We start from the raw sequence: 99,994 nt of genomic DNA, 5'->3' as shown, positions 1-99,994 counted from the left end.
GGCATACCCAAAAACAGTATAGCATATAAAAAAATGAAATATACAGAGAGATATTGACAACCTATTAGCTGGTTTAGCTCTACAAAGGATTTAATTAATTTCCGCAAAATGTTACAATGAAAACAAAAATAACCAAATTTATCAACTACTCCCAGAAAATATTTAAGAAAGAGGGGATATCTTGTCTTTTCTCAAAAATAATCTATTTTTGTCTGCGACAGCATTAGTTATAACATTACTTGTAGTAAATGCAACTGTACAAACAACTGTTGAAGGTTAGTTTTACCAATTTATTGAATTATTTATTATCTTTGGTATTTCGTTTGGGATATTAAAATTAGTTTCGCTAGTACCAGTTCCAGCATCTAAATGATGAAGGTTGAATCAAGCTAAGGTGATAACTGAAATCAAGGCTGTCAAATTGACGGTCTTTTTTATGCTACTAACGGGGCAGTTTAGCGGAAGAAGGAATTAAGTTTGTTAATGAAGAATTGATTATATGAATTAATCACAGGAAGGTAAAGTGGTGATATTTTGACAATAATAAATGGTGAATATTATGTAGAAATAAATTCAATCAAGCATTGGATTAAAATTGAAGGTGCTGAGAATAATACAACGCCATTAATTATTCTTCACGGAGGCCCTGGGGGTAATAATTACACATTTGAAAGAACTACTGGCCCACAGCTATCAGAAACTAGAACAGTCATATATTATGAACAACGAGGCTGCGGAAGAAGTGCGAAGCCACCAGTTGATACTGACTACAAACGAGAGCAACTTATTGCTGATTTTAGCAAAATAAAATTATGGTTAGGCATAGAAAAAGTTGATTTATTAGGTTATTCGTTTGGTGGTGAACTAGCTCTTGAGATAGCTTATTCTTTACCAGATGCAATCGATAAAATCGTTTTATCAGGTCCCAGTTTATTTGACTTAGAGATTGGAAAATTAGTTCAGATTGCTGGTTTTATGTCAGTAGCTGATTCCCATTTATTAAATAGAGTCAACGATATGATACTCCAAGGACTTTCTGTTAGTGAGCTCTACGACCAAATTTGGAATCAAGTTGATACTAAAACTGTAGATCGATTTTTATTTAAAAATCAAAGAATGGCTAACTTAAATAGGTCGTACTGGGAAGAAAGTCAGTTAACCAATACAGGTCTTATGCTAAAAACGTTGCAAAATCATCCTATGGAAATACCATTGATTAACCGTTTAAGTCAAATTCAGCATCCCATTTTAATCATTGCAGGAATATATGATCGTAATACAGGAGTAACGATATCTAATCTTATACATAGAGAACTTCCCAACAGTAGGATGTTGCTCTTTAATGAGAGTGCTCATTTTCCTGATATTGAGGAAACCATAAATTTTATTAAAGTAGTGCAAAATTTTTTGGAAGCGTGAACGTTAGCATTACTCCAATATAAAGGGCTATAATCAGCTCTTTTTTGTTATGCTGCTAAAGGGGCAGTTTAGTTCAATAATGGTTTAAATAAATATCAGCCTTAAGACTTACGCTAATTACAACTACAAGTGTATAGATGAAACGTTTTAAGGATGTTAAAATTTTCTATATAGAATGATTGATTGTAGTAAATAAGGAGGTGTGTTTTATGAAAAGAGTTAATTTGACATATCTTTATGCTATATGTATATCAATATTTCTCATAGGATGTAGCAGCGATAAAAAAGAAGATTTTGAGCTTGAAAAGGTTCAAAGTATTGAAGTGTTCTCAGTGGAAAGTCCAAACTCTGTTTTAAATATCATTGATAATAAAGATGATATAAATGACTTTGTTAATAAGCTTCAAGTTCAAAAATGGAGTAATGAGGATATTCCTTCGAATGTAACTAAAAGTAAAATTTATAAAATGTATCAAGAAGATACAATTAAACTGGGAAAGAATAAAACAAATCAAAAGGAACTTAAACAAATAGCTACAATAACTACTTATGAAGACAGCCATTATATAAACTTTAAAGCCAATAAACTAAACTTTAATTTTAAAGTTCCAAAAGATGTAGCAGAATACCTAAAATAAAGATAATTTATATTCAAGGATTTTTCATTTACTCGGGGGGCGTTGATCCAAGAAGGATTAAGGTCCTTTTCTGTTGAAATTCTTATGGAAGTAAAGGGGCAGGTTAGCGGAAGAAGGATTTCACCGATATTTATCGAAATATAGATATACCTGGTGTTTTATGGGGAAATATTATGTGAATAAATAAAAACCAGCTATCCCCGTGTAAATAACAATGGTTTACTAGGAGGTTAAATGAATTCTTTTCTTGAAAGATTTATGAGTTTGTTCTTTAAAGAAACTGGACGTAGAGTTAAACCTCTAATGTATGCACAATTAATTGTATTTGTCGGTGCAATATTTAGTTGGTTTCTAGCGAGATATAAATTTGATGATTCTTGGGGTTATTATGCAATTGTCTACCTTATGCTTGGGACAGGATTTTTATTAATTGGCATAGAAGATTTTATGGTCAGAGAAAAAAAGCGTAAGGACTACTTAATTTGTTCTATTGTTGCACTTCTTTTTTATTGGATAGCTATTGATAGTTATTTCTTTAACTAATTGGGGGTGTCCTTAGAGAAATTCACTCCTTTTTTTAGGCTTTATTCCACAAACGGGGCAGGTTAGTTGAATAAGAAGGAGTCTAGGTATACGTAAAAAATACCTTAAGGGAATAGAGATTATAGGTTAAATATTGGGAGTAAATATCCTTTACTGCTGAACAGTTTGTGGAAGTATATGGGTAATTTAGCGAAAGAATTAGTTGGACTATATTATTCAGATATTCTTATTAGGGGGTGTTTTTATGCATAAAAGATATTGGGGAGTTTTGATAACTTATATTTGTTTTATTTTTTCAGCTTTGTATGTAGTTGTGCCTATATTGACAAACCAATTTGATATACCAAAAGAAAATGGTTTGTTATATGGTAAATTGATATTTTCAATTCTAACTGCTATTGTTTTTTTATTTCTATTAAAACCTGATATTAAAAGGGGAGTATCAAAGGATGCTCTCCCGTTTAAAAAGTCTATAAAATGGATTATATTAGGATTTTTTATGGTACTAGTTGGTCAAATAATAGCTGGATTAATCGGAAATTATATATTCAGTTCAGGTGCTGTGCCTGGACGTACTCAATCAAAAACTGATATTTTAGACACTTTAAGTCTCAGTATGTTGCTAATCAACTTAGTAACTACAATTATTTTTGCACCCTTTTTTGAAGAAATTATGTGCAGGAAAATTATTTTTGGAACGCTATATACAAAGACTAACTTCTTTATTGCTAGTTTGGTATCTTCAATTGCGTTTGCTGTTCCGCATATGGATTTTAAGCACTTATTATCTTACATTGTAACGGGGTTTGTTTTGTCATTCATCTATGTAAAAACTAAGAGAATAATCGTTCCAATTATATCTCATTCATTTGTAAATGCCTTTGTCTTTTTAGGGGCATTGTTACAATAAAGAACTTATTGGGACCAAAATATAACAATTATTAAATTCGACCTTTTAAAAAAAAGGTCTTTACTTATGCAGCTAACGGGGCAGGTTAGTTGAAGAGTATTATTTAACTTGTGTTCCACAATCGGGCCATTTACTGGAACAAGATAACAATTTTTAACCATTTATTGTTATATTTATATTGTATTTGTAAAAGGATGTCTGTATAATCAGCCTAAATACTTTAGTTATATAAAATATTTAGATTTAAAATAAAGGGGTGCCGTTAATATGGAAATAAATAAGATGAAATCCATTTTCACAAAACTAGATGAAATTAATTATGTTTTACTTCATCATTACGAAGAAATCATCGGTCTTAATCTAACACCTCAGCAAGCATTGGTACTAGAGCATTTAAATATACATTCAAAATTATCAGTTAATGAATTGGCGAGTAAAATGAAAGTTACACCAGGAGTTATAAGTCAAATTTTAGCTGAATTGGAACAACAGCAATACATTGTCCGTTCGATTAACCCAGAGTCTCGTCGTGAAATTATTGTCACACTAGGAGAAAAAGGGACTAATTTATATCAAGCGTTCGAGAAAATCGATCAGAAAATAGGCGAATGGGAAGAAGACTTAAAAAGTGAAATACGTCCATTTATTGAAGCAAGTTTTGGTGAAACAACGGATTTCTTAGTTCACTTTACCACTGATAATATCGGTCTAAAACCTAAAGGTTATAAAGAGTCTGATGTTGCACCAATCATCTGTATTACTGTTCCTCGTAAAAAGAGCGATGATGACGAAAAAATCTTAAATGAATTAATTGCTTCTTTAAAAAGCGAAGATAAATTAAAACGCGGTTCGTTTGCTATGAGTTATATTGATGAAAAAGGTGTCATTTTAGATGATGAATGGCATAAAGATTTCTAATTAAATAACTTCTTCAATTTTCTTATTCCACTAACGGGGGCTTTAGTCCAATAAGAATTACCTGGCTTATATCTCCTTTTATAAAATAATAATCCTCTAAGGTCACTTCAATTTCAAATAACTTTTAAGAGGCTCATTACGAATCAAATGTAATAAGCCTCTTGTTTAGTAGAGCTAAAAATAAATGGTTTAACATAACTCTACAATAGTTATTTTTAAGCTAATGAGAGAATAGTAAATGATTAGAATGGATCTTTTCTATAAGTATCCGTAGCCTGTTACCGTCGATTTCACGAAGGAAGAGGCCCATTTTAACAATGGTATATCCTGTCCGTGATTGGCAATAAGTGATAGACCAATCGGCTTGTTATCAAGCGATACAAGTGGCAGGGTGATTTGCGGCAATCCCGCAAGTCCTGCGATGCACGTGAGCTGCATGTTTCTCACTCTGATACGCTGCATCGTTTTATCATTGGTGTTCAATAAGGGTGCTGCATCAGTAGCGGTAGGAAGGACAATCAAACCATCCTGGTCCAAAAGCTTCGATAAGAAAGAACGAATCTTTCTTTGTGCTTCAAGGCATTGTATGGCATCGCTTTTTTTCAATGTACTGGCCATTTCGAAGCGTTCTGCTATTCCTGGTCCAAAAGCAGGCTTTTCTTGTTGAATCCATTCACCGTGTTCCTCCCATATTTCGATTCCTTGAATAATGCGGAATGTTTCTGCCCATTCCTCCAAGCCATGAACGGAAATCGCCAGCCATTCTGCACGGTCAACTTTCTCGTCCAAGGATGATAAAACAGGGCTAAAGGCTGTGCGTATATGCTCTTCCAGCAGACTCCAGGCTTCTATTGGATAGTACAGTTTACTGAAGCTGATATCTTCTGCTTTCTCATCGGTAAGTAATACTGCACCGATTCTTTGTAGTGTTTCGGCGTCATTTGCCATCCAACCGACCGTATCAAAGTTTTTGGCAAACGGAATGCATCCTTTCATAGAAACAGCACCATGAGTTGGGCGAAATCCAAAAATCCCACAATAGGAGGAAGGAATGCGAATAGATCCGCCAGTGTCTGTTCCGATGGCAAAATCGACTGATCGAGAAGCAACGGCAACGGCAGAACCGCTTGAGGAACCTCCAGGTATCCGCTCCGGAGATTTCGGATTTACCGGTGTGCCATAATGGGCATTTTCTCCGTTCAGACTGTACATCAGCTCATCAGTTTGAGTAGTTCCGTGCAGTGAGGCACCATTGAATCGCAACTGTTCTATGACCGATGCATTCTGTGCAGCCGGCTGGTGCGTACGCAACCAATCAGGATTTCCGGCACTACTGCTATAATCTTTAATCGCAAATACATCTTTAATGGCAAACGTATGAAAATCTAAAGGACCGGACTGTAATGGGGGCAGGGTGATATTCTTATTGATAAAAGCATTCCATTGATCCTCCATTGGTGACCTCCTTTTAGTAATTATGTACCTTTAAATCAGCGTCCGACTGCGGCTCCGTCACTTCTTGGATCGGTTCCACCGTGCAAAAACCCCTGTTCATCAACTATGATGGCATTGGCATGTCCCATTGCCTGGTGAAAATCATCTACTACATTAACGATATGACCGGCAGCTTTTAAGCGGTCTGTTACATCTTTGCTGACACGTCCTTCGATTTTTAATTCCCGTGTAGGATCGCCCCAAGTTCTTCCCCAAACGAATCTCGGTGCGGTAATGGCTTGCTGCGGATTCATACCATAATCAATCATTCTAGTAGCAATAAGTGTTTGGGTTTGCGGTTGGCCTTCTCCACCTTGTGTTCCATATACAATGGCTGGTTTTCCATCCTTACATGCCATGGCTGGCATTAATGTATGGAATGTTCTCTTCCTTGGCTCCAGGCAGTTTACTTCAGATGAGTCCAATGAAAAGAACGAGCCTCGGTTTTGCATTAAAATGCCGGTATCTCCTGCTACAACGGCTGAACCAAATTCAAAATATAGGCTTTGGATAAAGGAGACTGCATTCCCGTCCTTGTCAACGACGGCTGCGTGTGCCGTATCCCGGCCTACCGGTCTTGTATCAATATCGCATGTATCCTCCAAATCTAGTTCCTCGGCGATTCGTTTGGCATATTGCTTCGAAAGCAAACGCTCAAGCGGGATTGGATGGCAGTCAGGATCAGTCAGTTCTTTATTGCGGTCTCTGAAACAAAGCTTTAAGGCTTCGACGAGAATGTGATAATACTCATAGGAATCGTGCTCAATATGTCCAAAATCAAAATCCTCCAATAGATTTAAGGCCATTAATCCGACAAATCCCTGTGAATTAGGAGGGACCTGGTACATGGTATAGCCACGGTAAGTCGTATGGATCGGCTCCGTCCAATCTCCCTGATGAGAGGAAAAGTCCTCTAATGTTAATAAACTACCTTTTTCCTGAAGGCTTGCAATGATATGCTCGGCAAGTTCGCCCTTATAAAATTCATCCCGACCTTTTTCTGCAATTAATTTCAACGTACGGGCGAGCTCTTTTTGTACAAATTTTTCATTGATAGCAGGGACTGTATGATTCGGTACGAAAATTTTCGCTGTATCTGATAGGCTCGTTAACAGGTCGAAATGTGTGACTGTGTTCTCGTATTGACTTTTTGAAAAAGGAAAGCCGTTTTCGGCGTATTCAATCGCAGGCTGAAGGACATCCGCTAAGGTGAGATTCCCGTACTTTCCAAGGATTTGATCCCAGCTGTCAATCATGCCCGGTACTGTAATGGCACTTTCGATGCCCCGTATCGGTATGGCATCCTGCCCTTTGTATCTTTCTCTTGTCACCTGTGAGCCGGAACGCCCGCTGCCATTAAAGGACACCATTTTTTCTTCCTTGGCATCATAAAGCAGCCAAAAAGAATCACCGCCCATCCCGGTCATATGGGGATAAACAACAGCTAAGCAGGCACTGACTGCCACAGCTGCATCAAAGGCATTGCCTCCTTTTTGCAGGATTTCATCCCCGGCCATTGAGGCTAAATAATGGGGACTGACAACCATTGACTTTGTCCCGACAACTGCATCATCATTCATCATCACTTAGTTCCTCCCGGCATGTATTTCATTACATATTCTACAAACGAGCCATGTTGTCCTCTAAACCCGTATGGAATGTAATCCTATGGGGCTCTACTTTTGGAAAATAGTTCTTCTCAAAAAGTACATGTCCTTTCTGGATGGTCGTCATCACACTGCATGGAAAGGTATGGTTCATATATAAGCTCTGTTTGTGCTTGGCGAAAAAATTGTTTTCATCGACCGTGTGAGGTTTAGATAGGGAAATAATCGCGAAATCAGCATCCATTCCTTCCTTGATTTCTCCTTTTGTTTCGGATAGACCGAATCGTACAGCAGGGGCTTTGGCAGTTAATTGTGCAACCTGAGGGAAGGGGAGCTCATATTTTAAAGCGAGTTCAATCATGCCCAATAATGAAAATTGTCCGCCGCTGATTCCTCCCCAAGCTTGAAAAAGAGTGTGAGTGGATGGGTCCTTCAATTCAAAGGGGCAAGGGGAGTGATCGGAGGATACCATATCAAATTTTCCCTCAATCAGTAATGAAATCAGTTTTTTCTGCTCATCCGGCTCTCTCAGAGGGGGAGCGCATTTAGCGATTGCTCCTTTTTCGATTAAATCGTAATGATTAAATAGAATATAATGGGGGCAAGTCTCAACCGTGACATTCAATCCGCGTTTCTTTGCAGCTTCGATTTTTTCAACTGCCCTTGCACTGGTTATATGGACGAAATGGAGGGGGCAGCCGGTTAATTCAGCATAGGTGATGGCCCGTTCAACTGCTTCAGCTTCAGCTAATATCGGTCGAGTTTCCAAGTAATCATTTGCGGTGATTTGACCACTTTGTAATTTTTCCGCTGTTAATGTATCGGTAATCGGTGCGCTTTCAGCATGCAGTGCCAATACTTTTCCGGTAGTAGCGATTGTTTTCATACCTTGAAGAAGCGTGATATCATCTGCTCTTTCGAATTCATCATTGCCGGTCGCGGACATGAATGCTTTGAAGCCAATTGCCCCATTATTGGCTAAATCCTCTAAGTCTTCAAGATTACCAGGAACCAAGCCACCCCATAAAGCGAAATCGGTGATTGATTTTTCAAGACCAATCGTCCTTTTATCTAACAGGGCTTCTTTCGTTACAGTAGAAGGAATGCCGTTTAAAGGCATATCAAAATAGGTGGTACATCCTCCTGCAGCCATCATTTGCGATCCAGTCTCAAAGCCTTCCCAATGTGCACGGCCGGGCTCGCTGAAATGAACATGTACATCAATCATGCCAGGGAAGATATAATGCCCGGTTTCATCACGCTCCTCCAATCCGATTTCTTTAATTTGAGGAGCTATCCTATCAATTTTTCCGTTCTTGATGCCAATATCCAATTTTCGTACTCCATCAACCAACACAACCAAACCATTGCGAATAATCAAATCAAATGAACTCATTGGATTCCCGCCTTTGCAATGGACTCAGGGGTAGATTTCAGCGCACCGTAGACTTCTAAAGCCGCCTGTACAGCCTCACCCCGGTTAACTTTACAATTATGGGAAATAAGGACGGCCTCCAGGGCAGCAAGTACAATTAAAATATTTTCTTTGCGACAAGAATAGCCCATTGTTCCAATGCGCCAAATTTTCCCGTGAAGGGGGCCAAAGGAGGAGGCTATTTCAATCCCGAATTCGTTCAGAAGCATAGAGCGAACTGATTCGCCATCTATACCAGCTGGGATTTCAATGCACGTAACAGTCTTTAATTTATTTTCTTTATTCCCGAACAGCTTTAAGCCCATCGCCTCAATGCCGGATACCAATGCCTTTTCATGGAATGCATGGCGGCTGAAGCGCTCTTCAAGGCCTTCTTCCAGAACGAGTCGCAAGCCTTCGCGAAGGGCATAAAGCATGGAGGTTGCTTCGGTATGATGATTTAGGCGTCTGGGACCCCAATAATCCTGGAGCATGCTTAAATCAAAATAATTACTGGCAATAATCAAGCCGGACCGTGTCATTTTTCGATCCTCCGCCGTCTCTAGCCCCTGCTCGACCTTTTTGCGACGAAGAAGTACCTGTTCGATTCGGCTGTTATAGGTGATTGGAGCACTGCCGGAAGGTACGGACAAGCACTTTTGTGTGCCGCCGATCAAGCCATCTATGCACCATTCATCCGCTTTTACATCAACGCCGCCAATGGTAGCAACGGCATCGACTACGAAGAGAATATCAAGTTCACGGCAGGTAAGTCCGATTTCTTTTAAAGGCTGCAGGCACCCTGTTGAGGTTTCCCCATGCACCATAGCCACGATTTTTGGCTGGATTTTTTTAATTTCTGCGATGATGGCTTCAGGATCAAATACTTCACCCCAAGGACAGTCCATTGTATATACATCAGCTCCGTACCGTTTGCAGATTTCAACGAGCAGGTGACCGAATCTCCCGTAAATAGGGACGAGTACCTTGTCGCCGGGCTCGATAATGCTGCATAAAATGGCTTCAATTCCTGAGCGGGAGGTACCGTCAATCGGAAAAGCCCATTGATTTTTTGTTTGAAAAACATGACGGAGCATATCCATTACTTCATTCATGATGTTTGTAAAGGAAGGGTCGAACTGGCCTACAATCGGTGTCGTCATGGCCCGTAAGACACGGGGGTCGACCTCGACAGGACCTGGTGTCATGATCGTTCGAAGTGGTGTGTTTAAGTCAGAATAACGCAATACTTTCACTCCTTCTTAAAGTCTAGTTAAAAATGAGGGAGAGCGGTTTAATAAGCCAATTTATAAAGCAGCTCTGTCAAAACCTCAATCCCTTTTTCTAAGTCCTCTGTTTTTGTATATTCCTTTGGCGAATGGCTTATTCCGCCAGCACTTGGAACGAATAGAAGGGCGGTCGGACATATAGAGCCGAATACCTGTGAATCATGTCCTGCTCCGCTTACGATGTATTGATAGGGGATATGTTGAGAGACCGTAATTTCTTCAATGCTTTTGTTGAGGTCCGGACTCATGGAGATTGGCTTTACATCCATCCATTGAAGAAGCGTCAATTTGAAGTCGGAATTAGCAGCTTTATCTCTTAAATAGGTGAAGATTTGTTCGCAGAACTGGTCAAGAGCATCCTCTTCATAATGGCGAATGTCCAGGCTGAGTTGAACTTCTTCTGCAATGACATTCGGAACGTTCGGCTTTACGAGCAGCCTGCCAAAGGTCGCGACTAAATTGGAATAGTCAACACTCGCTAGATTAGTAGTGAAATGGATGAAATCTGCTGCCAATGCGATGGCATCCTTTCGATAGTTCATAGGCGTTGTACCGGCATGATTGCTGGCTCCATGAATCGTAATCGTAAACCGGCGCTGGCCGACGATATGGCTGACAATCCCTATATGATTTTTGTTTTTTTCAAGAACGACACCTTGTTCGATATGTAACTCGATGAATGCTTCAATATCAGTACGAGCGGGGGAAGAGTATTGTTCACTGCTAAACCCGGCCGCATCCATAGCTTCGATTAAAGTTGTGCCCTCTGAATCTTTTAAGTTGACTGCATCTGCCATGCTATATTGACCACTGATGCTGCGCGATCCCCAAAAGGTAATCGGAAAGCGACTGCCCTCCTCCTCGCAAAATGAGACAACCTCGATTGTTTTCTTAGGTCTCCCATATTTGTTTTGTAAATACTCCACTGCAAGAAGACTTGCGATAATTCCATAGGCGCCATCGTATTTCCCTCCATCAACGACTGTATCGATATGCGAACCGGTTAGAATAGTTTTGCCGTTCCCAGCGGTTCCCGGTAAACGGCCGAACAGATTGCCGACACTATCAAAATAGGAGTTCAGTCCAATATTATTCATCTTCACTTTCAGGGCATGCTGTGCTTCTGCCCAGGCTGTTGAATAAAGGAGTCTTGTTACTCCATTCGATTCAGTTTTACCAAAATGAGCGAGCCACTCAATCCATGCGGCTACACGATCTTTTTTCATTTGCATAGCCATCATCTAACGTCCTTTCTTTATATCATGTGATAAATCCTCACATGATTACTGTACTATTATGGTACTGAATATTCAGATAAACTTCATTGGCATTAGTGTGCAACTTTTAAATTGTTTTCGTGCACTTTAACTAATTTTGTAAACACATGCTATAATAAATGAATATTCAGAAAACTTTAACGAGGTGATGCAGTTGTGAAGGTGGGCGATGTAACGAAGATTCCTGCACTCAAGGATATGAAAATATTAGCCGGAGAAAAAGGTTCCTACAGGGAAGTTGAAACTGTCAATATGATGGATGCCCCTGATATCATCTCGTATTTAAAACCGAATGAATTCCTGATTACTACCGGCTATCACTTTAAGGATCAGCCCTTATTGCTAGGGAAACTTGTAGAAGCGATGGCGGAGAAAAATTGTGCAGCTCTGGGGGTAAAGACAAAACGATATCTAGAGGAAATTCCGGATGAGGTCTTTGCAAGGGCGAATGCACTGGAAATTCCAATTATAGAAATACCGGCTTCAATCACACTGGGTGAAATCGTTTATCAAGCATTTTGTGTCATATTGGACCAGCGAACGGACGAATTGACCTATGCCATGGAGATACATAAGCAATTCACTCAATTGATCATGCGAGGAAAAGGTGTAAATCAATTGCTTTCGAGCTTATCGGATTTGATTGGTTTCCCTATCATGCTGATCAATCAACATCTGAAGCCGTTATCTTATTCTGCTCCCCAAACAAATGTATTTGCGTTTTTAAGCTCCATGCAAAAAAAGGGCTATATCTTTCCGATTAATCAGCAAACAAAATTTTCGTTTACGATGTTAACGACAAGGCAGACGTTTTCGGCGTTCCCGGTTTATATGGGAGAAGGGCGGGGAGGGTACCTGCTTGTGTCGGATGAGCTAAAGGGAGATGACCGTTTAAATTCGCTGATTATTGAACAGGCAGTGAATGTTTTATCCTTTGCTTTGATGAAGGAAACCGCATTGAATCAATTTAATAGAAGTATTCGTAATGATTTCTTCTATCATTTTTTGGAAGGGACTTTTTCTTCTGAAACGGAAGTGATCAATCGTGCAAAGGAATTTACGCTTCATCAAAATGATCGATATATTTGTGTGGTCGGTAAGCTGGATCAGGTGAATGCCCAGATTGGATTTAAGAAGCACCAGCAAAAAATTGAACTTATTTTTGAATTCGTGGAAGAGGAATTAATTGATTCGCGTACACCGATTCATTTTTTCACAAAGGGTGAGCAGTGCATCCTTTTATATGCGGCCAATCAATTTTACGATGAAGTAAACAGTCTGCTCGAGCTCGTTTTGGGTGAGATACAACAAAATATTTCTAGCTATTATAATGAGACGATTTCATTCGGAGTGAGCAGCTTATGTCAAAATTTATTGTATGTCCCGAATGCATATAAGGAAGCTGAGGCAGCCTTAAAGGATGGGATATTTTCAAAGAAAAAGGAATTTATCCAATCCTATCGGATGAAGGATATCCTTGAGCTCTTGAGGGCTGTACCTCAAGAGGATTTGAACAGCTTTTACAACTATACATTACGTGGCTTTGAATCAGTCAGTAAAGAAGAAGAGCAGACCTTATTGCAAACATTATCTGTTTATATGGATACACAGTGCCAAATCTCTGAAACTGCCAAACGTTTATATGTGCACCGGAATACAGTTGTTTATCGGCTGGAAAAATGCGCTGATCTCATCGGTGGTGACATAAAGGATAGCGATATGGCCCTTCGAATACGGTTAGCCTTAAAAATAAAATCACTCTTAGATTAGGTATAGTAACTAGTATTCTTCATAAAAATTGTCTACATTGGCCAATGACACAACAAATTATTCTGATTATTATGTAAATATATATTACATCAAATGTTAACTTTTCTAAGATTTGAAAAAGGTGATTTAAAAAGAGGTGTGTTGGATGTGGACAATAGAGCAGCTCAATAATAGCCATGTAGATCAGTTTACCTCCATATTAGGGGATGTTTTTGAACATTCAGCATGGATTGCCAGGAAGGCAGCTGATGCCAAGCCGTTTTCATCTAAAAAAGATCTGCATAATCACATGATTGCAATTGTTCAGCAGGCTTCAGTTGAGCAACAGCTGCAGCTGATTAAAAGCCATCCAAATTTGGGGAATCGGGTTAAAATGAGTGCGGCTTCAACAGAAGAACAGGAGCAGGCTGGATTACAGTATTTGAATGAAGAAGAATATGGGCAATTCATGGAGACGAACGAAGTCTATATGAAGAAATTTGGCTTTCCTTTCATCATAGCGGTACGCGGTAGGGGTAAGGAAGATATTTACCGGGCAATGAAGGAAAGAGTGAATCATGATCGAGAAGAGGAGTTTCAAGCCGCACTCCATGAAATATATAAAATCGCTCAATTTAGATTAGATGAAATCATTCAGTGAAGGAGGAAAATGAGGGTGAAAAACGAATTAAGAGAAAAAACGTTAAGCTATGGCAAAGGGGATGTATTTGCTTATCGAACATATGCCACTCCCTTAACAGGCATTAAAAAAATACCAGAATCAGAGTTTAGCGGACGAGATAATATTATTTTTGGAACAAAGGTGAAGGTGGCAATTGGCGGAAAAGCGTTTATTCCTTCATTTGTAGATGGGGATAATTCACTTGTAGTCGCTACAGATTCAATGAAAAACTTCATTCAAAGACATCTTGGTACATATACTGGTTCTACATTAGAAGGATTTGCTGCCTATGTATCAGAAGCTTTTTTGAATCAGTATTCACATATTGACCATGTATCTATTTTGGCAGAGGATATTCCTTTTGAAACAGTATCCGAATCCACGAAAGATGGGATTCGAGCAAGTAATGTGGTTTTTAAACAATCACGGAATGAACGCTCACGTGCTTCTGTTGAAGTGGTCCGGACAGAGTCTGGAATGGAGATTCATGAACAAAGCAGTTCCATTTTAGATTTGCAATTAATTAAAGTGAAGGGAAATTCCTTTGTAGGCTTTGTGCGTGATGAATATACCACTCTTCCTGAGGATAGCAATAGACCTCTATTTATCTATTTGAATTTACATTGGGTATACAAAGAACAAGAAAATGCTTTCGGAACGATTCCGGAAACATATGTAGCTCCAGAGCAAATTATTGATATCTCCACCTCCGTTTTCCACAGCATGGAGACTCCATCCATTCAAAATTTAATCTATGAAATTGGCAGCACAATCCTGAAACGTTTCCCGCAATTGCTGCAAGTAACCTTTGAATCTCAAAATCATACATGGGATCCAGTTGTCGAATCCATTCCAGGCTCCGAAGGGAAGGTTTACACAGAGCCAAGGCCTCCATTTGGATTCCAGGTGTTCACCGTCACGCATGAGCATCTAAAGGATTCATCGGTAACCTATGAACAAACATCAGCCCAAAACGGATAGGAAAAGGAGATCAGGAATGAGTGGGTTAAGTACACATATTTTGGATTTAATGCACGGGAAACCAGCAGAACATACAAAAATTGAATTATTTTATTACGAAGCACAAAATGGACGTAGATTACTAGACACCTTTTATACAAATAAGGATGGGCGCTTGGACCAGCCCTATCAACAGGAAAATGGGTTACAGGTCGGTACCTATGAATATGTTTTTTACATAGGGGATTATTTTCGTGATAAGGGTGTGGAGTTGCCGGAACCAGCCTTTTTGAACGAGGTGGCCGTACGTTTCGGTGTGGCGGATGGTTCTTCCCATTATCATGTCCCGTTGCTTGTTTCGCCTTTTGGATATCAAGTGTATCGAGGCAGTTAAAGTACCACGGGTTTCTCAAGTTATTTGGGAAACCCATTTTACCGTTACGTAAACAGTACATAGCGATACACAGATAAGCAGATTGGTTCGTTTAGAGGAAGCATCAAGTAATTCGTGTAATTTGGAAGTGGAAAGGGATGTGCTCATGGGAAATGCATACAAGGAATTGATAATCGGGATGATGAGGACGGGCATATTGGGCTTTGGCGGGGGACCTTCCGTTATTCCGTTAATCAGATACGAAGCGGTTTCGCGTTATCATTGGCTGGACGATGAAGAGTTCGGTGATACGCTGGCCATTGCCAATACGCTTCCCGGTCCGATTGCCACGAAGATGGCCGCTTATTTAGGCTATCAGGTCAAGGGCTGGATGGGGGCTTTCATCAGTGTAATGGCGCATGTCCTGCCGACCTGTTTGGCGATGGTCTTTTTGGTTGCTTTTATCAATCAACTGAGTGATTCTGTGATTTTACAGAACATGATTGGCGCTGTTATGCCTGTCGTGGCTGTGATGCTTGGACAAATGGCCTATGAATTTGGTGAAAAAGCGGTTAAGGGACTCGGCTGGTTACTTGGGATTCTATTTTTTGTTTTATCATTTGTTCTCCTACAAACCGTTTCAATCCATCCGGGGATCGTCATTGCTATTTTCCTCTTTTACGGAGCGTTTCATTTTAAAGTGAAGGGACGGTTAACGAGGAAAGGAAAAGAAGAAACGAATGAATCGAAAAGAGAGGGGTCTGGCTCATGATCTTATCCATTTATTATGTATTCCTGGCATTTTTAATTGCTAACCTTCTTGGGTATGGAGGCGGTCCGGCTTCGATTCCGCTTATGTATGATCAGATAGTAACCCGAAATGAATGGATGACAAATGAGGAGTTTTCAAGCATGCTCGCACTCGGTAATTCTTTGCCAGGACCCATCGCCACAAAGATTGCCGCTTTCGTCGGCTTTGAGGTGGTTGGCTGGCCAGGCTTAATAGCGGCCCTTTTTGCCACAATCGTTCCATCAGCAATTGCCTTGATTTTACTATTAAAGGTGCTAAAACGATATAAACAATCACCAGTCGTGAAGGGGATGTCACTGCTTGTTCAGCCGGTCATCGCCATCATGATGCTGCTCCTTACATACAGTCTTGCGGTAGATTCCTTACAGGCAATCGGCTGGTTTCATTCCATCCTTATTGCTATCCTGGCCTTTTTCGCTTTAGGCAAATTTAAAATCCACCCCGCCTTTGTGATTGTGTGTGCTTTCCTTTATGGAGGGGTGATTATTCCGCTGATATAAACAAGCGTCGTTTGAAGGAATATCCTTTGACTTTATTGAATATTGATTGTGATTGATTTTGAAGGGCAGATTCGTTGTATGAACAATGACAAACAGGGAATTTTCCCTTAATAAATGAAGGAGGGTTATTTCATGCTGTTTATGATTATTGTTAAAGCTTCAAAGAATTCAGAAGCTGGCAATCTTCCAAGCCAGGAACTCAGGCAAGCCATGTCAACCTACAATGAGGAATTAGTAAAGGCTGGCGTGCGGGTGATGGCGAAGGGACTTCATCCAAGTTCAAATGGGGTTCGCTTTTCATATCCTAAGCCGGGAGAAAAGCCAGTGGTCATCGATGGACCATTCTCGGAAACGAATGAATTGATTGCGGGATTTATTCTCATTGATGTGAAGTCTAGGGAAGAAGCTATCGAATGGGTCAAGCGAATGCCTGATCCACTAGGATTTGGTGAAGGTCAAATTGAGTTGCGACAAATCATAGAGTTTCCTGAGGTGAATTAATCAATCTAGCGAGTAAATCTATACAAATGTTCTCGACAAAACGTATGTCCTGTTATTCAACGATCGGGCGTTAATATCCTAGATAGAATTAAAAGAGACAATCACAAACGGTCTCCTGAAAAGATGTGAGCCATCCTATTACCGTCTGATTACCTCTTTCATTGGGGTTAAGTTGGTCGATAGACTTTTTTACGGCTCTTGTTGCCGGATTCCCTCAGTCGTAGCGCTGATATGGATCAAATCTTTCGTCCAAGACTCTCCTTATCCCAGCAAATCACGATGTACTGCTCACATTTTGTTCTAATCGCCGGAATTATATTTTACCTCCCAAAAAGTTTCTTTCCTAATTCTTATGACCCGCCTTGTTTCTCCTTAGATTCATTACATATGCCAAAATATTAGTCGGAGGAGATTTGATGAGACTAACAAAGATAAATAATCTTTACCAGCTTTCCTTTATGCCAAATCTTTTTCCAGTTAATTGTTATCTTATCGAAGAAGAGGAGTATTTGATAGTAATCGATGCAGGACTTCCCTTTTGTAAAAAAGCAATTATAAAGACAGCAAAGGTGATAGGAAAGCCGATTAAGAAAATAGTGTTAACACATGCACACTCTGATCATGTAGGAGCTCTTGATGGACTTACTCAGCAGCTTCAAGACGTTGAAGTATTAATTCCTAGACGAGAGTTGAAAATTCTCAAAGGAGATGTATCGCTAGAGGAAGGTGAAGGGAATATGCCTATAAAAGGCGGTATTCCCAAAAATATAAAGACAAATCCGGATACTCTATTAAAGGATGGTGATCGGATTGGATCGTTAGTTGCCATTCATACCCCGGGTCACACCCCAGGAATGATGTCGTATTTAGATGTTAGGGATCATAGTTTAATAGTTGGAGATGCCCTTCAAACAAAGGGGGGAATTGCTGTAGCTGGTGATATACGATTGCTTTTTCCTTTCCCGGGAATGGCAACCTGGAATAAAGAAAAAGCAATCGAGTCCGTTGAAAATTTGTTGGATTATAATCCTTCTTTACTGGCAGTCGGGCATGGAAATTTAATGAAGAATCCAGTAAAAGACATGAAACAGGCAATTGAAAGGGCAAAAAAGTTATTAAAGAGGGTCTAGATGATGTCAGTAAAGATTAAGTTTACAACCCTATTTCTATGGACTTCTAATTTCATTCAGGACCTGTTTAAACGTTAGGGAATTATCTTTGACATTAAAGGTTAACTATTAAAGATGGAGCCTGATGTTCAAAACACTTGGTCTACAAATACATGTATTTTGTAAATGTAAAAATTAAATAATACGTATAAATAGCATCTGTTTTCAGGTGCTATTTTATTTATTCCCTCTCCCTAATAAAAATCATCTAGTAATTTATCCTTTATAATAGTAATATATTATTTCAAAATAATATATTAAGGAGGGAACGTTCTAAATGAACAAAAAGCTTGTTGCTTGGCTGATGTCCATATCTCTTGCTTTATCAACCTTGCTCATCACTCAACCAGTAGATGCAGCAACCAAGCAGATGAAAGTCCATTTTATCGATGTCGGTCAAGGAGATTCTATTTATATTAAGACTGCCAATGGTGATGATATCGTTATTGATGCTGGCAATGGTAATGGGAAGAAGACGATTGATTATTTGAAGAAACAGAAGGTTAAGGATATTGAAGTATTAATCTCTACTCACCCTGACGCTGATCATATGGGCGGCATGAATGATGTCTTAAACGCTTATAAAGTTAAATCTGTATATGCTCCGAAAGTGGCTCATACAACAAAGGTATATGAGGATTTCCTGAAAGCAGTTAAAAAAGAAGGCTTAAAGATCAAGCAAGTCAAAAAAGGATTAACTGTACCGCTAAAAGGTGTAAAAGCTACATTCCTTGCTCCTGTTAAAACCTATGGAAAATCTGACTTGAATAACTGGAGTGCAGTCTTAAAACTCACATACGGTAAAAAATCATTCTTATTTACTGGTGATGCTGAAACGAAGTCAGAAACAGATATGATTAACTCTAAGCAAAACTTACAAGCAGATGTTTTAAAAGTTGGCCATCACGGTGCTAAAACGTCTACAAGTGAGAATTTCTTAAAAAAAGTTAAGCCAAAATATGCGGTGATTAGTGTTGGTAAGAGTAATAATTATGGTCATCCTACGAAAACAATTTTGGATAGACTGAAGAAAAATAAAGTAGATGTATATCGTACTGATAAGCAAGGATCTATTGTTGCAACCACAGATGGAAGTAAACTCACATTTAATACAAAACCTTCTGCTAGTGGTGGCACAACAACATCTACAACTTATAAAATGAAAGCTTCAGTTGACAACGCTAAACCTAAACAGTACGGTACGGTAAAGTTGAACACTTCAGGCTTACCAAAAGGTACTAAATATAAAGCCGTATTCCATTATAAGAGCACTAAAACTACTTATGATGGTAAAGTAGGTACTCCTCTTTCCGTAAAAATAGGAAAAGCTGCAGTTGGATATAAAGTTAAAGTTGATGTAACTTCAACCTATAATAAGAAAACGTATAAGGCTAGTACATCATTTACACCAATGAAAAAATAATAGTTTGTATGAGGCGATTACTTCGGTAGTCGTCTTTTTTTGTTTTACTGAAAAGAGTTGATTAGCATGCTATACGTAACCGCAGCTATTTTGCTTATAATGCTTGTTAGATTTATATTTTTTTAGTCTCTCTCGATTTAAAATGGATGTTACAAATATTTATATTTAATATTGGTTATTAACTATGACAAAATAATTTTTAAATCCATCGTGGGGTGACATAAATTTGGAGAAGGTCAAGAACAATAATAAGATGAGAAAAGATCTTGGAAAGACATCTAAGGAGTTGATAATTAGGTTTTCTTTAAAAGAAATTGTTTGAGGCATTTCAAAAGAAAAAATCATTGCCTGCGTATAATTTGTGTGATTTTTCTAAATTACCTATAATTAGTTTGCGAGAACAACTAAGAATAGGGGACTGAAGATGCGTGCTATTAAAATTTATGATCGTAATGATTTAATTGAAATCTCTTTTGATGATATTAAAAAGTACCATGGCTATGCAGCTTATATGGCGTTAGGGGTTGGGTTCCGTGTAGTGGAAGCAGCCTTTCAGGAATTGTTTGGAGATGAAATTCCGAATCGGAATGATCTTTCCGTTCAATCGGGGCACGGGGGACCTGGATTCCGTGATGTATTCGAGTTTATTACTCGTTGTAAAACGAGAGGGGTCTATACAGTGGATGTGAATTATCCAGTTGCTCAATACGATCCATATCGTGCGACCAGCTATGCATATGTTTTCACAAGACAAAATGGGGAATCTGTAGAAGTTTCGTTAAAAGAAGACTTTTTACCGCCTATTTTCTATGACTATTTGAAAAAAGGCCGCCAGGATTCATTTACAGTGGAAGAATATGAAGCCAATGAAGCGCTAAAAAAAGAATTAGGAAACCGTGCGTACGAAATGCCGATTGAAGAGTTATTGAATGTGAAGCGATTAAAATAATTATTTGCATTGGATTGCATAGTGGATAAATCTTTGTCCGGCACATTATAGCTTTGTCGGAGTGGTTCGTTCAGGGATGAATGATGGATTTATTACTTATGCAAAAGACTAATAAGTAAAGAAGGACCTGTTCTAAAGTCTAGGAATATGACTTTTTGAACAGGTCTTCTTTTGTGCAATGGTATGTTATTTATCCTATAAAACATATAAATAGAGCTTGCAAAAATATGATATGGATGCATTAATCCCTTTCAGCATGCGACTCAATAAAGTCTCGATAACAATCTATCTGATTATTTCTCCGTATTACAGTTTTTCAATAGAAAAGGTGGACATATTAAGAAATAGAGGTTTGTTGTCTAAATATACATAATTTTCAGATAAATAATCATAGAATTAAAATATCTAGTATATAATTCGTGTTATCTGGTAAATAAAACGTTTTTTTGGGAGGGTCTTCATGTTTACACTCGTAGGTTCAATTGCTCTATTAATAGTGGCTTATATCGTTTACGGTAAGTTTGTGGAAAAAGTGTTTTGTTGTGAATGACCAAACCCCGACACCGGCCTATACGAAAGCAGATAATATGGATTATGTGCCGATGCCGGCTTGGAAGGGCTGGACGATTCAATTATTGAATATTGCCGGTTTGGGTCCAATCTATGGGGCAATCACAGGAGCTTTATATGGTCCAGTGGCGATGGTTTGGATTGTTCTTGGATGCATTTTTGCGGGTGCTGTTCATGACTACTTTGCTGGAATGCTCTCCGTTCGTCATGGAGGAGCGCAATTTCCTACCCTCGTCCAAAAATATTTAGGAAAAGTTATGCGTGTATTCACAGACATTATTTCAGTTGTGTTGATGATTTTAGTAGCGGCTGCCTTCACAGCGGGACCTGCAGCTGTTATTGCGGCTAAAACAGGCATAACATTCATAGTGGCGGTTATTATTATTTTTATATATTTCTTTTTAGCAGCAATTTTACCGATCAATAAAATTATCGGTCGGATCTATCCTTTATTCGGTGCTGTGTTATTGATTATGGCAGGTGCCGTTTTAATCTCATTAATAAGTTCAGATATTAAAATGCCTGAATTATCTTTTACCAATCTGCATCCAACGGAATTACCCGTATGGCCGTTGTTAATGGTGACAATCTCCTGCGGTGCTATTTCCGGTTTCCATTCTACACAAAGTCCGATTATCTCACGTACCTTGAAAAAAGAAACAGAAGGCCGGAAAGTATTTTATGGAGCTATGATTGGGGAAGGAATCATTGCTTTAATATGGTGTGCAGCTGGAATGAGTTTCTACGGAGGAACCGGCGGTCTTGGAGAGGTTATGACATCCGTTGGTCCAGGCGGAGTTGTCGATGAAATCTCAATTGGACTCTTGGGTACTGTAGGTGGATTGCTGGCTGTGCTGAGTGTGATTATTCTTCCAATCACAACAGGGGATACATCCCTGCGGTCAGCTCGAATGATTGTTCTTGATTTCCTTGGCTCCCGTGTAAAAGGCACTCCAAAAACGGTAGCCGTTCTGGCAAAAGTCGCGGTCACGGTTCCGGCTTTTTACCTTTCAACCATTGATTATCAGTTTTTATGGCGGTATGTAGGTATGACAAACCAAATGGTAGCGACTGTCATGCTATGGGTAGCTACCTCGTATTTATTAAAAGAAGCGAAGTTACATTGGATCTCAGGCTTACCAGCTTTGTTTATGACAGCCGTAGTCTTTACTTACCTGATGGTTGCACCGGAAGGGTTTGGACTGGATTATGATTTATCCATAATCATTGGATTATCAGCAACAGCAGCTGTCGGATTATTTTACGCCTATCAAATCATGAGGTTTAGCAAACTGAATGTTCCTGTGTTAGATGAAAAATTATGATGCTATGCATTCACTCTACTGCAGCAATGTGGTGAGAGTGAATGCATTTTTTAGTTCTGCTTAGTCCATTTACTATTCAGAATATAGGTATAGATAGATTATAAAAGATTAATTCAGGATGCCTCATGGTTGTTCAAACTTGTTATATCTGAATCGAATTCATCTCTCTTGAGGTTAAGCTGGAAGGTGGAAAATTCTTTAGAACTATTAAATACTCAGGAGGAGTCTGGTTCTATTTTCCTCTTTTATCAGTAAAGTCTGATATCTTAGCTTGGTAAGTGGATAAAGTTAGATTTAAGAAGTTATAATCTAAGTATAAGGGGATAATTACCAACTAACTACGCGATTTCGAAAGTCCTTACTTTACTGTTTGACTATTAAATGGCTAAGGAGGAGTGAGATGCTTTTAGAAGGAAGACATGAAACATCTAAAACATATTCATAGACCATTTCTAAGGTAATTTGGAAGCAGGAATACCAAGCGAAGAAAATCTTATAGAATCACTGATTAAGGAGGATAAACAGTTGGTTAGAAAAAAGCTCGTTATTTTTATTATTGTCATATTAGTCATTGTAGCTGGTTTGTTTCCCTCTGTTACACGTTCCCCGATAGAGGCTAAAACGCCTGGAAAGGATGAACAGTGGGTCGGTGCATGGTCTGCCAGCCAAGTAGCTGCCTGGAAAACAGTTGATTGGGATGGTGGTATTTCACGAAAAGGATTTAATAATCAAACCATCCGTATGGTTATCCATCCCAATGCATCAGGTTCTGCCGTTAGGATTCGTTTGTCCAATGAATTTGGTGAAAAAACGTTAACATTTGCAAAGGTTACAATCGCGAAAACGAAAAAAGGTTCAGAAGTAGTTGCCGGATCAGTGAAACCTCTTACTTTTGATCGAAAAAAATCTGTCACCATTCCAAAAGGAAAAATGGTTTACAGTGATCCCATCCCTTTTAAGGTTAAGGATGGAATGGACTTAACAATTAGTGTCCATCTCCGTGGTGATAGCGGTCCAGTGACTTGGCATAATACTTCTAATCAAACAACCTATATTTCAGAAGAAGGAGATTACTCAAGCGAAGTGAGCGGAGATTCCTTCACACAAACCTTTGATTCATGGTTTTGGTTATCAGGAGTGGATGTAAGGGCTGAATCTAATAAGAAACCACGGGTGATTGTGGCGTTAGGTGATTCAATTACGGATGGCTATTTATCGACTTTAAATGAAAATCGCCGTTGGACGGATGTTTTAAATGATCGTCTAGACCACGAGATTAAAAATCAAACCTTTTCCGTCCTTAATTCAGGGATTTCCGGCAATCGAATACTGACAGATTCCCCTATCTTTGGTGAAAAAGCCCTTTCTAGACTTGAAAGAGATGTGTTCTCGCAAACTGGGGTTACGGATATTATCCTGTTAGAAGGAATCAATGATATCGGTCATGAACCGCATGTGTATGATGCGAAGAAAATCATTGCTGGAATGAAGGAAATTGCAAAACAGGCTCATAAGCACGGACTCAGGATATATATCGGTACATTGACACCCTTCAAGGGCTATGATGAAGGGAATTATTACACCGAAGAAGGGGAGAGAACTCGTCAGGAAGTGAATAAATGGATCCGCAACAACCGTGTATTTGACGGGGTGATTGATTTTGATCATGTGTTGGCTGATCCAGAAAATCCCGAAAAACTTTTAGCAGAGTTCGACAGTGGAGACGCCTTGCACCCCAATGACCTGGGATTAAAAGCCATGGCTGAATCAATTGATTTATCCATTTTTAAGAAGCCATTAAATAAGAAGTAATAAGTAGATTATTAACTAGGGCTGTATCGTTGTGATTAATATGCGAAAGGGTGAGCATTGATGAAAAAAGTAATTGGTCTGTTTTTTGCTGTGGGATTTTTACTAAGTGTAAATTCATACTTTTTATCAACAGCAAGCGCAAAGCAATCAAATGACGTTAAAATCCCTGTTTTGCTTTATCATGTAGTGAAGCCTAATCCGGATCCTGCCAATCCGTATCAATTCAATCTCAAAGAATTTGAGAAGCATATGGCATATCTTCATAAAAACGGCTATAGGACATTAACAATGAAGCAGTACTTCAACATCCTTGATAAAAAAGCAGCTATGCCTAAAAAGCCAATTCTGCTGACGTTCGATGATAATTCAGATGATTTTTATCCATATGTTTATCCAATCTTACAGAAATATGGAATGAAGGCAACTTAATTCACAGTTTCCGATTGGGTGAATGGCAGCTGGAATATGACTGCGGAAGAGATATTAACCGTTATGGAGAATCGAATTGATATCCAAAACCATTCGGTCACACATACGTACCTTGCAGATTTAAGCAGGGAGGAACAATACGCAGAAATTGATGATGCCACGATTGCTCTAAAAGAGTTAACGGGCAGGAAAACAAATGTATTCGCCTATCCTTACGGAAACTATAATGCCGAAACAATTTCTATTCTGAAAGAACTGGGATTCAAAGGTGCTTTCAAAGTAGGAGGAGGACTTAGTACAGATAAAAGTAACAGAATGGAATTACCTCGAATTATGATCCTTCAAGAGCATACGTTAGATGATTTTATCAGAATGATTAATACAGGATATTAGGGGATGTGGTAATGCCGGGAAGTCCGGCTGGCTGCATTACAAAAGCACCGAATTGGTGCTTTTTTATTTGAGTGGTATTGATATTTAACTCTGAAAGTCCTAATACATCTTATAGTACGCAAACAAATCCTATGTGAACTAGCATTCGATTTTACAATTCTTAACAATCCTTTGTCTTTTCTCAGAATGTAAAGTATACGTGAATGGCGATTAGATGGTTATAGAGCAGAAAGTTCCAGGTTGGATACCGTATAGATATCCTGGGTATTGGTTCCTATATTATTACTTTATATGAGGATTCAGAAGGATAATAAGAAAGTTACTAACAATGAAGAATATATAGCGTAAAAAGCACTTGATTGTGAACTGCATCCCTTCATTCTGAGCAACCGAGTAAAATATTGAAGTTTATAAGAATGGAGTTGTTCAAACGTTTATGAAAATGACTTTTTAACAGATTTTTTGCAATGCTAAGTTGTTTGTCCTATAACTTTTATTTATATAGTAGGTAAAAAGGTATATTTTGTGAAGGGTTGGAAGGGAATTATTACCAAATGGAGAATAAAAGATAGAAGACTGTCTAATCAGAACGAATCATCTCAGAGAAACAACCAGGACCTATTAAATTGAGGAAAGGGGTCTTCAATGGATGTGAAATATATTCCTGCCGATTGGGAGAAAATGCGAGCGGGACTGAGTGATTTGTTGGGTCATGGATTTGGGAAGGGAATGTTCGATCATTTAAAGGATGTCAATGAAGTACTAGAAGATGCAGAAAGAGATATTGCGAAATATGATGGTGATGGAGCGATTTCCTTTCAGCATACGAGTCAAAAAAGTCTCTATAATAGCCTAGCCGATGATTTCTCCGTATTACATCGCTTTACCGGGAAAGTCGGGGATATTGTCGACCGGACGATTGATGAGCCGTTCTATAAGGACATGGATAACTTCGTCCAAGCGGTAAGAGATCTTTCCATATCGAACTATAGCACTGGGAATCGAATCGGCGCCAAAGAGACGGTGCAGTATGGCTATGGAGCAGGCACTACCCAAATGGAAGTGCCGAAAACAGAGGTAGGCATCGATGATTTATTGAGTGGCGGCAACTTTTATGCGGATCAAATGAAACAACAGTTTGAAGAATGGAAGGTCGCCAATCCTGATCAGGAGATATCCGAAGAAGAGTATCGAATGGCAGCGGTCAACAGTCGGGCCTTTGAATATGAATCCATCCGGGACAAACAGGAAAACAAGGAGTTCTGGGCAGGGATTGCCGCTTTGGTCGTAATTGTGGGTGTATCCTTGGTATGTCCTCCAGCCGGAATTGCCTTAGGGGCGGCTTATGGAGTGATGGAAGTCAGTTCCGCCGTGTCAGGGAAGGACTGGGTATCCGGCAGGGAAATGAGCACATCCGAGCGCTGGACTCGTGGGCTGTTAGCGCCGCTAGATATCATCCCTGCAGCTGGGGCAGTTTCGAAATTTGCCAAGGGAGCCGAATTTGCCCGCCTGGGTGATCATGTGGGACAATTAGGAATAAGAACGCCCGGTGCTAAAATCAATACCGGTGCTCATCATGTCCAGCGACTGGCCAATTCGGCTTCTAATTATGCCACTACCAGGTTGCGGAGTGCGACAAATGCCTTAAATGATGCTAAAAATGTAGCCGTTAATAAAGTGGCTCGAGATCTCGTCGATGTCGGTAAAGTGGTTGATACCTCCGTTACCTGGACGAGAAATAATTTAAACCTCGGAAGACAGGCTATAACCCCAGACGGTACCGTTTATCGAATCAAAGAAACGGCTGAAAACACACATAAGGTCGAAACTAATTTAAAGGATTTTTTGAGTCGGTTTGAGGGGATAAATCTAGCGTCTAAAGGTACAGGTGATGTTAAGGTCCAACTTGGCAAAGAAGATTTGGATGCTTTACGGAAAAAGTGGAATGTTCCAGAGACTAATACAATTGCAGTTGGTAAAACAGATGTAAAAGGACTTGAAGATTTAACTTTTGAAGGAGGATCTCCAGAAGTAAGAAAAGAAGCTGGCCTACCTTCATTGGATACAATTTTACCAAATAGGGAGATTAGGGCTCCGTATGATCATATAAAAAATCCTAAGTTAGCGCAGTTTACAAGGCATGCTGAAGAAGGGGTTTTAAATGAGTTTGATTCTACTGTAAAGATAGCTGGAATCGAACCAACGGAAGTAACAGGTATACTTAGAATTCATCAATCTAATCCAAGAGGTGTATGTAATAAGTGTAGTAAGGGATTACTAAAACCTTATCCTCTTGAAAAGAGTGGCATATTTTATCAAGCTAGCAAAAAATATCCCAATCTAACAATAGAAGTAACATCGGAGATTGATGACAATGTTAAAACTAATGGACTGTTATTTTTTGTTTTAAAAGATGGAAAGATTATTGAATAATTTAAGGAGGAAATCATGGAAAACACATTAAACGATAATTTACAAAAAGAAGTTAAAGTAGGATTTATTTTAACAGTTGCTGAAAGAGTATTTTCTGTAATCAGCAAGGATGATGAAAGATATCCAGATGGAAGAGATGCCTTAGACAAATGTTGGCTATGGGTTGAATCTCATGCTTTTACTGGGGATGAACTATATGAGCTTATTGATAACGCAGACTTTACAGGGATTTCAGAATTTGCTGAGGAAGAAGAAGACTTGAATATTGCTAGGATTTGGTCCCTGTTAGTTGATGCTGTTGCTTATACTGCTTGGGAAGCTTATAGAAATGAAAAAGTAAAATATTTACCCCAGTCATTAGAAAGTATAACTAACGATAGTATTACTATCTTCATAAGCAGTGCAGTAGAAACGAGCTTTGTTACAGCAGAGGAAATTAAAAGAATGGAAAAAGCAATTAATGATTATAAGAGTATGAATACTACATTTCCAACAAACAAAGAGGATTTTATAAATATATTTTAAGTATAAATAAGCATTGTAATTTGTCTTTTAATATTAATGATTGGTCAAACTAACTCATATACTATTGTATTGTAGTTAATGTACACCCAAGGGGAAATATATAAATCAGGTCATTCAAATTAAAACCTGTATAAAAGTAATGCCACATAAACTTTTGTACAGGTCTTTTTAAGTATCATGGCTATGCAGCTAATGTGAACCGGTGGAGTGGGAGATAAAGGTATTAACTCTTCTATCGGTTCGCAATGGAAATATAGAATTGATATAGCAGATGAGAAAATTAGCGAAATGGCTAGACGTTTGACTAATGAAGAATTAAAAAGTACGTATTTAAATATAAAATTAACTCATTAAATATATTTGTTAAGGAGTAATTAATGAGCACTGTTTTTTTAGATTTTAAATTATATAAGTCTGTAAGTGATGAAACAATAACAAAGTATAAAAATAAAGTTCCGGAAGAATTAATTAATGTGTGGGAGAATTACGGATTCGGAAGTTTTTTAAATGGTTATTTAAAAATAATAAATCCAGACGATTATAAAGAATTAGTGGAAGAATCATATTTCCGTGGTAATATTTCTGTTCCACTTTTCGCCACTGGGATGGGGGATATCATATGCTGGGAAGAGAACCGATATTTAAGATTAATCGAGTATAGAAAAGGAGTTTTCAAAGGAATATCTGCCGGTTTTGAGTTTTTTTTCTCAGACTTAACCGATAATAGCTTTTGTGAAAAATACTTAGATTCAAACCAATATAATCTTGCAACTGAAAAATATGGAGTTCCCAATTTTGATGAATGCTTTGGTTACGTTCCTCTGCTAGGATTAGGTGGTTCTGAAAAAATTGAAAATCTACAGAAGGTAAAATTATTTGAACATATTTTACTAATAACTCAATTGACAGGGCCTATTGCCTAGTGTTCTAAAAAAATTGTAATCACAATATTTTATATTCTTTAAACTTAATTTTTTTGGAGGAGAAATTAATGAGAGATTGGGAGTATAATGAATTATTTAATGCAATTGAGGAGACATATGAAGAGTTGTTAGCTGAAGATAGGGGATATAGGTATGCCATAGCAAAACTAGCAGATGAATTTGATAACTTAGGTAAGATAGAAGATATTATTATTGATACTGCTGTTGGAGAAATTGCAATTGGCCATGATAAGGTTTTTGTTGGACGTATTGAAGGGATAACGAAGAGGTTGAGCATGTACAATCCACAAGAAGCAGGAGATGAATTAACTTTAGAAGAACTAAAAGACTTATCGAGACGAATAAATAAAGTGATAGACGGACTAAATAATGCAGAAGTTGATTATAATCTTTCAGCAGAATAGTAATTCCTTCTTGAGGGATGCGATATAGGGGTTTCATTTGATTGCTCATGTGATGAGGAAAATAGGTTGGGAATTCGTCTAATAAATGAAAATGTAACTGAACTCGGCTATCAAGATGTTTCTATTTAAAAAGGACTGTTAAATTATGTATATGAAGGTGTTTGAAGATTATTTTTCTGAATTACAAGCGGATATGGTGGCTATTTGCTTAGAATATGTTGAAAATGAAGCGGAGGATATTTACATTTACTGTTCCTATGAGCCAGAAATGTATGTTTTTGATGTGTTTTTTAAGATAGATGGCCAGTTTGTATATAAGCATAATTTAAATGATGCAGTAAATAATGGCACAAGTATGAAAGTTATGAAAGCTTATGATACATCTGAACATAGGCAAGAGGCTGTTTTAGATATCGGACTTGAAAACTTAGAAAAAATTCATGAAAAATGTAAAGAATATGAAATGGAAATGCCAACAGAAATAAAATTACATTATAATGTGAAGAAAAATAGTTTGAAAGCAAACTATAGATATGGCTTATTATACACAAATGACGATGAATTATTACCTGATGATATTTTTGATAATTGGTTCGAAGAAGTAAAAAATAGTGATTTGTAATTTATACGTGCTTATACCTTGATTGGCTAAATGCCTTTCAAGGTTTTTATTAGTTTAAGATTTTTTAATGGCAGATTTGCTAATAAAAAAGAGGGATGCCTAATTTGTAAGGTCTGGGAAAAATTAAACCAGCAGTTATTATGATGCCAAGGTACCCACATTGCAAATTTATTACGGATGGTTTTGATTTTAGTTCAGAGGTGAAAAGAGTTGAAGGATAAGATGAAAATACTAAGTAAAGAAGAAGTACTAAAGCAGGGAATAAATTTTGATGAGGAACTATGGTTCACTTCATATAGTGATGAAGTTTTAGATAATCCTGAAAATGAGGGTGGAAATCCTTTTACAGGTTTAGTATACGAACTATATGTTAATGGGGATTTAGCTTATTATTGTTATTATAAAAATGGTTTTAAAGATGGAGATTATGTAAAGTTTTATACTAACGGAAAGATAAGATCAATAGATTATATGGTAAAGGGACAGACAAGGGGGATAAGAAAAAAGTGGTATGAGTCTGAAGAGCTGATGTATGAAGGGGAATTTATCTATGGTATTTGTTTGAGATATACTGAATGGGATAAACAAGGAAATATTATTAGACAAAAAAATTCTCCAACTCAAGACGATTTAGAATTAATTGCTCGATTCACTGAAAGTGATCATAATGACCAAATTTGATGAGCAAAAATTAATACAAGATTTTTCAAAAATTCAAAGTGAGTTATCATCAGGGATTCAATTGGAAAATACTTTCTTTGAACAAGAATTGGAATATATTGCAGGGGTAGATTTAGTATACTGGGATACTAATAACAAAAGCTATAGCGTATGTTGTATTGTAATCATTGATTATAATACAAAGGAGGTTATTGAAAAAGTTTACAGTTATGGAGAAATTACTGTACCCTATATCCCAGGTTTTCTTGCATTTCGAGAGTTACCATTAGTAATGGATGCAGTGAAAAAACTAGTGAATCTTCCAGATTTATATATGTTTGATGGGAATGGGTATTTACACTATCGCCACATGGGGATTGCTACACATGCTTCCTTTCTATTAAAAAAGCCAACTATTGGTGTGGCGAAAACTTATCTGAAGATTAAAGGCGTAGATTTTATTATGCCGGAGAACCAAATAGGTTCTTACACTGATATTATAATAGAAAATGAAGTCTACGGCCGTTCTTTGAGAACTTCGAAAAATATAAAACCAATCTTTGTTTCATCTGGAAATTGGATTGATTTAGATACTAGCACTGAAATTGTTATGAAATGTATAAATCGTGAGAGCCGAATCCCTATCCCTGTAAGATTAGCAGATATTGAAACACATAAAATGAGAAAACGGCTAATGGAGAAATAGATAGAATTAAATAATTGTGTATAGCTAATTGATGTATTCGATAATCATTTAAATGTTACAACCAATCAAACCAAAAAAATAAGCTATCGTTCTGAATAAGCCCTTGTTCAAAACGATAGCTTTATATATATATTCTAAGGGAAGTTAAAATGAATTGTTTGATGCATTTCAACAGGAAGAATCAAAGTCTGCTTTATGCTACTACTAGGTTGCGGAGTGTGACAAATGCCTTAAATGATGCTAAAAATGTTGCCATCAATAAAGTGGCATGAGATCTCGTCGAAGTCGGTAATGCAATTGATACCTCCGTTACCTGGACGAGAAATAATTTAAACCTCGGAAGACAAGCTATAACCCCAGACGGTACCGTTTATCGAATCAAAGAAACGGCTGAAAACACACATAAGGTCGAAACTAATCTAAAGGATTTTTTGAGTCGGTTTGATGGGATTAATTTAAAGGGTGAGGGTACGGGTAGTGTTGGAAGGTATTTAGATGATATACCAAGACTAGATGAAATAGAAGTAAAGTTTAATAGAAATTATAAACATGATTCAGAAGAGTTTGTAAGACAACTTAAAGACCAAGAAAAAGGTATGAATGAGCTAACAGTTGACGAGTATCTAAAAAATAGAGAAAGATATATTGCAGAAGGTAGAGCGATAGAAGGAAATGCTGCTCAAAAAATGGCTAGACAAGAAGCACTTAAAGATAAAATTGCTGAACTTCGAAAACAAGGACTTTCTAGGGCGGACGCGACAAAGCAAGCTTCAGAATGGCTAGATACAAAAGCAGCCCTTCATAATCCAGATCAAATTGCCGGCGGAAGAGCGGATATTATTGGAGGTTTGGGGGATAAAAGAGTAAATTCTTCGATAGGTTCACAATGGAAATATAGAATTGATCTCGTTGATGAACAAATTGGGGGAATTGCAAAGGGGATGACACCTGAGCAGTTAAAGAATACTTATTTAAATGTTAAACTAACTCAATAATCAAAGGATGGTATGTAATTTGGAAACTATATTTAGCGATTTTATAAAACATGAAACAGTTGATGAAAATGTTATATTAAAATATAAGGATATACTTCCTGAGGAATTAATAGAAACATGGAAAAAATATGGTTTTGGTACTTTTTCAAAAGGCTTTTTAAAAGTTATTAATCCAGACGATTATTTAGATACTTTAGAGAAAAGCTATTTAAGGTATGAGCAGGCGATTCCCATCTTTACAACCGCAATGGGTGATATTATAGTATGGGAAAAAGGTAAGTATGTGAATTTACTAAACTTTAGAAAAGGATATGTTAATGTTGTTTCATCTGGATTTGAATTCTTTTTTGAGGACTTAGAGGATAATAATTTCATGAACGATGAATTAAAGTGGCAGCCTTATCCTGAGGCGCTTAGTAAATACAGTGCCCCTAACTTTGACGAGTGTTTTGGTTACACTCCTTTATTAGGTTTAGGTGGAGCAGAAAAAGTGGAAAACTTGAAAAAAGTCAAATTGAGAGAACATATTCTTATTATTACGGAATTTATGGGACCAATCCAGTAAGACTTGGGGATATAATGAAGAACTATGAAAAGCACTTGATTGTATTATAGGTGCCTGCATCCCAATTGTTAGACAGATATAATAATTGGGATGCAGTTTTTCTATGGCTAAATATATAGGATAATTTGAGCTTTTAAATCATAGTAGATTTAGAGGAAAGAATAACCAAGAGAAGGATACATGGACTCATGTATCCTTTTCTAGTCCTTATAAGTCTATCCAATGGTGACTGATTTTTTATAATGTAAATGTCGCCCTTTAGTGAACTTCGGTAAATGCTGTTTATGTGCGTCCAATAATTCGGACGTCATATCCCAAATCTCTTCTAGTGAGAGGACGGAGGAGGCGTGAGGATCTAACATAACAGCTTGATAAACATAATCAATATCACCTGTTAGAACGGCTTCTACAATCAATTGTTGTACATTGATATTTGTCATATTCATAGCGGCAAGCTGTGGAGGCAGATCTCCGATATGGGTTGGCTGAATTCCGCGTTTATTGACCAGGCAAGGAACCTCAACACAGGCATTGGTTGGCAGATTCGTTATTAAATTGGTATTTAACACATTCCCCCATATTTCACGGTTAACACCTGTTTCCATGGAGTGTATAATCGGAGCCCCGTATTCGTGACTTTCTTCTGTATTAAAGGGAATATTATTTTCGATTTTCTCTTTCGTTTCTTCAAAATGCTTTAAATTAGCTTCGCTTCGTCGGATATATTCATCAATCGGAATAGAGAAGTCATCAATAAGTGAATCTCTTTTTATGAAATAAGGTGTGTACTCCGAGAGATGCTCACTTGATTCTGTGATGAAGTAGTTCAGTCTATTCATCATTTCAAAGCGTACTTTATCCTTTTTATAAATGGCCGGATCTTTCATGGCCTCGAACAAAGCAGGGTACAGATCCTTTCCTTTATGCTTTAATTCCAGAAACCATGCCATATGATTGATTCCTGCAACCTTATATTCCAGTTCTTCTGTTGGCAGATTCAGATATCCAGCCAATTCTCCAGCGGTGTTTTGTACGCTGTGACAGAGACCTACTGTTTTAATGGAAGTTGCTTTTTCAATAGCAAGGATAAGCGCAGCCATTGGATTGGTATAGTTTAGTAATAGAGCATCCGGACAAACCTCCTCCATATCCCTGCAGATATCTAAAACAACCGGAATGGTCCGCAGTGCTCTAAATACTCCGCCTACTCCAAGTGTATCTGCAATGGTTTGTTTTAGGCCGTATTTTTTAGGGATTTCAAAATCAATTAAGGTGGATTCATGCATACCGACCTGTATGAGATTGATTACATAGCTGGCATCCTTTAACGCATCCCGTCGGTTTTGATGAGCTTCTACTGTTGCGATGTTTCCATTTTGCTCGATTAAAGAAAGGGCCATTTTTTCTGCAGTTAGCAATCGATCTTCGTTTATGTCCATTAAGGAGAAGGTAGTCCCAATTAATTCTGGATAACTAAGAATATCTGAAATAAGTCTTTTGGCAAAAACAACACTACCTGCACCGATTATTGTTACTTTCATTTAAAAATCCCTCCAATTTTAATTGATTAGCCTTTGACTGAACCAGGTGGAAGACCTTGGATGAACATATATTAACACTTTGAGAAAGCGTTTACGATATTATTTTAATCTTTAGAATAACTATTTAATAATATTGTTTAAGGTTTTTACTTTTGCTCTCTACTGGTTAACTAATGTCTCATTGGTCTAATTACGTATTTTCACAAGTGTGTTGTTTTTAAGTAATAGTTTTATTTAAGATACTTAACTAGGTAAGGGTAGACATCATTACCTGGAAAATTGCCGAGTTACTGGATATTATCCATGCATTGAGTAAATGCCATGGAGCTGATTTTGAAAAGGTAGAGGACTTTCTTGTGAAAAAATCAGCTAAACGTGGTGGATTCAAAGAGAAAATCTTCTTGAATGAGGTAGAAGGTTGAATTAGTTTTAACACTGCATAGTAAATAGACATTATGACTCGGAAAGTGTGTTTTATGGTTTTTGGGGTATTTATATATAAGATATACAAATAATATATACTACAATAAGAAATACTTTGTGGAAATTATATGTGGATATGCATAGCGAAAAATTGACTGAATTTTTAATTTGTTTTAGGGAAACCATCACTAATTCTCTAATTTAACTAATAGTATATGCATAATGAAAAACAACATAGATCAGTGAGGGTGATTAACAATTGGAACGGGAAGAACTACAGTATCTTTTACTAAACGATTCGTATATCGAGATAGCTATTAAACGTTATCTTACTTTTAGGAATAATGAGGAATATGATGAAAAATATAAATTCGATATTTTACAAGAATTGAAAGAAAGTATAGAGAATATGGATTTTAGTGAAGGGCAAATGGATGATTATATAACCCTGATAAAAACAAAGAATCCTACTAAAGGAACTTTTGCACATTGGAGTGCAGTTGATAATTTGAGTGGATTTTATGAAGAAGCTCCGTCACTTTGTGCGGGTGAAATTCAAAAATTATATACTGGCACAAGTGGTGTTGGTGAGCGTGTAGATCGATTTCATCTTACGGCTAAGGAGTATGAGAAAAATATGGGGGCCCCCCTCCTTGCCTATATGCTTGCTGCTTTTGATTATGAAAAATACCCGATATACAAGGAAGAAATTTTGCAAAAAGTGAAAAAAACCTTTCAGATAGAAGAAAAACTGGGTTCTCCAGGGAAGAACTATCAACTTTTTTATGATATATGTTCCGTAATTCTTGAGTATGCTATTGATCAGGGATTGGAATGGACTATATTGGATGTTCAGGATTTATTGTACTGTGTTAATAAATATCCGTCCCTTATAACAGAAGTGGCAGTGGAATATATTCAGGGATATGCAAAGCAATTATATGATTTTTCACAGAATGACGAAGAGTTCCTCACATTTATAAAAAGTAAATTACCGAAAAAGCAATTAGAAGAGCGACACTCTTTTTATAAGAATAGAGATAAAGTCAATAAGATTCGCTATCTTTTATTGGAGCAAATCTTACAAGACGGTAATCCAGATATTGAGGAACTGGAAAGGTTGAAAATAGAAATCAATAATGAATACGAAACGAACATTATTCATTCGTGGAATAATTTTCGCATTTTGTTTCAAATCTATTTTCCTTCTATTAAATCAAGAATTAATGACCAGTTGAGAAAGATACACACCTGTATTAGGGAAATAGAAGAATTTCAGGGGATGAGTTTTAGTGATGAGACCCTAAATGATTTTAGCTGGAATCAAAATTTTGGTACGACTGAATGTTGGCTTGCTGTATTTCCTGACAATAAATTGAACCATAAGGATGCGGCACAGTTATTTATGTCTATAAAGGAATCAACCATAAGCTATGGATTGGTTTATGGAGCAAATCATGAAAATGTAGGAATAAGAGTTCTTGATTTTGTTGAAGATGCTGAACATTTCACCTTCCAAAAAATGAAAGAGAAATTCTTAGATGTTAAGGATGCATTTTTAGAGGGAAATGCCGAAAAGGATAAGGTAGATACTCAGTATTTCTGGCTAACAGCAAATCCTTCCATTTGGTCCGTAAATGAGATCAAAGATGGAGGGGAGGTATATTATACTGCAATTAATGAGAATGGTAATAAGCGCAGAATATATGATGCGTTTATGAAAGCACAACCCGGTGATAAGGTTCTGTTTTATGAATCCACCCCAATTAAAAGTGTAGTAGCAGAGGGTGTAGTTACACAAGGCTTGCATGTAGAAATAGAAGACGAAGAAGAAATACAGGCAGTTAGTTTCCGTTATGAAAAGGATATCAAGCCCATACCATGGGAACAAATCGTCAATAAAGAATCTCTAAAAGATAGTTCGCCAGTGGCAAATAGAGCACAAGGAAGTTTGTTTGAGATGACTAAAGAGGAGTTTGAAGATATTCTTTTGATGGAAAATAAAGCAGAATCAACTCCACCTACAGTGGATATCCCGGTTATAGATTTTAATAAAACAATCTCTATTGATGGGTTGTATTTCGAGGAATTAGAGTTGATGAAAAAGCAAATCCATACAGCTCTTGCTTCGGGTAAAAATATTTTGTTAACTGGCCCTCCTGGAACGGGTAAATCCAAGCTTGCGAAGGAAATATGCAGAAGTTTTGCTGCTGACTATACGATGGTAACTGCTACTTCTGACTGGTCTACTTATGAAACAATAGGGGGATATAAACCCAATAGCGATGGCACGCTTACTTTCCAACCAGGGCTTTTCTTGAACAGTTTTAAAGAACCGGTTATTAATAAACCGTTAAATAAATGGGTGATAGTCGATGAAATGAATCGCGCTGATATTGATAAAGCATTTGGTGCTTTATTCTCAGCGTTGACAGGGGATCCGGTTACTCTAAACTTTCAAACAGATGAAGGAAGACAGATTGTTGTACGCCCACAGAAAGAAGTGGAAAATGTTATACCTAGTGACCAAGAATATATTATTCCGAACGATTGGCGTTTAATAGGTACATTAAATACCTATGATAAAGCTTCACTCTATGAAATGAGTTATGCTTTTATGAGGCGTTTTGCATTCATCCCGGTTCCAGTTCCAAAACAAATCAACCAAGAGTTAGTTGAATATTACTTACCACTTTGGGCTATCCATGACTACAAATATTCACATATATTGGCTGATCTATGGAAGGAAATTAATCAATATCGTCAAATAGGACCAGCTATAATTGAAGATATCGCTAATTTCACAGTGAATGATGCTGATTTTACTTCTGCCATAATCTTATATGTACTGCCACAACTGGAAGGCTTATTTGAAAATGAAATTAAATCGTTTATTGATAGAATGGAACTCATCCCTGAAATAGATATGATTCGAATGAAAGATTTCGCGTACGATTTCTTTCATATTAAGGAATAGCTATGAAAGTAGAAAAACAAGAACTGATTGAAGAAATAAGTGATTTTTTAATCGTTTATTTAAAATCTGGAAAAGTGGGACTGAATTCCTTTATTCAAAAAACAGACCTTAATATTGCTAATTTAGAACGGTTGCTTAAAGTACATTTTTTGTTAAAAGAAGAAGTAAAGTCTTTTGTAAGAAATTTACCAACCACTATACGTCGGTTTAAAACATCTACTAATGTAGAAAACGAAGTATACATTGGGCAAATTCGAGGACAAATCAACTGGGGGAAGACCTTTCAGGAAAGGGCAAAAGAGAGTACCAAGCTTATCTATTCATGCAATGAGAGATCTCGCTTTTATAATATTAAGGAAAACCTTGTATTGAAAGAGCTGTTACAATCTTTATATGTATTGCTATTTAAAACTTTTAAGATGGCTAAGCTTGAAAAATATGAATGGTTTAATGAGTGGGCGGAATTAAAATTAATAGTTGAGCAAATTTACGGAAAGAATATCTACTTATCTAAGGTAAATTTATCTGGAGCAGTCACGGACAGAATGATACTTGAGACGACAAAACATCGTAACCCGTTATATCGGGATGCAGCTAATCTATTATTGTTATACCGACGAATTCTTTCAAACGATTTGAATAAGGACGAATTAATTCATTTATTCCAACAAACATTTATATTACCGGATAAAGAAGAAGTTCTATATGAATTGTACTGGGTAATTCAAATTATTAAACAGAACAGTCAACAAGCTGAACTTCAACTGATTGATGGAAGGCAAAACCTTGTTGCAAGCTGGCAGGATAGTGAATACACCTATCAAATCTATCATGATTCAGAAGGATCAAGGAATATAAAGTTTCAAATTCCAACGACAGAGATTGCTGCAGTAGAACATCCATTTCTGGTAAGAAAGATTAAATCAATGAAAAAAGCTTCTTCAATTGCTGCCTTAGCATTTGAAAGAAAAATAGACACCACTCTTTTTTGGAGCGGACGTCCGGATGTATTGATTGAGGTGTATAGCCAGGTAACCGGAAAGCTGGCTAAATTGATTATTGGTGAAGTCAAACACACAAGAAATGTAGACTATGCAATGTTGGGATTAAAGGAACTTCTTAATTATATGGCATTCGCAAAACATAATAATGACTATCTTGATGGCCAGCCTGTTGAAGTTCAAGGAATGCTGTTAACAGATTTAGAAGAAATAAAGCAGGATGTTATTGGTGATGTGAAAATTATTCGAACAGGTAATATAGCTCGATTGATATTATAGAAATTGAGACTGTGTAAATATCATAATTTATACAGTCTTTTATTGTGAAAAAAGGAAGGAACTATAACTTGTGAATACCTAAAATATTATTTGTCATGTAGGAAAAAATGGTGCGAATTCTAATGATGTTTAGTGGTATATAAGTAATAAATCATTAAAAATGTACCAACATGGATTGTCCACAACCTTATTTATAATGCTAGCCTTTGGACGTATACAGTAAGTTAAGAAAATCTCTTGAAAGGAATTGATTGCAATGTCAACAAGTAGATGTTTGAAAGCGATTGCTTTTTGCGTATCCTTGATAGTGATCACCGGTGGCTGTAGCGGACAGGAAGCCAAATCAGTTAAAGGGGAGACTCATAATGAGTATGTTGATTTAACAGAGTTGGAAGATACTACATTGGAAGGTCAGCGTATTTTAAAAGTTGAAGGTTTAAAAGCGCAATTTGAAGAAGAATGGAAAGCTGAACAAGAGCGTATAGCCAAGGAAAAAGCCGAAGCTGAAGCCAAAGCTAAAGCCGAGGAAGAAGCAAAAGCAAACCCGGTAAATATGGGTCCGGTAGAGAAAGCTCAGTGGGAAAATAACAATTTTTCAGATGTACATGAGCGTGCTAATTACTTAAATGCTCATAGAAACCATTTTGATAATATTTATAGTGACGAACAAACAAAAACTTATCTTAATGCATTGAATGATTATTTACAGACTTCTGGAGAGATGCAAACGGAAGCACTCTTGAACGGAGAAATGGAAGCGGCTGAATAAAGAAAGTGAAAGAAGTTGGTTGTAGTTAAAAAGCTGTTTAATTAGAAATAGACATCCTAAAAATTATTATTGAATAGTCATATATATCCCTCCAAAATCAATTTTAAACGAAACTTGGCATATGTTAATAGAAACTTTACGTATTCCAATATTATTAATGTAAGACAGTTATATATTTGATGTATTACAAAGACTTGCCTTATTTATGGTTTAATATGATGTTCTGTTCCTAACTATTATTGTTACTGGCTTGATAAAAGGGAGATAGCTTTTGGCTTTCCCCTTTTTTGTTAACTCATGGTATGTTGAATAACTAATTAAAAGTATAGAGCTAACAACGAAGACCACTATTCTTCCTTAAAAGGGAAAAAATACAAGAAAATCCTTGACAACCCCTTACGGTTTGAATAGAGTGAATATATAGAAATAACAGATTATTTAAATTAAACTTGTTAGAAAAGGGATTAAAAGTATGGAAAAATTGAATTCAGTTCTAGTAACAGGTTATGCCAAAGCACCACAAGGCACATCGATGTATGAGCTTTATAAACATGCTGGAATTGTTTTAGAAGTAGAGTTGGATACCCATACCATTATAGATGTTGAATTTACAATGGTTGCAGATTTAACTAAAAGTTTTTTTAAGAAATTAGTGGTGGGTTATAGTTTGGATAATGGTCTTGAAGAATTAATAACTCGCATTAGAAAATATTATCTTGCCCCTTCGCAACAAGCTATTATTGTAGCATTACAAGCGGCAAATCAGCGGTACTGGGAATGTTTAAAAGTGAATAATTAACTTGGTTGTTTAGTGCTGTGTTGGTAACCCCAATGCAGACAATCTATAGAACCGAGCGCACATTACCTATTTAGGAGGTTGACAGTCTCTTAAATAACGTTGATGTTCGTTTGGTTCTATTTATTTTACAGATTTTTATTATAGGGAGGGTTAGTGTAATGAAGCAAATAATTACAGCTGAAGAAGCAATTAAACAAGTGAGTTCAGGATCCTCGATAATGGTTGGTGGATTTGGACTGGTCGGTTGTCCGCTCCAATTAGTTGAAACGCTTAGCGCTTCTAAGTTAAATGATTTAACGATTATTAGTAACAATCTTGGTGAACAGGGAAAGGGTTTAGGTATTTTAGTATTAAATAAGCAAGTGAAGAAGGGAATCGGATCATTCTTTACTTCAAATAAAGATGTAGTACAAGCGTATAAAAAAAATGAAATTGAAATCGAGTTACTGCCACAAGGAACATTGGCAGAGGCCATACGCGCTGGAGGGGCAGGTCTTGGTGGATTTTATACACCAGTTAGTGTAGGAACAGCTTTAGCTGAAAGAAAGGAAAAGAAAGTTATTAAAAATACAGAGTACATTTTACAAGAGTCATTGCAAGCAGACTTTGCGTTTATAAAAGCAAAAAAAGCAGATAGGCTTGGAAACTTAATTTATAGTAAATCTGCAAGAAATTTTAATCCGGCTATGGCGACAGCAGCTAAAAAAGTATTTGTTGAAGTAGATGAGATTGTCGAAGTAGGCGAGCTAGACCCTGAGGAAATTATTACCCCTCATCTATATGTTGATTATTTAATTTTAAAGGAGAAATAGAATGGATATGAAAGATTATATTACCTCAAGGGCGGCCCAAGAACTTAAGGCTGGAGATATTGTTAATCTTGGAATTGGATTACCAACGAAAGTTGTTGAATTTTTACCACCCGGTATGAATATTCATTTACATTCTGAAAATGGCATTTTAGGTCTTGGGCCATCACCTACAGAAGAAAATATTGATCCAGACCTAGTTAATGCTGGTAAGTTACCTGTAACAGTTAATCAGGGTTCCGCTTTTTTTGATAGTGCATCATCATTTGCAATGATTAGAGGAAATCATATTGATGTAGCTATTTTGGGAGTACTCCAAGTAGATCAATTTGGTCGTATTGCGAATTGGGCGATACCTGGACAAGATATTTTAGGAGTAGGTGGGGCAATGGATTTAATAATGGGAGCAAAAAAAGTCATTGTAACAATGTTTCATACAACTAAAAATAATGAACCCAAAATAGTAAAAGAGCTCACTTATCCTATTACTTCATTTAGACCAGTGGACATTATCATTACGGAATTAGCTGTATTTGAGGTCTCTGATAAGGGATTGATTTTAATGGAAATTGCTCCAGGAAAAACGATTAAAGACGTGGAAGCAAATACAAGTGCTCCCTTTCATATAGATAAAATGTTATTACAGAGCAGTTAAAGGAGGTGATGATATGGTAGCTATAGTTAGTGCACTACGTTCGCCAATCGGTAAGTATGGAGGTTCATTAAGTAATATCAAACCAGAAAAACTTGTTGCTACTTTAATACAAAATAATCTCTCTTCAGTAGGGATAGAAGGTTCGATGGTTGATGAAGTGATTATTGGACATACGAAACAAAGTGCTCACAATCCAAATATTGCAAGACTTTCGCTCTTATCCGTAGGGTTGCCAGAAGATATACCTGGCCATACAGTACATATGCAGTGTGCTTCAGGAATGCAAGCTGTGATTAACGGGGCTATGTCAATCATGACAGGTATGAATGATGTAGTGATAGCTGGTGGTGTGGAGATTATGTCTCAAGCACCATATTATTTTGTTGGTAATCGATTTGGCATAAAACCGGGAGATATAATTTTGTCAGATTCGAATATAGAAAGTCAATCAAAATCACAACCTAATGATATATACGGTCATTTTTCAATGGGACTCACAGCAGAATGGTTATCTGAAAAATACAATATATCAAGAGAAGAACAAGATATGTTCGCATATTTAAGCCAAGAAAAGGCTAGAAAAGCAATAAACTCTGAAAAGTTTTCACATGAAATTGTTCCTATAACGATACGAGATAGGAATAAGCAGATACAACACTTTGCTTTAGACGAATTTCCAAGAGAAACATCTATGGAGAAGTTGGCGGCTTTGAAGCCGGTTTTTAAAGAATCTGGAACTGTTACAGCTGGCAATGCAACAGGCAGAAATGACGGCGCTGCCACTTTGTTATTGATGAGTGAAAGAAAAGCAGAAGATTTAGGGTTAGAACCTCTAGCGTATATTCGCTCCTTTGGTTCTTCTGGTGTTAATCCAAAGGAGATGGGGATTGGCCCAGTTCCGGCAACGGCAAAAGCGTTGAAAAGAGCTAAGTTAACCATAGATGATATGGATTTAATTGAATTAAATGAAGCCTTTGCAGCACAGAGTTTGGCAGTTATAAAAGAATGGGATATAGAAGGTGAAAATATTAATGTGAATGGTGGAGCCATAGCTTTAGGCCATCCTCTAGGATCTACTGGAGCAAGAATCTTAACAACGCTAGTTCACGAGATGAAAAGGCAAGATAGACAATTCGGGTTGGCTACATTATGTGTTGCTGGAGGACAAGGTACTTCCATGGTGGTGGAAAGAAAATGACAAATAGACAATTTGATGCAGTTTTCCATAGAAATCTAAATAAGAAATATCCAATCATTACACATGGCGAAGGAATTTATCTTTTTGATGAATTAGGTAATAAATATATCGATGCTAGTTCTGGAGCTGCAGCAGCTAATTTAGGTCATAGTAATAAAAAGATAGCTCAAGCAATGTTTGATCAAGCGAGCAAAGTTGGATTTGTTCATACATTGAGATTCGAAACAGAAGTACTTCACAATTTAGCTCGGAAAATCGTTAAAATGGCACCTGAATCGTTAAACAAAGTTTACTTTACATCAGGTGGATCTGAAGCAAATGAAAGTGCGATTAAACTTGCAAGGCAATATCATCGTGATAAAGGAAATAAGGATAAAAATATAGTTATCGGTAGATGGCAATCCTATCATGGTAATACATTGGGATCATTATCTGTGGGTGGAGATGTTAAAAGAAGAAAACCTTATATAGCAAATCTAATCCATACCGAACATATTAATTCACCATATTGTCATCAGTGTCCTTTTGGAAAAAAGATGCATGACTGTGAGGAAAATGATAACTGGTCGTGTGCAAGCTCTTTAGAACGCATAATTTTTGAAGTGGGTGCTGAGAACATTTCAGCAGTAATAATGGAACCAATCGTAGGCAGTCAGCAAGGAGCAGTTGTTCCGCCGCCTGGGTATTTCAAGCGTATCAGAGAAATTTGCAACAAAAATGACATCATTCTAATCATAGATGAAGTAATGACGGGGTTTGGCAGAACAGGTAAAAACTTCGCGATTGAACATTTTGGGATTGAACCAGACATTCTAACATTTGGCAAAGGTGTTTCAGCTGGCTATGCACCTTTAGCTGGAATGATCGTTAATGACGAAATAGTAGCTGGTATTGAGAATAATAGCGATGGACAGTTTATTCATGGATATACATATAGTGGCCACCCTGTTACCGCTGCTGCCGGTTTAGCTACTCTTGAAATATATGAGGAAGAGAAAATATTAGATAACTGTATTGCAATGTCACAATATTTATTTGAGAAATTAGAGGGGATAAAGAAAACGTCTTCTATCATATCTGATGTTAGAGGAAAGGGATTATTAATTGGAGTGGAGTTTGTAAAAGATACTCGAGATAATATTTTATTCGATCCAGCTGAAAAAGTGGCAGATAAAATTAATGATTTTGCTATGACTCTTGGCGCTATCTTTTATCCGGGAAGTGGTGGGATAAATGGAGCCCATGGTGAACATTTACTGATTTGTCCGCCTCTGAATGTAAATAGAGATGAAATTGATGAGATTGTTAGTATATTCAAAGAATCTTTGTCTGTAATAAAAAATGATGGGGGAGTAAATAATGAATTTACCAGAGTATAAAAATGAATCTTTTATTGATTTTACAAAACAGGATAACGTTGAAAAACTACAAAGAGCTTTTAAAAAGGTAGAAGAGGGCTTTGGAAAATTCTATCCAATGGTCATTAATGGGGAAAATGTAGAAGGCAATAAAACATTCAAATCTTATAATCCTAATAATCATCAGGAGGTTATTGGGGAATTTCCTTTAGGTACGACAGTAGATGTAGACAACGCTATCGAAGCTGCAGAAACTGCGTTTGGCTCTTGGAAGAAGACGGATTATGTTGACCGTGCGGCTATCAGTTTGCGTATTGCAGATGTTTTTCGTAAGCATCGTTTTGAACTTATTGCGTTAATAGGATTAGAGGTAGGTAAAAATTGGACAGAAGCTGACGCTGAAGTAGCAGAAGGAATCGACCACTTTGAATATATGGCAAGAGAAATATATCGTTATAGTCAAGGAAAAAAGCTTATTCCATTTGAGAGTGAATTAAATGAATACAAATATATTCCGCTTGGAGTTGGAGCTGTTATTTCTCCTTGGAATTTTCCAATTGGGATATCAACTGGAATGATCTCAGCCGCTTTAGTGGCAGGTAATACGGTAGTCTTTAAGCCATCCTCAGATTGTTCCGCAATATCTTACTATATTATGAAACTGTTAGAAGAAGCGAGAGTTCCTAAGGGAGTTGTGAATATGGTATACGGTTCAGGCTCCATAGTTGGTGAATATTTAGTAGCACATCCGAAAGTAAAGTTTGTTGGATTTACTGGCTCAAAAGAAGTTGGTCAAAAGGTTGCTGTACAAGCTGCTACCTTGTCAGAAAACCAGCATTGGTTTAAGAGAACCATTCTTGAACTTGGTGGAAAAAATGCTATCATTGTTGATTCAGAAACGGATTTGGAAGCTGCGGTGGATGGAGTTATAGCCGGAAGTTTTGGATATCAAGGTCAAAAATGTTCAGCGTGTTCCAGAGCTATCGTTGTCGAAGAAATTTATGATGAATTTGTAGAGTTAATAGTTAAAAAGACAAGTAAATTAGAAGTTGGACCTGTAATGGATCAATATACTTACGGAGCGGTAATTAATGAATCAGCTTTAAATAAAATTACCTCTTATATTGAAATTGGAAAGGAAGAAGGCAAATTAATTGCTGGAGGAAATGTTATTGAAGGAAGCTCATATGCTATCCAACCAACAATCTTTGCCGATATCGATAGAGATGCAAGATTAGCTCAAGAAGAAATATTTGGACCAGTCTTATCTATTATTAAAGCTGAGGATTTTGATGATGCTCTTAAAATTGCAAATAATACAGCTTACGGTCTCTCAGGAGGGGTTTATACATTTAATCCTCATAAGCTGGCAAAAGCCAAAGAAGAATTTTATGTTGGAAATCTCTATTTAAACCGTAAAAACACGGGAGCTTGGATTGGTGCGCATCCGTTTGGTGGCTATAATATGTCAGGAACTAACTCAAAACTAGGCGGGCCCGATTATTTACAAAACTACTTACAATCTAAAACTATTACTCAGAAAGTTACGATTTAAATATTAATTAATGAAGGTGAAAAATGACAAATTTAAATGTTTTTAGTAGAGACTTAAATAAACATTATCCTATTGCGAAAAGTGGCCATGGCGTCTTTATTTTTGATAAAGAAGGCAAGGATTATTTGGATGGATCATCAGGAGCTCTAGTTGTCAGCTTAGGACATGGTAATAAGGAGATAATTGATGCAGTATATGAGCAAATGAATGAAATTTCTTTTGCTCATACAAGCCAATTTCATACAGAAGTGTTGCAAGAGTATGCTAATAAACTAGCATCATTGGCACCAGGAGAATTAAATTATGCATATTTGGTTGCAGGTGGGTCAGAGGGTGTCGAAACAGCTTTGAAGTTAGCGAGGCAATACTTTGTAGAAAAAGGGCAAACTGGAAAACATAAAGTGATTGGAAGATGGCCAAGTTTTCACGGGCATACATTAGGTGCTTTGAGTGTAGGAGGGTATACGAACTGGCGTAAACCTCAACAACCAAATTTAATTCCCTTCCCACATATCAATGCACCGATTAACAAATTTGGGACTGATGAGGATAAAAGGGATTACGCAATAAAATGTGCAAAGGAACTCGAAGAAACGATACTTCGAGAAGATCCTGCAAGTATATCAGCCTTTATTTTTGAACCAGTGATAGGTTCATCGGCTGGTGTTGCAGTTGCTCCAGATGAATATTACAAAATGGTTGAGGAAATTTGTCGGAAATACGATGTTTTGCTGATTGCAGATGAAGTGATGTGTGGCTTTGGTCGTGTGGGTGAAATATTTGCCTCAAACAATTGGGGAATGAAGCCAGATATTATTGTATCAGGCAAAGGTATTAGTAGTGGATATGTCCCTTTAGGGTTAGTAATGGTTCATGAAAAAATTTATACTGCGATTAAAAACGGGAATAGCCGTTTTTTCCATGGGTTCACCTCCAGCGGAAATCCTGTTAGTTCTGCAGCTGGACTAGCAGTGCTCAATTATATAGAACAGCATGAAGTGTTACGTAATGTGAAAACGAAGGGTCTGTGTTTAGAAAATAAATTGTTAGATCTTTATGATCAATTTAATTTTATAGGTAATATACGAGGGATTGGCTTAATGTGGGGAATAGAGTTTATCGCAAATAAGAAGGAAAAGAAGCCTTTTCCCCGTTCCAAAAACCTCACTTCTACAGTAGTTAATGAATGCTTTAAAAATGGATTAATTGTTTATCCCAGCCAGATGTTTTATGCAGATGGAACTGGTGATAGTATCATGATTGCACCACCTTTAATCATTACTGAACAAGAAATTGATTTGCTGATTATGAGGCTTAAAAAGAGCTTAGAAGTGGTTGAATCCAATTTATATGTATCATAAACCATAACCAAATAAAAGCTAGTAGGTTACTCCAACAACGAATATAAGTGACAGAAAAGTATTTGTTCAGGATGGTAAGACTCAATATGTAGTCTGTTGAATTATTTGTTTTTTTGAGATAATTTTTTTGAATTTTTAAAATTATTTTAAGGTAAAAGAAAAATTTTAATTTCAGGAGGATTTATTATGAAATATAAAGTGATCATTATTGGTGGAGGATGTATTGGTGCAGCATGTTTTTATGAACTGGCAAGAAGAGGGGTAACAGATATTCTATTGTTAGAAAAAGGGACATATGCAAGTGCTTCCACAGGAAAATCTGCAGGAATTGTGGAAAGTAATTATTTGGACAAAGAGGACATTGAGTATACTTTGAGGAGTATGCCATTATTTAAAGAGTTTAAGGAAAAGTTTGATTTACCATATGTAACAAATGGATATTTAAGAATCGCCAGAGAAGATGAAGATATGGAAAGATTTACAGAAGCTGCTAAACTACAAAGAAAGCTGGGGGCAAATGGAAGGGTAGTTTCTCCGGAAGAAGTGAAATCTCTCCTTCCAGAAGTAGATATCACAAAAATTAAAGGAGGATTATATGACCCGGATGCAGCTTATATTGATCCCTATTTATTAACTTCTATTTTTATAGAACAAGCGAAAGAGTTAGGAGCTCATGCAAAACAGAATACGGAAGTCTTGGATATAAAAGTAACTGATGGGCAAGTAAGTTCTGTGGTAACAGACCAAGGTGAATTCGAATGTGAAAATATCATTAATGCTGCAGGTGCTTGGGGAGAAAAAATTGGTGATATGGTTGGCGCATATTTACCAATGAAAGCTTATCGACGTCAAATCGTAATATTAGATGCTCCAGGTATTGACCATATTGTTCCTTCGGTTATGGATTATATCCCTGGAAAGGAGGATTCTGGTATTTATTTTAGGGAGGAGGTAGGTGGAAAAATATTTGCTGGATTACATTGGGAATCTTTCTCTGATACAGAAAAAGATGTGGATCCAGATAAGTATAACCAACGAGTGGACTCTGATTATATCCACCAAATCAGTGAAAAGTTGCTAGAGATTGCGCCGGGCTTCACTAATTTAGGCTATCAAGGAGGGTGGTCAGGTTTTTATCCTTTTACCCCTGACGCTAAGCCTATTGTCGGTGAACTAGAAGAAATCAAAGGGTTCTATAATTGCTTAGGTTTTGCAGGTCACGGCGTACAAGTTTCCCCTGCATTTGGAGAAATTATGGCTGACTTAATTTTAGATGGTGAAACAGATAAAGTAGAGAATATTGAAAGGTATTCAGCTAAAAGATTTAGTAATGAAGTATCTTTCTCGTGATCATTAACCATTACACTATTTATACAGGTCGCTATATTTCCAAGCGGCCTTTGTATTAAATGAATAATCGTAAGTAGATAGAAGTAAATTCGAGAAATAAGTGTAAGCGTATTAGAAATGAAGTTTATTAAATACAGTAACTAAGATATTGACACCTTGAATATTCCGAAAAAAAATCATTCTGATGGATGGTAGGAAAGGGACATTTGAGCATGAAAACGAAAAACTATTTTAATTTTAACACGCTTATAATTATACCAGCAGCCATTGTTGCCTACTTAGCCGGATCGGCTACTGCAACTGGGAGGGAAGCATTGCAGTTTTATGCATCACATGGGTATCAAGGAATTATTGGCCTCTGTATTTCATTGGTTCTATTCGTTTGGGCCTCGATATCTATATTAAAACTAGGATATGATAAAAAAGAGGAAAATGAGAGTGTATTTAATTACTACTTTGGAAAATACCTAGGACCATTATTTGATTGGTTTGTCATCCTGATGTTGTATGGTGTGGTAACTACCATGCTGTCAGGTGTAGGTGCGGTATTTGTAGAAACGTTTAACATCAATAAATTTGTTGGCATGACTTTAATGGGTGCTGCGGTATTCCTATCGGTAATATTAAATTTAAAAAAATTGTTAAATATACTTGGCTCCATAGGAGCAGTAATAATAATACTTATGGTGTTAGTGAGTACTATTACACTCATAAATAATTTTCAAGGCATATTTAATGCAGGTCAGATAATAAATAGTATGGATGTCTCTAGTGCTTCGAGCTATGGATGGTTGTCTGGTATTCTGTACGCCGCTTTCTGTATGTCAGTAATCGCTGCCTTTATGATGAGAATGGGATCAACATTAAATAGTAGTAAAGAAGGTTTAGTAGGAGGAGTAACAGGCTCCGTTTTATATGTCGGAATGACTGCTATAGTTTTCTTAGCTCTACTTACTAATATCAAATTAGTGATAGGAGTTGAGGCGCCCTTAATTGCACTTGCAGATAATATCCATCCTGTTTTTGCTGTAGTATACTCTATTGTAATTCTTGCTGGAATCTTTACGACAGCTGCACCAATGTTGTGGACTGTATGTGATAAAATAATAATAGTTAGACCTAAATGGAATATAAAAATGGTGTCTGCCGGTCTAACAATTTTCGCTATTGTGGGAGGAAGTCTATTCCCTTTTAGTCAAATGGTAGATACACTATACCCATTTATGGGTTATGTAGGGATCTTCCTATTTTTAGCTATTGCATTTAAACAGATAAGAAATCTGTTTAAAAAGGAAACCGAGATTGACACAGAAATACCAACACAGAAAAGTGTATAATAATTAGAAAGTTTAATTCAATGGTGTAGGAGTGAGTGATTAACTTCTGACCTCTCGCATCACTGTATGTACCGTTCGGCATACATGGCTTCAATTAAGATGGTTAACGTCAAGTTTCATAACGAGTAATAAAGGGCTAACAAACGAAAATAGAGAAATAATGTAAAAAGCTCCGTGATAATCGGAGCTTTTTGCCGGCTTGATTTTGAAGATTCATTTGGAGAGGAAACCATTTATATTGGTAAAAAAGGTGTTGCTGATAAAGATGACATTTTAGTAGTGGATTGGCGTACAGAACTCGGTAAGTTATATAATGGCTATCAGGGTATTAAATCTACTTTTACTTTGATAAATAATGATGAAATCAAGATTAAAAGCAAGCGTGGTATTGTGATAGAGGGAGCTCTTGTTCAAAGTGTTTCTAACTTTGGAAAGTCTGAAATCATAGAAGAAGATGGCCGAAAAATAAAATATATGGATGATTACCTAAATGAAATATTGACTAATACAACTGAAGGTCACCAATTGAGGGATATCATTTCCAGTATTCAGTCAGAGCAGGATGAGATTATCCGACTTCCTCTAAAAGATAATATTATTGTTCAGGGGGCTGCAGGTAGTGGTAAATCTACAATTGCATTGCATAGGATATCCTATTTATTATATCAATATCAGGAAAAGTTAAGACCACAAGATATTTTGATTTTGGCACCAAATAAAATTTTCCTTTCATATATTAAAGAAATTGTTCCCGAAATAGAGATAGAGGGGATTGAACAACGTACTTTTTACGATTGGGCTTCCACTCATTTTACGGATGTAAATAATATCCCTGATTTACATGAGCATTATGTTACGTTACAGCACAGTAAAAATAAAGAGGAACTCACAAAAATTTCAAAATACAAAGGTTCCCTCAGGTTCAAAAAATTGCTAGATGATTTTGTGGAATACTTAGGGGAAACGATGTTGCCACATGGTGATATAATTATTGATGCAGATACGATATTAAAAAAAGAAGATATTGTAGATACCTATAAGTTTTACTCACACTTACCTTTAAACCAAAGAATGAAGAAAGTAAAAGAATATATTGTTGGTTGGAGTCAGAAACATAATCGTATTGATTCTAAACAAATAGAGGAAGAATTTGAACAAACTTATCATATGTGGATCAATGTTCTCCCTGAAGGAAAAGAAAGAAAAAATCTATATGATGCACTTGAAAGAGCAAGAGATTTACGAATAAAGCTCAAAACTGACAATATAAAAAAAGAATTAACTATTTTGCTTAAGAAGATGGATGATATTCCAGCATTACTGGTTTATAAATCCGTCTTCCAAAAAAGGGTGTTTGATACTTTTCATACGGATATTGAAGAGAATTTGTTATCCCTTCTTCTCAAGAATGGAAAATCGATAAAAAAAGAATTATTCACCTATGAAGATATTGCTCCGTTAATTTATTTGGATGCAAAGATAAACGGAAAAAAACTAAACTATGAACATATTTTTATAGATGAGGCACAGGATTACAGTGCCTTCCAACTGGCTATTATGAAAGATTATTCGAAATCTATGACTATTTTAGGAGATATCGCACAGGGGATTTTTTCATTTTATGGACTGGATCGGTGGGAAGAAATTGAAAGTGATATATTTTCGGAAAGAGAATTAAACCGATTATATCTTCAGACCAGTTATCGTTCCACCAAACAAATTATGGATTTGGCTAACCAAGTGATATTGAACAGTAATTATGATTTTCCTTTGGTCATTCCCGTAAATCGATTAGGAAAAGAACCAACTATTCAACATGTTCAAAGTATTGGAGCCTTATATGATGAAATGGTCGCGGCAATCTATGATTATAAGGATTCAGGATACCACAAAATAGCTATATTAACTAATAGTAAACAAGATGCAATTGATACTTTTGACCAATTGGTTCGTAAAAAGATTGGTAGTATCGAAGTGATTACAGAAGCTGATCAAAGTTTAGCTGAAGAAGTAGAAATCATTCCTACCTATTTGGTTAAGGGTCTTGAGTTTGAAGCTGTTATCATCCAAGATGTTAGTAATGAGACATTCAGAGATGAAACACAGCATGCAAAGATGCTGTATATGTCAATTACCCGTGCTCATCATGAAATAAGACTTTTTTATCGGGGAAATCTGACGCCTTTACTGGAGGAAAGAGATGTCAACGCTCCACCGAAGCCAAGAAAATCCTTTGAAGATTGGCTAATTACAGATATACATGATCCATATGAAGAGCCGAAAGTAGAACCTATGAAAAAGATTGAAATGGAAGAAGATCTCCTGTTATTCATAGATGACTCCGATGAACAAATGTATGAAAAATTTGAAGATGACCGTGAGCGTTATTATGACTTTTACGCATGGTTAAAAGTGTGGAATCGTTGGGCAGAATTTAAAAAGAAAATGTTGTAAGGAAGTTGGACTGATATGAATATGTATTCTGGCGGATTTACGGCTGAGCGATTATACCGTCCTGAGGTAAAGATAATCGCTGAGCTGCAATTGCAAGGGCTAACCAAAGATGAAATAAGAGAAAAAGTCTTTAATGATAACCTACTTCAATGTAGAAGTGCTGCTGCGATTAAGGACATATTTCCTAGAGTATATCGAAGAGCTGACTACTTGGATGAGACTTTAAAGAAAATATTGATTAATGGTTCTCGTTCTGATCAAAACGCGTTATTACTCTATCCGTTTTTAAGGCATTTTGCTTTTCCGCAAGAATTAGTTTTGGAGCTTATCCATTATAATAAGAAGATGTATAGGGATGTCATTACGGATGGAAATGTAGAATCGTTTATTGATGAGAAAGCAGAACATCATGAATCGGTTCGTAATTGGACGGAGAAGACACGTTATAAAATCAAACAAGTAACATTAAAGATATTAACAGATGCCGAGTTGTTGGCGAAGGACGGGAAAGAATATAAAATAACACCGATTCCGCTAAGTAAAGACTTGAAGCAGTATATAAAACAGAACGAACAATATAATGATTTATTATTATATACGTTAAATGATTAACGGAGGAACGATGTGGATATTCAAGAGAAACTAAACCATTTATCCGATGAGATACAAAAGGAAGACTTTTTAAAAATGAGGGGACTTGGGAATGAAGTTCCTTATTTCATCTTTGCCTACTCACCTGAATTCGAGCTGTTAGTTCGTCAACGTGTGAAACATATGATCAAAAACCTTCCGATTAAAGTCCGGGAAGTTAATTTGCTGCAAACAACAATTTCTTTGTTTGATGATATTGGCTTGGAGGGCTTGAAACAATTTGAAGAAGAAGAGGGAACTGAAGAGCTGTTAGAGGCTATTCGTCCGACGATTGAAGAGGAAGCATTAGTGGATGTAATAGGTGAGGTGGCAGATGAGGCAGAACTTGTTTTCATTACAGGGGTAGGCAGCGTCTTTCAATTGGTGCGAACCCATGAACTTTTGAATCAATTGCATGCCAAAGTAACGAATACCCCCATCATTATCTTCTATCCTGGTTCCTATACAGGGCAAGGTTTGAAACTATTTAATGAATTTGAGACCAATGGATATTATCGTGCTTTTGAGATATAAGAAAGAGGGAGAGGACACAATTGCTACAAGATACGATTACGATAAAAGAGCTGTTTAAAAAAGACATCGATCGTGAAATTAATGGAGTGGTTCAAGCAGGGCAAAGTGACGAGAAAGTTGTTCAGGATGAGCTGGAGGAATACGTCGTCACAAAAGAGATTCATGAAAACATGCTCTATTTTTATGACAACTATGTTTATAGCTTAACACACGATACAACGAAAATCGGTGCATGGATTTCTGGTTTCTTTGGAAGCGGTAAATCGCATTTCTTAAAGATATTATCTTATTTACTAAATAATGAAACAGCCATGGGGAAACGGGCGGTTGATTACTTCATTGACAAAGGAATAGATGCTCGTTTGCTCGCTTTAATGAAAACAGCAGCCAGCTATGAAAGTGATTCCATTTTGTTTAATATCGATTCCAAAGCCGCTGCTGGCAAAAGAGATAAAGCCATGATTGTAGAGGTATTCCTGAAGGTATTTAATATTTACTTGGGATATTCCTCAACATTATGGATTGCTGATATAGAACGTCAATTGGATGATGAAGGTATTTATCAAGATTTTGTCAAATACTTTGAGGAAATTGACGGTAATCCATGGAAAGAATCACGTGCTAGAATCAAATTGAAACGTAAAGCGTTTATCGGTGCTTTAGGACGTTTAGGATACGATGAAGCAACAGCAGATGGTCTACTGAAATCGGCTACGACAAATTTTGAAATCAGTTCGGATGATTTAGCTAAGTTAATTGCTAAATATGTGAAGAAGAAAGGTGATAATTACCGTTTAACCTTCCTAGTCGATGAAATCGGACAGTATATTGGAGATAACAATGATTTAATGTTGAATCTGCAATCTGTTGTTGAAGACATCGGAAACTATTGTGATGGGAAGGTATGGGTCATTGTAACTTCTCAAGAACAATTAGATTCTGTCACAAAAATTGCTGGTCATGATAATTTTTCGAAAATCCAGGGACGTTTTGGCACCAAGATTCATCTAACAAGTTCCAACACTGATGAAGTTATTAAAAAACGTTTATTGGATAAGAAACCAGCAATGGCAGATAGTTTAAAAGTAGACTTTGATTTAAGCGGTCAAAGCGTGAATAACACGTTAATGTTTGATGATAAATGCGTACTGCTGAATGGTTATAAAAATGAAGAAGAGTATGCAGCCATTTATCCCTTTGTTCCATATCAAGTAGAATTGCTGCAACGAGTGTTCAATAAAGTTCGTCAACAAGGAGAAGCAGGAGCCCACCTTTCTAAAGGAGAACGTTCTTTATTAAATGCTTTCCAGGATGTGGCTGTTCTATTGAAAGACAAGGAAAAAAGTGAGTTAGCACCATTTTCGGCTTTTTATGATTCGGTCAAGCGGTTTTTAACCACTTCTGTTGCTGCGACCATTACGAATGCGAAGCAGCGTGATATTGAGGACTTTGATGTAGAAGTGCTTAAGGTATTATTCATGATCAAGGGAATCGATGAAATTAAAGCAACTGTTGAAAACATCACTACCTTAATGGTAGATAGCGTAGATTGCATTAAAAATGAATTGGAGAAAGATATTAAGCGAGCACTGGTACGTTTGCGCAGCAAGTTATTAATTGCGGAAAACGCTGATCGTACGTTTGTCTTTTTGAGCGACGATGAGCAAGAAATGACTCGTGAAATTGAAAATGAACCGATTAATGAAGCGAATGTTCAAAATGAGTTGCAAAAGTTATTCTTTGATGATGTAGTTTCTATGCGTGCCTATACGTATCAAAAGGTAAGGAACTTTGATTTTTACAAAAAGTTCAATAGCGCCGATCGTGGAACGCGTACGCAGGAGCTGGCTTTGCTCGTCTATACAGGTGATGATTATACAGCTGATCAAGCGAGAGCAAATGCTAATTCAGGAAATCTTATTTTATATATTCCTGAAGAGTATGTAGAATGTTTTTACAGTCCAATGGCATATGCCCAAAAAATAACTGTGTATGCGGGTAAAAAAATGGGATCGAGTTTAACGGAAAGACAAAGACGCATATTAGAAGATAAACGCCAGCAAGTGAGTGAATTCGAATTAAAAGCAAAAGATGCCTTAATTGAAGCAGCATCCAATGCGATTTATTTCATCCAAGGTCAAGAATATCGTTCCTTTACAGGCTCTATTGAAAATCAAGTGAAATCTGCCTTTGAAAAACTGATTATGAATACGTATGGGAAGTTGAGTTACATTACAACACCTATTAATGTAAAAGATGCTGAGAATACAATATCGGAATATGCCCGTTCCGGAATTCCATTTGAGTTGGACGGTCTACGCCGTAATCATAATGCCTATGATGATGTACTGCGTTATTTGGATGAACGCCGAGGCAGACAAGTCATTCATTTAAAAGGCTTGATTGAACAATTCGGAAAAGCGCCAAATGGTTGGAACGACTTAGATATAATTGGTCTTGTAGCGGGATTATTACATGATCATAAAATCAAAGTAACGTATTTGAGTGAGCTGGTGAAGAGAGACGATATTCAATTTGTATCACGGATGCTGAAAGTATCGGAACGTGAAAAATTCATTATTGAAGCTGTCGTTATCGTACCACAACGAATCCGTAAAGATGTAATCGATGTCATGAAGGATGCATTTGAATTTTATGAAGTAGGCGAAACATACGAAGAAATTGCAAGAAACATCCGTGAACAAATAGCGAAACAATATAAAGAACCTATTGCCAACATGTTAAGTAAGAAGGGATACGAAGACAGCATTTATCCCTATCCGGAAGGAACAACTCTATTACGGATTCGTAATTCGTTAGATGACCTGTTAAGTGAAACGAATAGTGAACGTCTTGTGGAAGATTTTATTAACATGGAAGATGACTTTATTGATTGGTCAGAAGAGTTGCTGGATATTCGCAGTTTCTACCATGGGAGTGCAATAAGACATTTTGATGATAGTGTCAAGCTACTGAAAGAGCGTGGTGATGATATTGAGATTGCAATTGACGATTCAACAGTTCAAGCGGTTAAAAATAAAATCATCAACATCCTTACAATGGAAAAACCATATGATTATATCTCAGAATTACCTGTTTTGAATGGACGGTTGAGAGAAGCTTTAAATCACTATGTCAAAAAAGAGCTAGATAAAAATGTGCAGGAGCTTGAAAAAATTAAAGGTAAGATGTTGAGTTTATTAAATAGCTATGATTTGGAAGAAATTAAAGAATTAGTGAATAAACAAATTGCGGAATTAGAAAATCGAATAGAACAATTAAAAGCTACGGAACGCATTTCACAAGTTTACGTATATCGTCAAGCGGCTGATGCAAACTATGATCGTTTAAATATAAGAGTGAAAGAATTATGGGCGCAATACATCGCTTCAAAAGGAAAAGATGGCGGTAGTTCGGATGAAGGCATTGTCACTCAAGTCGTTACACTATCACCAACAGAAGTACTGCACAGTGAAGTAACAATAACAAATGAACATGAACTAGATGAGTTCATGGAAAAGGTCCGTGAAGAATTGGTACAACAGCTGCAAAGCGGTAAACACATTAAAATCACACATTAAAGAGGAGATTGACCGATGGACAAACGCGCGTTAAAAGGATTTGCCATATACGCTCGTAATGAACTTCGTCGTCAAATCAGCCTACGTGCCGCAACCTTTGGAGTAACATCCAAAGGTTGCGTTCCTATGTACGTTGGTTTGGATTACGTAGAAGTGAACAACGAGAAATACCCCTTGTCATTCAGAAAAAGCTTTGAGAAGCTATTTCGCGAAGTAGACGTGAAAGGTTTTAACAATGTCATTGAAGAGGTGGCCTACACATGGTTTAACCGACTAATTGCACTTCGATATATGGAAGTGCATGATTACCTCCCATCACGTATTCGTGTGCTATCAAGTGAAACACCAGGAAAAATTGAACCGGATATTTTAACAGAGTATCATCATTCAAATTTCCCTGAAAGAGTTGTTTCTGGTGTAAGTAAGCTTTTAGAACAAAACGATCGAGAAGAGGCTTATCGTAAATTACTAGTGGCACAATGTAATGAATTGCATACAATCATGCCATTCCTGTTTGAACAAGTGACGGATTACACAGAATTGTTACTGCCGGATTCATTACTGCATGTGGACTCGTTGATTAATAAACTTGTTCTTGATTTAGAGGAAGCCAACTTTAAAGAAGTTGAAGTGTTAGGCTGGCTATACCAATACTATATGTCGGAACGAAAAGAACAAGTGGGTGGTTTGAAAAACACAGCTGTTAAGAAAGAGGACTTACCAGTTGTTACGCAACTTTTTACGCCAAAATGGATTGTACAATATATGGTTCAAAACTCATTAGGAAAACTGTATGATGAGTGGAAACCAGTAAATGAATTAGCTTCTAAGTGGGAGTACTATTTAAAATCCTCTGAACCTCTTCCAGTACCTAATATAACTAAATTAGAAGATATTAAATTTATTGATCCTGCCTGTGGATCAGGACATATTTTAGTATACGCCTTTGATGTATTGTATGCTATGTACGAAGAAGCAGGGTATCGGGAACGTGATATACCTCAATTAATTTTAGAAAATAATCTATACGGAATTGATATAGATAAAAGAGCCATACAGATAGCAAGCTTTGCCCTAATGATGAAAGGCCAACAAAAAAATAGACGTTTCTTGCGAAAAGCACATGAAATAAAATTTAATATTATAGAGTTTATCGATAGTGAAGCAATCTCTGAGGAAGCCATTTCTTTTTTAAAGGATTATATAGAAGATACAAATATTGTTGAAGAGGTAACAGTGCTGTTTGAAAACTCTAAGCAATTTGGCTCATTACTTGTACCACAACAAACAGCAGAATATTATCAGCAATATATTGAAATTATTGAGAACTTTAATTTAGAAACAGTTGATTTAATTAATGAGGCGTATATTCTCGAATTGCAGGAGAAATTACTTCCTTTATTAAGACAAGCGTATCTATTGGCGACAAAGTATGAGGTCGTTGTAACTAATCCACCTTACCATAATAAGTATAATTCTTTTTTGAAAAAATTCATGGATAAACATTATAAGGACTATAAGTCAGATTTATATTCTGCATTCATATATCGTTGTTCACAAATGACTAATAAAAATGGTTTTGCCGGATTAATGACACCCTTTACTTGGATGTTTATAAGCTCACATGAGAAACTAAGATATTTTATTTTAAATAATCAAAGTATATCAAGTCTAGTTCAACCAGAATACCATTCTTGTTATGAAATTGCCAACGTTGCTGTTAGTACATTTGTATTACACAATCAAATAAATGAAACAGAAGGGCTGTATATTCGTATCGAAGAAAAGGGTGCAAATTTACAATGCGAGTTTGTAAAAAAAGCGGCTAGTAAAGAACATGTAGAATATCTTTATAAAATTAAGACAAACGAATTACAATCCATACCAGGTATACCTATTGCTTATTGGGCTAGTAAAAGAGAACTTGAAATCTTTCGTAAGGAAGAGTTGATAAAATCAATTGCAGAACCTAAGGCGGGATTAGCAACTGGCGATAATAATATTTTTCAAAGACATTGGTTTGAGGTATCGAAAGATGATATTGGCTTTGAATACTCAAATATAAGAGATACTTTATCTTTAAGGCATAAGTGGTTTCCATGTAATAGTGGTGGTAACTTTAGAAAATGGTATGGTAACAATGAAATGGTTGTTTATTGGTACAACGATGGAGAAAAAATAAAAAACTTTAAATCAGATAATGGTAAATTAAAATCTAGGCCTCAAAATACCTCTTTTTATTTCAAAGAAGGTCTAACATGGACAAAATTAAGTTCGTCTAAATTTGGCTCAAGATATAAAGGTAAAGGTTTTATTTTTGATGATACCGGAAGGTCCGCTTTTCCAAAAGATAAAGATCAGATACTATATATCTTAGGAATTTTTTGTTCGAAAATAGCATTTAATTTTATGAGTAAACTCAATCCCACTCTAAGTTTTACTAACGGTGATATTTCCCGGATACCAGTAGTTTATACTGGAAAAATAGCGATTGAACAAATTAAGCTGATAGTTACTAAGTGCATCTTTTTTTCACAAACAGATTGGGATTCCTATGAAATATCATGGGATTTCAAATGCCATCCATTCATAACATATCGGAACGGTGCACCAACGTTAGAAACCTGCTATACAAACTGGGAGTCTCATGCCGAATCCCAATTTCGAGAACTGCAACAAAATGAAGAAGAACTCAACCATATCTTCATCGAGCTTTATGGGTTGCAGGATGAATTGACGCCAGAGGTTACAGACAATGAAATCACAGTTCGTCGTGCGAATCGAGAACGTGATGCGAAGAGTTTCCTTTCGTATTGTGTTGGATTAATGATGGGGCGTTATTCGCTTGATGAAGACGGTCTCACTTATGCTGGCGGGGAATGGAATCAAACTAAGTATAGGAGCTTTAACCCCGATGAAGACGGTATTTTACCATTAACGGAAAATGTGTATTTTGAGGATGATGTGGTCAGCCGCTTGGAAACTATTTTGGTTATGATTTTTGGACAAGATACTTTATCAGAAAATCTTCGTTGGTTAGCAGAATCTTTAATGATGAAGAGCAATGAAACGCCAGTGGAGCGTCTGCGTCGTTATTTCTTTGATGAGTTTTTTAAAGACCATTGCAAGATTTACAGTAAGCGTCCGATATATTGGATGATTGATTCAGGTAAGAAGAAAGGTTTCCGTGCACTTGTGTACATGCATCGTTATAATATGGAAACGTTGGCGAAAACGCGATTCCAGTATGTACAGGATCTGCAAGAGAAACTGCGTGCGGAACAGCGTCGTTTGGAACAAGATTTGATAAATTCAGATTTGACGGCTGCGATGAAGAAACGTTTTAGTAAGCAACTTACAACTATTAAAGCCCAGCAAGAGGAGCTTGTCGGGTTCGATAAGAAACTAGCAGAATTGGCGAATCAGCGAATTGCGTTGGATTTAGACGATGGTGTTGTTGAAAATTATAAAAAGATACAGGACGTATTAGCAACTATTAAATAATCAAAAGGTGTGTCGAAGTTGGATAAAAAGAAATTAAAAGAATTTGCGATATACGCTCGTAATGAACTTCGGCGTCAAATCAGCCTGCGTGCCACAACCTTTGGACTAACATCCAAAGGCTGTGTTCCTATGCACGTTGGTATAGATTACGTTGAAGTCAACAATGAGAAATACTCAATTTCATATAGAAAAAGCTTTGAAAAGCTATTTCATGAGGTGGAAATAAAAGGTTATGATAATGTCATTGAAGAAGTGGCATATACATGGTTTAACCGACTGGTTGCTCTTCGATACATGGAGGTACATGATTACTTACCATCTCGTATTCGAGTGCTATCAAGTGAAACGCTTGGGAAAATTGATCCGGATATTTTAACAGAGTATCGCCACACTTATTTCCCTGAAAAGATTGTTTCGGAAGTAGGTACTCTTTTAGATCAAAATGACCGTGAAGGGGCATATCGTAAATTATTAGTAGCTCAATGTAATGAGCTACATACAATAATGCCTTTCCTGTTTGAACAAGTGACAGATTACACAGAGTTATTGTTGCCAGATTCATTACTGCATGCAGATTCGTTAATCAATAAATTGGCACGTGATATGGATGATAATAACTTTGAGCATGTAGAAGTAATTGGTTGGTTATACCAATACTATATATCTGAAAAGAAAGATGAAGTATTTGAAGGTCTACGTAAAAATAAAAAGATTACAAAAGAAAACATTCCAGCTGCGACTCAGTTGTTTACCCCGCATTGGATAGTTCGCTATATGGTAGAAAACTCTGTTGGACAAATGTGGTTAGAAAGTCATCCGGAATCCGGCATCAAAAAAGAGATGACATACTATGTTGAACCGGCTGAACAAGAGGAAGACGTTCAAAAGCAATTGGACGAGTTGAGAAATCCAAATCTTCGTCCCGAAGAAATTACTATACTTGATCCAGCATGTGGATCAGGTCACATATTAGTATACGCCTTTGATTTACTATATAAAATTTATGAAGAACGTGGTTATTCACCAAGAGAAATTCCTACGTTGATACTAGAGAATAATTTATATGGAATTGATATTGATGATCGTGCTGCGCAATTAGCATCTTTTGCATTATTAATGAAAGCACGTGAGAAATCCAAACGAATCTTCCGTAATCCACCCAAATTGAATGTAATTTCCATTCAGGAATCAAATGATATACCAAGTGAAGCTGTTGCCGCAGTGTTAGGACAAACAACTGGTGAAAATGTCGAAATTAAAACTTTGTTTGAAGGATTTATTAATGCAAAAAATTATGGTTCCATACTACAACCTAAAAAGATTGATTATGATACTTATTTAGCAAAAATTAATGAGCTACAAAATTCTTCTAAACAAATGGATTTGGATATTTTTGAAGTTTTTGAGCGACTTGAAGAAATTAAGCAATTGTTTGTACAAGGAAAGATGTTGAGTAGTCAGTATGATGTGGTTATTACCAATCCACCGTATATGGGAGCGAAAGGGATGACCTCCGAATTAAATCAATATGTGAAAAAACATTATAAGGATTCAAAATCAGATTTGTTTGCAGTGTTTATTGAAAGAGTTATGATGTTTAATAAACTTAATTCTTATTCAGCCCTTATTACTATGGAGTCTTGGATGTTTTTAAACACCTTTGTTGATTTAAGAAAAAATCTATTTGATAGTTCGTTTATTACTAATTTTCTACACATGCCGTATGAGGGGCGTGGAAGGACAAGTTTAGGGATAAATTTCGGAACTTCTGCATTCGTTTTTCGGAAAACTATTATGCCTTTTTATAAGGCTATCTACCAGTGCATAAGGTACTATGAAATAGATAGTGAAGGAATTCCAATTAAATTTCCTACTATAAATGAAAGATTCAATTCTTTATCTCAAATAAAATTTTATGATACACCTGGAGTATTAGTAACTTATTGGATGACTGATGCTGTCCGAAAGTTGTTTTCAAAAAATGTTAATTTGTTTGACTATACAATTTCCGCAAGTCAGAATGTAACAGGCAATAATAGTAGATTTTTACGTTATTTTTGGGAAATAAGTACAGATAATTATATGCTCAATGGAGGTAAATGGAGATTCTATGCAAAAGGTGGAGGGTTTAGACGTTGGTATGGTAACTTATCAGAGTTAGTAGACTGGTCTGAAAATGCCAGAGAAATATACAGAACTGGACATGCTTCTCAAATAATACCAAAAGAATTTTGGTATAAAGAAGGTATAACATGGGGATTAATCACAAATGCTATCCCTAGTTTCAGATTGCTTCCTAGTCATGCTACTTTTGATAAGGGAGGATCAACGATTTTTGTGAAGAATCAATTATATTCTAGTCTAATACTTGGTATATTGAATTCTAAGATAGGACGGCATTTTCTTGAATATCTTGCTCCGACTCTAAATTATCAAGTTAGAGATATAAGGAATATTCCATTTAATATAAGTGAGATCCAGAATTTCGAAAGTGTTGATAAATTGGTAGAAAAATGTGTTAGTTTAGCTAGAGTTGATTGGGACTCGTTCGAAACCTCTTGGGATTTCGATTGTCATCCATTACTAACATACCGAAAAGATGCACAAACATTAGATTTCTGCTACTTAAATTGGGAATCTCACGCCGAATCCCAATTTCGTCAATTGCAACAAAATGAAGAAGAAATAAATCGCATCTTCATCGAGCTTTATGGCTTACAAGACGAACTAACACCTGAAGTGCTAGATGAGGAAATCACAGTCCGTCGTGCAAATCGAGAGCGTGATGCGAGAAGTTTCCTTTCCTATTGCGTTGGCTTAATGATGGGACGATATTCGTTAGACGAAGATGGTTTGGCTTATGCTGGCGGGGAGTGGAATCCAACTAAATATAAGACCTTTATTCCAGATGGAGACGGTATTTTACCGCTAACGGAAAATGTGTATTTTGAGGATGATATAGTCAGTCGTTTGCAAACGATTTTGGTTACAATTTTTGGACAGAATACTCTATCGGAAAATCTCCGTTGGTTGGCTGAATCATTGACAATGAAGAACAATGAAACGCCAGTAGAGCGATTGCGTCGTTATTTCTTTGATGAGTTTTATAAAGATCATTGCAAGATTTATAGTAAACGCCCGATTTACTGGATGATTGATTCCGGTAAGAAGAAAGGTTTACGTGCACTTGTTTACTTGCATCGTTATAATACTGAGACACTTGCGAAAACACGTTTTCAATATGTTCAAGATTTACAGGAAAAGCTACGTTCGGAACAGCGTCGTTTGGAGCAAGATTTGGTGAATCCGGATCTGACTGCTGCGATGAAGAAACGGTATAGTAAGCAACTTACAACCATTAAGGCACAGCAAGAAGAGCTTGTCGGATTTGATAAGAAACTGGCTGAATTGGCAAATCAGCGAATTGCGCTGGATTTGGATGATGGAGTTGTTGTAAACTATGCGAAGTTACAAGATGTGCTAGCGAAGATTTAATGTATTTAAGGCGCTTCAGTTCCATAATAGGAGCTGGAGCGCTTTTTATGTCGATACTTGAAGTGAGCCCAGATCAATAATATGATAAAGATGCAGTAGTAGTGTAAACAGAAAGTGGTGTCATTTATGAATATAATACAGGAGCTGTTGTCGTTATTTCACAAACAGCTTGAACATAATAAAGGCAGTAATCGTGCGCTAGTGTTTTGGTATGATCCCAATGGCAGCTACCGAGATATACAATCGATTGAGGCAGCTTTAGCTAAAGATGGCATTCGTTTATGGATGCTGACAGAGGACAATCCTTTTCGAACGAAGGTGAAGTTCGAGTTGGAGGATACCGAGCATTCTTATTTGCTGTATGCACCGTTTGAGAAGCCGAAAAACAGCGAGAACTTTTTGTTAGATATGTTGTTGTATGGCGGGAAGTACGGCGAATTTGTAGCGGATGAAATCGCGATTAAGATGAGGGAGCTACGGATTGATCATCTGCCGATTCGCGCTTTTTTGAAAGAACATTGGTCGTTTTTCGCTAATCAAAAAAGGGTTAGTCGTTTTGAAAAACTTTTGCCGAATATTCCAACAGAAGATGATGTGAAAATGACGATGCTTGCAGTATTGGTGGGTGCGACGAATATTAATCCTCCGGAGCTGCTGAAGGGTGTCGTGAAAAACGGTGGCATTCAAGACGAAAATGAAGCGTTAGTAAATATTAAGAAGTTCATGGATAGTAATATCTTCTTTAAAGCAGTGGAAGAGTATTTCGGATTGCAGTCAACTGAAGAAAAACGTTTGATGTATATTATCGAATCGATTGTTTTTCAGCATTTTGCTATGAATGTTGAGGATCAGTATATGGGCGGCTTATCTTATCAAAGCTCCGTACCAAATATTTGTAAAGTATTTATTGATGATTGGTTAAAAAGTGACCTCCATGAGAGTTTGGCGAATGCGTTAGTCGAATTGCAACAGAAATGGAACATTCAACAATTAATACGGACGTATACATATGAGCCGTTTATTCAGTGCGATACATTCAAGGTTATTGAAGAGAACATTGTAAACATGATGCACCAGTTAATGATGCAGGATGCTCTTCCAGTGAGGGAATGGAGAAGTATTCTTCATGAACGGAGTCGCAGTTATTGGTATCATACGCAATTTGAACGTATGTATTTGTTTTTGGAAGAAGCGCTAAACGTTTATGACCTTCGCGAAAGTTTTAAACTGGCGGAAGTCCCAAGAAACGGTGAAGAGTGGTTTTCTCTATACACAGAAAAGCAATTCCAGGTTGACTATCGTTATCGTCAGATGTTCCGTTGCTATCATGCTGTGGAAAATAATGAGCTTGTTGCGAATTTGTACGAGAAGCTAACGTACTGGTATGAAAATGTGTTTCTGTTAAAGTGGGGTCAATGGACAGATCAAGTCATGACTCAGGAGTTAGGTACACAATGGAACATACCCGGTATCTTGCATCAACAGGAATTTTTCCGTAAATGCATTCAACCGATTTTAGAAGGGACACGTGAGCGTGTTTTTATTATCATATCCGATGCACTGCGATTCGAAATTGGATATGAGTTGAAAGAAGGATTCGCTAATGTATTGAACGCAGAGGTTTCGTTACAAGCTATGCAAGGTATATTGCCTTCGTATACTCAATTAGGAATGGCGGCTCTATTACCAGGAAACATAACCAATATTCTTGAAAATGGTACTGTAGAAGTGGATGGGCTATCCACGAAAGGTATGTTAAACAGAACAAAGCTGTTACAAAGCAAGGTAGTCGATTCAATCGCTTATGACTTATTGGACTTTATGCAATTGAATAAAGAGCAGGGGCATGAGCTTATTCGTGGAAAACGAGTGGTATTCCTTTATCATAACTTCATTGATGCTATTGGAGACGACGTTAAAACGGAGAAACATACGTATGCTTCTGTTGAGAAAGTAATCGAACAGATTAAGTCAGCTGTGAAAAAACTAACAGGCACATATGAGGCTGTCCGTATTTATATGACGAGTGATCATGGATTCTTGTATCAATCAGGTCAAGTGGAAACTTATCAAAAAACAGAACGGATTGAAGGGGACATTTATGACCGTAACCGCCGATTCGCTATTGGACGTCATTTGTCATCGCCTGATGGTACAATGCGCGTATCTTTGGATTATTTAGGCTTAGATATGGAAACAGTCGTAGCAAAAGGATTAAATCGATTTACAGCACAAGGCGGACAGCGTTTTGTTCATGGCGGTGCAATGCCGCAGGAATGTATTGTTCCTTTACTGGAATACCGACAAATTCGCGGAAAAGCGAAGAAAACCGCAGAACAACGGGTAGATGTCCGTGTCGCATCCATTACAAATAATATTACTTCTTATCAAATAAATGTGCCGTTTTTCCAAGAAGAAAAAGTAAATGGGGAATATTCATCTCGTTCATTACGTATGTCATTTTATTTTAACGGCGAGAGAATATCCAATGAAGTGAATGTGACGTTTGATCGGACAGGAGAAGTGAAGGATCGTGAAATACAAGTAACATTCCATTTGTTTGAAGGTCGATATAAGACAGGGGATCGTTGTACGCTTCGAATGGAGGATGTATCAGGTAGGGAAACATTCTTTTACGGGGAAGAAGATTTTGTGTTGAAGCTGTATAGTGTGTAATGAGGAGGGGGCATGTTGCTTAAGGTTGGTGACATTGTAAAGGGGCCTGTATGGTCAGAGGTTGTTGAAATTAAAGAGATTCATCGCATTCAGCCCGACGTATATCATGTTGAAGCTCGTGGACTTGAGTCTAATGTGTATTTTCCCGTAATCATATTTGAACAACAGCTTTCTTCCATAGAAAAGTTGAATCAACAAGCCATACAAGCTTATAGTCCATCACAGCTGCAAGCTCATCTATGGTATTGGGAATTAATGATTGATAAGAAGTTTTCCAAGTCGCGTGCTTTAGGGAATAATCAGGTTATCCCTTTGCCACATCAAATTGAAGCAGTTTATGGTCGAATGCTGCAAACACCGACAGTTCGCTATTTATTAGCGGATGATCCGGGTGCAGGAAAAACAATCATGGCGGGCATGTTGATTCGAGAATTGAAAGCAAGAAAAAGTGCGGAACGGATACTTATCCTAGTACCGCCTTTAGTGTTGAAGCAGTGGCAGGAAGAATTGCATGAAAAGTTCCAGGAAGAATTTGTGATTCTTACCCGTTCTTCAATCAATGAACAGAATGGAAATCCGTTTGCTGAACATTCTTGTATATTAACTTCTTTATATTGGTCGGCTCGAGAAGAAATCAAAACTCTTATTATGGAAGTGGATTTTGATTTGATCATAGTGGATGAGGCGCATAAGATGGCAGCCTATACAACGAGCGGAAAGAAAAAAACGACGCGTCGAACGAAAATATATAAATTGGGTGAGAGCTTATTACAGAACTCACCACATTGCTTGTTGTTGACGGCAACGCCGCATAAAGGGGATGTTGAGAATTTCCGTCATCTCATGCGATTGATTGATAAGGATATTTTTTCATCTATCGGTATTAAAGAAACGATGCGAGATAAGGCAAATCCATTTATCATTCGACGTTTGAAAGAGAATTTGAAAAAATTTGATGGTTCACCGTTATTTCCGAAACGAACGACACAAACGATTCTATATGACTTATCCCAGCTGGAATTGGAACTGTATAACCAAGTGACAGAATATGTGAAGAATTATTTCAATCGGGCGTTGCTACGGCAAAAGCATGGTACAGCATTCGCTATGATGCTATTACAAAGAAGATTGAGCTCATCTATTGAAGCAATTCACTGCTCGTTACAGAGACGGCTGGAACGATTGAAGCTCATGCAACAAACAGAAATCAATGAGCTGAATTTTAGTAGTGAGGAATACGAAGAGATTTCATATGAAGAACAAGAGAATATAGAACAAGAAAGTGAAGGTTCTATTGATGCTGTGGACGTTAATGAGCTGCAAGTAGAAATTATGGAATTGGAACGTTTGCTGGGAATAAGCACTGAGTTAAAAATGTACCATACAGAACGTAAATTCCGAGAACTAGAACAGACGTTATTTGGGGACTGTGGCCTTCTTTCTAAAGGCGAAAAATTATTAATCTTTACTGAATCGATCGATACACTACAGTACTTAGAACGAAAATTAGCTCATTGCGGCATAAAATCAGCCAAAATTATGGGACGTTATTCAATGGAAGAACGCCGTAGGCAGGTGGAGCTTTTTCAGAACGATTTACAAGTTATGCTGGCGACAGATGCAGGTGGTGAATCCATAAACTTGCAATTTTGCAATCAAATGATTAATTATGATATCCCTTGGAATCCGAATAAGCTAGAGCAACGAATGGGACGTATTCATCGTATTGGACAGAAAAATGAAGTATTTGTTTTTAATTTAGTAGCTAGGAATACGAGAGAGGGCGATGTGTTAGCAACGCTACTTACAAAAATGGAAAGTATGAGAAAAGATTTGGGTGCTGATTTGGTTTATGATTTTATTGGTGAAAGACTGGAAGAGTTCAATACAAGTTTACCGACACTTATGCAGAATTCCATTTTGAATCGCGAAACATTAGCTGATATTAAAGGGAAAATCAATAAAGCGATTAGTGATGAATATGAAGAATTACTAAAACAAACTGAACAAGAGCGATTTGGAATGGATGCTCTGGATTTAAATAAAATGCAGCATGATCAATTAAAGATTGCTGTTAATCGAATACCAAATCGAGTATTTAGTCGATTCACATGTTCCATTTTACGTGAACATCGAGTGCGTATACATGAGCAGCAAGAGGGAGAAGTGTATAGGGTAGATCGTATTCCAAGAAGTCTGAGAGATTTTGCTCGTGCAAATAAAATTGTATTGAAAAATAAAGAGGAGAGTTATCGTTTCACTAGCGATAAAAAGGCAGTAAATGAGCATCAACTTTTGATGGAAAATAATCATCCTCTCTATGAAGTGGCATTATTGAAAGAGAAAGAAACGCTAATAAGTACGCCAGTTTTACAATATAGGATTGAACTTCCTATACCAGAGCAGCTTGAAGTAGAAAGCTATACCATTCGTTTAACTGATGGTACTGGAAGAGAATTATTTCAGGATATTGTTTATTTTGCTAAACGCCAGAATGGTCAGGTTGTTGAACTGGATTCGTATTGGTTGTTTTTAGGTATATTTGAATATGTTTCTCCACAATCTTTTTCTGAGAGTAAATCATTTATAGCATCTGCTCTAAAGAAATCAATGAAAAAACGTGAAGAACTAGCACTCACCTTGGAAGAACAGCTCAATAAAAAACGCCAATTCTTAAGAAGAGCTTTCAATGCACAATATGACAATACGCTTGAAAGACTTGAAAAATATAAACGAGAAAATGAGGATAATAGAAATTCTGCGCTTATCAATCAAATGCAATCCCAACTCTATGATATTGAGGACCGAAGGAAACTGAGGATTGAGGAAGTGGAGAGGGAAAGAAACATCAATATCTTACCGCCTAGTTTGAAAGGGAAATTTATACTCGAACCTTCTATGAATATATCGTATCGAGTAATTAATGATGATTATAGAGAACTTATCCACCATTTCGAAGAGGAAAATGGACGACGAGTAATAGAAATGTATCCTTCTCTGGGGTTAATTGATTTCATTAGCGAAGATTTTGATGGAAACCATAGGTTTATTATTTTGACAACAAATAATAAGGTCGAGCTTACGCAAATCCATATTCGTGATTTAGGGGATTTAAGACGAAATATCTGGATTTATTTGGTTGAAGAGGGATGCTTGGTAGAAATAAGAAAATTGGATATTTAATAAATGTACACCTCTCGAGTGATTTAGATAAAAATTTCTAATTCATTTGAGAGGTGTTTTGTATATCATAAGAAAAAATGATTTATTTTAAAAGTTTTCCCTTTAATTTTTATATTAAGATTTTGACTCATAAAATAAGGATATTAATCTTGAATTTTGTTTACAACAACTAACTAATTTAGGTAAAATTGTTATAAATAGTAAATGTGAATTTGAATTGATTTAGAAAATTCAAATTCGTTAAATGGCTATAAATTTAATGCGATAAGTCACTTTTGAAAGCGGTGAATATGTATGCAGAATAAAATCCTGATTGAAGAACAAAAAAAGTTAAATAATACAATAAAAGAGATTGATAATACAATTAATAAAATGAGTGAAAAGTTGAAAAATAATCAATCGAATGATGTTATTCTCGAAAGAACAAACAGAAAATTTATAAATAATTATTTGGATGCAAAAAAGAATCCTTATTTTGGTCGCGTTGATACATACGAGAATGGGAAACGTATAAGTTTTTATATTGGACATATAGGTGTTGCCAAAGATAAGCATGAAGATATTATTTATAGCTGGAAATCTTCCGTCGGTGATTTGTTTTATCAATTCCATGGTGGGGACAGTAAAGTCAAGATTGAAAAATCAGATGGACAAAAATATGATTTTAATGTTTTGTTAAAAAGAACTCTTAAAATTGATAAATTGAAAGTAAAAAGCTATCAGGATACATTATCTACTTTAAAGCATGAAAACAGTAAGAAAGTTGAAAATCAAATTTTATACGATAATTTTCTAATGGATTTGCTGGAAGAGAAAAATAATAAAACTCAACTAAAAGATATTATCATGACAATCCAAAGAGATCAAAATAAAATAATTAGATTACCTATTGAAAATTCAATAATTGTTCAGGGGGTGACTGGAAGTGGTAAATCTTCGATAGCCTTAACGCGTATATCTTATTTATTGACCAGGTATAGAGACAAGATAAATATAGACGATATTGCAATAATTGCACCTAATGAAATGTTTTTGAGCTATATTCAATCTGTTCTACCGGCTCTTGAAATTGAAAATGTGCCTCAATTCACTTTTAAATCCTTAGTTAAATTATTTATGAATGATATAGATGTAAATGAAATTAGTGAAAATAAAGAGATAATTTCTAAATCGGAAGATGATTTCATTGTTTATAAAAATTCAATCCTTTTTAAACAGAAGATTGACCAGTATATACAGGAATTTGAAAAACACTTTAAAAATAAAATAGGAGAAATACAATATTTTGATCCTATTAACCAAACAAATATAACTCTTTCACGAAAGCAAATATTAATGCGTTATGATGATTTAAGTTATTTATCTTTGAAAAGAAAAAACGAAGAAATATATCAATATATAAAGCAATGGGTTGACTATCTTTTGAAATCCGAACTTGAAAAGCTGCAAAAGGAATTCAATAACATTTTGGAAGTCATTTTTAAAGGTGTACCGAAAGAAAATGAGTTGAGAACAAGCACATATGAATCTCTTGAAAAGGTTTATATGTATAGACAACAAAAAGTTAAAGCAGAAATAAAAAAGTTATGGAATGACTATAAAAAAGACTGGCAAAGTTTTGAAGTGATACCTACGTATAATAAGATATTGAAACTGGAGCTCTTAAAGCAAACTAGAGATATTGAAGTAAACACTCAAATATACGGAAATGAAGATATGGCCCCATTAATGTATTTAGACATTTTACTTAATGGAGTTCGTAGAAAATTTAAGCATTTAGTTGTTGATGAAGCACAGGATTTAAGCACATTTCAAGTATATGTAATTAATCTCCTTGCCAATTCAATCACATTACTTGGGGATGTAACGCAAAATTTGTATTTGGAAAATGGAATTAATAATTGGAATCCTTTAATTAATGAGGTATTTAATAAAGACAAAGTAAGCTATCTTGAGATTAACACTAGTTATAGATCCACAACACCTATTTTGGAAGTAGCAAATCTAATTATAAAAAACAATGGAATCATCGATGCACCTAAAATAATCCCGGTAGGACGACAAGGAGAAGATGTTGATATAGAAAAAATATTAGATCCCTCTTTGTTGCCTCAACGAATTATAGCCACCATAAAAGAATTACAAGAAAAAGGCTATAAAAAAATAGCCTTAATACACAAAGATATAAAAAAATCAAAGTCATTATATGATTACTTAATCAAATATTTCTCCAGTATACAATTAGTCAGTAATACAGAACAGTCCATTACTAAAGACGTTATAGTTATTCCTGCGTTTATTTCCAAGGGATTTGAATTTGATGCTGTAATTATTCCGAATGGCAGCCATATTAATTATGATAATACTGCTTTAGATTCTAAGTTATTATTTATCGCTGTAACAAGGGCTAACCACTATATTAAAATTTATTATCATCAGGAATTATCTCCATTATTAAAAGGAATAAAATCTGTAGATGTTTACAATGAGGGAGATTATGCTTTTTTATGAGATTTAGTAAAAATATATTAATCATGTTTAAAAATTATAAAACCAGATTCCGAGATTAAGGAATCTGGTTTTACGTTTATACTTTATTTATTTGTTCCATTTTTAATAATCCTCTGAATTGTTTCCAATATGTTTGAACAATAGGGTGATTTTCTACTAGAATCCCAGTTTCAATATTTTTATGGAAACCGTGTAAAGTGAAATTGGCAGAAGTAATTAAAAGTTTTTCCTGGTCAATTAAAATGAGTTTGGAATGTAAACTTGAAAGGGTATCATTTTCACTTTTATTCCAATAGTATAAATTTGGTAATAATAAATCGTTAGGCCAATTACTTCTTAAAACTTTAAGATTTGAATCGTTTTGATGAAAGATTATATCAATTTTACACCCTTTTCTTGCAGCAGTTATGAGTTCATTAAATATTTTTTTATAGATTTGTCTTCCAATGAAAAGACATAACCGACTATAAATATTTCATATTTTGCAGTTTGGAATAACCTGTTAACTGTATCATATGTGGTTGGAATTTTGGATGTACTGTTTTCAGGGCCAGTCCACACAGGGGTTAATCCAGGTTCTGCTTGTTTTCTATAAATGTACATATCCTTTGCAGTTTGTAAGGCCAATATCAAAGTGGAGGAATCAATATTCTGCTCATATGCTGTTTTTAGCAATTCAAAGGCAAAGTAATCCAAACTAAATGAAAGCTTTTCGTTTGAAAGAACTGTATTATAACCTGCAATTATATTATCACCTTTAGTTCGCAATAAGGTGAGGAACCTATCATAAAAATCTGTTTCACTATGAAAACATGCTTCAACAAATTGAATGATTTTAGTTTCAACTGTTATCATAGTTGAAAGAATTCCTTATCTTTATTTGCAACTGTATTGATTAATACAGACCGATCAAGATACTGATTAGAGTTCTCACAGGACGTTTCGGGTATCAGGAGACAACTGTGACATGCGGCACCATTAATATCATTAAGAGTCAAGGGATCGTGTTCGGCACATAAAGGATCACCGGAACAGTAGAGTGCAGATGAGAGTGCCCTGCCCAAAATAGCTGTAAATTTATCTGTGCTGCCCAGTTCAACCAGCCCACCAAGACTTCCTTCAGAATCAACTGTGGCAGTATAGATCAAGATACCGGCCATTTGTTTTTTAGAATCAGAATATATCCTTTCTTTAAGTGCAGATGATGAATATCCGGAATGCATGCATAATTCATGTATAAGTATGTGCGACAGTGAATGTAATAGAACATAACGTAAGCCGGGAAATTCAGGAATAAGCTCATCAGGAATATTCCGATCATGATAATGGCCAAAATGGGCATCCCTAAAGGACTCTTCATATTCCTCATTATCTTTTATCCATCTCTTGATTCTTTCTTCTTTAATTGATATAAATATCCCCTCACCAAAAGTTTCAACACCAGGAAGCCAGTTTTGTTTGATGTTACTAATGGGAGCCATCGTTGAAATACCCTCCAATGTTTGGTCCCCTGATAGTCTTTCCGTTACATCCGGCAAAGGGTGAATCCTAGTAAACCCTTTTAATACCATTACTTCTTTTAAGCGTTTCACTTTTATTAGTTTATCTACCATCCCTGAAAATTCTAAAGGAACAGTTTGCTTCTCTATTTCAAAATCAGGTTCATCAAACGGAATTTGTGAGGAAGTGATGGCTTTCCATTCAGGGAAACGTAAATCTATGTCTTCTTCATTATCTGTACTGGATAGAATATATTGAAGATGACTCCATAATTCGTCTCGATCATAATGTTTCAATTCTTTATGATAGCGAACAAAGCCAAAGAAACTATCTTTATTAGTTGTCAAATCCTGATCATCAAGATCAATTTCTTCCCTTAATAGATCTTCCAAAGGTTCCGTGGTGGAATTAGTAGGGATCATAATGGAACTTTCCAATACAGGAAAATATAAATTGGATGCACCTCTTAAAAGAACCTTTCTCTGTTTATCACATGGAGTCTTGGATTTTTCTTGCTTACCGAGCCAAGGTTGTCGTCCGTTGCACTTTGGAAGAAGTCTTTCATTCTTATAGCCCTCAGATAAAGGAGCGCTTATATTACAAGTGGAACAGATGATGATTAAATCTGAAAGTGAACCTGTTTTCCCAGTATCTTCGAGGAAGAGTTTACAAGATCTATAATTGTACTCTTTTTTATTGTGAGCATGTACAAAAAAACCCCATGGAAAATCCTCGATATGGCCATTTTCACAAGACGTTAAAAACCGCACCGGATGTGTCTTTACGCGTTTACATGGTTTCTCTTGATTATGACAATAAAGTACACCTTCTTCTTCTATAAAATTCCTGGAGTTCCCCAACTTGTGGCAGTTAGGGCAAACGTGGAATTCAGGAAAACGATATGCAGGTATTGTTCCTAAACGGGAATCTTCAGATACAGGTATAGATTTAATTTTATCAATTCGTAATTTCTTTTTTAAGCGAGGTTCATCTATATCGGTTGAGTATCTTTGCAAAACAGTTTTATCCCATTTGTTTATACCGCTCATAATTACCGAAAAGTCAGGTAAGTCAACAATAGCACCTGGACCGAAAGTTGTAATTAGCTGACTGGGGCGGACTTCGCCTATCTTTGTATTCATATTTAATCCCTCCTTAAGTAAATTCCAGCTGTACCTTCAACATCGCGCATAGAATTGGGTGTTTTGAAATATCCATTCTTTTTCATTCCAAGTGGATACATTAAATTCATATTTTCCTTTTTATAATCATAACAATAAAGAAGTTTGCTTTTTTCTATTGCCTCTTCCCATGTATCGAACAGTTTTTGTAATTCTTGTGTTACCTCGTCAGAGGAGGAATCCATTTGTTTCACCCGGTTAATAATGATTGATTGTATGTCTTCAATAATGGAGGGATTTTCTCTTAATTCCTTTGGTGCTTCTTTAGGAGTGAGTTCACTGTGTCCCAATCTCGACATGGCTATAACTGTACCTGCCAATCCTCTGTCTCTTGCTCTAGATGAAAAAGGTGTGACACTGATAGGCTCCACATATTGATAAATAGCAGAGTGATACGCATAGAATTCTTCATAATGAGATATATCTCTTGGTCGAACCCAATTATAAACAGTAATAACCAGACCAGGATCTCTTCTTCCAACGCGGCTGGTCGATTGAATATATTCAGAAGTAGTTTTAGGCTGTCCATTAACAACCATTAAACCAAGCCGCGATACATCAACACCGACTGAAATCATATTACTGGCCAGTAGTACATCAACATTAGGTACGTTTCCTTTTTTATAGAAAGGCTGTTCTAATTTTTTTAATATCTGTGGTATCTCTCCGGAATCTATTCTGCTGGTCAATTCAGGAATATTTTTTTCGAAATCTCTGTATTTATAACGATATGATTTTTCATTATCATTTAAATTTTCTAATGTTCGCATTCTCCCGGAAACGTCATCCTCTATTAATCTCACAGCCCCACCGAGTTCTCTTAAACTATTGAAATATCCTACAAGTGTATGATAAGGATCTACATTTTTAGCTGGGAAATGGTCGACCATTGCAGTAGTACTGGATAAAAGATTTGCATATGTTCTTACCAGAGCTGTTTTCATACTTCGGCCCGGTGCAAATAAACCCACATATAGACGCCCAGGTGTTTCGCCTAAAGGACGTTGCTGAGCAAAGAAAGAATCTTTATGAGATAGTCCGGGACTTGGAAATACTTGAGCTTCTCTATTGAAAATTCCCTTAATTTGATTTTCTGCATTCCTGATGGTTGCAGTTGAAGCTACTACTTTGGGACCAATTCTTTTTCCGTTTATAGTTTTAGCAGATAAATAATCGACAGCCGTTTCATACAATCCCACCATTGTTCCCAATGGGCCGGAAATTAAGTGCAATTCATCTTGGATAATTAGATTAGGTGGATGCAATTTTTGATTGTTGGATACTGTATTGGTACCTGCTACACTCTCAACTTTATTTAATTCCTTTGGATCATTACCATTGGATATAAATCCCCATCCCTTAACTTCTCCTTTTATCTTTCCAAATAAATTTTGTACTTCTGCTTTCCAAGGCATTTGTGCAAACTTATCAACGGTACCGATAATCATATCAGGTAATAAGCGATAGATTTCTTCGTCTGTTACAATTATTGGAATACCTTCATTGTTTCCATTCATATGAAATTCACATTCCTTATTTGGGCAACTGACAAGAACTCTACGTTTATGTTGAACGGCTCGATATGCTTTTCGTAAGGCACGAGGATTATTTTCATCATACAAGGACTCACCACACCATGGACAGGAGACCAACTGGATTGGAGATCCTTTAGATTTATCAATAAATGTGTCTCCTTTTGACAAAGCAATTTGATTTAAATTTTGAATGGTAGAATAGGCGTCATCAAAATCATTAGGTGCACTTTTTTCTCCGACCCACAGCCCTATACGGAAAGGGATGGACCCAAATAATTCAGGATCTTTTCTGCGTAAGCTTTCACAGGCACAAATTAGAGCTGAAGCTCTTTGAAACTGTTGAATTGTAAGTAATCTAAGGGTATATCGCATGATTACTGAAATACCTGTATCAGTGCGGTATTCTTCCGAATTAGTTAACCTACGGTAGCCCATGGTAAATGCAGCCAGACCTAAATAAGCTTCCGTTTTACCGCCTCCTGTAGGAAACCATAATAAATCTGCAATATTTCTATCATCAGATAAAGGATTAATGGTTCCTTCTAAATTTTGCAGGATGAATGCAATTTGGAAAGGCCGCCATTTAGCTTCCACGTTTTCTGGTGGGGTACCTGTAGAGGCATATATACTGTGGGTACGCTGTAATGCCATGGCTTTATTGGCAAAACGGAATGCTTGAAAAACTATTGGATCATCCTTAACAAGTTTTAGCCCATTTTCCATACGATACAAAGATTTCTCACAATTTTTTATATGTTGTTTTGCGGTTATTTTAATGGATTCCTCTGTGATGGATGTAATTTCTTTTTCTCTTTCTGCTATCCATAACTTATATTCCTCACAAAGTGGAAACAGTGCTTTATAATATTCTTCTCCGGAAGTAAAGGTAGAAAGTTGTTTCATATCTAAAGTTCCACCTTTATTCCACTCTGGAGGAATAACCATAGGAATCTCATAACTTGGAATTATATTGGTTTGTAATTTCCCTGCATTTTGGGCATTACCCGTAACATTTTCCCATTTAACTGAAATATTATGACCGACCGCAAATACAGTATCGTCCTTATAAAGCAAGTCATTGGATTTTGTATCGGAGTCTTTATATGTGTTTTTTCCATGGGTAAAGGCTTGCCTAACTGCAAACGCTGGACTTGCAATGCTTGTAATTGTTATACAAGGTTGAAATACACACTTAAAGTCTATATCAAATTCATCCACTTCCTGTTTATATCTGTTAACAAGGAATAGACTTACTGAAAAAGTGTCCATAAAAGACCTGACCAACCACTCAACAGTAATGTTATGATTTTCAGGGTGACGAAAGCGATGTCTTTTTCCTATTTCCTCAGAAAAATCTATTTCCTTAAATAATATATAAGGTATTCTTTGCCAGTCTTCAGCTTCGTCTGTGCCTATTTTTTTATACATACCAAAGGTAACTTCCAGATTAACCTTAGGACTCTTTTTTTCAATTAAAAATGACATTCCGACTGCTGATGGATTCAATGCTTTGGATAATGGAGTATTCATTTCCAAGACCTCTTTATTGGTCTCTCTTCCCTCAGCTTGGGTGGACTCATCTTCTCCCCATGCTAATTCAGAGTTTTGTGGCCAAAGAATGCCTGTTAAATATTTTTGCAGGGGTTTAATTTTAATGACCTCTTTTTCTCCTTCAGGACCAACAAGTTCTTTTTGAAGTCTGTCCAATAATTCTTTACGGACATTTACAAACTCATTCTTCAATTTAAACACCAACCTTTCAAAATTAATAATATATGAAATTTTAAAATAGTTACAATAAATCTCTTAAATAATACCAATTTTATGGTAATATAGAACTAATGATTTTCTCTATTATTAAGGAAAGAAGGTTGTTAACCATTAAAACTATCTTAGAAGAATTAAATTCAGAGCAAAGGAAAGCAACGAATTCCAATTCTAAATATCTGCAGATAATGGCTGGCCCTGGTACCGGAAAAACCACAACATTGGCAGCGCGGATTTTACATTTGCAAACTAACGTTGGTTATAATGGTGAAGCTCTCATGGCAATTTCTTTCTCCCGTTCGGCCAAGCAACAACTAATTAATAAAATGAACTTATTTACTGAAAGAATAGGTTATGGAAGTATTATAAATGTACTGACATTCCATAGTTTAGCACATAAAATAATTCGGTATGGCATCCATTTTGGAGAATCAAAATTAAGAAATGGATTTGAGACAATCTCAACAGAGAATTATATACTGAAGAATCCTTCAATTACTAAAAATCTATGTAATGAATATAAAGACAGAGATTCTGTTTCTTTAGCCCTTGCTAAAGGGTTAAATTTGCTGAGACAGGGGGCACAGCTCAGAGCGGAATTATGTAGAAATTGGCTGGATATAAACGCTAATGATGAATTTAAAATTAACATGGAAGATGGTCAACGCATAATTATTTCAGGTATAGATATGATTGAGTACTGGAAGCGTGCAGATAAAATTAATAAAATTTTAAATTGCACTGATTTTCAGGGACTAATTATTGAAGCAGAAAGGTTACTTAGAAAACGTAAGAATACATTTGAAGCTATTTCAAAAGATCTGCGTCATATTTTGGTAGATGAATATCAGGATACTTCTTTATCCCAAGAGTCTTTTCTGTATTCATTAGCTGATATTGATAAAAATATTACAGTAGTTGGGGATAAAAATCAGTCAATCTACACGTTTAATGGATCTAATCCTGATAATATGGATCGTTTTTATACGAAATTCTCAACATGTGCTCCTGAAGATACAGAAAGGATCTATCTTTCCAAAAATTATAGATCAAACGATAGTATAATTAACTTATCTAACCATTTAATTGGGGAGAATGTTATACAATCAGGAATAGTTAGTACAGATCCTGTTAAACCGGTTATCGTGAATACACACTCCATTGATCTTGCTGCAACATTTATTGCTGGAGAAATAGAAAATTTAAAAGTTAATAATAATGTTTCACTTAGTGATATACATGTTCTATATAGGAAAAATTCAGAATTCTCCCCTCAGGCAGATAAATTAATAGAAGAATTGCAAAAGTATGATCTCCCTTTTCAGACGTCAAGTGTACAATCCAAGGAACAAAGCGAATCACTGGAAGGCTTGAAGAAGCTTTGTGATGAATATCCTGGTTTTGAATTATTGGATGTAATGGAGAAATTAAATAACGGTAAATATGCCTCTGACCACTCAATTACTTTTATACAGGAAGCTATTAATCAAGGCGCAGTGGATACTGATGATTTACTTGATTTTATAATAGATATAGAAATTGACATATTAAAAGAATCTACTGATGAGAGTGCTGTTAGTTTAAGTACAGTACACCGTGCAAAAGGACATGAATATTCGATAGTATTTATTTTATATTTAGGTGACACCAGTTTTCCACATGGTAGCCATCCAGATATAGATGAAGAAAAAAGATTGCTTTATGTAGGTATAACAAGGGCAATGAAACGTTTATACATTATAGGTCAACACGGGATTCGTTTTGAAGATTTTCTGGGAATATGTATGGATAGTCCTGATGTTGAAATCAAAGAATTCCATACCAGATATGAGGAGAATAAAGGTAAGGGGTTTTCTGAAAAGGAAATAAATCAAATACAGGAAACTACAAAGGAACTTGAAAGACAAGAACAAGAGAAAATGAAGCAATTAGTAGATATGATGGATGAATGGTAAATGGAGTGAATAAATATATGAATACAATAAAGTTGACTGATAAACAGAATGCATGTGTCCACTTTCAACCTAAAGGATCCTTGCTTATTAGAGGTATACCAGGAAGTGGGAAATCTACCATTATATTGGCAAGAGCTCAATATCTGCAAACAAATTATCCAAGTGAATCAACTGTTATTTTGACATTTAGCCGTACATTAACGAATTATGTAAAAGAACTAGCTGTCAAATTAGGTAATAAACCCGTTGAGGCTATGACCTTTCATTATTGGGCGCAATCCTTACTAAAAGAAACAGATACACCACATACTAGGTTGATAGTTGGGGACAAAAGAAAAGAAGCTATTCGATTTGCGAAAAACATTATTAGAAAGAATAATGGAGATGCGTCGTTTCCTAAAATGAAGGATACAAACAACGAGGAGCATGCATTGATTGAATTTTTATGTGATGAAATTGAGTGGATTAAAGGTTTGGATATTCTAACGAAAAATGAATATCTAGATATCGCCCGTTCAGGAAGAGGGTTGGATGTACGGGTTACAAAAAAGAACAGGCAAACAATTTATGATGTTCTGGAAAAATATAATGAACTGCTCACTAATCATCCGAAGTATCAAGGAATAGACAGTGAAGACTTGGCGAGAATACTTTTCAAAAAAGCAAATTCAATACCAGATAAGCTTAAACCTGATCATATTTTGGTAGATGAAGCGCAAGATTTACATACAATTCAATTAAGAGCTATTAGTGCTATTGCAAGGAAGAGTTTAACAATTGGAGCTGATAAGGGTCAACAAATATACAGAAGATCATTTACTTGGAAAAAAGCAGGAATAGATATCCAAGGTTCACGAAGTCGTTTTCTGAAAGAAACCTTCAGATCGACGAAGCAAATTATTCAATTGGCAAATGATTTTCAGGAAAAAGACAAGAATTTTGTGAAGGATGAAGATTATATTAAAGCCAGTCTTCCTGAGACAAATGGCAGGTTACCGATAGTTTGTTTTTGTGATAACCAGTTTAAAGAAGAGGAAGTGATTTTACAGGAAATAAAAAAAATTAGAGCATCTTTTCCAAATGATACAGTTGGCGTTATAGCAACAAAAAAAAGAAGGTTGTCCAGGTTTCAAACTTTAATGGAAGAAAACAATATACCTGTATATAATTTAAGTGAAAAAGACCAAGTTGAAGTACTATCGCCTGGCGTAAAGCTTATAACGTTTCATTCATCAAAGGGATTAGAGTTTGATCATGTGTTTGTAACAGGGCTTAAGAAAGGAAATCTGCCATATAAATCACCGGGTATGGGAGAAGATGAGATTGAGTTTATGTCACGTGAAAGGAAAAAATTCTATGTTGGCATGACAAGGGCAAGAAAAACTTTATTTATTACTGCAACAAGACCATATTCTCCTTTTATTGATGATTTAAATAAAAAATTATATGATACATATAACAAGCCAAATTAAATGGCTTGTTTTATTTTAATAAAGTAAGCGATAATATTTACGATAATAATAGTATTTTAATTTATAACAGTAGGTGTTGCAGTTGAATATAATTGATTTGTTTTCAGGTGCTGGTGGTCTCAGTGAGGGATTTCATAAGGAGGGGCAAAAAATAATTGTTCAGGTTGAAAAGGAATACTGGGCATGCGAAACTCTGAAAACCAGAACTATTTATTATGAGTTAGCTAAAAATAAAGATTTAGAATTATATTATAGATATCTAATAGAAAAGAAAGATTATAAAAGTATAGAAAAGAGCAGGTCGGATATTTATCGGAAATATGACTATTTAAAGGATAAATTGGATAAAGAAATCTTAAACAAGAAATTTGGAAATCCTTCTAACGATTCTGAAGCAACATCCACAAAAGAAATTATAAATTTAATCAATGAAAGTTTAAAATATAATAATGAAAATCAAGTGGATATGATTATCGGAGGGCCACCGTGCCAAGTTTATTCCCTGGTTGGCAGAAGTAGAATGGGAAGCAATGCAGAAAAAGACAATAGAAATTATTTATTTTATTATTATTTAAGTATTGTTAAAGAATATAAGCCTAAAATGTTTATTTTTGAAAACGTACCAGGATTATTTTCCGCCAAAAAAGGTGAGGTCTTTAAAGCAATACAAGAGGAATTTGATCGTATCGGTTATACTATTCTCTCGGGAACTGAAAATGAACATAAAAAAAATATCATAAATTTTGCGGATTATGGCATTCCACAAAATAGAAAAAGAGTATTGCTATTTGGATTTGAAAAGACGAGAAATTATAATTATCCGGAGTTTAATCAGTATAAAATGGACTGGGGGCATAATTTAACCACTGAAAATATAATATCTGATTTGAAAACACTGGAACCTGGACAAGGTCATAATTTTGGCTTTTCTTCTTATACAGATTCAATTAATTTAAATGACTTTCAAAAATATATGAGGCATAACAGTCCAGGTATAGTAAATCATGCAGCCCGTCCTCTCCAAGACAGAGACAGAGAAATTTACAGAATTGCAATAGAAAAATCTAATAATGGAGAAAAACTTAGATACTTTGATTTGCCTATTAATCTTAAAACTCATAAAAATGAGCAGGCATTTAGTGATCGATTTAAAGTTCATGGCAGAAATGAGATACCGCATACGGTTGTTGCTCATATAGCTAAAGATGGCCATTATAATATTCATTATGATAATAAACAGGCACGGTCCCTTACTGTTAGGGAGGCAGCTAGGATACAAACTTTTCCGGACAATTTTTTATTTGAAGGTCCCAGAACTGCTCAATATACGCAGGTGGGTAATGCTGTACCACCATTAATGTCTGAAATTATTGCTAAATCGATAAAAGATATAATAAATAATAATAATAATGCTTAATAGTGAAGAATTAAACCTGAGTCCAAGATTGGAATGAACTCAGGTTTTTTATTTTAATAAAGTGGAACTAAAAAAGGTATATAAACAAACATTTATACTTAGGAAGAGGGTGGACAACATAAATAGTAGGCTTATTACTACAGATAATAGAAGAAAAAATATGAGTGCCATAAGATCTAAAGGAACAAAGCTTGAAGAAAGAGTTATGAAAGCGTTATGGAATAAAGGAATAAGATTTAGAAAGAATGTACGTAATTTATATGGGAATCCAGATATAGCAATAAAAAAATATAAGGTTGTAATATTTATCGATTCTTGCTTTTGGCATGTTTGTGAGTTACATGGCAATCAGCCGAAGAATAATAAAGAATTTTGGGACAAAAAATTAAAAAGAAATGTTGAAAGAGATAAAGAGGTAACAGAATTTTATATGAACAATGGATGGCATATTCTGAGGATTTGGGAACATCAACTTAAGAAAAATAATTTTGACGATACAATTAATGAAATTTATAATTTTGTTAAGAAAGCTCAACAGGGAGGCAATTAAAATTAAGTATAAAATTAGAGAATATCTTAACAAAGTATCTTCTGAGTATCTGGAAGCTAAACAGCAGAGTATCGGGGGACATCCACTTGCAAAGTTTATTAAACATACTATACCAAGTGAATTTAAGAATCTCCCGATTTTTCATAATGTGAATTATTCCGTTACAGCTTCTGCTGGGTTTGGTATGTGGACCCATGTACCGTGGATTGCTATTTTAAACAATCAAGTAACCAGCAGTACAGAATATGGTTACTATTTGGTGTACTTATTTAGTGAAGATATGAAATATGTATATCTTTCATTTAGTCAGGGTGTTATGGGTACAAAGAAAGAAGACATAGAGATAATCAAAGAAGAAATTAGAACAGTTAAATCACTTGAACTCATTGCTAATATAGATGATGACATATTTATAGGAAAAAGTGACAAAGCAAAGAAATATGCATACTCCACTGCAGCTTATATCAAATATGATGCAAACAACCTGCCATCCAATGATAAATTAATAGAAGATTTGGAGAAGATGGTGGAGTGTTATGAAGAATTTATTGCCTTTAAGCAAGGAAATATATATAAACCAAAAGCGGGTGCTGATGTATTGAAGGAAAAAGATATATCAATTAAAGATTTGGCATCCCACATCCACTCCTACATCCAAAACAAAGGTTTTCTCTACAGCCAGGAAGAAGTAAAGAATCTATTCCTATCTTTGAAATCCAAGCCATTTGTTATTCTATCTGGAATATCCGGTACTGGTAAAACAAAGATGGTGCAATGGTTTGCTGAGAGTTTGGGAGCCAATGAGATTAATGGGCAATTTGCTATTATTCCGGTTCGACCAGATTGGAATGATGGTTCTGATCTTTTAGGGTACGTGGATATTAAAGGAGAATTTAAAGAAGGTCCACTTACAAAGGTAATTCGACAAGCTACAGACAATCCGAAGGAACCTTATTTTGTCCTGCTGGATGAAATGAACTTGGCGAGGGTGGAGCATTATTTCAGTGACATTCTCAGTATCATGGAAAGCAGGAAGTGGAAGGATGGTAAGTTAACTAGCTCTCCTTTGTTATCACAAGATATTACGAACTTTAAAGAAGATTTATATTTACCCTCCAATGTATATGTAATTGGGACTGTCAATATGGATGAAACGACTCATCCCTTCAGTAAAAAGGTGCTTGATCGTGCGAATACGATTGAGTTTAACCGAGTAGAGCTATCAAATTTTTCCTTCCTTGAAGATTTGGAAGAGGCAGAGCCCATGCCAATATCTAATCAAGTGCTTGAATCTAAATATCTTCATTTAAAAGATGTTTATAAGGAATATGAGGACATCGTTAAAAAAACAACATTGGTTCTGGAAGAAATCAATAATGAACTGCGAATTGCAAACGCACATGTTGGATATCGTGTCAGGGATGAGGTTTGTTTTTACCTTGCCTATAATGAATCTGGCGATTTAATGGAATATGAGCAGGCTCTCGATTATTGTATTCTGCAAAAAATACTTCCGCGGATTTCAGGAAGTGATACTCGTATTGAGCATTTGTTAAAAGGATTATATCGGATTTTTACTCAAAGAGAATTAAATGATGATCAGGATTTAAGTCTGATAGATACAGAAAACGCCCTCTATCCTCAAAGCACAAGAAAAGTAATAGAAATGCTTGGGAGGTTAAGAGGCGATGGCTTTACCTCATTCTGGGTCTGACGAAATAGAATTAGTGAAAATTGAGCATCGTGACTTCTCGTTAGTTATCAAAGGCAAACCTTTTCACGAACGGTATGAAGGCTTAAAACAATATCGTAATATGGACTATCATGATTTAATGCAATTTTCCGCATTGGGTGAGGGTCTGGAAAGTGTAGAAGTATTCGATATTGAAACGATGCAGCTATCTGAGAATAGTACCTTACGACCGATTTTTTTTGAAAATGGGACATACCTTGTCATGATTGTTCCTAAAAATAAACAAGAGGTAACGTTTTATCATGAGCATCCATTACTACGGAATGCTGTTACAAAAACGGAATTACCTATGGGTTCCTTCCTCATGGGAAATCTCAGTTTTCAAAATGAGGTGGGACTCACCAGTTTTGAAATCCGTTCTTATGATAAAACGTTATTGAGAGTAACTCTGGAAATCTTTCCTACAAAGCTGGATTACCGGAAGGATTATGAACGCTTACTGGATGAGGTAAATGAAGAAATCTATAACTTGGCTTTTCACTTTATTAAAAAGACCTATTTGCAGGCTGGAATCAAGCTTGATGGGACACCAAGTCAAACGGAATTTTATCAATTGGTCAGAAAACATTTTAACCAATTTGTCCAAGCTATTATTCGAATTGAACAACAGCCTCACCATAAATTAGAGCAAACATATCACCATGTTCGTGGAGATCAATTGAGGAAGACTGATTCCACGACGAGAAAGTATCTTCAAAAAAGGGCTCATTTGTGGGTGGATGTTCAATCTGGAATACCCATTCATAATCGACAGCTAATGCCAACAGAAGGATTAGTAGGGAAGAAAGAATTACGCTATGATACGTTTGAAAATCGATATATTAAATGGTTGATGGGAAGGCTTATTGATAAATTGGAGGCCTTGATTCAGGCGATATATAAACAGGAGAAGAGTTGGAATAAAGAGCCTGATGCTGATTTATTGAATCGTCTCAATGATATGAAATTAACGTTGGATAAGAGAATGAAAAACCCTTTTTGGCGTTCAATTCAGCGATTGGATCGCAATTTGAATGTCAGTTTGGTTCTTCAGATGGCACCAGGTTATCGGGATGCTTTTCAATTATATCTTATGATTTCCAAGGGTCTTATTCTCCGTGGAAACTATTATCAGATGTCTGTTAAAGATGTGGCTCTTCTTTATGAATACTGGACGTTTATTAAGCTGGGACAATTGCTTGGTAAAAAATACGAACAAATTGATCAGGATATTGTGAAAGTAAATCGCAATGGGCTATTCGTCAATTTGGATACAAATAAGACTGCAAAGCGTACCTTCCGTCATCCTGTTACTGGTGAGCGGATTGAAATTGTTTATCAAAGCTATACGGGAAAACTGCCCACACTTTCACAAAAGCCGGATACTATGCTAAGTATCCAGAAGAAGGGCAAGGAGTTTGATTACCAATATATATTTGATGCTAAATATAGGGTGGAGTATGCACAGGCTGGTAGTTATTATGGCAGCAAATATCAAACACCTGGGCCTATGGAAGATGATATTAATACGATGCACAGGTACCGTGATTCTATAGTAGTCATGAATAATGGTCCGTATGGACGAACTGCTTTTGGTGCTTATGTCTTGTTCCCATGGCATGATGAAGATTCCTATAAAGACCATGCTTTTTATAAAAGTATTGGCTTAGTAAATATCGGTGGGCTACCATTCTTGCCGAACACTACTGAGGTGGTTGAACAATTTGTAGAACGATTAATTGAAAAAAGCCCTGAAGAATTACAAAAAGAGGGCATTTTGCCAAGAGGTACTGAAGAAGAGTGGAAGTCTTCTTTAGTGGAAAAGGTTTTGGTTGGTTTGGTACCTGATCAAGTGGCTTATGCAGATTTTATTCACTCAAGATCATACAGAATACCGATTTCTTCTCTAAAAAAGGGATGGCAGGAAGCTAAATTTATTGCCTTGTATCTTAAGGAAGGAATAACAAACCAAAATGGGATTAAAGAGTATGGACTCATTCGAGATATAGAGATTCAAGATGACCATGTAGTCTACTTTATTGATGTTTGGAAGGAATTAAACCACTCTATTAGACCGGTTCGATATGGAATTGGCACAAGTATGATAACCAGTTTTACACAATTGATGGAAGCAAGAGAATTACCGGAACTCTATTTGAAATCAAGGGAAGAAATGATCCTGTGGAAAATGCTTAGGAGAGTTTCGGACCGAATACAAATTGGTTTAAATCATGAAGAACCAGATCAGGCTTCTGCTATAAATGATTTTTCCTTTAAGGATATTGAGATTTTACTACATCATGAAGACCAAGAGATCATATTTATCAAAGATGATTTCCAACAAACTGTTCCTTGGTCGAAATTAAAAACCCAACCTACAGCCGTATTTAAATTAATTCTATCATTATTAGATGAGAGACTGACTGTTTTTTAGTCAATCTCTTTTTTCTTTTTATTAGAAATTAGGCTATTTAATCTTTCGGCACTCTATCCTTATACTCTCTTAAAATTAGCAAATGATCTTCCCTGCGAAAGACTTCTATGCTGGAACGCCAGTATTTTCTGTTACTACCTCGTCATCGATTTGAACATATTTATGATTCATTTTTCGGATCACATATTGATTGTCTTCATATTCGCCGTAGCGAAAGTTATCGAGATCGATAAAATCGTAAATGGTTTTATACTTTCTAAATCCATCATTTCTACGTATAAGAAATCTTCAATGAAAATCCAAATAAACTTCCTCCTTTTCTAATAGTGAAAAGTATCATAAATCAACAATAAAGTGGTCGCTCGTGCAATTCAATTTAAAAACAATAGAATCACAGTTTGAAAACCATAAGTCGTCTATTAAATACCATTTATATTGGTGGAAAAAAAGAAGAATTTCGAGATAACATCTTATATCTGGAAGATAAAAATGAATGATATGTTATTAATATTGTACGAAATTCGTTTATGGATTCTGACCTTAAAAAGGTGTAAAGGTATAGTCGAAGAACTACGTAAATTGGAGATAAGATAGCAAATATGATCTATACAAATCGGCGAACTGATGAAACTGTATTCAAAAAAGAGAAGAAGAGATAGAGCAGAATCAGATCCGCTCGCTTTCTTAGTGAATTATTAATTTGTTGATTCTGCTGAAGAAGAGCTGAGGGATGAATTCTTTGAACAAGCTCGTAATTGAAAGGAAGACTTCACTCTTTTCGGGCGCTTTCAAAGCCTCTAATGAATGACGGATAAGATGGATGATTTGAAGTGATCTAAAAACAAAAAAGTAGAATGGATAAACCTATCTCACTTTTTGTTTGTATGCTAGTGTATCTTAATTAATCTGAATAGTGATTGTATTTATAACATTATATCTATAATTAATTATAATGATATAATTAAAGTAAGTCAGGTATGTACTTATTGGATTCACAGATAATGTTAATTACCTGCCAAACGAAGAAAGGAAGTGTTTAGGATGCACAAGAAAAAAAGGTCGCTAATGGTTGTAGTAAGCTTAGCTCTATTTTTCAGTTGTTTTTCTCCGAATTTTGTCAATGCAGCAACCGACAAGACTAAACCGACCATTACTGGGGCAAAGAATACAACCGCTTACTTAAACCACTCGTTTAATCCGAAAAAAGGGGTTGTAGCGAAAGATAATGTTGATGGAAACATCACAAGCCGTATCAAAATATCGGGAAAGGTGAATACAAAAAAGACGGGTAAATACACGCTAACATATAAGGTAACTGATAAGGCGAAGAACACTCGTACAGTAAAGCGTGTTGTGACAGTTAAGAAAGATACGACTAAACCAATAATCACTGGAGTATCAAATAAGACCGTATACAAAGGGTATTCTTTTAATCCCAAAACAGGTGTCAAAGCTACTGATAATGCCGATGGGAACCTCACTTCCAAAATCAAAGTAAGTGGAAAAGTAAACACTAAAATAGTCGGAAAATACAAAATTAAATATACTGTTATAGACAAGACGAATAACAAAAGAATAGTCACTCGAACTATTACAGTAAAGAAAGATACAACCAAACCTACCATTTCCGGAGTTTCCAATAAGGCGATCTACGCTGGCTCAACATTTAAGCCTCTTACCGGTGTTACTGCCAAAGATAATGCAGATGGTAATATCACTAAAAAAATCAAAGTCACTGGAAAAGTTAATACTAACAAAATAGGAACATACAAACTAACCTATACTGTATCAGATAAGACAAAAAATAAGAGAACTGTTACACGCAAGATTACTGTTAAAAAGGACACTGTTAAACCAACTATATCTGGTGCAAAGAATAAATCTATTAACATAGATACTTCTTTTAATCCACGTGCTGGTGTAACTGCGAAGGATAATGTTGATGGCAATATTACTAAAAATATTAAAATATCTGGAACGGTAAATACGAAAAAAGCAGGATCTTATAAGCTTACCTACGATATTACAGATAAAGCTAAAAATAAAACAACGGTTTATCGTACCATTAAGGTTGTAGATAATGTTAAGCCAGTAATTACAGGGGTTAATAACACCCAAGTTGCTCTTGGAGAAACGTTCGATATTTTAAAAGGTGTTTCTGCTTCTGATAAAAACGATGGGGATTTAACTTCCAAGATTAAAGTTGAAGGTACAGTTGATGTCAATAAAACTGGACCCTATAAGCTGATTTATACTGTTTCTGATGAAGCAGGCAATAAAGTAACTAAAGAACGTAATGTAACGGTTGTTGACAAGGTTTCCCCCGTTATTAAGGGTGTTGAAAATGTCGAGATTCCTTTTGGTCAAAAGTTTGATTCTTTGAAAGGTGTTGCGGCAACTGATAATTATGATGGGGATTTAACTTCTGAAATTAAGGTTGAAGGCGAAGTTAATGTAGAAAAAGCAGGTATCTATTCTCTTACGTATTCAGTTTCCGATCAATCTGGAAACAACGTCTCTGTAAAACGTACTGTAACAGTTATTGATAGTACTGCTCCTGTTCTTTCCGGTGTGGAAGATATTCAAATTAATTTTGGAGAAGATTTTAATCCATTAAAAGGCATAACCGCTTCAGATAACAGTGATGGAGATATAACTTCTAAAATTAAAGTGGATGGCACGGTCGATATCAACAAGGCTGGAAGCTATAAGCTAACATATTCAGTGTCAGATGAGTCTGGAAATACTGTAACTGCAGATAGGACTGTAACTGTAATTGATAATGTTAAACCAGTTTTCTCGGGAGTATCGGATGTAACCATCGGTCTATATACCGAATTTAACGTATTAAATGGCGTTTCCGCTTCCGATAATAACGATGGTGACATCACTTCGAAAATATTGACAGCTGGTTCAGTTGATACACAAAAAGAAGGTGAATACACGGTTACTTATACGGTTTCCGATGCTGCAGGAAACACTGCGGAAGCCACAAGAATTGTGACAGTTCAAAAAATCCCTGTCTCCAATATCACTATCAACGGACCATCTAAAATGAAAACAGGTAAAACGCAGCAGTTGACAGCGGATATTACACCAACAGATGCCACAGATCAACAAGTTAACTGGAAGAGCAGTGATGAAGCTATAGCCACTATTAGTGAAGATGGTACACTAAAAACCATTTCGGAAGGTACAGTAACGATTACTGCAACTGTCGATGGAAAAAGCGGATATAAAACGATCACCGTTTCAGATAAACCAAATCTGTATCTTTATAAATCAGGTTCATCTACAATCAATGGTGTAATCAATAGTCTCTCATTTAAAATGATGAACTTGGATTCTTCCGATAAAGTAGATGTCGAGAAAGTCGAAATTTATGAAAATGGCTCCCTATTTGCATCCTATTCCGCTGCAACTTTACAAAGTAATGGAATAAATACTGAGATCACACCATCCAGCACATGGGGGATGAGTATTAGCTTTAAGACAGGAGTCTGGCAAGATCAAGGCAAAGTAGTTGTCACAGTTAAGATAGAAAATGGTAAGACGTATCAATACTCTTTCTCTTTTTAAAAGAAAATAAAAGATGATAGGTATATGTTTGTTTAAAAAGGTAGATTAGCAACTATGCTAATCTACCTTTTTTAAGTTATTTGTCCTTTCAGTATGATGGATCAACAACTCCCCTTCCTACTTCATCCAAACAGATTATCTACATTGAAATCTTGTAATAAATACGATTCACGATCATGCATATTCATTCTGTAAGATATATTGCAGAGATGATTTGAATTCAACTATACTTTCAAGTTCATAGGTAGAGAGAAGCTTTGCTAGTCTTGGCTGGATTCCGATTAGTTGGATCTTGCTTCCTGCCATAAATCGAAGCGTACGGATGAGGTCGATTAATTTATTGATACCATCATCTTGTACTTCACCAACAGCCGTTAAATCAATCAGGATATTTTGGTACTCTCCGTTAAAGACTGAGTGGAGGACATGCTCGGATATCAAGTTGATTTTTTCAGACGTTATGTCCCCGAATAAAGGAATATAGCACATTTTATTGGACAGAGGGATAAAGGGACCGGATAGTTTGTTTAATCGCATGAGCACGTCTTCAAGTTTTTCCTTTTGCTCGAGCAATTCAAAATCTGTGTGTGCCAGTCTTTCTTGCAATTCTATAATTTTATCAAGATATACTTGATTGTTCTTTTCCTTGGATACAAAAAGAATATGCATTCTTCCGTTTGAGTCATCTGATAGATATACATCAAATAAGGCTAATGAGGACTCCTTTGTATGAACATTTACTTCTATTTGATTGGTACTTTTATTCGATAAACTTGCTTTGACAAGCTTGTTCATACTTTCATCATCAATAATCCCTGTAATATCAGAGGTATCCAAATTAAATAGATTAAATGACAGGGAATTGTATTGCAGAATTTTTCCGTTATAGTCTACTACTATGTAGGGAAGTGGTAGTGGTGTGTCAATACATTGCATTTTTGGTCTCTCCTATAGAATAATCTTTTAGCCACGTCTCTATATCTGATAAGTCCGTGACGATGATGGGATCTCCGCTCGAGTACGTTTTTAAATCATATTTATTGCCTAGTCTGCTGCCAATAAGGATTTTCGGAGGCACAGGTAATGCCTTGAAGCTGTCTGTATATGATTTTAACTTTGGTAAATGGGTTACGATAGACAAGGAAAGTCCGATGACATCAGGTTTCCATTCGGTGGCAGTATGTAGCGCATATTCAAGAGGAAGATTCGGTCCGAAATATTTGGTTTCCCAGCCATTTTCCTCGAATAAATGGGCGGCCATTTTAAGACCAATATAATGTTGCTCTCCTTCTAAACAAAGGAACATTGCTTTTTTCGTTTTAGTAGATGTTGTATTGAGATTGCGATCAAACGCTAATCTGGATAAAACAAAATCGCAGGTGGCAGTCGCTATATGTTCATCGGCTACTGTAATTTCATTATTTTCCCATAAGTCCCCAATTCGCTGCATGGCAGGTGTTATGATTTGATCATAAGTTTCTAAAGTTGAAAGATGTTTAAGAGATTTAATATAATCCCAGGCTTTATTGTAATTGCCAGAAAGTAAGATGCTAGTGAAATCGATAATCGATTGCATATAGTTATGCCTCCTCTTTGGCTTTTTCGCACTCAAGAATGTCTATGGCATCTGTTAAAAATGATAGGTACATTTTCTTTTTTATATCTGGCATATCAGAAAAATGCTCCAACTCTTCTTTTATGATCGCGAAATTATCCAGCAGTGTTTGTGTCTTCATTCCGTATTTTTGCAGGATTCCATTTAACCAGAGTGTATAATCCGTAAATACTTTTGCATTATCTAATTCAAAGGCCGTTTGTAGATGATCAAGATGGTGTTTGTTATCTGCCCTGCATTTCTCTTTTCCTTTTTCCCCATAGCGATCCTGTAAGGATGGATCGAGTACATAGATTCGCTCTGTCACTTGCTCAATGAATAGAGTTGTATTCATTACTTGCAGACCACCTTATATTTTGTCACTGTAGGTATAACACGGGCTAATTCTTGATCAGGATATTTTTTTCTAATTCGTGAATCTCTTTGAATTGGCTGCTCCTTACCCAGTTAAGATAATCCTCTTTCTCTTCAAATAGTAATTGAACGGTCAATTCATCAGGATGTTTCTCATTCTGCAAGAGGAAAAAATCAATGAATCCGGGAGCTTGATCGACTTTCCGGGAACGGTTTCTATAAATATCTATAACTTCCTCGTTTTTTTCTCCTGGTATCTTAAATGTAGAAAATACGCTAAAGATAGTAAAACTCCCTTTTAATTCACAGATTTTTATATGATTTAAACACTACATTCCTTTTAAAATTATATAAAATAGAGTCTTTTTCATAAATACAAAAAAATTAAGAAAAAAGAGTCCATGTTATGATGAACTCTTGATAGAACTTGTTAATTCGTTGATTTACCTTGTTAATCTGTTACAGGTGGTTTGTTCTGTTTCATATTCACCTTATCAAAAGTCGAACCTTCCTGTCCATTGACAGGGGGAAGGGCTATAAAGGAACAAAAAAGAAAAAGCCCGTAATATAAGCGAGTGTAGACGGGATTCTTGTGTGGATGGGCGTAGAATGGCATCATCCGACCATTGAGTTAAAATATGAGGCCTTGCCGGAGGGCATACTATTTTTCGAGATTAGCTATGAGAGCATTAGAGAAACTGAATAAAGCTGAATACTAGTTGATGAATCGAGCATGACCCTGTTTCATTATTAGCAGGGTCGTGTTTTTTTATTATTTTCAGATTAAATAAGAGTTTTCCAATAAGACATGGCAATATTAATAGAATCATTTGCATCTAATTCGATCGTCCATTTTTTATAAATATAATGTCTTCTATATCTTATGTTTGAATCCAATCTGCATTTTATTATCCGAAATATTCCTACTTTAGAAGGATAAGTTTACTCCGATAAACTATTTCATTATTTAAGTTATTCCATTTTTGTTTACTCGAATGATACCTGAATGAACGTAACACCATTTCTTCCTATCGATTTTTCAATTTAATTCATAAATAGTTTGGCACTTTTGTGTCCGTAATAGACTATTTGTGTTTTTTAGTAGCCCTATTATCCAATCTTTAATGGATATTTATTTGTTTTTATACTATTGTGTAAGTATGGAAAGGAAAAAATTTCATGTAAATGCAGTCTAACTCGCTTTTTGATTAAAGATAATGTGATAGTGTGAGCAAGATTACGTAACAATAGAGTAAGAGTAAATAATTCATTTAGGGGTGTAAGTATGATCTATTCATGGGAAACTAGCACAACCGAAATAAAAGATTATGTCTATAAGGTTTTGGAGCAAATAAAAGAAAGTCTGCAAGATAATTTTAAAGGGTTCTATGTTCATGGTTCATTAGCTATGGATGGATTTAGTCCGCAATCCAGTGACATTGATCTTATCGTAGTGACTGAAAATCCACTAACCTTTGAGGATAAAAAAGAGTTAGTTAATTATTTTCTATCCAATTCCGGAAAACCATTTCCGATTGAAGTCAGTTTTTTAAACAAAGATCAACTAAGGAATTGGCAGCATCCTTGTCCGTATGATTTCCATTACAGTGAATATTGGAGAGATAAGTATGAAGAGGACGCTGAGAACTATCTTAATAAAGCAGACTTAAAAGATTTAGATTTAGCTGCCCATATCACGATTCTTCATAGACGCGGGATTTGCCTTGAGGGTCCACCAATTGAAGAAGTTTTCCCGCTAGTTCCCCAAAGTGATTATCTTTCATCCGTAATGGAAGATTATCGGAAGTGTCTTGCTAACTTAGAGAAGGATCCTAAGTATTGTGTACTAAATATGGTTAGGGTGTATTGGTATGTAAAAGCAGGAATCATTACTTCTAAGCAAGAAGCAGGTCAGTGGGCAATTAATACACTGCCTAAAATGGTAGCTGAAACGGTACAGAAGGTTATGGATGGCAACAGGCCGGAGGAAAAGGAATTGCAGGAATTTAAAGAGTACATTGATAATAAGTTGACACAGTAAGTCAATTAATGCTGCTATATAAAAATCTATCAGTATAGAAAGTATAACCGTGTATTTTAAATGATGCGTATAAAAGGATAGATAGCTCTTTTTGAAAAGCCTTTAATAAGGCTTTTTTTATTTGTCTGCATGTATAAAAGGAGTCCGCAATGAATCAAAATTTGCAATCTATCTATAAGAGATTGAAATGCCAAGTTTATTTGTCACTAATTTGTAAAAATTTCATCAATCCTTTAAAAAAACATAACCTCCTAACTAGCCCTTCGACACTATGTTTTCCGCATGTTTCATTAACTTAATCCTATATCTCTAATTGTATATTAATATAACTATTGTCAATAATTACATTAGTTTAAATTGTTGGAAAATTGATAATATAATGATGTGAATAGTTTATTAGAATAGTTATTATTTTCACTATTATTCTAGTAAATAATATAAATGAGGGGAGATGTTTTGCGAAATTTATTAAATAGAGCTTAAAAGCTGCTCCAAAAAACTTCATAAGGGTGTGTGAATCATGAGATCGACTCGGAGTAGGTACTACATGAAAAAACGTACGAGAAAAAGAGCATTCTCAATTCTGACATTGCTTTTTCTTCTTGTGCAAACGATTTTAACTCCGGTAACTCAGTATGTTAATGCTGACAGTTCAACTGTTGGAATCAGTTTCGACAATCCATCTGCTCAAGAAGGAGATATGCTAACAGCGACACTAACTGACAGTGGAGAAGATTCTGGTACATTAACATTCTCTTTACCAACAGGTTTGAGTATTAAGGATATTACTGAAGGTCAAGGTAATATCGATATCAGTAATAAAGGTACTCAATCCTTAAATTTTAGTTGGAAGGAAGATGGCAATCAAGTTGTGAAAGTGCAAGTATCAGCTGATACAGCTGGTGACTACATGCCACAACTAACTTCTCAGAACGGAGGTACTCAATCTGTTGCGATTCAGGTCACATTACCAGAACCAGAAGTGACAACTGAGGAAACAACAGAAAGTACAACCGAGGAAGAAGGTGCAACAGCTGAAGAGAGTACTCCAGATTTAACTGAGGAGGAAGCGGTAGAAGAAGAGTCTGCAGATGAAGAAGCTGCCACTTCTTCAGAAGAGAATGTTGAAAAACATTCTGTTACTTCAATAGAGGAGAACGCTGATAAAGAAGAAACAACTGAAAAAGACTCAGTTGATGAAAAAGATAGCAAGGCATCCTCCAATAAAGAAAAAGCTGCAAATGAAGTAGAGAAGGCAATATATATCCCACCTAATCCTGGAGAAGATACACCATCTGATGCTAATCTGAATGTTAATGGTGATTTAAACTTACCAATAACAATTCGTGATTTTAATGCGGATGGCATTTTATTTGAATCAAACCTTCCTACTGGGGATGACGCAGGAGTAGCGACAGGATTTGTGAGTGGGGATATTGGTTCAGGCAGGAAGCCTAGTTACACCAATACGATGGTTTCCTATACACAAAAGTTAATGTTAGATGAAACCACTACTGTAGCAGATATAAATTCGAAACTCGACGAATTATTTACCGTTTCAGATTCAGATAGGGTACGTAATAAATCTTTACCGCTAATATTAAATAGTGATGGGAAGACTTATTCGTATAATAGCGACGCATTCTACCCAATTGATAATGATGCACTGGGGAATGAAGGAAGGAACCATAACTATCACTTCACGTTGGAGATGCATACATCTTTTACTTATGTAGGCGGAGAGGTGTTTGAATTTAACGGTGATGATGATGTATGGGTATTTATCAATGGTAAACTAGCTATTGATTTAGGTGGTATTCATAATCAAGAAAAAGGAATCATTACCTTAAATGAGGAAACGGCTCAAAGACTTGGGTTGGAGTTAGGTGGAACATATGATTTTGACTTTTTCTATATGGAACGCCATACTACAGAGTCACATTTGAAAATAACAACATCTATTAAATTTCAACCAGATGTTTATGCAACCAAATCAGTCGATAAAAAAACAGCATCCAATGGTGATGAGCTTGAGTATACATTTACTGTGAAAAATAAAGGGAAAGCTGATGCGACTGACGTCAAATTGACGGATGTACTAGTTGATGGATTGACATTTAGTAGAGGTCCTATAACGATTATTAAAGGTGATTCTGTCACTGAAACAATGGACTATATATACAATGATTCTACTAAGACTTTAACAGTCCCAATTGGCCAAGTTAAGCATGGGGAAACTGAGTCTATTGTAATTAAATTTAAAGTTACAGTAGATTTAGGTGAAGAAAAATTCATTAATGATAATAAATACACTATTACGAATTTAGGAAATATCTATGTTGGTGGTAAACAGGAACCAAATCCAACGAATCCGGTCGAAACGGAAATTATCGGACCAGATCTTCAAATATCTAAACTTGTAGAGAATGATGGTTCAAATGATGAACCTTCTGCACGTGTAAATGCCAAGGAAGACGACACAGTGAAGTACACGATTAAGGTCACTAATAATGGTGGAAACAAAAAAGAGTCTTTCACAATTAGTGACAATATTCCTGAGGGATTAACGTATATAGAAGGTTCAGTTTCAGCAAATTCTACTGATACCCTTGCAAAGCCAAAGGCTTCATATAATGAGGGAACCATAAATGTAGTTGCTGAGGAATTATCAAAAGGTGAGACAATCACTATTACCTTTGAAGCAAAAGTTGATAAATTGAAAGATAATGCTGGATATAGCAATGAGATTAAGAATATTGCAAAGATAGATGATTCAATAGAATCTGAACCTGCTATTGTGCAAGTTGGAAAAGCGCATTTAATTTCTGAAAAAATCGTGGAAGAAAAAACTGCACAACCAGGCGACACTCTTCACTACACCATCAAGGTGACCAATGACGGTAAAGCCAAGCAAGAAGGCGTAACAGTGAAGGATACATTGCCAACCGGTCTAACCTTGAATCCAGAATCAGTCCAGGTTGATGGAACGGAAGCGGAACACAGCTACCAAGAGGGTGTGCTAACCGTCACAGCGGATGAGTTGGGTGCAGGAAAAACCATGACGATTACCTTTGAAGCCAAAGTTAATGATAAGGCATTAACAGAAGGTACGTATAGTGCGGTGATCGAAAACGTGGCTATGGTCAATGATGTGCCAACAAAACCGGCAAAAACAGACATCTTGGTGCCACATTTAACTTCTGAAAAAATCGTGGAAGAAAAAACTGCACAACCAGGCGACACTCTTCACTACACCATCAAGGTGACCAATGACGGTAAAGCCAAGCAAGAAGGCGTAACAGTGAAGGATACATTGCCAACCGGTCTAACCTTGAATCCGGAATCAGTCCAGGTTGATGGAACGGAAGCGGAACACAGCTATAAAGAGGGTGTGCTAACTGTCACAGCGGATGAATTAGCCGCAGGAAAAACGATGACAATTACCTTCGAGGCGGAAGTCAATGATGAGGCATTACCGGAAGGTACGTATAGCACGGTGATTGAAAACGTGGCTGTGATTAACGATGTACCAACAAAACCGGCAGAAACCGATATTATGGTGCCACATTTAACTTCTGAAAAAGTGGTAGAAGAAAAAACAGCACAACCAGGCGATACTCTTCACTACACCATCAAGGTGACAAATGACGGTAAAGCCAAGCAAGAAGGCGTGACAGTGAAGGATACATTGCCAACCGGTCTAACCTTGAATCCGGAATCAGTCCAGGTTGATGGAACGGAAGCGGAACACAGCTATAAAGAGGGTGTGCTAACTGTCACAGCGGATGAATTAGCCGCAGGAAAAACGATGACAATTACCTTCGAGGCGGAAGTCAATGATGAGGCATTACCGGAAGGTACGTATAGCACGGT

Annotated in this window: 66 protein-coding genes and 6 pseudogenes; 58 read left to right on the top strand and 14 right to left on the bottom strand. The window is 36.2% G+C overall.

Annotated features, from left to right (window positions below; genetic code table 11):
- The first annotated feature begins 534 nt into the window (after positions 1-534).
- The 5 genes from AC4D4B_RS13945 to AC4D4B_RS13925 all read left to right on the top strand — a co-directional run bounded on the left by AC4D4B_RS13945 (position 535) and on the right by AC4D4B_RS13925 (position 4,428).
- Positions 535-1,419, top strand: a complete 885-nt coding sequence (locus AC4D4B_RS13945) for an alpha/beta fold hydrolase (RefSeq protein WP_491000277.1) — start codon at positions 535-537, stop codon at positions 1,417-1,419.
- Between the two features lie 209 nt (positions 1,420-1,628).
- Positions 1,629-2,057 carry a hypothetical protein gene (locus AC4D4B_RS13940; RefSeq protein ID WP_491000276.1) on the top strand — a complete coding sequence of 143 codons (429 nt, stop codon included), beginning with the start codon at positions 1,629-1,631 and terminating at the stop codon, positions 2,055-2,057.
- Positions 2,058-2,291: 234 nt separating this feature from the next.
- A complete protein-coding gene (locus AC4D4B_RS13935) occupies positions 2,292-2,600 on the top strand; it encodes a hypothetical protein (RefSeq protein WP_491000275.1) in 309 nt (102 codons plus the stop codon).
- Positions 2,601-2,844: 244 nt separating this feature from the next.
- A complete protein-coding gene (locus AC4D4B_RS13930; RefSeq protein WP_491000274.1) occupies positions 2,845-3,510 on the top strand; it encodes a CPBP family intramembrane glutamic endopeptidase in 666 nt (221 codons plus the stop codon).
- 267 nt (positions 3,511-3,777) lie between these two features.
- Positions 3,778-4,428 carry a MarR family winged helix-turn-helix transcriptional regulator gene (locus AC4D4B_RS13925; RefSeq protein WP_491000273.1) on the top strand — a complete coding sequence of 217 codons (651 nt, stop codon included), beginning with the start codon at positions 3,778-3,780 and terminating at the stop codon, positions 4,426-4,428.
- A 258-nt stretch (positions 4,429-4,686) separates the two neighbouring features.
- Here the strand turns inward: AC4D4B_RS13925 and AC4D4B_RS13920 are convergent, their stop codons facing one another.
- From AC4D4B_RS13920 to allC, 5 genes are all read right to left on the bottom strand, one after another.
- Positions 4,687-5,883: an amidase gene (locus tag AC4D4B_RS13920; RefSeq protein ID WP_491000272.1), complete on the bottom strand. Its 1,197-nt coding sequence runs from the start codon at positions 5,881-5,883 to the stop codon at positions 4,687-4,689.
- A gap of 35 nt (positions 5,884-5,918) precedes the next feature.
- The gene (ggt, locus tag AC4D4B_RS13915; RefSeq protein ID WP_491000271.1) at positions 5,919-7,505 is read right to left on the bottom strand and encodes a gamma-glutamyltransferase; all 1,587 of its coding nucleotides are present in this window, start codon (positions 7,503-7,505) and stop codon (positions 5,919-5,921) included.
- Positions 7,506-7,542: 37 nt separating this feature from the next.
- Complete coding sequence (locus tag AC4D4B_RS13910; protein ID WP_491000270.1) at positions 7,543-8,925, bottom strand: allantoinase; 1,383 nt, start codon at positions 8,923-8,925, stop codon at positions 7,543-7,545.
- Positions 8,922-10,151 carry a pyridoxal-phosphate-dependent aminotransferase family protein gene (locus AC4D4B_RS13905; RefSeq protein ID WP_491000281.1) on the bottom strand — a complete coding sequence of 410 codons (1,230 nt, stop codon included), beginning with the start codon at positions 10,149-10,151 and terminating at the stop codon, positions 8,922-8,924. The genes AC4D4B_RS13910 and AC4D4B_RS13905 overlap by 4 nt, the downstream gene beginning before the upstream one ends.
- Before the next feature lie 86 nt (positions 10,152-10,237).
- On the bottom strand, positions 10,238-11,470 hold the full coding sequence (gene allC, locus AC4D4B_RS13900) for an allantoate deiminase (RefSeq protein WP_491000269.1): 1,233 nt from the start codon (positions 11,468-11,470) through the stop codon (positions 10,238-10,240).
- 195 nt (positions 11,471-11,665) lie between these two features.
- Between allC and AC4D4B_RS13895 the strand changes: the two genes are divergently transcribed.
- The 23 genes and pseudogenes from AC4D4B_RS13895 to AC4D4B_RS13785 all read left to right on the top strand — a co-directional run bounded on the left by AC4D4B_RS13895 (position 11,666) and on the right by AC4D4B_RS13785 (position 33,009).
- Entirely contained in the window at positions 11,666-13,279 is a 1,614-nt protein-coding gene (locus tag AC4D4B_RS13895) for a PucR family transcriptional regulator (protein ID WP_491000268.1), read from the top strand.
- A gap of 145 nt (positions 13,280-13,424) precedes the next feature.
- Positions 13,425-14,921, top strand: a pseudogene (pucL, locus tag AC4D4B_RS13890) (factor-independent urate hydroxylase).
- A gap of 16 nt (positions 14,922-14,937) precedes the next feature.
- The gene (gene uraH / locus AC4D4B_RS13885) at positions 14,938-15,294 is read left to right on the top strand and encodes a hydroxyisourate hydrolase (RefSeq protein ID WP_491000267.1); all 357 of its coding nucleotides are present in this window, start codon (positions 14,938-14,940) and stop codon (positions 15,292-15,294) included.
- 145 nt (positions 15,295-15,439) lie between these two features.
- Entirely contained in the window at positions 15,440-16,045 is a 606-nt protein-coding gene (chrB, locus tag AC4D4B_RS13880; RefSeq protein WP_491000266.1) for a chromate efflux transporter ChrB, read from the top strand.
- Positions 16,042-16,584: a chromate efflux transporter ChrA gene (gene chrA, locus AC4D4B_RS13875; RefSeq protein ID WP_491000265.1), complete on the top strand. Its 543-nt coding sequence runs from the start codon at positions 16,042-16,044 to the stop codon at positions 16,582-16,584. The genes chrB and chrA overlap by 4 nt, the downstream gene beginning before the upstream one ends.
- Before the next feature lie 132 nt (positions 16,585-16,716).
- A complete protein-coding gene (locus AC4D4B_RS13870; RefSeq protein WP_491000264.1) occupies positions 16,717-17,085 on the top strand; it encodes a YciI family protein in 369 nt (122 codons plus the stop codon).
- 416 nt (positions 17,086-17,501) lie between these two features.
- Positions 17,502-18,215: an MBL fold metallo-hydrolase gene (locus AC4D4B_RS13865; RefSeq protein ID WP_491000263.1), complete on the top strand. Its 714-nt coding sequence runs from the start codon at positions 17,502-17,504 to the stop codon at positions 18,213-18,215.
- A 343-nt stretch (positions 18,216-18,558) separates the two neighbouring features.
- Positions 18,559-19,368: pseudogene (locus tag AC4D4B_RS13860) on the top strand (ComEC/Rec2 family competence protein); the annotation flags it as partial.
- A gap of 733 nt (positions 19,369-20,101) precedes the next feature.
- The gene (locus tag AC4D4B_RS13855) at positions 20,102-20,626 is read left to right on the top strand and encodes a hypothetical protein (RefSeq protein WP_491000262.1); all 525 of its coding nucleotides are present in this window, start codon (positions 20,102-20,104) and stop codon (positions 20,624-20,626) included.
- Positions 20,627-21,086: 460 nt separating this feature from the next.
- Positions 21,087-22,521, top strand: a pseudogene (locus AC4D4B_RS13850) (carbon starvation CstA family protein).
- A gap of 525 nt (positions 22,522-23,046) precedes the next feature.
- Positions 23,047-24,333 (top strand): SGNH/GDSL hydrolase family protein, encoded by a 1,287-nt coding sequence (locus AC4D4B_RS13845; RefSeq protein ID WP_491000261.1) that lies wholly within the window; start codon positions 23,047-23,049, stop codon positions 24,331-24,333.
- A gap of 60 nt (positions 24,334-24,393) precedes the next feature.
- A pseudogene (locus AC4D4B_RS13840) lies at positions 24,394-25,155 on the top strand (polysaccharide deacetylase family protein).
- 645 nt (positions 25,156-25,800) lie between these two features.
- Entirely contained in the window at positions 25,801-27,588 is a 1,788-nt protein-coding gene (locus tag AC4D4B_RS13835; protein ID WP_491000260.1) for a hypothetical protein, read from the top strand.
- Between the two features lie 15 nt (positions 27,589-27,603).
- Positions 27,604-28,113, top strand: coding sequence for an Imm6 family immunity protein (locus AC4D4B_RS13830; protein ID WP_491000259.1), 510 nt, complete (start codon positions 27,604-27,606; stop codon positions 28,111-28,113).
- Positions 28,114-28,320: 207 nt separating this feature from the next.
- Complete coding sequence (locus tag AC4D4B_RS13825; protein ID WP_491000258.1) at positions 28,321-28,467, top strand: polymorphic toxin type 15 domain-containing protein; 147 nt, start codon at positions 28,321-28,323, stop codon at positions 28,465-28,467.
- 23 nt (positions 28,468-28,490) lie between these two features.
- Positions 28,491-29,036, top strand: a complete 546-nt coding sequence (locus AC4D4B_RS13820; protein WP_491000257.1) for a T6SS immunity protein Tdi1 domain-containing protein — start codon at positions 28,491-28,493, stop codon at positions 29,034-29,036.
- 68 nt (positions 29,037-29,104) lie between these two features.
- Positions 29,105-29,461 carry an Imm3 family immunity protein gene (locus AC4D4B_RS13815; RefSeq protein WP_491000256.1) on the top strand — a complete coding sequence of 119 codons (357 nt, stop codon included), beginning with the start codon at positions 29,105-29,107 and terminating at the stop codon, positions 29,459-29,461.
- A gap of 6 nt (positions 29,462-29,467) precedes the next feature.
- A pseudogene (locus tag AC4D4B_RS13810) lies at positions 29,468-29,590 on the top strand (DUF6985 domain-containing protein); the annotation flags it as partial.
- 22 nt (positions 29,591-29,612) lie between these two features.
- Positions 29,613-30,083 (top strand): DUF600 domain-containing protein, encoded by a 471-nt coding sequence (locus AC4D4B_RS13805; protein WP_491000255.1) that lies wholly within the window; start codon positions 29,613-29,615, stop codon positions 30,081-30,083.
- A gap of 222 nt (positions 30,084-30,305) precedes the next feature.
- Entirely contained in the window at positions 30,306-30,764 is a 459-nt protein-coding gene (locus AC4D4B_RS13800) for a toxin-antitoxin system YwqK family antitoxin (protein ID WP_491000280.1), read from the top strand.
- The gene (locus tag AC4D4B_RS13795; protein ID WP_491000254.1) at positions 30,751-31,449 is read left to right on the top strand and encodes an endonuclease V; all 699 of its coding nucleotides are present in this window, start codon (positions 30,751-30,753) and stop codon (positions 31,447-31,449) included. The genes AC4D4B_RS13800 and AC4D4B_RS13795 overlap by 14 nt, the downstream gene beginning before the upstream one ends.
- Before the next feature lie 518 nt (positions 31,450-31,967).
- Positions 31,968-32,444 (top strand): polymorphic toxin type 15 domain-containing protein, encoded by a 477-nt coding sequence (locus AC4D4B_RS13790; protein WP_491000279.1) that lies wholly within the window; start codon positions 31,968-31,970, stop codon positions 32,442-32,444.
- Between the two features lie 19 nt (positions 32,445-32,463).
- Positions 32,464-33,009, top strand: a complete 546-nt coding sequence (locus AC4D4B_RS13785; RefSeq protein WP_490996256.1) for a T6SS immunity protein Tdi1 domain-containing protein — start codon at positions 32,464-32,466, stop codon at positions 33,007-33,009.
- A gap of 215 nt (positions 33,010-33,224) precedes the next feature.
- Here the strand turns inward: AC4D4B_RS13785 and AC4D4B_RS13780 are convergent, their stop codons facing one another.
- Positions 33,225-34,550: an alpha-glucosidase/alpha-galactosidase gene (locus AC4D4B_RS13780; RefSeq protein WP_491000253.1), complete on the bottom strand. Its 1,326-nt coding sequence runs from the start codon at positions 34,548-34,550 to the stop codon at positions 33,225-33,227.
- Between the two features lie 682 nt (positions 34,551-35,232).
- Here AC4D4B_RS13780 and AC4D4B_RS13775 point away from each other — a divergent pair.
- The 21 genes from AC4D4B_RS13775 to AC4D4B_RS13675 all read left to right on the top strand — a co-directional run bounded on the left by AC4D4B_RS13775 (position 35,233) and on the right by AC4D4B_RS13675 (position 72,989).
- Complete coding sequence (locus AC4D4B_RS13775; RefSeq protein ID WP_491000252.1) at positions 35,233-37,950, top strand: AAA family ATPase; 2,718 nt, start codon at positions 35,233-35,235, stop codon at positions 37,948-37,950.
- Positions 37,951-37,952: 2 nt separating this feature from the next.
- Entirely contained in the window at positions 37,953-39,230 is a 1,278-nt protein-coding gene (locus AC4D4B_RS13770) for a hypothetical protein (RefSeq protein ID WP_491000251.1), read from the top strand.
- Between the two features lie 256 nt (positions 39,231-39,486).
- Positions 39,487-39,999 (top strand): hypothetical protein, encoded by a 513-nt coding sequence (locus tag AC4D4B_RS13765; protein ID WP_491000250.1) that lies wholly within the window; start codon positions 39,487-39,489, stop codon positions 39,997-39,999.
- Between the two features lie 472 nt (positions 40,000-40,471).
- Positions 40,472-40,798, top strand: a complete 327-nt coding sequence (locus AC4D4B_RS13760) for a DUF3870 domain-containing protein (RefSeq protein ID WP_491000249.1) — start codon at positions 40,472-40,474, stop codon at positions 40,796-40,798.
- A gap of 158 nt (positions 40,799-40,956) precedes the next feature.
- A complete protein-coding gene (locus AC4D4B_RS13755; RefSeq protein WP_491000248.1) occupies positions 40,957-41,610 on the top strand; it encodes a CoA transferase subunit A in 654 nt (217 codons plus the stop codon).
- 1 nt (position 41,611) lies between these two features.
- Positions 41,612-42,262 carry a 3-oxoacid CoA-transferase subunit B gene (locus tag AC4D4B_RS13750; RefSeq protein ID WP_491000247.1) on the top strand — a complete coding sequence of 217 codons (651 nt, stop codon included), beginning with the start codon at positions 41,612-41,614 and terminating at the stop codon, positions 42,260-42,262.
- 13 nt (positions 42,263-42,275) lie between these two features.
- Positions 42,276-43,460 carry a thiolase family protein gene (locus tag AC4D4B_RS13745; protein WP_491000246.1) on the top strand — a complete coding sequence of 395 codons (1,185 nt, stop codon included), beginning with the start codon at positions 42,276-42,278 and terminating at the stop codon, positions 43,458-43,460.
- The gene (locus tag AC4D4B_RS13740; protein WP_491000245.1) at positions 43,457-44,839 is read left to right on the top strand and encodes an aminotransferase family protein; all 1,383 of its coding nucleotides are present in this window, start codon (positions 43,457-43,459) and stop codon (positions 44,837-44,839) included. Before AC4D4B_RS13745 ends, AC4D4B_RS13740 begins: the two co-directional genes overlap by 4 nt.
- Positions 44,820-46,373, top strand: coding sequence for an L-glutamate gamma-semialdehyde dehydrogenase (locus AC4D4B_RS13735; RefSeq protein WP_491000244.1), 1,554 nt, complete (start codon positions 44,820-44,822; stop codon positions 46,371-46,373). Before AC4D4B_RS13740 ends, AC4D4B_RS13735 begins: the two co-directional genes overlap by 20 nt.
- Positions 46,374-46,396: 23 nt before the next feature.
- On the top strand, positions 46,397-47,734 hold the full coding sequence (locus tag AC4D4B_RS13730; protein WP_491000243.1) for an aminotransferase family protein: 1,338 nt from the start codon (positions 46,397-46,399) through the stop codon (positions 47,732-47,734).
- Between the two features lie 186 nt (positions 47,735-47,920).
- Positions 47,921-49,084 (top strand): NAD(P)/FAD-dependent oxidoreductase, encoded by a 1,164-nt coding sequence (locus tag AC4D4B_RS13725; protein ID WP_491000242.1) that lies wholly within the window; start codon positions 47,921-47,923, stop codon positions 49,082-49,084.
- Between the two features lie 212 nt (positions 49,085-49,296).
- The gene (locus AC4D4B_RS13720; protein WP_491000241.1) at positions 49,297-50,421 is read left to right on the top strand and encodes a YkvI family membrane protein; all 1,125 of its coding nucleotides are present in this window, start codon (positions 49,297-49,299) and stop codon (positions 50,419-50,421) included.
- A 174-nt stretch (positions 50,422-50,595) separates the two neighbouring features.
- Positions 50,596-52,875: a HelD family protein gene (locus AC4D4B_RS13715; protein ID WP_491000240.1), complete on the top strand. Its 2,280-nt coding sequence runs from the start codon at positions 50,596-50,598 to the stop codon at positions 52,873-52,875.
- Positions 52,876-52,890: 15 nt separating this feature from the next.
- Positions 52,891-53,487 carry a DUF1819 family protein gene (locus AC4D4B_RS13710; protein WP_491000239.1) on the top strand — a complete coding sequence of 199 codons (597 nt, stop codon included), beginning with the start codon at positions 52,891-52,893 and terminating at the stop codon, positions 53,485-53,487.
- A gap of 12 nt (positions 53,488-53,499) precedes the next feature.
- Entirely contained in the window at positions 53,500-54,039 is a 540-nt protein-coding gene (locus AC4D4B_RS13705) for a DUF1788 domain-containing protein (RefSeq protein ID WP_491000238.1), read from the top strand.
- Between the two features lie 20 nt (positions 54,040-54,059).
- On the top strand, positions 54,060-57,620 hold the full coding sequence (gene brxC / locus AC4D4B_RS13700; protein ID WP_491000237.1) for a BREX system P-loop protein BrxC: 3,561 nt from the start codon (positions 54,060-54,062) through the stop codon (positions 57,618-57,620).
- Positions 57,621-57,635: 15 nt separating this feature from the next.
- Positions 57,636-61,124 (top strand): BREX-1 system adenine-specific DNA-methyltransferase PglX, encoded by a 3,489-nt coding sequence (gene pglX, locus AC4D4B_RS13695; protein ID WP_491000236.1) that lies wholly within the window; start codon positions 57,636-57,638, stop codon positions 61,122-61,124.
- Positions 61,125-61,133: 9 nt separating this feature from the next.
- Complete coding sequence (pglX, locus tag AC4D4B_RS13690; RefSeq protein WP_491000235.1) at positions 61,134-64,619, top strand: BREX-1 system adenine-specific DNA-methyltransferase PglX; 3,486 nt, start codon at positions 61,134-61,136, stop codon at positions 64,617-64,619.
- A gap of 126 nt (positions 64,620-64,745) precedes the next feature.
- Positions 64,746-67,295 carry a BREX-1 system phosphatase PglZ type A gene (gene pglZ, locus AC4D4B_RS13685; protein ID WP_491000234.1) on the top strand — a complete coding sequence of 850 codons (2,550 nt, stop codon included), beginning with the start codon at positions 64,746-64,748 and terminating at the stop codon, positions 67,293-67,295.
- A 15-nt stretch (positions 67,296-67,310) separates the two neighbouring features.
- Positions 67,311-70,478, top strand: coding sequence for a DEAD/DEAH box helicase (locus AC4D4B_RS13680; RefSeq protein WP_491000233.1), 3,168 nt, complete (start codon positions 67,311-67,313; stop codon positions 70,476-70,478).
- Positions 70,479-70,772: 294 nt separating this feature from the next.
- A complete protein-coding gene (locus AC4D4B_RS13675) occupies positions 70,773-72,989 on the top strand; it encodes a HelD family protein (protein WP_491000232.1) in 2,217 nt (738 codons plus the stop codon).
- 76 nt (positions 72,990-73,065) lie between these two features.
- Here AC4D4B_RS13675 and AC4D4B_RS13670 read toward each other — a convergent pair whose 3' ends face one another.
- The 4 genes from AC4D4B_RS13670 to drmA are packed head-to-tail and all read right to left on the bottom strand — an operon-like array spanning position 73,066 to position 78,957.
- Entirely contained in the window at positions 73,066-73,362 is a 297-nt protein-coding gene (locus AC4D4B_RS13670; RefSeq protein ID WP_491000278.1) for a phospholipase D-like domain-containing protein, read from the bottom strand.
- A 32-nt stretch (positions 73,363-73,394) separates the two neighbouring features.
- Positions 73,395-73,844, bottom strand: coding sequence for a hypothetical protein (locus AC4D4B_RS13665; protein WP_491000231.1), 450 nt, complete (start codon positions 73,842-73,844; stop codon positions 73,395-73,397).
- The gene (gene drmB / locus AC4D4B_RS13660; RefSeq protein ID WP_491000230.1) at positions 73,841-75,631 is read right to left on the bottom strand and encodes a DrmB family protein; all 1,791 of its coding nucleotides are present in this window, start codon (positions 75,629-75,631) and stop codon (positions 73,841-73,843) included. Before drmB ends, AC4D4B_RS13665 begins: the two co-directional genes overlap by 4 nt.
- 2 nt (positions 75,632-75,633) lie before the next feature.
- A complete protein-coding gene (gene drmA, locus AC4D4B_RS13655; RefSeq protein ID WP_491000229.1) occupies positions 75,634-78,957 on the bottom strand; it encodes a DISARM system helicase DrmA in 3,324 nt (1,107 codons plus the stop codon).
- A 119-nt stretch (positions 78,958-79,076) separates the two neighbouring features.
- Between drmA and AC4D4B_RS13650 the strand changes: the two genes are divergently transcribed.
- From AC4D4B_RS13650 to AC4D4B_RS13620, 7 genes are all read left to right on the top strand, one after another.
- Entirely contained in the window at positions 79,077-80,927 is a 1,851-nt protein-coding gene (locus tag AC4D4B_RS13650; protein WP_491000228.1) for an ATP-dependent helicase, read from the top strand.
- 17 nt (positions 80,928-80,944) lie between these two features.
- Positions 80,945-82,399, top strand: coding sequence for a 3'-5' exonuclease (locus AC4D4B_RS13645; protein ID WP_491000227.1), 1,455 nt, complete (start codon positions 80,945-80,947; stop codon positions 82,397-82,399).
- Positions 82,400-82,481: 82 nt separating this feature from the next.
- Positions 82,482-83,816, top strand: a complete 1,335-nt coding sequence (locus AC4D4B_RS13640; RefSeq protein ID WP_491000226.1) for a DNA cytosine methyltransferase — start codon at positions 82,482-82,484, stop codon at positions 83,814-83,816.
- Positions 83,817-83,925: 109 nt separating this feature from the next.
- The gene (locus AC4D4B_RS13635; RefSeq protein ID WP_491000225.1) at positions 83,926-84,366 is read left to right on the top strand and encodes a very short patch repair endonuclease; all 441 of its coding nucleotides are present in this window, start codon (positions 83,926-83,928) and stop codon (positions 84,364-84,366) included.
- Complete coding sequence (locus AC4D4B_RS13630) at positions 84,320-86,080, top strand: MrcB family domain-containing protein (protein WP_491000224.1); 1,761 nt, start codon at positions 84,320-84,322, stop codon at positions 86,078-86,080. Before AC4D4B_RS13635 ends, AC4D4B_RS13630 begins: the two co-directional genes overlap by 47 nt.
- On the top strand, positions 86,055-88,532 hold the full coding sequence (locus tag AC4D4B_RS13625; protein WP_491000223.1) for a DUF2357 domain-containing protein: 2,478 nt from the start codon (positions 86,055-86,057) through the stop codon (positions 88,530-88,532). Before AC4D4B_RS13630 ends, AC4D4B_RS13625 begins: the two co-directional genes overlap by 26 nt.
- A gap of 1,041 nt (positions 88,533-89,573) precedes the next feature.
- Complete coding sequence (locus AC4D4B_RS13620) at positions 89,574-92,111, top strand: immunoglobulin-like domain-containing protein (RefSeq protein ID WP_491000222.1); 2,538 nt, start codon at positions 89,574-89,576, stop codon at positions 92,109-92,111.
- 174 nt (positions 92,112-92,285) lie between these two features.
- Here the strand turns inward: AC4D4B_RS13620 and AC4D4B_RS13615 are convergent, their stop codons facing one another.
- The 4 genes and pseudogenes from AC4D4B_RS13615 to AC4D4B_RS13600 form a co-directional block, all read right to left on the bottom strand.
- Entirely contained in the window at positions 92,286-93,047 is a 762-nt protein-coding gene (locus AC4D4B_RS13615) for an STAS domain-containing protein (RefSeq protein ID WP_491000221.1), read from the bottom strand.
- Complete coding sequence (locus tag AC4D4B_RS13610) at positions 93,034-93,687, bottom strand: cobalamin B12-binding domain-containing protein (protein WP_491000220.1); 654 nt, start codon at positions 93,685-93,687, stop codon at positions 93,034-93,036. Before AC4D4B_RS13610 ends, AC4D4B_RS13615 begins: the two co-directional genes overlap by 14 nt.
- Before the next feature lie 4 nt (positions 93,688-93,691).
- The gene (locus AC4D4B_RS13605) at positions 93,692-94,060 is read right to left on the bottom strand and encodes a hypothetical protein (protein WP_491000219.1); all 369 of its coding nucleotides are present in this window, start codon (positions 94,058-94,060) and stop codon (positions 93,692-93,694) included.
- Positions 94,060-94,364: pseudogene (locus AC4D4B_RS13600) on the bottom strand (antibiotic biosynthesis monooxygenase family protein). Before AC4D4B_RS13600 ends, AC4D4B_RS13605 begins: the two are co-directional and overlap by 1 nt.
- A 1,001-nt stretch (positions 94,365-95,365) precedes the next feature.
- On the opposite strand from AC4D4B_RS13600, the gene AC4D4B_RS13595 reads away from it, so the two are divergent.
- The gene (locus AC4D4B_RS13595) at positions 95,366-96,121 is read left to right on the top strand and encodes an aminoglycoside adenylyltransferase domain-containing protein (protein ID WP_491000218.1); all 756 of its coding nucleotides are present in this window, start codon (positions 95,366-95,368) and stop codon (positions 96,119-96,121) included.
- 547 nt (positions 96,122-96,668) lie between these two features.
- The coding region (locus AC4D4B_RS13590; RefSeq protein ID WP_491000217.1) for an isopeptide-forming domain-containing fimbrial protein at positions 96,669-99,994 on the top strand (3,326 nt) is incomplete at its 3' end.

Source organism: Pradoshia sp. Z6_59, assembly GCF_058267515.1.
This window is presented reverse-complemented; position numbering and strand designations above follow the sequence as displayed.

Excerpts from the sequence above, each read along its gene's own strand:
- AC4D4B_RS13940 (WP_491000276.1), top strand. The coding sequence starts at position 1,629 with ATGAAAAGAGTTAATTTGACATATCTTTATGCTATATGTATATCAATA.
- AC4D4B_RS13935 (WP_491000275.1), top strand. The coding sequence starts at position 2,292 with ATGAATTCTTTTCTTGAAAGATTTATGAGTTTGTTCTTTAAAGAAACT.
- AC4D4B_RS13930 (WP_491000274.1), top strand. The coding sequence starts at position 2,845 with ATGCATAAAAGATATTGGGGAGTTTTGATAACTTATATTTGTTTTATT.
- AC4D4B_RS13925 (WP_491000273.1), top strand. The coding sequence starts at position 3,778 with ATGGAAATAAATAAGATGAAATCCATTTTCACAAAACTAGATGAAATT.
- AC4D4B_RS13920 (WP_491000272.1), bottom strand. The coding sequence starts at position 5,883 with ATGGAGGATCAATGGAATGCTTTTATCAATAAGAATATCACCCTGCCC.
- ggt (WP_491000271.1), bottom strand. The coding sequence starts at position 7,505 with ATGATGAATGATGATGCAGTTGTCGGGACAAAGTCAATGGTTGTCAGT.
- AC4D4B_RS13910 (WP_491000270.1), bottom strand. The coding sequence starts at position 8,925 with ATGAGTTCATTTGATTTGATTATTCGCAATGGTTTGGTTGTGTTGGTT.
- AC4D4B_RS13905 (WP_491000281.1), bottom strand. The coding sequence starts at position 10,151 with ATGACACCAGGTCCTGTCGAGGTCGACCCCCGTGTCTTACGGGCCATG.
- allC (WP_491000269.1), bottom strand. The coding sequence starts at position 11,470 with ATGGCTATGCAAATGAAAAAAGATCGTGTAGCCGCATGGATTGAGTGG.
- uraH (WP_491000267.1), top strand. The coding sequence starts at position 14,938 with ATGAGTGGGTTAAGTACACATATTTTGGATTTAATGCACGGGAAACCA.
- chrB (WP_491000266.1), top strand. The coding sequence starts at position 15,440 with ATGGGAAATGCATACAAGGAATTGATAATCGGGATGATGAGGACGGGC.
- chrA (WP_491000265.1), top strand. The coding sequence starts at position 16,042 with ATGATCTTATCCATTTATTATGTATTCCTGGCATTTTTAATTGCTAAC.
- AC4D4B_RS13870 (WP_491000264.1), top strand. The coding sequence starts at position 16,717 with ATGCTGTTTATGATTATTGTTAAAGCTTCAAAGAATTCAGAAGCTGGC.
- AC4D4B_RS13865 (WP_491000263.1), top strand. The coding sequence starts at position 17,502 with ATGAGACTAACAAAGATAAATAATCTTTACCAGCTTTCCTTTATGCCA.
- AC4D4B_RS13855 (WP_491000262.1), top strand. The coding sequence starts at position 20,102 with ATGCGTGCTATTAAAATTTATGATCGTAATGATTTAATTGAAATCTCT.
- AC4D4B_RS13835 (WP_491000260.1), top strand. The coding sequence starts at position 25,801 with ATGGATGTGAAATATATTCCTGCCGATTGGGAGAAAATGCGAGCGGGA.
- AC4D4B_RS13830 (WP_491000259.1), top strand. The coding sequence starts at position 27,604 with ATGGAAAACACATTAAACGATAATTTACAAAAAGAAGTTAAAGTAGGA.
- AC4D4B_RS13820 (WP_491000257.1), top strand. The coding sequence starts at position 28,491 with ATGAGCACTGTTTTTTTAGATTTTAAATTATATAAGTCTGTAAGTGAT.
- AC4D4B_RS13815 (WP_491000256.1), top strand. The coding sequence starts at position 29,105 with ATGAGAGATTGGGAGTATAATGAATTATTTAATGCAATTGAGGAGACA.
- AC4D4B_RS13805 (WP_491000255.1), top strand. The coding sequence starts at position 29,613 with ATGAAGGTGTTTGAAGATTATTTTTCTGAATTACAAGCGGATATGGTG.
- AC4D4B_RS13800 (WP_491000280.1), top strand. The coding sequence starts at position 30,306 with ATGAAAATACTAAGTAAAGAAGAAGTACTAAAGCAGGGAATAAATTTT.
- AC4D4B_RS13795 (WP_491000254.1), top strand. The coding sequence starts at position 30,751 with ATGACCAAATTTGATGAGCAAAAATTAATACAAGATTTTTCAAAAATT.
- AC4D4B_RS13780 (WP_491000253.1), bottom strand. The coding sequence starts at position 34,550 with ATGAAAGTAACAATAATCGGTGCAGGTAGTGTTGTTTTTGCCAAAAGA.
- AC4D4B_RS13770 (WP_491000251.1), top strand. The coding sequence starts at position 37,953 with ATGAAAGTAGAAAAACAAGAACTGATTGAAGAAATAAGTGATTTTTTA.
- AC4D4B_RS13765 (WP_491000250.1), top strand. The coding sequence starts at position 39,487 with ATGTCAACAAGTAGATGTTTGAAAGCGATTGCTTTTTGCGTATCCTTG.
- AC4D4B_RS13760 (WP_491000249.1), top strand. The coding sequence starts at position 40,472 with ATGGAAAAATTGAATTCAGTTCTAGTAACAGGTTATGCCAAAGCACCA.
- AC4D4B_RS13755 (WP_491000248.1), top strand. The coding sequence starts at position 40,957 with ATGAAGCAAATAATTACAGCTGAAGAAGCAATTAAACAAGTGAGTTCA.
- AC4D4B_RS13750 (WP_491000247.1), top strand. The coding sequence starts at position 41,612 with ATGGATATGAAAGATTATATTACCTCAAGGGCGGCCCAAGAACTTAAG.
- AC4D4B_RS13745 (WP_491000246.1), top strand. The coding sequence starts at position 42,276 with ATGGTAGCTATAGTTAGTGCACTACGTTCGCCAATCGGTAAGTATGGA.
- AC4D4B_RS13740 (WP_491000245.1), top strand. The coding sequence starts at position 43,457 with ATGACAAATAGACAATTTGATGCAGTTTTCCATAGAAATCTAAATAAG.
- AC4D4B_RS13735 (WP_491000244.1), top strand. The coding sequence starts at position 44,820 with ATGAATTTACCAGAGTATAAAAATGAATCTTTTATTGATTTTACAAAA.
- AC4D4B_RS13730 (WP_491000243.1), top strand. The coding sequence starts at position 46,397 with ATGACAAATTTAAATGTTTTTAGTAGAGACTTAAATAAACATTATCCT.
- AC4D4B_RS13725 (WP_491000242.1), top strand. The coding sequence starts at position 47,921 with ATGAAATATAAAGTGATCATTATTGGTGGAGGATGTATTGGTGCAGCA.
- AC4D4B_RS13720 (WP_491000241.1), top strand. The coding sequence starts at position 49,297 with ATGAAAACGAAAAACTATTTTAATTTTAACACGCTTATAATTATACCA.
- AC4D4B_RS13710 (WP_491000239.1), top strand. The coding sequence starts at position 52,891 with ATGAATATGTATTCTGGCGGATTTACGGCTGAGCGATTATACCGTCCT.
- pglX (WP_491000236.1), top strand. The coding sequence starts at position 57,636 with ATGGACAAACGCGCGTTAAAAGGATTTGCCATATACGCTCGTAATGAA.
- pglZ (WP_491000234.1), top strand. The coding sequence starts at position 64,746 with ATGAATATAATACAGGAGCTGTTGTCGTTATTTCACAAACAGCTTGAA.
- AC4D4B_RS13675 (WP_491000232.1), top strand. The coding sequence starts at position 70,773 with ATGCAGAATAAAATCCTGATTGAAGAACAAAAAAAGTTAAATAATACA.
- AC4D4B_RS13665 (WP_491000231.1), bottom strand. The coding sequence starts at position 73,844 with ATGATAACAGTTGAAACTAAAATCATTCAATTTGTTGAAGCATGTTTT.
- drmB (WP_491000230.1), bottom strand. The coding sequence starts at position 75,631 with ATGAATACAAAGATAGGCGAAGTCCGCCCCAGTCAGCTAATTACAACT.
- AC4D4B_RS13645 (WP_491000227.1), top strand. The coding sequence starts at position 80,945 with ATGAATACAATAAAGTTGACTGATAAACAGAATGCATGTGTCCACTTT.
- AC4D4B_RS13630 (WP_491000224.1), top strand. The coding sequence starts at position 84,320 with ATGAAATTTATAATTTTGTTAAGAAAGCTCAACAGGGAGGCAATTAAA.
- AC4D4B_RS13625 (WP_491000223.1), top strand. The coding sequence starts at position 86,055 with ATGGCTTTACCTCATTCTGGGTCTGACGAAATAGAATTAGTGAAAATT.
- AC4D4B_RS13620 (WP_491000222.1), top strand. The coding sequence starts at position 89,574 with ATGCACAAGAAAAAAAGGTCGCTAATGGTTGTAGTAAGCTTAGCTCTA.
- AC4D4B_RS13615 (WP_491000221.1), bottom strand. The coding sequence starts at position 93,047 with ATGCAATGTATTGACACACCACTACCACTTCCCTACATAGTAGTAGAC.
- AC4D4B_RS13610 (WP_491000220.1), bottom strand. The coding sequence starts at position 93,687 with ATGCAATCGATTATCGATTTCACTAGCATCTTACTTTCTGGCAATTAC.
- AC4D4B_RS13605 (WP_491000219.1), bottom strand. The coding sequence starts at position 94,060 with ATGAATACAACTCTATTCATTGAGCAAGTGACAGAGCGAATCTATGTA.
- AC4D4B_RS13595 (WP_491000218.1), top strand. The coding sequence starts at position 95,366 with ATGATCTATTCATGGGAAACTAGCACAACCGAAATAAAAGATTATGTC.